Raw genomic sequence first — 115,343 nt, forward strand, 5'->3', positions numbered from 1 at the left:
AAAGAGGGCTGCTTCCAGGGAATGGTTCACTAACCTCCGTCATTACCGTATCCACACAAACCAAGCCGATTTTTATAGGTAAGCCGGAATCAATAATTATGGAACAGGCTTTAAAGGTGTTAGGGACATCTAAAGAAGAGACATTAATGGTTGGCGATTATTATGACACTGATATCTTAGCGGGCATGAATGCGGGTATGGATACATTATTAGTACATACAGGTGTAACGACGAAAGAACTGTTATCTGGATATGACCGTATGCCAACCTACGCGATTGATTCCTTAGATCAATGGGAGATATAAAAAAGGATGGGGCAACCCATCCTTTTCTTCATGACTTTCCTTCTCGTGCAGCCCGGTGTGCGAGTCTGCTCGATGCGGCGGCTGCAATTGCCCCAACAATATCATCTAAAAACGTGTGGCACTCGCCTGTTGATTTATCATTTAAATGCGCTAATATTCCAGGCTTTAACTTATCGATGTAACCGTAATTAGTAAAACCAATCGAACCGTAAACATTAACAATCGAAAAGGCTAGAATTTCATCGACACCATAGAGGCTTTCATCTGAACCAATAATCGCTTGAAGAGGCTCCTCTAGCATTCCTTTTTCGGCGAGTACATCCAGCTGTATTCCTGTTAAAATGGCGTTCTGAACCTCTCGTTTCGAAAGCACGCGTTCCACGTTGGCTAAACAGTCTTCCATTTTTAAATTTTCGTGATATTTTTCCTGCAAAAAGAAAACTAAATCAGCGATATCCTTAATTTCGACGCCTCTTTCTTTCAGCCATCTGCGTGCAGTTTCTTCGGTTAGATTTACATTTTTGTCGTCTGCCATTCCTTTGATCACCTTTTCTATGGATTTTCACTAAATATATACTGTATTATTCTAACTTATGCAAAGGAATCCTAAAAAAGAGCATGGTTAAAGCCTTATATTATCCTTCATTTTTCTATGTTATTCAGGAACAAGTTTTCTAATCTAAAACATATATATGAGTTAAGAAAAGGGAAAGATATGAGGTGGAACCCATGCTTCAAAAAATGCTTGAAAATCAATACGGTATTACGGTCGATGAATATGTAAAACTAGATACGTATGATGCGTTAAGAGGAAATGGCTGGCTCTATTTAATCTCCAAACCAACGGGTAAGGAAGAAGAAGATATTGCGGAACTTGAAAAAATCGCAGAGCATTTACGAAATTATGGTGATCAAAATGTCCCCGTCTTTTTGCCATCGAAAGAAGGCCATTTAATTACGGAATGGGAAAAAAATAAATATTGTGTCCTTGCTAATCGGCAAATTGAAGAACATAAAAAAATTAAATTGGGCAGGAAATTGGCAAAATTCCATGAGCGAGGCAGAAAAGTCCCCTTTCAAATAGAGAGGTCAAGCAGGATTGGGCAATGGAAGTCTTTATGGGAAAAGCGGCTGGAGCAAATGGAAAAGGTATGGAATGATCTTCTCTTTCAAACACCTGAACACGAATTTCAACGGATGTTTATTGATTCCTTCCCCTATTATCTTGGCTTAACGGAGAACGCGATACAATATTTAGTGGATACAGAGATTGATGATAATCCACTTGAGACGGATAGCGGCACCGTTTGTCATGAACGTTTTACGCAAAAAACCTGGGGACCGCTCAATAATTATATGATTAAAAACCCGTTTGACTGGGTATTTGACCATCGCAGCCGTGACATAGCTGAGTGGACTAGGGAAAGATATCTGCGCAACTCCCAAACCTATGATGTGGAATTAAAGCACTTTTTTGAAGAGTATCAAAGTATTGCACCATTGTCCCCTTTTTCTTGGCGATTATTATATTCCAGGTTAATTTTCCCGCTCCATTACTTTGAATGTATTGAAAGTTACTATATTACCACATCGGAACAGGACCAAAAGGTAATGGAGGAGAAATTAACAAGAATTTTACGTCAGTCCGGTGATTATGAACGGTTTTTGGCTGGTTTTTATCAACTTACAGATGCCCCAATTAAGCGTTTAAACCTGCCGCTATTGGAATGGCTTTACTAAATATGTTAGCACAAAAAAGCGATTACCCTGAGGGGCAATCGCTTTTTTAAAATGGGTGTTTCCGCTTTATTAAAATACTTGCTCTACTTCAATAATCCCTGGTACTTCTTCTAAAAGGGCTCTTTCAATACCAGCCTTAAGTGTGATCGTTGAACTTGGGCAGCTGCCGCATGCACCTAACAGGCGAAGCTTGACAATGCCTTCTTCAACATCTACTAATTCACAATCTCCGCCGTCGCGAAGAAGAAATGGACGTAATTTATCTAATACTTCTTGAACTTGTTCAAAAATTTCTTGTTCTGCCAAATTAATCGACTCCCTTCCTATAATTTATATTATAATGTCATCATCGTGAAAAATCCATTATCAGAAATTAGGAAAACACACATTTATAGACAATTTCTTGGTTATTATCCTAAATATAAGTTAAGCTGAAATAAAAAGACAGGAATGATTACATGAATAAATCTGAAGTAGAAATTGTTGTTTATGGTGCCGAACAGTTGTGCCCAAGTTGTGTTAATTTACCATCTTCCAAAGAAACGTTTGAATGGCTGGAAGCGGCCATTGCCAGAAAATTTCCTGATCAGCCCTTTAAAATCACATATGTCGATATTTATCAACCGACAGGGGAGAGCGAAAAACACGACTTTGCCAAAAAAGTAATCGAAGAGGATATGTTTTATCCAGTGGTTGTCATCAAAGAAAAAATCGTTGGAGAAGGGAACCCGCGTTTAAAAACCATTTTTTCTGAACTTGAAAACCATGGTTATAAGGCTATTTAATTTGAAAAGCATTCCACGAAAATGGAATGCTCAGGCTGTCGAAAATTATAAATTTTAAACAGGTCTGTTGATTGGCGCTCCAGGCACTTCGCTTTCCGCGGGCGTGCCGGGGAGCCTCCTCGTCGCTTCGCTCCTGCGGGGTCTCCCCTGACCCGTACTCCCGCAGGAGTCTTCGTGCCTTCCGCACCAATCAACAGAGTGTTTTCAATAAAGACCTTCAACTCAACCAATAAATAATAAAAATAAGTAGTGAAATTAATGCTTTAGCCCAAAAGAGTCTGGCCAAAGTGATTGATAAATATATTGATTTTCGTTTCTTCTTGAGAAGGTCCATTCTTATTACAGCGATTGGAGAATGTGAGCGAACAGGCTCTTTTACTGCAACCTGCCAAAATATAAAAAAGATTGTGACAAAATTAGCAGGGTTATAAAAAGTGTGTTGCAATACTTTAGGTTGATTTGCCTCCCTGTTGATTGGAGCGGAGAGCACTCGACTCCAGCGGGAAAGAGAGGTCACTGGAGAACCCGCAGGCGCAAAAGCGCCGAGGAGGCTCCAGGACCTCCCCGCGGAAAGCGAGTGCCCGGAGCGGAAATCAACAGGCCCATTTACAGGGACAAACAACAAAATTAGTATTTAGATTCTTACAAAATAAAAAATTGCCGAGAAAAATACCCTTTCTCGACAATCTGAGCATTCCACGAAAATGGAATGCTTTTTGTTTGAAACCGGCTCCAGCTCCCGAACAAAGGATGGAGCTTTATCTTATTAACCATTATGAAATTTGTACATCCAAAGAATACCTGATTTAAGCAGGCGGGCCACTCGACCGGTAATGGCACGGTCAGCCATCATTCCAAACCCGTGTTTTTTCCCAAGGGAACCTAAAATTCCCTTTAATTTTATTTTCGGGAAGGAAGTTGGAGGCTCTTCACCTTTCCAACGTCTTTTTAATACTTCAACAATTTGTTCCGCCTGTCCTTCTGCTAATTGAGCACTTGGTGCATGGGGAAGACTGGCGCAATCACCGACAATAAAGACATGTTCATCATTGGGTAAATGATGAAGCGGGGTGAGGACTAGCCGTCCCATTCCGTCTTTTTCGCCGTCCATATTGCGCACAATTTTATTGGCTTGAATTCCAGCCGTCCAAACAATGACATCACAATGAATCGGCTCGTCGTGATTGTATAATACATTTTCTTCGACTTTGGTAATATTAGAACTGTTAATAATTTCGACATTGTTTCGTACAAACCAATTTTCTACATATTTGCTTAATCGCTCAGGGAATGCGGAGAGGATATGTTTTCCCCGATCAAATAATTTGATGTGAAGATCATCCCGGCTTTCACTTAATTCACTTGCTAACTCTACGCCGCTAAGACCAGCGCCGACAATACAAACAACAGAGCCCGGTCCCAGATTATTTAAAACTGAATAGGTAAGTCGGGACTTTTCAATCGACTGTATGCTGTAAGTAAACTGATCTGCTCCGGGAACATCATGATACTTGTCCTCGCAGCCAAGACCGATGATTAAATCATCATAGACAACTGGTTCGGCGTCTTTTAGTGTGATCTTTTTTTCAGATGTATGAATTCCGTTTACCTCGCCATAAACTACTTTTAAGCGTGGGTGCTCCGGAAAAGCGACCCGGACTTCTTTATCTGAGATGGTTCCTGCAGCTAAAGCATAGTACTCCGTTTTTAAGCAATGGTAGGGTACTCGGTCAACAAGTGTGATTGTCACATCTTCTGGTAAATGGGTAGGAAGAAGTTCGCTTAAAATCTTCATCCCGCCGTATCCGCCACCTAGAATTACAAGGTTTTTCATTATTATTTCCCCTTTGAATATTAGGTTTTCATTTTAGAGTTGGCTGAAGTGTCATAAAAAAATACTAGTATAGTAATTCCGTTCCTTTAACAAATACGAGTATAGCGGAAATATGTCGAAATAACAACAAAATTCATGATTTTCTTGACATTGACATAGTAAACATGGTAATTGACGGAGGAGATTAATTAGAGTAGGATATTTAGTTGTGGAGAGGTGAAAGCAATGATTCAACCCATCATCGAATTTTGTATTAGTAATCTGGCGAATGGTGCCCAAAAGGCACTAGAGAAATTAGAAAAAGATCCTAATTTGGATATTATTGAATATGGATGTCTTGGATATTGTGGAAAATGTGCTTCCACTTTATACGCTCTGGTTAATGGAGAAGTAGTAACAGGAAAAACACCTGATGAGCTGGTCGATAACATTTATCAATATTTAGAAGAAAATCCGATGTTTTAAGAAAAGATATAATAAGGGAGTATTGCCGCTTCCTTATTTTTTTTATTCCATATATTAGTTAATAGATTCAATTAGTTGTTTAGTTAATAATCTGTGTATATAATTTAATAAAAGCTTCATTTTGGGAGGGAATTTTATGAATAATAATGTGGTTATTTTAACAGAAGCGGCGTCCCTGCATATTAAAGAAATGATGAAGCATAACGAGGAAGAAGGCGCACTATTACGTGTCAGCGTTAAAGGCGGCGGGTGTAGCGGCTTATCGTATGGAATGGGTTTTGACCGTACAGTAAATGAAGATGATTTAAAGATTGAACAATTTGGAATTCAAATTTTAGTCGATAAAGAGAGTGCAGCCATTTTACAAGGAACCAAAATTGATTATAAAGAATCAATGATGGGCGGTGGCTTTACGATTGAAAATCCAAATGCGATTGCATCGTGCGGTTGTGGCTCTTCGTTTAGAACAGCTGCTGCCACAGGTACACCGGAAGAATGCTAAAATCAAAAAAGCGTCCGCAAAGGACGCTTTTTTCTATTTATTGAACATTGAAGAACTGTGTAATGGCTGAATTTTTGCCTTTGGATCAATAAATGCTTTTGCATTATTAACAGCAGTTGGTGCCTCACCGAAGCCACATGCAATTAACTTTACTTTACCTTCATAAGTGCAGATATCTCCAGCAGCATAGATCCCTGGAATATTCGTTTCCATTTTCGAATTTACGACAATCGAATTCTTTTCGATTTCTAAGCCCCATTCCTTAATTGGTCCGAGGGATGAGACAAATCCATAGTTACAAATAACAGCGTCTACATCTACTGTTACTTTTTCTTCTCCATTTACGGTTTCAAGAACGACCTGTTTAATTCCGCTTTCATCACCAATCAGTTCAGCAGGAACATAAGGTGTTTTCACATCTACTTTAGAGTTATATAAGTTTTCTACACTATGCTCGTGAGCACGGAACTTATCTCTTCGGTGGACAATGGAAACTTGCTCAGCGATAGGCTCTAGCATTAATGCCCAATCAACTGCTGAGTCGCCGCCTCCAAAAACGACCACTTTTTGACCTGCAAACTGATTTAGATCCTCAATAAAGTAGTAAAGATTTTTACGCTCATATTGAGCAGCACTTTCTAGTTCCAGACGACGCGGTTGGAATGCACCATTTCCAGCTGTTATAATAATTGTTTTAGAATAATGGACTTCTTTGTTCGTTGTTAATTTGAATATTCCATCTTCTTGTTTTTCTAACTTTTCAACGGATTGCTCCAGGGCAATTGTTGGTTCAAATTTTTTCATTTGTTCTTTTAAATTATTTATTAATTCTTGAGCACGGATTTTTGGGAAACCCGCAACATCATAAATATACTTTTCCGGATAAAGCGCTGATAATTGACCGCCTAGTTGTGGCAGGCTCTCAATAATTTTCACTGATGCTTGTCTCATTCCTCCGTAGAAGGCAGTAAATAGACCAGTAGGACCTCCACCAATGATTGTAATGTCATAAACTTTTTGATTTTCTTGCACACCGTATCCCCCCAACCTGTAGTAAGAAACTTTACTCACTATATTATCATAAATTAAAAAATTCTCACATCTTTATAGGGTAATATTCACAACTGAAGCAATTTTTAACACATTGTTTTAGGACATTAGAGATTCTATTAAAATCCAAAAACTTAAGATAAAAATTTATGAAAATTGCTTGATAATCGTGTAAAAGTAGCATAAGATGTATTGAGGATAGATTGTTAAATTTTTGTGACATAAAATGCACATTTTTTTGTCAAATAGTAAAAAATTACATTCTTAGCAAATACCTCGCTTGACCTATATACTTTCCAGGAAACTCATTTTTTTTAGACTTTATTCGTGAATTATATCACATACATTTTTTTATTATACAAAATAAAAATGGTCAAAGCAGTGGAAACTAAGAAAAAAGGGATTATCTAAAAAATTTTAAGGGTGGAAGTGATCACTTTGAGAAAGCCTAAAATTGTTATTCTTGGTGCTGGTTACGGTGGACTAATGACAACAGTTCGCTTACAGAAGTTAATCGGCGTAAATGAAGCTGATATTGTATTAGTAAATAAAAATGATTACCATTATGAAACCACTTGGCTGCATGAGGCTTCTGCAGGCACGTTGCATCACGACCGTGTACGTTATGATATCCGTGATGTCATTGACAGCAGTAAAGTGGATTTTATTCAAGATACTGTAGTTGAGATTAACAAAGAAGAAAAGAAAGTTATATTAGAAAAAGGGGAAGTCAACTATGACTACCTTGTTATTGCCCTTGGCGGTGAACCAGAAACATTTGGTATCAAAGGATTAAAAGAATTCGCATTTGGAATCACAAATGTAAATTCCTCTCGTCAATTACGTGAACATATTGAATATCAATTTGCCACATACAATATGGAAGAAGTGAAAAACGATAATCGTTTGACAATTGTTGTTGGTGGAGCTGGCTTTACAGGAATTGAGTTCCTTGGTGAATTAACTAATAGAATTCCGGAATTATGTCATGAATATGATGTTGATTCTCATAAAGTAAAAATTATTTGTGTTGAAGCTGCACCAACTGTACTTCCAGGATTTGAACCTGAACTAGTAAATTATGCAGTTTCACAATTAGAACGAAAAGGTGTCGAATTCTTAATCGGAACAGCGATTAAAGAATGTACGGAAGATGGCATCATTGTAGCAAAAGGCGAAGAAGAGCCACGTGAAATTAAGGCAGGTACTGTAGTATGGGCTGCAGGAATTCGCGGGAATTCTATCATTGAGAAATCAGGCTTTGAAGCAATGAGAGGCAGAGTAAAAGTTCAACCGGATCTTCGCGTTCCTGGTTTCGATGAAATCTTCATGATTGGTGACAGCTCGCTTATGATTAATGAAGAGATCAACCGCCCATATCCACCAACTGCACAGATTGCTATGCAGCAAGGTGAAATTTGTGCCCGTAATATCGCAGCCTTAATTCGTAATAAATCAGAACTTGAAATATTCAAATTCGACAACAAAGGAACTGTTTGCTCCCTTGGTGAAGATGATGCAATTGGTGTTGTATTTGGTAAAAAAATTACCGGTGCAAAAGCATCCTTCATGAAAAAAGTAGTCGATAATCGCTCTCTTTACATGATTGGTGGCGCCGGACTTGTATTTAAAAAAGGAAAATTTAAAGTATTTTAAATAATAAGAGCGAAGTTCACTAGCCGCAGGGCGCTGTAGCTAGATAGTTATCAAAGTTAACAGAAAAATATTTAGTACCAGGGGCAGAGAAAAATCTGCCCTTTTTTTGTTATGATAAGCGTAATGAAGTTATTTAGGGGTGTGTGTATGAGCAATCGTGAAAAACGGGGCAAGGTTTGGTTAGCTGTGGCGGGGGTTGTAAAGTCAAAAGATGGGCAGTGGTTAGTCGTTAAGAAACGTTATGGCGGTTTAAAGGGGAAATGGTCGCTTCCAGCAGGCTTTGTGGAGATGGGAGAAACAGCTGATGAAGCAGTAATTAGGGAAGTCCTTGAAGAGACTGGTATTCAATGTAATGTGAAGGGACTCATTGGACTAAGAACCGGGGTAATCAAAGGGGAAATCAGCGATAATTTGCTCCATTTTCTTCTTGAACCAGTGAATGAAGTTGAGGTAAGCCACCAGGATCACGAACTTTTTGAAGCGAAATTTATGGCGCCTGAAGAGCTGCTACTTAATCAGGATGCATCAATTATACTCCAATATCTGATCAGAAATGATATTACCTTCTCAAAGCAGGCGATCAATAATCTAAACCCAGGTGATCAGTTTGGATATACGGCTTATAAATTATTTTTGTAATTTTTAGAAAATTTAAGATACCGTTAGTAATTGTAAGAAAACCTGCCATGTATTCGCTTTCTTGTTGAAATTTGCCCAAATTCAGCCCTTTTCTTTTTCGTGAATCCTTGATATATTATCAGAAAATTAAGTTAATTCATTAAGGAGATGAACGACAATGACGATTAAGAGCGTAGAATCAAAAACTTGTGACTATTGTTCTGGGCAAGGTTATTTTCAACTGGTACTAGGGGGATCGGAAACCTGTAGCTGCTGTGGAGGAACAGGCAAGAAAAAAGAGTAAGGAAGTTTTTTTCATAAAGACTGATAAACAGGTAGAGCGCTTCTTCGAATTATTTTCGGGGGGCTTTTTTCTTTTAATGAGGCTCTTTTCGTAAACTTTGTTGCTTTTGGAAATTTATAAGGGGTTATCTACAAAGTTTCTAGGCAATTTTCGCATATGTTTTTACGAAAAGATGCCACGAAGCATATAGTTATAAGGGTTGATGAACTTATACGAAAAACAACAATTTATGCGAAAATAGCCTTTTATTGAGAAGAAAAAAATTCGTTTATATTGACTCCTTTTTCGACATTCAGTACACTAAATGTTGATGTATAAGGGGGAATCTCGGATGCAAATGAGTATTGTGGTCTTAATCATATCGATTTTACTATTCTTTGTGTTATTTTTTGGAATTGGGTTTATTCTCAATATGCTGCTTAGAATGTCATGGGTTATGGCTGTAGTTTATCCTATTGTGGCAATTTTTATCGTAGATAAAGTGCATTTTAGTGAGTATTTTACAAATAGTAAAGTGGCCTTTAGTGATTTGGGACAAAGGTTTACTTCTTTAGCCACTGCAGATATTCTCATTTTAATAAGTGGACTAGCTGGCGCGGTCGCTGCAGGTTTCACAATCAAACTTTTACGAAAAAATGGATACCAAATGTTTTAAGACTTTTACTAAAGGTAAAAGTCTGTTTTTTAGGGTTGGAAATATATATATAATTAGACTTTTACCAAGGTAAAAGTCTGTTTTTTTTTAGGGTTGAAAATATATGATTAGACTTTTACCAAGGTAAAAGTCTGTTTTTTTAGGGTTGGATATATATATGATTAGACTTTTACCAGGGTAAAAGTCTGTTTATTTAGGATTAGATATCATTCTTGTAAAATTTTCCTTTTCCTTTTTTGAATATTTTCCTTCAGTTTGGGAATGAATATTTTGGGAGGAGTGAAAATGTTGATGAATAAAATGAAACATTGGACTAGGCGTTTTGCCATGGTATGTCTCTTCTTCATGGCAGTCTTTGCGACCTTCCAATCAATCTCAGGAGTAAATGCACAATCGTTTTTAACCCAATTTGCGTCTGTTCTAACATCGACTGAACCTGTTTCTGGAACAGAAAGGTCCTTAGAAAACGAAATCGATTGGTCTAAATATCCTAAGCTAACGGTTACTGCTACTGGGTATACAGCAGGAGTAGAATCCACAGGAAAAAGTAAAGGCCACCCTGAATATGGGATTACATACTCTGGTGTAAAAGTGAAACGTGATTTATTTTCGACGATTGCAGCCGATTTAAACGTGTTTCCAATTGGAACGATTCTCTTTATCCCTGGATACGGATATGGTGTTGTGGCCGATAAAGGTGGGGCCATAAAAGGAAATGAACTAGACCTTTATTATGAAACAGTTGAGGATGTTTATAATAAGTGGGGAAAAAAGAAACTCGATATTTATGTGGTCCAAAAAGGCCATGGGAAACTGACAGAGCAAACATTAAAGGCATTAAATGAAGATAAATCGATGCAAGTTTTCCGGGGTCAGTATATTAGTTCTGAGAAGAGATAGAAGCAGGCTGCTGGCCTGTTTTTTTTATGAATTAAAAATAATTAGATCCAGAAATGCTATAATAAAATAGGAATAATATGGAGGTGAAGTAGTTTGTTTGATGTTAAAAAGGAATTAGAACTCTCTATAGGTCATGAGGGTTTAGTCATTGGTCTGTTTGATAAACCAGAAAAATTTACAGGAATATTGGCATTGCTTGATGAGGGATTCAATGGCCAACTGAGAGAGCTTGTCAAATCAGGTGACATTTCAGCAAAGTTAAAAAGTATTAGTAAAGTACATAGTTTAGGGAAAATTGGCCCAAAACGAATTTGGTTTGTTGGCCTTGGGAAAGAAAAGGAGTTTACTTTTGAGAAACTAAAATCAGCGTTTGGCCGGCTTTTCAAAGAAGTGCAATCGAGTAAGCTTGAAGAAACGGCTGTATATTTAGATTCCTTTACTACTGAGTATGTGGATGGGTTGGATGCTGCCCACGCGTTGAGTGAAGCATTTCCTCTTTCAACTTACCAATTTGAAGGGTACAAGCAAAAATCGAATGAACCGGAGAAAAAACTGAATAAGCTTACGGTTTATTGTAATACCTTTGATGAAGAACAAGTCCAGGCGTCGTTAACCGTTGGATATGCGTTTGGAAAGGGAACAAATTCAGCACGAACACTCGTAAACATCCCTGGCAATTTGTTAACCGCAACAGACTTGGCGAATTATGCACAGGAACTTGGAAGTAAATATGCTTTCGAGGTGGAAATCCTTGATAAAGCAGAAATAGAGAAGCTTGGAATGGGAGCGTTCCTTGCCGTGAACCAAGGGTCAACAGAACCGCCGAAAATGATTGTCTTAAAATATCAAGGGAAAGATGAATGGAAGGATGTCATCGGTTTAGTTGGAAAAGGCATTACCTTTGATACGGGTGGTTACTCTATTAAAACGAAATCAGGGATCGTTGGGATGAAGACTGACATGGGCGGAGCTGCAGCCGTTCTAGGAGCAATGGAAATTATCGGTGAGCTTCAGCCCGAGCAAAACGTGGTTGCGGTCATTCCTTCCACGGACAATATGATTAGCGGCCATGCCTTTAAGCCTGATGACGTCATTACATCGATGAGTGGTAAGACCATTGAGGTTTTAAATACGGATGCAGAAGGACGCCTTGTCTTAGCTGATGCAATAACTTATGCCAAGCAACATGGCGCTGACTACCTTGTTGATGTAGCAACATTAACAGGTGGAGTCATTACGGCACTTGGTCTCCATACGACTGGAGCAATGACCAATCATGAAGGATTATATTTTCAAGTCTCGGAAGCATCCTTAGAAGCAGGCGAGCAAATGTGGCAATTGCCATTGTTTGAAACAGAGATTGAACGGGTAAGAAACAGTAAAGTTGCAGATTTAAATAATTCACCCGGCAGTGAGGGGCATGCGCTTGTTGCTGGTGCATTTATCGGTGAATTTGCGGAAGGAACACCATGGGTTCACTTAGATATTGCCGGTACAGCAACCTCTTCAAAGGCCTATGATCTTGGTCCTGCGGGTGCAACAGGAGTTATGACTCGTACCCTTGCCTTATTTGTGGAACGGTTTGACCCAATTGTAAAATAGCCTGAGCCTCCGGAGTGTCTCCGGGGGTTTTTTAAGGCTAATTCCAGCCCACTCAATACTCCCCCTTTTAGCATATGAAATAGTGTATGCAAGTATAGAGCAAAAGGAGGTATGGTTATATGTATCCTTATCGAAGTCCCTACCCAGTACAAGATCAAAGATTTATTGGTTTTGGATTGCCGTTGGCAATCGGTGGGCTTAGCTTTTTAGGAGGTTTAATAGGAGGTGGACTAGGTGCTTCATTTGCAGCACGTCCATTTTACGGAGGATTCGGTTACCCTGGATATGGGTATCCTGCTTTTGGAGCTCCCGGTTTCGGAGCCCCCGGTTTTGGAGCTCCTGGCTTTGGAGCTCCCGGTTTTGGAGCTCCTGGCTTTGGAGCTCCCGGTTTCGGAGCCCCGTATTACTATTAATTATGGAGAAACAGCTCTAGTGGGGGCTGTTTTTTTTATAAAAGAATTAATTGCCAAAAAGGAAATTTATGAAAAAAGCAGAATAGTATAATAAAGTTGGGATACATATAAAAACCTGCATGGAGGGATAAAAATGATCAAAGACACATTACTTGAAGCTCTCGGAATTGAAATAACTCATTTGGAAGAAGGGAAGGTCATAGCAACAATGCCTGTGGATGAACGGACTCGCCAGCCTTTTGGATTACTGCATGGCGGGGCATCTGTGGCCTTAGCTGAAACAGTTGCAAGTATAGGGGCGTATGAGTTAGTTGATAAAGAAGTAGAGGCTGTCGCAGGGCAGGAGATCAATGCTAATCATGTTCGTCCTAAAACAGAGGGTGTGGTTACCGCCATTGCAACTGTACTTCATCAAGGTAAATCAACCCAGGTGTGGGATATAAAAATTACTGACGAGCAAGACCGCCTTATTTGTGTGTCAAGATGTACAATGGCAGTCATTAAGGTAAAAAGATAAACGTTTTACCCATGTTAAAATTGAATGGAGTTCCTGGCCATTCTTTTTTAAGTTCTATTGATTAAAAATTTAAAAAATTAACTTTACTTTCGTGTTATAATATAAAAAAAATAGAAAAATAGCACAATTTTTTGTACATGTTTCTCAATATAATGTATTAAGAGAAAACATAAAGGTGGTGAAATTGATGAGAGCAAGGCGGCAATATTTGTTTATCGATTTTGAGTTTACAATGCCTGAACGGAATGTTCGCATGAAGGATTTTTATGCGGAAATTATTGAAGTGGGAATTGTTGCAGTCGTTGATGATCAAGTGACAGAGCAGTTTTCATCCTTTGTTACTCCACTTAAATTCCCAAAACTAACTGAACGCTGTAAATCCTTTTTACATATTTCTCAGCAGCAGGTAGACAAGGGGTTATCTATTTTTGAGCTTGTTAAAAAATTGGAGGAGTTCAATAAGCATAATTATGAAACAACCATTGTTACTTGGGGAAATATGGATATGAAGGTGCTTCGTCATAATTGTTTAAAGGCAGGGGTTGCATTTCCGCTAAAAGCTGCTGAATTGGATCTTTCCATGGAATATAAAAGATTCTTTGGTGATCAAAATCAAACAGGTCTATGGAAGGCAGTTCAGGAGTATGGGAAAGAAGGGACAGGCAAACATCACCGCGCACTGGATGATGCATTGACTACCTTTAATATATTCAAACTCGTTGAAAAGGATAAACGTTATTTAGAAAAACCAGAACCGACGACGATCGGGGATCGGATTGATTTCTCAAAGTTATTAAGCGAATTCGCATAAAAGGCCAAATCATTCAAATTGATTTGGCCTTTTGTGTTAATACAAAAACTAAAGGTCGGAGCACTCCAGCTGATCCTTGCTGAGACTGGCGCTTACGCTTTAAGTTTATAATCCTTTTCAAGCGATTCCATTGCTCTTAAGCTCATCTCAGCCCACTCTGAAGATGTTTCTGCTAATTCTTGTTTCATTTTGGCCACTGCATCTTTTAATGATTCTAGATAATCTGGAACTTCACTTTCAAAAGGCTTGACCATTTTGTAAGGAATATTCGCTTGCTCACGATAGCTTAGCGCTTTTCGCTCATGAAAAATAAGTACATCAGCATCTTTAGGATTATGTAAGTCTCCCTGCATTGGATGTTTAAGCACTGCAAGGACTCTCACTAAATAATGCTGCGGGCGTATTTCTGTTATTTCACCGATATATTTCCCTGTTTTATATATAGCTGTTACAATCTCCCCAATTTGAAATTCTGACACCACAAACACTCCTCACAACAATTTTTTTCTTTCTACCATCTTTTATTTTATAATGAAAGATAGTAAATTAAAAACAATGTGCGAAATAAAATTATTTCGGTTAAAGTGAAAAAATTGGAGGAATGATATATGAGAAAGAATCTGCAATTATTTATAACATTATTTACAATTGTTCTAGTTTTGGCAGCCTGTGGGACAAGCACTAAGAAAGAGGAAACTACTCCTAAAACCGCTGCACCAAAAACGGAACAGAAGGAAGGGGAACAAAAAGTGTCAAATGCCGTCTATCCTCAGCTTTCTACAGAGGTGCTCGAAAATGAAAAACTCATTGAAATGGAAACATCAATGGGAAACATTAAAATCAAGTTGTTTCCTAAGTATGCCCCGAAAGCTGTTGAAAATTTTGTAAAACATGGTCAAGAAGGCTATTATGATGGACTAATTTTTCACAGAGTCATTAAAGACTTCATGATACAGGGCGGTGACCCTAATGGTAATGGAACCGGCGGGGAGAGCATTTACGGTCAGCCTTTTGAAGATGAGTTTTCTAAAAATCTTTATAATCTCCGCGGTGCTTTATCTATGGCTAATTCGGGCAGCAACACAAATGGAAGTCAGTTTTTTATTGTGGAAAGCTCATCACTTGATCCAGCCATGAAAGAACAAATGGAAAAAGCAGGCTATCCTAAAGAAATTATTGAAGCTTATGATAAAAACGGCGGTACTCCATGGCTTGATCATCGTCATACTGTTTTTGGACAAGTGATTGAGGGCATGGATATCGTTGATAAAATTGCAAACACTCCCGTTGGTGCCCAAGATAAACCTGAAAAAGATGTCATCATCAAGAAGATTAAGGTGATCGAGGATTAACCATGGTTCGCTCGAGTGAGAAAGTGGTATGAAATGTTTTTTGTTGCTATAATTAATCTTTAGAGCAGTTCCTTTAGAGAAAGGGAGAAGAAAAATGTTTCAACCGGTACTTTCTTTGTTTTTATATTTCCCAGAAGATAAATCAGAATATATTCCCGCTGGGATAACCTTTTTGATTTTCTTAATTGGAGCCCTTCTAACGATGCGCATATTCATCGCAGTCTCCAATCGTGAGGCTAAGAAGGCAAAAGAATTAGAAGAACAATTAAAAAATCAAGAGCACTCTCCAAGGAACAGTTAATCCGATACTGTTCCTTTTTCTTTTATTGGATAAGGCTCTTTTCGTAAACTTTGTTGCTTTTGGAGCCTTATAAGGCTCATTTACTAAGTTCTGGGCAATTTTCACAAATGTTCTTACGAAAAGATGCCACCAAGCATATAGCTATACGGGTTGATGTACTAATACGAAAAACAAACTATGTGAAAATAGCCTGGGATAAAAAAGGGGGTGATTGTTCATACTAAAGGCAAATTGTCTAGTGTGGGGGTATACATATGAAGAAAAGCTGGATAATCATTCCACTGCTCGTTCTTACAGGTTGTACTGAGAAGAATATTAGAAAGATTGATGTGGAGATGTATAATGCGGTTGGGGATTCTCTCGGTAAAGTAAAGGTAGCAGAGCAGGCGAGTGGAGTAAAATTATCAGTCGATTTAAAGGGCCTTCCTGCTGGGGAGCATGCGATTCATATTCATGACAAAGGAAAGTGTGAAGCCCCAGATTTTAAGTCAGCAGGAAATCATTTTAATCCTGATAATAAGGAACATGGACTTCTTCACCCAAAAGGTGCCCATGCAGGGGATCTGCCTAATTTAATTGTTGGTGATGATGGGTCTGTTAAAGCAGATTTAATGGGACCCAATTTAACCTTAAAAGATGGAAAGAAATCTTTATTTACAAAAGAGGGGACCACGATCGTCATTGATGAAGGAAAAGATGATGGCATGACCCAGCCTTCAGGCGACTCAGGTAAACGGATTGCCTGTGGTGAAATTACAAAAAATAAGAAGGCGGATCAAAAGAATGCCCAGGATGAGAAATAATACATGTGAAAGGCTATCAACTAAACGTGATAGCTTTTTTAAATTAATTTTAAATATTATTGTGATAAATTCTGGAACTATCTTATTTGTGTTTTTTTTCTGATAAATAGGTAGGAATCTAAGCTTATCCTAAAAGTGGACATACACTAGAATGGAGAATGTTTAGGAGGCGAGAGTATTGGAAAAAAGGCAATTTTTTGGAGGGGTTCCGGGACAATCTGGTTATCCGCAAATGGGCTACCCGCAAATGGGGGGTTATCCGCAAATGGGGGGCTACCCGCAAATGGGGGGTTATCCGCAAATGGGAGGCTACCCGCAAATGGGAGGCCACCCGCAAATGGGAGGCTACCCGCAAATGGGAGGCTACCCGCAAATGGGAGGCCACCCGCAAATGGGCGGACACCCACAAATGGGAGGCCACCCGCAAATGGGAGGCTACCCGCAAATGGGCGGACACCCACAAATGGGAGGCTACCAAAAGCCTGGCTATCCGCAAATGATGGGCGGCCAGCAAACAGGGTTCCCGCAAGGCACGGGTGGGTTGCCGCAAATGATGGGTGGCCAGCAAACTGGTTTTCCACAAGGCATGAGCGGCTCCCAGCAAAGTGGACAAAAACCACCAACGAAACCAACATCGTTTGGCCAGAGGAAAGAAAAGAAATAACTACTAACATATAGTATTTGTTGAGGTCGAACTGTCCCTTGATTGGAGGGACAGTTTTCTTTTAACTTGATTTATTACCCCATTTTCCCGACAATAGTGTTAAAAATACATAGGAGTGTGTGTAGCAAAGATGGAGAACAAACTGTATTATCAGGACCCATACCTACAAGCCTTTACAGCAAGGGTGGTAAAGCAAGAACAAAATGACGCTGGCAACTGGTACGTTGTATTAAATCAAACCGCCTTTTATCCAACTGGAGGAGGGCAACCACACGACCTGGGAACAATTGCTGATTACGCGGTAATAAATGTAGAAGAAATCGATGGGGAAATTCGTCATTACCTTGAAGGTCCATTAGATGATATAAGGAAGGAAGTCACAGGGAAGATCGAATGGGAAAGGCGCTTGGATCATATGCAGCAGCATGCAGGACAGCATATTTTATCTGCGGCGTTTGACCATTTATTTGGGTACAAAACGATCGGGTTCCATTTAGGTTCAGAACTGCTCACGATAGATTTAGAGACGGATAATCTTAGCCAGCAACATGTCCAGCAAGCCGAGGAACTTGCTAATCAGATCATCCTTGAAAATAGACTGATTGAGACAAAATGGGTAACTGAAAACGAACTGACTCAATATAAGCTACGAAAAGAGACAAAAGTCAAAGAGGATATCCGCCTGGTGATTATTCCTAATTTTGATGATAATGGCTGCGGCGGGACACATCCAAAGGCTACTGGCGAGGTTCAAACGATAAAAGTATTAGATTGGGAACGTCAAAAGAAAAAGGTACGTGTTCAATTTGTTTGTGGAAACCGAGTGGTTACACTGCTCGGACAAAAACAAAAAGTGCTCCTAGAATTAACAAAAATCCTCAATGCACCTGAAAAAGAAATGGAGCAAGCTGTCCTTCGCCTCCTTGAGAGTAACAAAACATTAGAAAAAGCCCTTGAGCAAGCTCAAGAAAATCTTCTCCATTATGAGGCGAAAAACTTACTTGGAAAAAGGATTCGTACTAACCAGAATCTCGTCAGTGAAGTATTTCAAAATCGATCGATTCAAGAACTGCAGAAGCTAGCCCGCCTCATTACTGCTGAAGATGAGACTTCTATTGTTTACTTTGTGTCTCAAAATGATAATCGCTTGCAGATCGTTTGTGCGCGCGGACAAGCTGGAGCACAAAGTATGAAGAAAGTCATCGCAACTGCCCTTCCACTTATTAACGGTAAAGGTGGAGGAAATGACTCCTTTGCCCAGGGTGGGGGTGAAGCGCGAATGTCAGGGGAGCGAATGCTGCAGCATATTTTGGAAACAGCACAATAGTCACAACACACCACACTCATTAAGAAGTATACTGAATTGACACCTGGGCAATATAAAAGTGCTTATTTAACAAAAATGGAAGCCGGGACTAAGAAATAAATTATTAGGTTGAGAGGGTGAAGACAGTGGGTTTTTTAGATGGTTTAATGGGAAATGCCTCGGAAGTAAATGCTGCTGAGGTACAGAGAGAATTCGGGAAAGTTCTTTCACCTAATGAAAATATAGATAAAGCGTATAAGGTAATTCGTGATATGTTTATTTTCACGAATAAACGCTTAATCCTAGTGGATAAACAGGGATTAACGGGGAAAAAGGTGGAGTATCATTCTATTCCTTATAAAAGCATTACCCACTTCAGTATTGAAACAGCAGGTAACTTTGATTTAGATGCTGAATTGAAAATTTGGATTTCTGGAAATGCTTTGCCATTACAAAAGCAATTTAATAAAAACTTAAATATTTATGAACTTCAAAGTGTTCTCGCGGAGTATGTGCTTAAGTAGACTCGAAACGCGGGAGGAAATGAAAAATAAAAGCAAAAAATTTAGGAGTAAACGAAATGAGAAAAGAGCTACAAACGAATTTGCAATATGTAGATGTATTAAATGAGTGGGATCCCTTCCGATTAACTAATGGAGGGTATGAGACAGAAATAGCTGATACGATTCAAGCGATCCATGAACTGGATGATCGTGAGGAGTTGGCCAAACGAATTCAAAGCATTTATGAATTTTCCTTTGAAAAAATCATCTCGATGGAAGAATGTTTAAAAGTAGCAAAAGAATTATTAATCATTAAAGCAAATGATGCTTGTTCCATTTAATAACAAAAAAAAGGACATACCAATAACGGATGTCCACTTCAAAAAGGGGGGAATACTAAAAAGCCTTATGATATAAGGTTATCCAGTATTCCGTTTGTTTATACAGTGGTTAAAAGAAAAACGGATTATTTTACCAGATTGCTTTTATAAATATTACTGTTCTAATAATTCTGTAGCAGGAAGATCTAAAACAGTCGATAACTTTAGCAATGTTTGTGTGCTTGGAATTTGTTCCCCGGATTCGTATTTCTCAATTGTTTGGATTCCAACTCTTACTTTTTGTGCCAGCTCCTCCTGAGACATTTTGAGCGTTTCGCGGGCATTTTTAATGGTTTGGCCAATTGTATTCAAACTGGTTCACCTCTCCTTTAAAAAAAGATTTCCTTATTATAGTTTATCACTTTTGATAACACTTTCTTCCTACATCAATGAACATTATGTTAAAAAATTTTTGACTTTACCATTAAGTAGACTTGCATTGTAGTTTATTTTTCATTCCTTTTTGATTTAAGACATTCTTTGTGATATAATATTATAATGCGTATATAAGGGATAAAATAATTATTTATTTAGGAGTGTTTTCATGTCAGAAAAGATTGAAACTGGAAGTATTTTAACAGGTAAGGTAACAGGAATTCAACCATATGGAGCGTTTGTTGCGCTTGACGATAATACTCAAGGCCTTGTCCACATTTCTGAAATTACACATGGTTACGTTAAAGACATTAATGATCATCTTAAAGTTGGAGACGAAATCAAGGTTAAAGTATTATCAGTGGATGAAGGTGCAGGCAAAATTGGTCTTTCTATCCGTGCAACGGAAGAAGCTCCTGTTCAGCAGGCTGCTCCAAAAGCAAAGAAGCCTCGTAAACGCCAAGTGACAGCAATTATTCCAGAAGTAGAAGGCCAGCAAGGCTTTAACACATTAAAAGATAAGCTTCAAGAATGGATTGACCAGTCACAACGTTAAGTTTAATAAAGGCTATTTTCGCATAGATTGTTGTTTTTCGTATAAGTACATCAACCCGTAAAACTATATGCTTCGTGGCATCTTTTCGTAAGAACATTTGCGAAAATTGCCCAGGAACTTAGTAAATGACCTTAAAAAGCTCCAAAAGCAACAAAGTTTACGAAAAGAGCCTTAATAAAAAATAAATTCAAGAGAAGCCTAGACCCATGCATAGATTTGCAGGGGGCTAGGCTTTTTTTATTAGACTGTTTTTTTATAGTTTGTTGTTCTTGAAATAAGATGAAAAACATTATAGAAGTACTGAGCAGCCCGAATACACGAAGACTCCTGCGGGAGGACGGGGCTGGGGAGACCCCACAGGCGCTTGCGCCGAGGAGGCTCCCCGGGCCGCCCGCGGAAAGCGAAGTGTATTCGGGCTGCGGACTAAATAACTACAATCTATACGAAAACAGACTTTTATTAATACCACAAAATATACAAAAATAATGCCTATATAATTGATAAAGTTTTGATGAGGTGTTCATTCTTTTTCCATGCTCGGCTACAATATAACTATATGTACATATTTTTGCGCTGAAACGGAGGATTTTTTATGACAACGAATGTGAATACGAATGAAATCATTGCTAAAACAGAGAAATTTGGAGCCACCAACTATCATCCGCTGCCAATTGTTATTGCTCGGGCAGAAGGTGTTTGGGTAGAGGATCCTGAAGGCAATAAATATATGGACATGCTTAGTGCCTATTCAGCTGTTAACCAAGGGCATCGTCATCCAAAAATTATTCAAGCGTTAAAAGATCAGGCAGATAAAGTTACATTAACATCTCGAGCATTCCACAATGACCAACTTGGCCCATGGTATGAAAAAGTTTGTCATTTAACAAAAAAAAATATGGTGCTGCCAATGAATACTGGGGCGGAAGCAGTGGAGACAGCTGTGAAGGCGGCACGACGCTGGAGCTATGATGTAAAAGGTGTGGCAGAAAACCAAGCAGAAATTATTGCTTGCATTGGCAACTTTCACGGGAGGACAATGACTGCTGTTTCCCTCTCATCTGAAGACGAATATAAACGCGGGTTTGGACCGATGCTGCCAGGGATCAAGCTTATCCCATATGGTGATTTAGAGGCATTAAAAGCTGCGATCACGCCTAATACGGCTGCATTCTTAATTGAACCGATTCAGGGTGAGGCAGGAATTGTGATTCCGCCTGAAGGCTTTATGAAGGCTGCCTCTGATTTATGTAAAGAAAACAATATTCTCTTTATTGCGGATGAAATTCAAGCAGGTTTGGCCCGAACCGGTAAAATGTTCGCCTGCGAGTGGGAAGAAATCGAACCGGATATGTATATCCTCGGGAAAGCCCTTGGCGGTGGCGTGTTCCCAATTTCCTGTGTCGTTGCTAACAAAGATATTTTAGGTGTATTTAATCCGGGATCACACGGTTCTACCTTTGGGGGAAATCCGATGGCATGTGCGGTTTCCATTGCGGCGCTAGATGTGCTTGTTGATGAAAAACTTGCTGAAAAATCGTTAGAACATGGCGAGTATTTTATAAACAAATTAAAAGAAATTAAAAATCCAATCATAAAAGATATTCGTGGCCGCGGCTTATTTATCGGTGTGGAACTAACCCAGCCTGCCCGCAAATACTGTGAGCAATTAAAAGAGCAAGGTCTATTGTGTAAGGAAACACATGACACGGTCATTCGTTTTGCTCCACCACTCGTCATTAGTAAAGAAGAATTGGACTGGGCTATAGAGAGGATTAATAACATACTTAGATAATAGTTAAATAAACTAGGGGTGCAAAAATGGGGATATATGATGTAACAAATAGTGGCGGTGAAAAGGATACAGAGAAATTAAACCTGCTCACATCAACACAGATTGTTATTCATGATGCATTAAAAAAGATGGGCTATAACGAAGAAATGTACGAATTATTGAAAGAACCATTACGAATGTCATATGTCAGAATTCCTGTGCGTATGGACGACGGTTCTACCAAAATATTTAACGGGTTTAGGGCTCAGCATAATGATGCGGTTGGACCAACTATGGGCGGAGTCCGTTTTCACCCTCAGGTGACGGCGACTGAGGTGAAGGCATTATCGATGTGGATGAGTTTGAAGTGTGGCATTGCTGACATACCCTTTGGCGGGGGAAAAGGTGCGATTCTTTGTAATCCACGAACGATGTCGTTTGGTGAACTTGAACGATTAAGCCGAGGTTTCGTACGTGCGATCAGTCAAATTGTTGGACCAACAAAGGATATCCCAGCACCTGATATGTACACCAATTCTCAGATTATGGCGTGGATGATGGATGAATACAGTCGTCTTCGCCAATATGGTTCTTCAGGTTTTATTACTGGCAAACCACTTGTACTAGGAGGGTCTGAGGGCCGGGAAAAAGCAGGTGCAAAGGGAGTAACCATCTGTATTGAGGAAGCAGCCAAAAAACGTGGAATTAACCTCAAGGGAGCCCGGGTCATTGTTCAAGGTTTTGGGAACGCTGGCAGTTATGTAGCAAAGTTTATGCATGATGCAGGGGCGATTGTAGTTGGTGTTTCTGATGTGTATGGTGCACTTTATAACCCAGATGGATTAAATATTAATTATCTGCTGGACCGCCGGGACAGCTTTGGGACAGTTACGACTCTTTTTGAGGGGACAATCACCAACAGAGAATTGCTCGAACAGGAATGTGATGTGTTGGTACCTGCAGCGATTTCTAATCAAATTACCGAAAAAAATGCTCACAACATCAGAGCGAGAATTGTTGTGGAAGCTGCTAATGGGCCGACGTCGCTGGAGGCAACAAAAATTCTTACAGAGCGTGGAATACTGCTCGTTCCAGATGTTTTAGCAGGAGCAGGTGGTGTCACTGTTTCCTATTTTGAATGGGTTCAAAATAAACAAGGTTTTTATTGGAGTGAAGAGGAAGTTGACGTGAAATTACGTAATAAACTTGTCAAATCATTTCATGATATTTACCAGCTTGCTCAAGATCACAACGTAAATATGCGCTTAGCGGCGTATATGATTGGCGTTAGAAAAATAGCAGAGGCCTCCTTGTTTAGAGGATGGGTATAAAAACTTCCTTGCATCACTCGTGGTGCAAGGAAGTTTTTTTCTGAGAACGGACCTAAGCTTTTGCAAAATAAACCATAATAACTAATAATGATAAAGTGAAAGGATGGTGTTTTGATTTGGAAAATTTTACTTTTTGGAATCCAACCAAATTAATTTTTGGAAAAGGTGAGTTGGATAAATTAAAAACTGAAGTGCCTCGTTATGGTAAAAAGGTTTTGGTTGTCTATGGCGGCGGCAGTATTAAACGAAGCGGCTTGTATGAAAATGTTATAAGCTTATTAGCTGAAATCGGAGCGGAGGTTTTTGAACTCCCTGGAGTGGAACCGAACCCACGGATTACTACCGCACGAAAAGGGGTAGAAATTTGTAAACAAGAAGGAATTGAATTCTTACTAGCGATTGGCGGCGGAAGTGTCATTGATTGTACAAAACTAATTGCTGCCGGTGCGAAATATGAAGGGGATGCCTGGGATCTAGTTATTAAAAAGGCGTTTGCAGAAGATGCACTTCCATTTGGAACTGTGTTAACTCTTGCGGCAACGGGATCAGAAATGAATGCCGGCTCTGTCATTACAAATTGGGAAACCAATGAAAAGTATGGCTGGGGCAGTGCAGTTACCTATCCAAAATTCTCTATTTTAGACCCTGTTAACACGTTTACAGTACCAAAGAATCAAACCATCTACGGAATTGTCGATATGATGTCGCATACGTTAGAACATTATTTTCACCTTGAAGACAATACTGATTATCAAGACCGCATGTGTGAATCTCTTCTGATTACGGTGATGGAAACAGCACCAAAATTACTCTCAGACCTAGAAAATTACCAGCACCGGGCAACGATACTGTACTGCGGTACGATGGCTCTCAATGGCGTCTTAAATATGGGCTATCGCGGCGATTGGGCTACTCATAATCTTGAACATGCGGTATCGGCCGTTTATGATATTCCACATGGCGGCGGGTTAGCTATCCTGTTTCCACATTGGATGAGGCATAATTTAGCGGTGAAGCCGGAACGCTTTAAACAGCTTGCCGTCCGGGTGTTTGGCGTAAATGCTGAAGGCAAGAGTGCTGAAGAAGTAGGACTTGAAGGTATTCAGAAGTTACGTGAGTTCTGGAATAGTATTGAAGCACCATCACGGTTAGCTGATTATGATATTGATGATTCAAAACTTGAATTAATGGCAGATAGAGCAATGGAAAACGGAGAATTTGGTAACTTTAAAAAGTTAAATCGTGAGGATGTTTTAGCTATTTATCGTGCATCCTTATAAAATATCGCATGCAAAGAAATTTGTCGAAAATGGGTACGCTTTCACTAGTGGACCTGCCTTGATAATCAGCCCATCATTCGTTAAAGTGGTTTATGTAAATAAAATTATGGAGGATCATGCATGACACACGTTCGTTTTGATTACTCAAAAGCTTTAACCTTTTTTGGAGAACATGAACTTACATATTTACGTGATGCCGTAAAAGTTGCTCATCATTCACTACATGAGCAAACAGGTGCAGGCAGTGACTTTTTAGGGTGGATTGACCTCCCAACCAATTATGATAAGGAAGAGTTCTCACGTATTCAAAAATCTGCTGATAAAATCAAAGCTGATTCTGATATTCTTCTTGTGATTGGGATTGGCGGATCTTACCTTGGAGCACGAGCTGCAATTGAAATGCTTCAGCATAGTTTCTATAACGTACTTCCAAAAGAAAAACGAAACACACCTCAAGTTATTTTTGTTGGTAATAATATTAGCTCTACTTATATGAGAGATTTAATCGACCTTCTTGATGGAAAGGACTTCTCTATTAATGTCATTTCCAAATCAGGAACAACGACAGAACCAGCGATCGCTTTCCGTATTTTCCGTAAGCTTCTTGAAGAAAAATACGGTCAAGTTGAGGCGCGTAAACGAATCTATGCGACAACGGACAAAGCAAGAGGTGCTTTAAAGACTTTAGCAACAGAAGAAGGCTATGAGACTTTCGTGATTGCTGATGACATAGGCGGACGTTATTCTGTTCTTACAGCAGTTGGTTTGCTTCCGATCGCAGTAAGCGGGGCAAACATTACGAAAATCATGGAAGGTGCCCAACAAGCACAAGCAGACTTTGGCCATTCCGAGCTTGAAGATAATGCTGCTTACCAATATGCTGCTGTTCGAAATGTATTGTACAATAAAGGCAAAACAATTGAAATGCTGATTAATTATGAGCCCGGCTTGCAATATTTTTCAGAGTGGTGGAAACAGTTATTTGGAGAAAGTGAAGGAAAAGATCAAAAAGGTATTTATCCTTCCTCAGCAAACTTCTCTACTGACCTTCACTCACTTGGACAATATGTTCAAGAAGGGCGTCGTGATTTATTTGAAACCATCATTAAAGTTGAAAGCCCACGTCACGAGCTAAAAATTGAAGCTGTCGAAAATGACTTAGATGGTTTGAATTATCTAGCAGGACAAACGGTTGATTTTGTTAATAATAAGGCATTTCAAGGGACAATGCTTGCCCATACAGATGGCGGTGTGCCGAACTTAATTGTTACCATTCCAGCGATGGAGGAGTATACATTAGGTTACTTGGTTTATTTCTTTGAAAAGGCTTGTGCGATGAGCGGCTACTTGCTTGGAGTGAATCCTTTCGATCAGCCTGGTGTTGAGGCATATAAAGTAAATATGTTTGCACTCTTAGGTAAACCGGGATATGAAGAGAAAAAGGCAGAATTAGAAAAACGATTATAATCTTACAGAAAAGAGAATTGATGAGGTATGAATCAGTTCTCTTTTTTTTATTGAAATGATTTGATTTGGAGAAACTAATTCTATCGATGATTAGGGGGTAATGTTTATGATTGAGTTACCATCAAAGATAGAAGGGAAGCAGTTTGATTTATTTGAACTTGAAAAAAAATTAAAACCAATCGGTTATACGATTGGAGGAAATTGGGATTATGACCATGGTGCTTTTGATTATAAGCTGAATGATGAAGATGGCTATCAATTCATGCGGCTGCCATTTCAAGCAGTCGATGGTCAATTGGATGCTAACAATTGTACTGTTAAGTTAGGAAGACCATTCCTCTTGTCCCATCAATATGAAGCAGGGCTTGATGACGAAGGAAGTTCAGGTACCTTCTCAGGGACCTTAAATCAATTTCAGGAGCCTGTTGATAAGGATGCGAGCATTCCGGAGAAATATAGAGATTCTGGGAAAGCATTGGTACAGGAATTAGAAATGCTTCTTCTAACGGATTAATCTATTTAAAAATTAATAATTGATCATTCTCTTCGATTGGCAAGGAGTGGGATGGATTCAGTAATGTTTCCTCCCCTCTTTGAATTCCAATTAGAAGATAACCCTTTTTTAATAATAGATGGCAAACATCGCTGAAGGGCTTACCAATATCAGGTTGCTCCGCTAGATAAGACGACAATTTACTTTCCTGTAACTCATGGACAATGTTTGATAAAAGTCCATTCCCATTGGAGTGCAGACTATTTACCATAAATACACTCGTTAATTTATTTGATTGAATTACTTCATCTGCTCCGGCTCTATAGGCATTAATTACTTGTTCTGCAGTTAATATTTCAACGATGCATTTTACTTGGGAATAGATTCCTTTAATAGTCAGCAAGGTAAGTATACTATTCATATCTGCTTGTAGTTCATCGTTTCCTCTATCAGCTGTAATTAGCACTTTCTCCGCGTTATTAATATCACTTTTGACAATGGTTTCATCTACATGACCTTTCCCTTGGATAAAGTGGACAAACCTTGATTTAACTGGGTTTGCTTCAAGAGTTTCATCTATTAAAACAACCATTTGTGGATATTTTGAAGTTGTAAGTTTACTTATTAGTTCTTTCGATCGTTCATTCCAGCCGATAATGATGATATGTCCCGTGCCTTTATAAGCAATTCTCCCTTCAGAAAGAGCATCTTGTTTTGTGACAGCAGCAGCGGCCAATGTTCCAAAATAGGAAGAAACAAATCCCACACCTAATAGGATTAAGATTAATGCTGTTATCCTGCCTAAGAAGGAATGTGGGACATAATCACCATATCCTACCGTTGATGCAGTAATAATGGCCCACCAGATGCCATCAAAAATGGTAGGAAACGTGTTAGGTTCTAAAAAATGAATGGATATTCCAAATGAGAGAAACACAAGCAATGCCATTAATAAAATTCGAATAAGAAGCGGTAAACGCAAGAAGCTGATATAAACTCTGTTCGGCACGATCGTCACCTCTTTCTTGTGTTTTAGCCTCACCACTGAGATTAGGTGCTGAAACAGTTATTCCTATTATTAACGAAAATGAATCAATCTAATAGGCCTATTTGATAAATTTGACAATAGGTCAATGTTCACAAAAAATACCAACATTTTTTTCGAAGCTACTTGTTTTTAATGCCTAAAACTTATAAATTATGATTATTACCATAAATACGGTTTCAACATAGAAAGAGGGTTGGTTTCATGGGGATTAGTTTAAATACGCTATTATCAAAAATTGAAAAAACAAGGTCAGAAATGGTTGAATTAGCGCATCGTTACGGTTATTCTAATCCGAATGTAGTCCTATGTAGCCAGAAGCTCGATTCTCTATTAAATGTCTATGAAAATTTTGGAAAGCAATAATATAGGTCCATAAAATAAACCTTCCGTTTGGAAGGTTTTTTATTTTGTAAAAATGGGAGTTTCCGCTTTATAGTGCATCGTCTATACGGTAACTTATTTATCAATGAATGGGAATAATATTTAACCTTTAAGCAAAGTTTAAAACGGAATTATCCTTTTTAAGTCTTGACCCTTGAGGTGAAGAAGAGTGCTTATTGAATCCAAAAAAGAGCAAAGATACATCATCTTTGCATTGCTTGTCATAGTGGTCTACCTTTCTCCACTATTTATTCTCCAGGAAAATGCCCATATACGCGTTCATGATAATCTTGATTCAAACCTGGCCTGGTACAAGGTATTAGCGAGAAGTGGAGAAATGTTCGGCTCTGTAAATGCGACCATTCCCCAAATAATAAATGGACAGTTATCGAGAAATGCATTTGGAACCGAATACAGTATCATTGTCTGGCTCTATGCACTTTTCCCAACAATGATTGCCTATGGTATAAGCCAAGCTCTAACAAGAATCGTTGCATTTTTTGGGATGTATTGGCTCTTAAAAAAGCACTTTCTACCAGGTGAGAAGTGGCTGTTTTTACAAATTGGAACGGCTCTCGCCTTTGCCCTGACTCCATTTTGGCCGTCAGGGATGCTGAGTACGTTGGGGATGCCGCTTGCACTTTGGGCATTTCTTAACATTCGTAATGGCGAGGGTTCTTGGAAGGATTATTTGGTACTCACTCTATTACCTTTTTACGCCAGCATTGTTTTAGGCTTTTTCTTTTTCTTAACAGCGATGGGTTTCTTGTGGGTAACAGATTGTTTCAGAAGGAAGGGATGGAACCCTCGCTTTTTGTTAGCAATTGTTTATATGACAGTCATTTTTATGTTGGTTGAATATCGACTCATTTTTTCATTTCTATTAGTTGATGAACCAAATAGTCGGGATGAATACTTTTATGCTGCCCTGCCTTTTTGGAGATGCGTAAGGCTTGTTTTTAAGAATTACCTGCTTGGACACACCCATGTGATGACTGTTCATACACTGTTTATTTTACCCCCCATCTTTATTGCCATTTATCTGGTCTTATTGAAAAAGCTATGGAATCAGGAAAAGCTCTTTGTTTTTTTATTCATTTTAAATATTTTGTTATCAATCTGGTATGCTTTTTGGTTTTATAAAGGATGGTTGCCAATAGCCAAACGATTCCATTTTTTGGCTACCTTTAATTTCGCCCGCTATCACTTTTTACGGCCGATGGTTATTTATGCAGGCTTTGCCCTTGCATTAAAAATTCTCACGCTTCAAGGGAAGGGCTGGGCTAGGACAGCTAAGTGGTATCTCGTCTTGCAACTCCTCATATTGGGACTATTTAATGATGAAATCATTTATCAACAAAAGCCCACTGTCAAAGAATTTTATGCTGTGGAAATGTTTCGCGAGATAGAGGAGTATATCGCACTTCCAAAGGAAAAATATCGTGTTGCTAGTATTGGAATACATCCAGCCGTCGCTCAATATAACGGGTTTTACACACTGGATACCTATAATAATTTTTATCCATTAGCCTATAAACATCAGTTTAGGAAAATAATTGAAAAGGAATTGGCAAAAAATAAAAGGGTCCGTAAATATTTTGATAAATGGGGCGGCCGTTGTTACATTTTTACAGCACAGCTTGGAAAACATTATATGATCAAAAAAGATTCTAAACTTCATTTGAACCATTTAGAGTTGAATACCAATGTCTTTAAAAAAATGGGCGGCCGCTATATATTTTCGGCGCTGCCAATCGATAATGCCAAGAAAAATCAATTATTGTTAGTAAAAGTATTCGAATCGAGAACATCTGCATGGAAAATTTACTTGTATGAAACTTTGTAGACAGCGGGGGGTTTAAACAGATAATGGAAACAGTTCTTACAATTGTTGTACCTTGCTATAACGAAGAGGAGGTTTTACCTGTAACCATTGCTCAGCTTCATCAATTGTTGAAGGAGTTGATTAACGATAGGCTGGTTTCGAAACAAAGCAAAATCTTATTTGTCGATGACGGTAGTCGAGATCGAACCTGGGAATTGATTTATAAAGAGGGATTAAGAAATGAGTTTGTACGGGGCTTGAAGCTATCCAGAAATGTAGGTCACCAAAATGCACTACTTGCTGGTTTATTTACAGCAAAGGAGCTTTCTGATTGTGTTGTCTCCATCGATGCAGACTTACAGGATGATATCCAAGTAATCCGTGAGTTTGTCCTGAAGTTTCATGAAGGGTATGAGATTGTTTATGGTGTTCGTAAAGGGCGTGATACGGATACTTTCTTTAAACGAAGTACTGCCCAAGGATTTTATAAGATCATGGAAAAAATGGGTGTTGACTTCATCTATAATCATGCAGATTTTCGATTAATGAGTAAACGAGCAGTTCAAGAGTTAGAACGATTTGGCGAAGTAAATATATTTTTACGGGGGATTGTCCCTCTCATTGGCTTTCGATCGGAAGTAGTTTATTATGACAGGCTTGAGCGGCAAGCGGGTGAGACGAAATATCCTTTAAAAAAGATGCTCGCTTTTGCTTTCGACGGGATTACTTCCTTTTCTATTTCGCCAATTCGTTTTGTAATGGTCATGGGGTTAGCCTCATTTTTCTTGAGTCTAATCTTTGGAGTCTATTTTTTGACGCTAAAGTTTTTTGGGGATACCGAGACGGGCTGGACGTCGCTGATTACCTCGATTTGGCTTATTGGCGGTTTGCAATTAATTGCGATTGGATTGATTGGAGAGTATATAGGGAAAATTTATAAAGAATCAAAACAGCGTCCAAAGTATATTGTTGATATTGATTCCTTTAATCTGCCAATACCAAGGCACCATTTGCTTAATCAAACAGTAGAGGATGAGTTTTATAATCTGGACCTTAGACAGATATCTGAAACCAACAACTAACTCACTTGTCCGATTTCTCTTAGTAGGTGTTGTGAACACATTTATTGGTTTGGTTCTTATGTTCTTTTTGCTTAACGTTGCGGGCTTATCCTATTGGACATCCACGTTTACAGGAAATGCAATCGGGGCTTGTTTCAGCTTTTTATTAAATAGAACTTTTACGTTTAAAAGCAATGTTTCATTCCATAAAGGTCTACCGAGATTTTTCGTAATTATTCTTATTTGTTATTTCTCAGCTTATTTCTGTAGTGAGAAATTACTCGAGTGGACAAATCAATTTTATTTACTTAGCACGTATACAAAGGAAAATGCATCAATTTTATTAGGCAGTACTTTGTATTCAATGTCCAATTATCTTGGACAAAAGTACTTTGTTTTCAAAAGCATAAAAACAGCCTAAGAGCTTCCTGAAAATTAGGAAGCTCTATTTATTTTTTAGTGGTACAAACCTATTTCTCCGAATAAAAATTATAGACAGGCTTTTATTCATTTAGCAGGGAGAGATATGGATGAATGTATTTTTGAGTTATATACTGTTAGGATTATCGCTGGCTGCTCCGATTGGTCCAATTAATGCTGCACAAATTGACAGGGGCATAAGGAACGGTTTTATGAATTCGTGGCTTATAGGGGTAGGGGCTGTCATTGCAGATGGCGTTTATATGCTGGTTGTTTATATAGGAGTAGTCCAGTTTCTTGAAACTGCCTTTATGCAAACCTTTCTTTGGTTTTTTGGCTGTTTTGTCCTCATGTACACAGGTATAGAGACCTTTATGAATGCGGGAAAGATTCATTTAGAGCATTCCAGAGGAAAGGAACCACTGATAAAATCATTTTTTTCAGGATTTCTTATGTCGATCTCTAATCCATTAACGATTCTATTTTGGTTAGGAATTTATGGGTCTGTCCTTGCGAAAACAGCTGCAACGTCTAATCCGAGCCAATTAGTCCTGTACAGCAGTGCGATTTTTATGGGTCTGTTGACTTGGGATATTGCGATGGCTAGTATATCGAGCAGCTTCCGTAAATTCTTAACCCCCCGATTTCTTGTTGGGATTTCTTGCCTGTCTGGTCTTTCATTAATAGGATTTGGGATATATTTCGGAATGCAAGCGTTTAATCTGTTATATCGATAACAAAAAAACCAGCGAAAAAATCGCTGGATTTTTACTATGCCGTCGGCCATGGGCTAAGAACTTTTTTCTTAGTTTTTTTCCATTTTGCCTGCATGATTAAGGTAATCACTCCAATGACTCCAAGAAAGGCTAAGCTAATAAAAAAGCCAGGTCTGCTTGTTTTGTGAAAAAGGGTACCACTGACGGCAATTAAAATAAAGATGGCGCCAATTACATACATAATTTTTTCCTTCAGTTTTAACTCTAATATTTTTCGAGAGGATGCCAGAATAAAGAGCCAATTATAAAGAAGCATTAATGCGGCACCAGTTGTAACCCACTCATAGATTTTATTAGGCAGTACTAAGGCCGATACGACCGAGGCAGTAATACCTAACATGGTAACTAGCAGGGATGCTAGTGGGACCTTTAATTTCCCCTTCTTTGAAAAGCTCGCAGGTGCATCGCCTTCTTCTCCAAGGGTAACAAGCACGCTTGTTACACCATAAAGAGAAGCAGTCATGGTCGAAAATCCTGCAATAATTAATGTAGCATTAAAAAAATGAGGAACAAAAGTAAGGTGGTAAGCGTTTAAGGCAACAACAAAGGTACTTTCCTTTGTGTTAAATTGATTCCAAGGAACAATAAGGACAGCAAGTCCAATCGAGACTACATATATAATCATCAGTGTAAATAACATTACTTTTCCGGCTTTAGGCGCTTCCTTTGGATCCTTCAATTTCGTTGCCATTAAGCCTAAAATCTCAATCCCGCCAAAGGCATAGAAGGCAAAAATAACAGATGACCATAAGCCTTTTATGCCATGAGGAAATATATCCTTCCGGCTATTCGGATATTGAATGGGACGGTCCCCATCGATCACACCAAAAATGGCCAAAAAGGCAATCACGATAAACATTAAGATGGCTGAGATTTTTAAGATCGCTAGAATGTTTTCGAGCTTATTTAATACCTTTACTCCGATTAAAATCACGGCTAAACCAAGGACGGCGTAAATAGTTGCAAATATCCATAACGGTACTTTTGGCAGCCAGAAACGGGAAAAAATCGAGAGCGCCGTCATTTGGCTTCCCATGATTAACACCTCTGAGGACCAGTAGACCCAGCCGCTGCTAAAACCGGCCCATCTTCCATAGGCCTTCTTTGCATACGATCTAAACCCACCTTGTAAGGGTTCTTGGGATGTCATTTTTGACAAAGCATCATAGACGAAATACGTACCAAGGGCAGCGATCATAAACGCTGCTAAAATCGATGGACCTGTCATCTTAATCGCTAAACCTGAGCCAAGGAAGAACCCTGTTCCAATGGTACAGCCCACCCCAAATAAAGAAAGCTGCCACCATTTCATGTTATTTTTTTCATCCCCACCCGATTTGGATTTACTCATCGAAATTCTCCTTTAATTTACAAATCTCGACCGGCAGCTCCTGGCGATTTGTCGGTATTATCTTGATTATTATATTCGGCATCATTAAGTCCCGGTTTTTGGTTTTTGTTCCCTCCTAAATATTCGGCACGATGCTCCTTTTGCTCTTGTTTAAATTTGTCAAAATTTTCATTAACCACATAATCTCCTCATTTCTCCTAGTTTTGATATAACTTAAGATACTCGCCCAAACAATTCTTATTCAGTGAAATATCACTGCATTCGTTAGGTTTTTGATGGAATTAAATTTTCATTACATAATCAACCACGAAAATAATGAAAATAGAAAGGAACTATAAAAACAATAATCATAAATGTGAAATAGATGGAGTATTAATAATTGGCTTTTCAATGAAAGGGGTTTAGCACATGTTATCGACACAGCAGTTAGCTGAGTTACGTTTACAATTGTTACAGGAAAAGAGTGAGCTAAAAGAACATATAGAACAAAATGATCATTTTGGTTTAGAAAGAGGACATTCTCATGAGTCGATGGGAGAGTTATCCAGTTATGATAACCATCCAGCCGACGATGGAACAGAATTATATGAACGTGAGAAAGATATTGCCTTAAATGAACATTATCAATTTGCAATAAGAAATATAGATCACGCATTAGAAGCGATGGAAAATGGCACCTATGGGACCTGTGAAGTATGCGGCAAGGAAATTCCGCTAGAACGTTTGCAGGCATTGCCAAACACGACCTATTGTATCGATCACAGCCCTGATCAGGTTACTTCACATAAACGACCAGTCGAAGAAGGAGTCCTCATGCCTCCATTTGGTAAATTTGATATGGATGAAAAGGATGAGAATGTAGCTTTTGATGCAGAAGATTCCTGGCAGACCGTTGCTGCATGGGGAACATCCGAGACCCCGTCTGATTTAGCCTTTCCACAGAGTACTTATAATGATATTTACACTGAAGCCGATGAAAATTTAGGCTACGTCGAGGATTTTGAAAATTTTGTTGGCAATGACATGTATGGAAATAATATTAAGGTTTATCCGAATCCGCAGCATGAACATTATGAAGATGCCCTTGATGAGGAAGGAATCATGTCCAGCTTTGGTGATTTACCCGCCTTTGAGCACGACGCTTATGTTGATGATGATGATAAAAAATGAGGACACAAAAAGAGAAAACAGCTTTCGAGCGAGAGCTGTTTTCTCTGATTTTCGCTGATAGGAAAGTATAACTTTCCAATCAGGCATAAGTGCAACTTCGCCTCTGTCTTCGCCCTAAGGGGCTCGCCAGTTGACGAGTTTTCTAATTATTTATCGTAGCCTTTTTGTGGAATTGGGATATCTTCACCGTTTATATTATCAATGACAGCCCCAATCTCACCTTCCTTATACGTGTCACTGGCTTGCTCATGGGTAGTTGCTAGCCCAGCAGAAAGGTTATCCGTTTCTTGGTAATAACTTGGATGATAGAAGCTGCCTGCCACTTCTTTCTTTGGGTTTGCTTTCTGATTCTTCTTGTCCATCCTGTATTCCTCCCTTTTATTGTTTGATACAAGGGTATTTTTTTCTTTTTTTAACAGGATTACTCCTACTAAAAAATAAATCTCAGGAAGGAGGTATTGTAATGAACAAAAAAAATGAGTTTCCATCACGGGAAGAATTAGACGAGGCCTTTCATTTTCTCCATGACCAAATTAACAAAATTTCCGTAGTTGAAGAAGTTGAAATGGTTAAAGAAGAAAATGAGGGCCATGAAGGATAAGTTGTTACATGTTTTGCATTACTCCAACATAGCTTGAAGCGGTCAAGACTTTTTCTCTAGACCCATCTAGGTTGCGTTTGCTATGATTTCTAGAGGTATTTTTAAAGGTGGTTTACTTATGGAAATGAGAGAAACTCTGGCTAAAAAAGTGGCCTGGATTAGTGTAATCAGTAACGTTATTCTTACGTTAGGGAAAATATTCATTGGATTAGTTGGGAATAGTGACGCGGTTTTCGCCGATGGTATTCACTCAGCTGCCGATGTCTTTGCCTCAGTGATTGTCCTGTTAGTCATAAAAATTGCCAATAAGCCTGCTGATAATGAACATCCCTATGGGCATGGCAAAGCAGAAGTAATTGTATCTGGCATTATTGGGATATTGCTTTTTCTTGTCGCCATTTATGTGGTTTATGAAGGCATTAGCGGTTTCTTTCATGAAGTGGAATCGCCGAGTTTATTGGCGATGTGGGTGGCCCTATTTTCCTATGTAACTAAGATTATTTTGTATCGAAGTTCTTTAAAGGTTGCAAAACAAAATAAGAGTAAGGCTATCGAGGCCATTGCATTTGATCATAAAGCAGATATTGTTGCATCGATTGCGGCTGCAGTCGGGGTGCTCCTTTCCATAGCCGGTAGCCGCTTTGATATCCACTTTTTACTTTACGGTGATAAAGCTGCCAGTATTTTTGTAGCTTATTTAATTTTTAAAATCGCCAAGGAAATGTTAACAGAGGCATTTGATATTTTACTTGAACGTAACATTAATTCAGAGACACTTCAGGAATATGTCGCAGTTGTAAAAGAGTTTAATGAAGTAAAACGAATTGACCGAATCCGAGCAAGAGAACTTGGTCATTATGTATTGGTGGATTTACGAATCTCGATTGATCACTATAAAACCATCAAGCAAGGTCACGACCTGGCAAAAGCAATCAAACAAAAACTGATGGATAAAAACGATAACATTCAGGAAGTTCTAATTCATTTAAACCCCTTTTTTTCAGAAGATGAATAAATCCAAAAAAACTCCTTTGTACTTTAGGGGATTTGGGTTTATGATAGGATAGGAAATATAAAAAGTTAGAGGAGTTGATATTTTTGAGTTATTCCGTAGACCCGGACCCAAGTAGTAGGCGAGGGGAAGTCAATGTGATCTTTGAATGGATTGAACCCGATATCAAGAATATCAACTCTAGAAAAGGTTGTTGGCTTCCTCGAACAAAGTGAGTGAGGAGGTTAAGTCATGTTGGAAATTTTTAAAAGTACAGAGTCAAAAGTTTTAGAAAAGGTAGATGTCATTTCAAAAGGGTGCTGGGTGAATATGTATTCCCCAACACAAGATGAAATCAATAAGGTATCGATGGAAGCTCAAGTCGATGTGGATATTATTAAAGATGCTCTCGATGATGAAGAGCGTCCGAGGATTGAACGAGATGATGGCCGAGTTTACATCATTGTCGACTTTCCCTATATCGTTCATGATGAAAATGGGTTTGCTGGGTATGAGACGATTCCAATCGGTATTATTCTTACAGATGAATGTATCATTACCGTTTCCTTAAAAGATACTCCAATTTTAGAGGAATTCCGAAAAAACAGGGTAAAAGAATTTTTTACGTTTAAAAAGACGCGTTTTGCTCTGCAAATACTATTTGTTATTTCTTCGTACTATCTACGTTATTTAAAACAAATTAACAAGAAGACCAATGAAATTGAACATGTCGTTCATCAGTCATTGAAAAATAAAGAGCTGTTCGCCTTTCTTGCTTTAGAGAAAAGTTTGGTTTATTTTACCACTTCCCTAAAGTCAAATAAGGTTGTCCTCGATAAGATCCTGCGTTTTAACTATTTAAAAATGTATGAAGAGGACAAGGACTTATTAGAAGACGTTATTATTGAAAAAACACAGGCGATTGAAATGGCCGAAACCTATCGCTCGATTTTAACAGGAATGATGAATGCCTTCGCATCCATTATTTCAAATAACTTAAATATTGTAATGAAGTTCTTAACTTCAATTACCATTATCTTATCCTTTCCAACGATGGTTGCAAGCTTTTACGGTATGAATGTTGACATCCCCTTCCAGCATGCTACCCATTCGTATGCTATACCACTAATAATCTCTGCATTTTTAACGAGTTTAACAGCTTTTGTTTTTTGGAAAAAGAAATATTTCTAGAAACCAGTCCTTATTGGGCTGGTTTTTTAATAACTTTTTTCAAGTTTCTGAAAATTTTCCCAACTTTATTAACCGTATATGGTCATAATTATCCTTGTTCTTTGAATAGGCTTAATTGTCAGCGCAAGGGCTGTAACTAAAGTTGAGGGGAGTTTCTGGATGAGAAAAAGAAGAATTCTTGGATCAGCACTACTTAGTTTTGTAATGGGGATTTCAATGTTTGCAACGGCCGCATTTGGGCAGCAAACAAGTAATCAGGAAAGCTATCGGGTGTTAATTCATGGCCCAGCCAATGAAAAGGCAAAAGCAAAAGCAAGCTTTGGGGTCCGCTGGGACTTTGAAAGCAAGGGATTTACAACCACTGTTAATGCACAACAATATCAAGCACTATTAAATAACAAGAATTTAACCATTGAGAGGTTACCAGAATTACAGTTTATATCAAATACAGAATTAGCGGCACGGCCTAAAGTGACAGCAGTTTCAGGACCTAGTGATCAAACACCATGGGGCATTCAAGCCATTTATAATGATCCAGCTATTACGAAAACTTTAGGTGGAAATGGAATTAAGGTTGCGGTCCTTGATACGGGTGTAAATGTTAGTCATGTTGATTTAACTAGCAATGTTGAACAATGTAAGGATTTTTCCCAAAGTAAAACCCCTTTAGTTGAGGGGAGCTGTGTTGATGGCAATGGCCATGGAACACATGTCTCCGGAACAGTTCTTGCTAACGGTGGAAGTTCTGGTCAAGGAATTTACGGGGTGGCACCGGAAGCAAAACTTTGGTCTTATAAAGTATTAAACAATCGTGGCAGTGGTTATTCCGATGATATTGCTACAGCCATTCGTAAGGTGGCGGATGAAGCAACAAGGACTGGTTCCCATGTGATTATTTCGATGTCGCTTGGGTCAAGCGTAAAAGATTCCCTCATATCCAGTGCTGTTGATTATGCCTATGGTAAGGGTGTACTAATTGTCGCAGCTGCTGGAAATGACGGTCCTGCTAGCAATACGATTGGATATCCTGGTGGATTAGCGAATGTTGTTGCGGTTGCTGCTTTAGAAAATGTTCAGGAAAATACTACCTATCGTATCGCTGATTTTTCATCGCGAGGGAATCCAAATACCGATGGTGACTATGTGATTCAAGAGCGTGATGTAGAAGTCTCCGCACCTGGCAGAGCGATTGAATCGACATGGAAGGACGGAGGGTACAACACCATTAGTGGAACGTCGATGGCGACACCGCATGTCTCAGGGCTTGCAGCCAAGATTTGGGCAGCCAATCCTTCCTGGTCAAATTTACAGCTTCGGTCAGAACTTCAAAATCGTGCAAAGTTATATGATATTAAAGGCGGATCCGGATCAGCAACGGGAGATGATTACGCATCTGGCTTCGGTTTTCCGAGGGTTAAGTAATATACTTTCAAGGGTCATTAGGTCATTTTACCTAATGGCCCTTGAAATATGTAGTCTAAATTTTAAAAATAATAAGAAAAATACTGTTGGGAACACTCCGTTTGATGTAAAATAAGGAAAAAAAGGAAGGGTAGACTGGTGGCAATATGGAATATGGAGCCCTGATTAAATTCTACCGTACTCAAAGAGGGATAACGCAAGCAGAACTATCTAAGGGAATTTGCTCTGTCCCACATTTAAGTAAAATTGAGAACAACTCAAAAGAAGCAAATGAAGCGACGATTTCTCTTTTGCTGAAGCGTTTAAATATCGGCCTTGAAGAGATGGAAGAGAAAGAAGAAGAAATCAAAATATTACTAAAGAAACTAGACGAGAAGATTAACTTTTATCTAAGGGATGAAATAGAAGAAAATTATCAAAAACTCGTGGAAATGGAACACCTTATTCCCTTCTCCAAATTTATTTATATCTACGAGTTATATAAGTTTCGATATTTAATTTTTAAAGGCCAAGTTGATGAGGCCGATAGTCAACGAGCTCTTTTATACAAGCAAAAGAAAAATTTTTCCCAACATGAAGACTATTTATTTCGCTATTATAATGCGATATTCTTAATGTGGAAGGGTCAATATCAGACTGCAGATGATATCCTCGATGCCTTACATACAGAAAATAATAAAGAAACGATGAGTGGAGAATTTCTTTACCACCGATCACTCGTAAAAAGTTCACTTGAGCACTCAGGACATGCCATCCATTTTGGTAAGATGGCACTGCAAATATTCATGAATCAGCACAACTTCATCAGAATTCTTCACACCCTTATGCTACTAGGAATTAATTATACCCATTCCAATATTTACGAAGAAGCCCAAGAGTGTTTTCAACATTTAATCCGCAATGCAGAATTACTAAGAAAAGAAAAATTACTTCCCCAAATCTATCATAATATGGGCCATTTGCAATTTAAAATGAAGAATGCAAAGGAAGCGCTATACTATTATGAAAAAAGTTTGGCCATGCAGCCGAACAAAAACCATCACTATCTAGTAACTTTATATGCAATCGGGGAGCTTCATCATTCTCTTAAATCATTAGAGAAAGCGAAACTTTGTTTCCAAGAAGTTACCTTTTTATCAAAAGAACTGTCCGTAAAAAAGTATCGAATCTTAGCAGATTTTTATCTTCTTCTCCTCACATCTCCTGTAAAAGCGTTCAAATATTTGGAAGCGAAAGTCATTCCTTACTTTGAAGAGAAAAAAGAACATAGTGATGACTTAACCCACTTTTATAAAATGCTTGCAGACTATTACAATCAGAAGGGTATGGTTTGCGATGCAGTAAGATATTTAAATAAAATAATCTAATTATTGGGAGGCAATTTTCATGAAAAAGTTTGTTGTCCTATTGTTTTCTATCTCACTGATTGCACTGTTCACCACAACGAAGGAAGTGAAAGTGTCAACATCAACGACTGAAGTGGCCAGTTCAACTGAGGATATAATGAACCATCCCATTCAACCACCAATTGGATGATTGTAAATCCCTGAATCTATCAGGGATTTTTTTTTGAAGATTGGAATGTTAATTAATAATTACGCAGACAATACGAAGAAATTATGATTATGAAGAGGTGCCTGGTATGAAAACAAAAGACAAGAAGCAATCTCAGAGGGAAATTGGGAGTAAATCTCCCCAAGACCTATATGGACTTGAGCCAAAAATGAGCTTACAGTCGGTAAACTTTGCTCCTGGTGAAAATACACACCTAAATGAGCATTTTGAAGGTGAAGATAAGCAGTGTGATTAATATCGTTTTTTTCATTTTGAGATGAGAAGGAATGAAACCAGCTGGAAGTAGGGCATGCTAAAAGCATATGTTTTTTATTACTGTAAAGTTGTAAGGAGGAAATTATGAAATCATTTGTTGTTGGATTCCATCAGGAAGATAATGTTGATAGCATGCAAATTCAAAAACTCAGTCAAGAAGATTTTACGAAAGCAACAGAAGGCGGAACAAGGCATTTATTTGAACTCGATACAAACATTGGCCTATTTGTGTTTTTTGATGCAGAAGACATAGACGGAGACCTTTCTTATATGGTGTTGCATTATGAAGAAGATAATGAAGATCCTGTCGGGTGCTATTCCTTCCAGTTGAAGGACTTTTATGAATTTATGGCGTTATTCTTAAATGACATGGAGTTTAATGAGGAGCCTGATGATGAAGACCAAGAAGAATATGGTCCAATTCATCATTTAGCCCATCTTCTGTTCCATGTATTTGAAGCAGGCAAGGATCTAGAAGTTTAAAGTGTGTGTATTTTTGGGGAAAAATGCTCGCTTACTGCAAAATATATCGGTAAGGACACCTAATTTAGGTGTCCTTTATTGATTTTTGATCGCTACTCTTAAAGTTTAAGCAGTATTTTTTTGCTCTATCAGCGAATTTTTGTGGTCAATCAGCGAATTTGTCCATTCAATCAGCGGATTTTAATTTTAATCGACTTTGCATCTAGAAATTAATACCAGGGGATCATTTTTGGAAAATAAGAACGGTATCTGTTATTCCCAGAGAATTGGAAGTTACAGGATTGTAGTAATCTTTTTGCCGTATCATGTGATTTTATTTGGGTAAATTCCCGAAACTGCTTATTTGTTATCGTCGGACCAAACAGGAGAAAATAATCCTTCAGTGCGTTAATATATGCATCTTTTGAAAAAGTTCCGCAGGAAGGGCAGAACCAATTTTGGTTTTTACGAATTAGCGAATGATTAGAGCAGAAAGGACAGTGGACGCCCGTTAATAGGTCGGTGCTTTGAATTCCGTATTTTTTTAATATATAGCTTGTGGGAAGGGTATTCATTTTTACTAAGAGGCGGCAAAGCTTCCGGAGGTCTTTGGCAGTCAGCAGCGGATTCGAATATTGATTCTCTAAAAGGGTAATTTTGTTTAAGAAAACATCGGATTTACATACATGTGGTTTAACTCTGTTGGCGTGTCTTCCTGTAACTGTATAGGAGGTATACCCATTGCTGATAACCACCAAATATTTAACTGGGACGGGAGGAAAATGATGAGCAGCAAGAAGTTTCTGTAAATATTTCTGATGTCTTTCCGCCTGAGCTATGGGATAGGGTAGTCCTTTTTCATTTCCATTGTTGATTTGAATTAACTGTTCATTTTCCGTATCGAAAATTAACTTTCCAGCCATATTTTTTACATCAATTGCTAGGATAAATTCAGGTATTAGAAGGAGAGTATCTATTTGGCAGTTGTAGTCACCATCAGGAAGGTTTAAATCGTGGAGAATCATATATTTTTGATGCGGAAGCTCACGATAATAGTAATCGAGCGATTTCTCACCTTGATAACCGGCCTGTCTCCTTCCAAGCTCTACTAAAATCTGTTGGTACTTTTGGTGATTGTGGGGAAGACGCCGCAGTAAAGCTTCTAAAATAAGCATAATTAATGGTTTTGCCCTTTCTTTGATTATCAAAATAATCACTCCTCTCGTTTTAAGAATAAATTCTCATAAAAGGAATGAAAATCCTGCTGAATATAATCGATTCTTGTAAAATATTTTTTTAATATAATTCTATCAGCGAATTTAAGTGGTCAATCAGCGAATTTGTCCAATCTATCAGCGAATTTACCTGGTCAATCAGCGAATTTTGCCATTCTATCAGCGAATTTTAAATTTTGCCCTGATTCAAGAAGTTGACCAATGCATCAGATTTGATAAACCAAGTAAATAACGATACCATTATTTTGAATTAAGGACTGCTTTTAAGAAGGAGGGTTAAACAAATGCTACAAAGGCGTATTGAGCGTGTTTGGACCGTTCAGCATCACCAGCATAGTTCGATTCACACGGCAGGAATGGTATTAGATCCCCAAAAAATGAAGGAGTCTGATCCTTTCCTTTTTCTCGCAGAGGATTTTTTTAAAAAAGGTACGTTTGATTTTCACCCGCATCGCGGGATTGAAACCGTGACCTATGTGATTGAGGGCAAACTGGAGCACCAGGATAATAAAGCGGGCCGAGGCGAACTTGAGCCTGGTGATGTCCAGTGGATGACCGCAGGAAGAGGCGTGATTCATATCGAGGACCCAGCGGAAGGGGAGACCGTACATTCCTTGCAGTTATGGGTGAACCTGCCTCGTGAACATAAAATGGCAGAACCCCGTTATCAAAATCTCCGTGCCAAAGACATGCCAGTGCGTGAAGAGGATGGGGCACGAATTAGGATCTTTTCCGGGTCATCTGGCGGCATTCAATCCACTACCAAAAATTATGTACCTGTGACAATGGTTGAAATAAATTTGCAGCCAGGAGCATCCGTTACCCAAGACCTCCCCGGAGACTACTATGGCTTCATGTATGTTTTAGAAGGGAAAGGTCAGTTTGGAAAAACTAAGACTGAGGCTGAAAAAGGTCATGTTCTACTGCTAGAAAAGGGTGAAGAAGGACAACAGAGTGAAGTGACTATGACCGCGAAAGAGCCACTTCGCGTATTGTTATATGCAGGAAAACCACTGAATGAGCCCATAGTTGCCAGAGGGCCTTTCGTCATGAACACGGAGGAAGAAATTCGCCAAGCCTACCGTGACTACATGGCCGGTAAGTTTGCAGAATAATAAACATAAGCACTTGGGACAAGAACGCCCAAGTGCTTATGTTTTGTTAGAAAAAATTTATTGTTTATAACATGGATGCTGCTAAACGGGCGCCTCCACTTTTTATCCTTTTGCTGATTTTTTACTAACTACTACCCGGGCATTGCCCATGAAAAAGATCGTAACTGCTGCAATTCCAATCGGAATCAGTGTTAGTAAAAAGGTATGGGTAATCGAAGCGGACATAGCATGAATAATTTTATCCAAAATAAAATCTGGAATTTTCGAGCGTTCACTTGCTTGGAAGATTTGGCGCGGATCGCCCATTTTAAAATCTCCCGCCCCTTGCATGCCTTTAAACGCATCTTTCAGTTTATCTGTAAATAAGTTGTTCTGCAGGGAGCCATAAATCGTTACTCCCAGTGTCATTCCAAATGACCGTAAAAATGAGTTTGTAGAGTTCGCAGTCCCGCGATATTGCGGTTCCAGATTGTGCATTGATGCAGTTGGCAGCAAGGAGAATGAAAAACCAACTCCAAAGCCGACCAAAATCATATAGATTGTCAGCAGCCAGCGCGCCGTATCAACAGTCAAGGTCCCAAGGCAGTACATACCAATAACATATGAAATAATCGAAACAATCATTAAATTACGGTAGGACGTTTTCGTTAAGAAAATCCCGCCCACCGAACTCCCGGCAACAGAACCGAGCATCATCGGTGTCAAGATCAATCCGGCATTCTTAGCCGACCCGCCGTAGACAGCTTGAACGAAGATTGGGATAAATACCGTTAAGATAATAAACGTTCCGCCATATAAAAAGGACAGGATTTGCGAGGTAGCAAATAGTCGTCTTTTGAACAGCCAAAGCGGTAAAATCGGTTCAGCAGCCTTAAACTCAGCAATGAAAAAGGCAACAAAAAAGACGAAGAAACTTGCAAATAAACCGATGATAGGAGTAGAATCCCAAGCGTATTCTTTCCCGCCTAGTTCAAGCGCAAACATCAAGCTAACAACCGAAATGACCAGTGTAATTGCACCAAGCCAATCAACTTTTTGCTTGGAGTGCTGCAATGATTCATGATAATAACGAACAATTAAAAAGATCGAAACAATTCCAATTGGTACGTTCACATAGAAAACCCAATGCCAACTAATATAATCGGTTATGTACGCACCAAGTAACGGTCCCAATACACTGGATGCCCCAAAAACCGCTCCAAGCAAACCGGTCATTTTCCCGCGGTTCTCAGGTGGAAAAATATCAAAAACGATCGTAAAGGCAATTGGCATCAAAGCACCGCCGCCGATTCCCTGAATCGCACGATAAATACTGAGTTGAATGATATCTTGGGCCACACCACATAAGGCCGAGCCAATCAGAAAGACGATTAATCCAAATATAAAAAAGCGTTTCCGTCCGTACATATCAGATAACTTTCCGAAAATAGGCATTCCTGCCATTACCGCAACCATATAGGCAGAAGTAACCCAAATAAATTTATCAAAGCCGCCAAGGTCTGAAACAATAGTCGCCATCGCCGTTGCCACGATCGTATTGTCCATAGCTGCCATTAAAATCGCTAACAGTAAACCTGCAACCACCGGCTTAAGATTCGTGTCTTTTTTGATCATATAATTTCCCCTTACTCTAGTAAAATGATAAGTAATGAATACGCTCCTTCTATGTATTTTAAAATATTTAGTATGATAACCATGGTTATTGATAATCAAGCTACACCAATTTTAAAAGGCAGGGTTTAGACTGTCAATTTTTATGTAAAAGGCATCTTGTATTCACAAGGGAACAAAAGGGACTCAGCAGCTGAGTCCCTTAATTCATTTTCCTATCTTAGAGCTATCGTTGGAAAAACTCGACCTTTTCACCATCAGGGCCTTGCACAAAGAAATTACGATACCCGTTCGGGAGTGTCACGATCTCATCACTAATGAAAACTACGTTGACGCCCTTTAAACGATCGAATTCCTCTTCTATATCATCCACCAAGAAGGCGACGTGATTGACTTTCCCTTCTGCAGGAAAATCTCCATTACCACCATATACTAATTCTAATTCTGTCTCGTCTGAACTTTGGAATCCAAGGAAGGCTAAGGTTATGGTACCATTTGCAATCGTAAATCGATCTTTTAACTCCAGACCAACTATTTCTTGATAAAACCGAAGTGAGGCATCAAGGTCGTTTACCATGACCCCAACATGGTCCATTTTCTTAACAGCCATTTGTCTTCCCCCTTTTATGTAACCTTTTTAGGCTTTTAACACATCATGGTCAACATAGCGTGTACCGTTAATTTCACTGATAACATTTATGGCTACCTTGGCACCGTCGCCAGCAGTAATAATAGTGTGCATACTCACACCAGCGACTGTCCCAGCAGCCCAAATGCCGTCAATATTTGTTTTCCCAGCAGCATCAACGGCAAATACTGTCTTGATTCTTGGCTCTGTTCCTGGCTTTGTTGTTAAGCCAGATGCTTCAGCAAGATCAACAGACATGCCAGTAGCAAGGATAACATGTTTAGCTTCAAATTCCCCTTGTTCAGTTTCAACTTTCAAACCATTCTCCGTTTTGCTGATGTTGGATACCGTAGCTTGAACGATTTCAGCGCCAAATTTAGTTGCTTGTTTTTTTCCAGTTTCAACAAGATCTGGTCCAGTAATTTCTGCAACCCCATAATGATTTTCAATCCATGCTCTCTTCGTCACGCTTTTATCATTATCGATAACCAATGTTTTCTTTCCAGCTTTCGCAGTAAAAAGGGCAGCACTTGCACCAGTTGGTCCAGCACCCACAATTAATACATCAAACATATCGTTAACCTCCAATATATTGAAAATTTGATTTCAAAATAAGATTAGCGTAAATAGAAACATAAGTAAAATCAACTGCCTATTATTTTAGTGAAAATATTTGAATTTTTATAATAAACAAATTACTCTAGAGTAAGCAGCCAAAAAAAGAGGAGAACGATAGAAATGGATATTCAGCCATTAGGTGATGTAGCCATTCGAATTTGTTTTGGTGAAGGGATTAATGAAGGGATTCACCAACGAGTTCAACGCTTTACTTCTAAGCTACAATTCGCAAACATTCCCGGGATTATTGAATGGGTGCCTGCCTATAATTCCATCGCTATTTATTATCGCCCTGAAATGATTAGCTTCCAGATGTTAGTAGAAAAAGTGGAAAAAATATATCACACTTCAACAGGTATTGCTCCTCTTCAACCTAGTGTCTATGAGATTCCTGTTTATTATGGTGGTGAAACGGGTCAGGATCTCCCCTTTATTGCCCAATATCACCAGATAAGTGAGGATGAAGTTATCTCTCTTCATGCTGATAAAGAATACTTAATTTATATGGTTGGCTTTGTTCCAGGCTTTCCCTATCTTGGTGGACTTTCACCAAAGTTAGCGGTTCCAAGACTGGAACATCCTCGTCCTAGGGTGCCAGCTGGATCGGTTGGGATTGGGGGAGAACAAACAGGTATCTATCCGTCAGAGGTACCTTCTGGATGGCAGATAATTGGCCTTACACCCGTTAAGCTATTTGACATGGATGCCACGCAACCTTTTTTATTGTCGGCTGGAAACTATATTAAATTTTTCCCAATCGATGGGCAAGAGTATCAACGGATAAAGAAGTTAGTAGATGATAAGAAATACACGCTGTCTAAATATGTAAATAAAGAAGGTTGACATATGAACAACGTTGATTTAAATAGTGATCTTGGTGAAAGTTTTGGTGCTTATACGATTGGAAATGATAAAGAAGTATTAAAATACATTTCTTCTGCTAATATTGCTTGTGGTTATCATGCGGGTGACCATAATGTCATGTTTGAGACAGTCCAGCTTGCGAAAAAATATGGGGTGCAAATTGGGGCACATCCTGGATTTCATGACCTTGCTGGCTTCGGAAGACGGGAAATGATTCTCTCCCCACGTGAAGTTTACAATCTTGTGATTTATCAAATTGGTTCGTTAGCAGCGGTCTGTAAGGTTAATGGAACTGCTCTTTCACATGTGAAGCCTCACGGTGCCTTGTATAATATGGCAGCTAAGATTCCAGAGATGGCAAAGGCTATTGCCGAAGCAGTGTATGATCTCGATCCAGGATTAGTTTTATTTGGTCTAGCAGGAAGCGAATTGGTGAAGGCAGGGGAAGAAAAAGGACTAGTTATTGCACATGAAGTTTTTGCGGATCGAACCTATCAGCCTGATGGAGCCTTGACATCCCGGATGCATGAGAATGCGCTAATTCATGACACACAAGTTGCGATTAACAGAGTGATCCGAATGATAAAAGAAGGGAAAGTAGCGGCTGTTGATGGAACGGATGTACTGATTAAAGCTGATACAATTTGTATTCATGGAGATAGTCCCAAGGCATTGGAGTTCGTAATAGAATTAAAGCAGGCCCTCATTGAAGAAAATATTTCGATGAGAAAAAGTTGGGGGTAAGCAATGACCACGCCGATCTTTAGAGTCATCAAGCCTGGATTGCAAACAACTGTGCAAGATATAGGGAGATATGGATATCAGCAATTTGGAGTCAGTCCTGCAGGTGCAATGGATCCTTATGCTATGCAAGTAGCCAATTTATTAGTGGGAAATAGTCTTGGTGAAGCTGTGCTTGAAGCCTCGTTTATTGGCCCTATATTAGAGGCATTATGTGATTTGGAGATATCCATTTGCGGTGGTGATTTTTCACCAAAAGTGGATGGACAGACCGTACAGATGTGGAAAAGCTTTGTTTTAACAAAGGGGCAGGTGGTTTCAGTTGGTCAGTGCAAAAGAGGTGCTCGAACCTATATTGCTATTGCGGGCGGAATCGATGTCCCAACCGTTTTAGATAGTAAATCTACTTTTATAAATGGAAATATAGGCGGATTTAAGGGGCGTGCCTTAAAAAAAGAGGATACGTTATCAGGCTTTCCACTAATTCGTAAGCCTTTTAAATCCATCCATCCTGATTTGATTCCAGTTTATAAAAAGCAGCTTGATATTCGGGTAATGCTCGGACCGCACGACCATCTGTTTACAGAACAGAGTCTTAGACAATTTTTATCAGAGGGGTATTGCATCTCTCCTCAATCCAATCGAATGGGTTATCAGTTAAACGGGCAGAAGCTCGAGCATTGCAAAGGTCCTGACGTCATTTCCGATCCCATTCCACTTGGAGGCATCCAAGTACCTGCAAGCGGTCAGCCAATCATCTTAATGGCAGACCATCAAACAACCGGAGGTTATTCGAGAATTGGCACCGTGATTTCGGTGGATATCCCCAAATTAGCTCAAGCGGTGCCTGACACCATGATCAAGTTTTCACAGATAGCACTTAATGAAGCACAAAGGCTATATCTTGAGAGACAAGCATTAATCAAACGATTAGCGTTGGCTGCAAAATAAAAAAGAACCATCATTTCCTGCTTCGGAGTGATGGTTCTTGTGTTTGAATTGATATAAATGGTCCTTTTTCGTTTTTGTTGTCCTTGTTCTCATATCGGTAAAAACAAACGGGCTTCGCTTTTCAGCTGGATTCATTCGACCTTCACGGTTCAGCTTTTCACGTAATTTTTTGGCTTCAGATTTTGCCACAACAATCACTCCTCTAAACATAAGTAGAGTTCCATTATATAACAATAAATATAGAATCGCACATAATCGCCTTCAAAAATGGGCGCAAAATTTATCCATTTTTGAAGGGAATATAACAATTATTAAGAGTTAACGTTATTTAACTCCGTTTTGTTATGTTCTTTCCTCGATGCTTGTTTCCGGGTATGAAGGAAATAATAAAGCACAATCCCAATAAGAACATAAAAGGAACATAAGAAGTAGAGAGAGCTATAATTCATTTTTGCTGCCGCTAAGCCCACCACAAACGAGCCCAATGCAATCCCAATATCATAGATTGATAGGAAAGTAGCTGTAGCTAATCCTCTTTTTCGAGGGGCAGCTTCTTGAATAGCGATCGTTTGGAAGGTTGGGAAAAGTGTTCCCCACCCTAAACCAATCATTCCTGCTGACAGGAGAAAGCTGACCGCACTGCCGCTTTGGCTTAAGAGAAACATCCCAATCGCAAACAATACGATGGACGGAAAGACAATCACATTGGGACCATACAGGTCTAACCATTTTCCAGTAAAAGGTCTTGAAATTAATAAAACAATCGCATAGACCACAAAGAAAAGGGAGGAAACATCTCCAAGGTGTATTTCCGTTGCAAATACTGATACGAATGAAAGAAGCGCTGCATAAACGATAGCAAGAAAACAGCCGACAATTGCGATTGGAATGGCTGATGCTTCGAAAAAATTTCGAAATGAAAAGGCAGAATGTACAACAGGATGGCTGGCATGCTCTGCTTCTTTCACCTTTACGCTTAAACCTGTGAGCAGGGCTCCGATGGCAACGATAACACTGATGATAAACAATGTTTCCGGGCCCCACTGCTGGATGGCAGTTAAGCCGATAAAGGGTCCTAGTACCATCGCCATATTCGTCGACATTATAAAATAACCCATACCTTCACCACGGCGCGAAATCGGAATAAGGTCCGCCACGATTGCCCCTGCAGCGGTTGTCGCCATCCCAAAACCTACTCCATGTAACAAACGAATGGCCAAAAAACCAATGATTGTTTTTGGGAAAAAATATAACAGGGAAGCGCCTGAGAATATTATCAGTGCAGTAAGCAGCACCTTTTTATGACCTGCTTTTTCAAGCCATTGACCAGCAAGCGGGCGGGAGATAATCGCCGAAATTAAAAACACAGTTGTCATCAAACCCGCCTCGGAAGCATTGCTGTGATACTCCTGGATTGCATAAATTGGAAGTGTGACAAGTAAAACATAAAAGGTTAAAAACAGAAAGAAGTTACTTAAAGAAATGCTGATAAAACTTTTCGTCCATAATTTAGGTTTGTTCATATGATCCGCTCCTTTTATAAAAGTTGTGCTAACCATCCTTTTTGGAAATGAAAAAGCTCTTCCTGTGTTTGTTCGGGAAGATGCTTCAATAATGACTGATTTGTTTCAAGGACCGTTCTTTCCCACTCAGGGAACATGGTTAATGCCAAATCTGTTAATTGAATAAGTTTTTCGCGTTTGTCTTTTCCTGGGACCTGACGTACGTATCCTTGTTTTACAAGGCGTTGAATGGTGCGTGTCATTGGAGGAGCTTCAACAAATAAATAATCACAAAGTTCTTTTTGTGTTAAGGAGCCTTTCGTTTTTAAAACAAAAATGACGGACCATTGTGCTCCGTATAATCCTAGAGGTTTTAATGCCTCATTGAGTGTATTGGTCAGATGACGAGAGAGTTGATGAAGCGTATGGAATAATTCATGGCTATTCATTTATGTAGCACACCTCAAACTTATTTAAAATTAGTTACCTAGGTAACTATAGTGCGTTTTTTGGAAAATGTCAAGGAGGGATCTCTGAGTCAAAGGGTGGGAAGCCAGTTCGCGGAATTAATTACAGTGTTGGCGGAATTCCAGTGCAGTTAGGCGGAATCCCAGTGAAGTTAGGCGGAATCCCAGTGAAGTTAGGCGGAATCCCAGTGAAGTTAGGCGGAATCCCAGTGAAGTTAGGCGGAATCCCAGTGAAGTTTAGCGGAATCCCAGTGAAGTTAGGCGGAATTCCAGTGAAGTTAGGCGGAATCCCAGTGAAGTTAGGCGGAATTCCAGTGAAGTTAGGCGGAATTCCTGCACAGTTAGGCGGAATCCCATCCAAATTTGGCGGAATCCTTCCAACATTCGGCGGAATAACCAAAAATGGACCTCAATACAAAAAAATTCCGCGGATGGAAACAATCATCCGCGGAATCTCCTAAAAATCTTTATCTAGACACATTAAAATACCTAGCTTCCGGATGAGCAAACACGATGGCTGAAACAGAAGCTTCTGGTTCCATCATACAGCCCTCTGTTAACTGAATGCCAATCTCTTCCGGTTGAATCAACTTAAACAGTTTCTTTTGATCCTCTAATTCAGGACAAGCAGGGTAGCCAAACGAAAAACGCTGACCTTGATATTTGGCTGTAAATCGATCCTGCATGCTGAAATCAAGCGGATCTGGGAAGCCCCAACGGTCACGCATTTGCCGGTGTATTAACTCAGCAAAACCTTCCGCCGTCTCCAAAGCCAGTGCTTGGAGGGCATGGCATTCTAAAAAGCGTCCATCCTGCTTAAATTGCTCCGCTTTTTCACGAATTCCTCTACCAGCTGTAACTGTAAAGAAGCCGACATAATCTTTCTCACCACTGTCTACTGACTTAAGAAAATCAGCTAAACAAAGATGTGGTGCCGATTCCTGCCGTGGGAAGTCAAATGTTTCAATAACCTCGTCTGGATTTTCCGGATTAAATATAATCACTTTATTCCCATCCGCATTTGCTGGGAAAAATTGATAAAGAGCCGCAGGCGAAATCCAACCGTTCACACGCGAATCTGTCAGCAATTGGTCAACTACTTCCTTCACTTTAACCGCTTTTTCATCCTTTTCGGCTAATAACTTCGCGATTTTCCCTTTAACACCAAGATGGTGGCCAATCAACATTTGCATATTGATATATGGCTCGATATGAGAAAGGGAGTATGATTTAAGGATATGCCTCTTGGTATCCATTGGCGTAAAGACGGGGGCCTGGGTCGATACCGCCGGCTTCGGTTTTACAGCAACGGAAACAGTCGAGCGGCGCTCAAACTCTCTAGGAACAGCTAAAGAGGCTAATTTTTCATTTTTCTCTAGCATTAATTTCTGAACTTCCTCTTCCGAATTCAATTGATTCGCAATTGAAAGACCGGTCATTGCGTCTTTAGCATAAAGGACAAGTCCATCATATTCTTTGGCAATTTTCGTATCGGTGAACTTCCGAGAAAGGGCCGCCCCTCCAACGAGGATCGGTACGGCAATACCTGATTCCTTCATGTCCTGAGCCGTTAAAACCATTTGCTGTGCAGATTTCACCAGTAAGCCTGATAAACCGACCATATCTGGTTTTTCACGCTGAATCGCCTGAACTAGATCAGTTGGATTGACCTTAATCCCAAGGTCGATCACTTCATAGCCATTATTGCTGAGAATGATATCGACGAGGTTCTTTCCAATATCATGAACATCGCCTTTTACAGTGGCTAAAATGATTTTTCCCTTTGAAGCAGAAACATCGCCTTTTTCCATGTGTGGTTCTAAATGCGATACGGCAGCTTTCATTACTTCAGCACTCTGAAGAACCTCGGCAACGATGAGTTGGTTGTCGTTAAAGAGACGGCCAACTTCCTTCATGCCTTCCATTAATGGTCCATTAATAATATCCAATGGGGCTGAATAGGTTTCAAGGGCTAAATCTAAATCTGGAAGTAATCCTTCTTTTGTTCCCTCAACTACATAATAGGCCAGCCGCTCATCTAGACTCATATTTGGAACAGTAACTTTCGATTCTTTTTTCTTGCCGCGATAGAATTCAGTAAAGGTTGCTAACGTCTCATCTGTCGTATCAAATAAGAGGGACTCGGCTAACTGAACTTCTTCCTTAGAAATGGAAGCAAACCGCTCCAGTTTTTCCGTATTAACAATCGCATAATCAAGGCCGGCCTGGGTACAGTGATAGAGAAAGACAGAATTTAAAACCTCTCTACCAACTGGCGGCAGTCCGAAAGATACATTACTAATCCCAAGAATCGTTTGTACTTCTGGAAACTGCTCTTTGATTAATCTGATTCCTTCGACTGTCGCCTTAGCGGAACCGATATATTGTGCATCACCCGTACCAACTGGAAAAACAAGCGGATCAAAGATAAGATCTTGTGGTTTAAGATGATATTTCTTGACTAACAAATCATAAGAGCGTTTGGCGATCTTTAGTTTTTGTTCTGCTGTTACCCCCATGCCTTTCTCATCAATCGTACCAACGACGACAGCAGCACCGTAACGATGAATTAATGGGACAACCGCTTCAAGGCGTTCCTCGCCATCTTCTAGATTAATCGAATTGATAATGGCTTTTCCCTGTGAATATTTAAGGGCCCGCTCGATGACTTTCTCATCTGTGGAATCGATCACTAGGGGAGCCTTTACTTTCTTGACCACTTCTTTAATGAAGTTTTCCATGTCAACCATCTCTTCACGATCTGGATCGGCAAGACAAAGGTCAATTACATGCGCACCGCCTTTGACCTGGGCACGGGCGATCTCTGAAGCTTCCTCAAATTTCCCCTCGGTGATTAATCGTTTGAATTTGCGGGAACCAATAACATTTGTCCGTTCGCCGACCATAATCGGTCTTAACGTTGGATCGTCATAGATAAATGGTTCAATACCGGAAACCATATGGGCAGTGGATGATTTGACTTCCCTTGGTTGAAATTGTTTCATCGCTTCAGCTATGGCCTTAATGTGTTCTGGCGTCGTACCACAGCAGCCGCCAACAATATTAAGCCAGCCATGTGCGGCAAAATCAGACAGCTTTTTCGCAAGTGTTTCTGGTGTTTCATGATAGTGGCCTTCTTCATCAGGCAAACCGGCATTGGGATAACAGCTGACGGCTGTCGAAGCTAAATCGGCAAGGGAACGAACATGGTCCTGCATGAATTCAGGGCCTGTTGCACAGTTTAGGCCAACAGCAACGGGATTCATATGCTCGACAGAAATATAAAAAGATTCAATGGATTGTCCTGCAAGTGTTGTGCCCATTGGCTCAATTGTCCCCGAAATAAACAGCGGAAGTGTTTTGCCAGTTTTTTCGAACGCTTTTTCAATTCCCACATATCCCGCTTTTACATTCAGCATGTCTTGACTCGTTTCAAGCAGGAGCAAATCGACACCGCCGTCAATCAAGCCGATTGCTTGTTCTTCGTACGCGGCAGAAAGTTCATCAAAGGTTGTTCCACCGGTCACGCTAAGCGTTTTCGTCGTCGGTCCCATCGAGCCTGCCACATAACGCGGCCACTCATCGGTGGTAAATTTGTATGCCTCTTTCACAGCTAGAAAAGCAGCTATTTTATTTATTTCATAGGCTTTGTACCCTAGCTCATATTCATCAAGCACAAGGTTGGTGGCTCCAAACGTATTGGTTTCGATGATATCTGCCCCAGCTTCTAAGTATTCCCGGTGAATATTTGCAATGACCGATGGCGCGGTTAAATTCAAGTGCTCATTACAACCTTCATACTTCTCACCGCCGAAATCTTCATCTGTCAGATTTGCTTGCTGGATCATGGTTCCCATCGCCCCGTCCATGACGAGGATTCGTTTTTTGAGTTGTTCAGTAAATGGTGTTTTCGGCATAGTTGCTCCCCCTCAATTCACTACCACGCTGACGAGCATATAAAGCCAATTCAGCGGTTAATTCATAGCGTAAAAATGGTGTAATCAGATAAATACCATTAAATAAATCCAGTGCGGTATCTATTAATGATTTGGTGATTTCAATTCCTTCTCGCACTGCTTGAAGGGGATTGTCGTTCAAGCTTGCCATTCGGTTTCGGATTGAATCAGCAATTTTGATCCCCGGCACTTCGTTATGAAGGAACTCGGCATTTTTACTGCTTGTCAGCGGCATAAGGCCAATATAAATAGGTGCATCGAGATGTTTAGTATTTTCATAGACTTCGATTAATTTTTCCTCCGAAAAAACAGGCTGGGAGATAGAGTAATCTGCTCCGTATTGTATCTTTTTCTCTAATCGCTTTACCGCTTTTTCAACGGAACGAACATTTGGGTTAAAGGCTGCGGCAATGCTAAAAGCAGTTTTTTGTCCCAAATCCTTTCCGGAAAAAGATAAACCTTCATTTAATTGTTTAATCATTTGGATTAACTCAAAAGAAGATACATCGTAAACAGAAGAAGCTCCAGGGAAATCTCCTACTCTTGCAGGGTCACCAGTGATTGCTAATACATCACTCATCCCAAGCGTATGAAGGCCCATTAGATGGGACTGTAAGCCGATAATATTGCGGTCACGGCAGGCAATATGAATCAGCGGGCGCATTCCTAATTTCTCTTTCACCAAATATCCCAAAGATTCATTAGAGATACGGACTGTTGCAAGAGAATTATCCGCTAAAGTAATCGAATCAATTCCTGCTTCCTTCAGTGCTTTGGCTCCCTCGAAGAACTTAGTTGTATCTAGTTTTCTAGGAGGGTCTAATTCTACGATCACCGATGGTCTTTCTTTTACGATTTCTTGCAGGGGAGTGAACTCCCTTTCTGGAGAAAGTCGATCAACGATGATGCTCTTTGGTCTTAATTTTACTATTTTTTCAGAAATCGGGATACTATTCTTTAATTCAGCAGCAAAGGCTTTAATGTGTTCTGGTGTTGTACCGCAGCAGCCCCCGATTAACCGGACCCCTTGGCTGCGGAAAGCTCTTGCAGAATTTCGAAAATATTCGGCATCCCCCTCGTAATGAAATTTACCATCTGTATAGGCAGGGAGACTGGCGTTTGGGTAAGCAGATAAAAAAGCATGTTTAGGTAATTCGATTTGTTCCAAGGCCAATAACATATGATGAGGCCCCAGACGACAATTAAGTCCAACAACATCAGCCCCAAGAGCTTCAAGTCGTTTTAAGACGTCATTGACAGGTGTACGATCCTGTAAAAATCCAGGCTCCTGATGGGAGACCTGTGCGATAATTGGCAGTTTTGTTTCCTTTCTAGCAATAGTTAGAATGGTCTCAAGCTCTTCTAAATCATAGAAAGTTTCGAGTAATAGCCCATCTACTCCTTCCAGAAGGAGACAATACAATTGTTCACGAAAACTGCGTTTTAATTCTTCGATAGAAAGGGAATCGGGTTTAATTCCTCGATTGCCGCCAATCGTTCCAAGCACGTACGTATTGGTTTCAGCAGCAGCTTGTTTAGCTAATTGGACGGCAGCACTGTTAATTTCCTTTACATAATCCTCTAAACCATACCTCTGCAGCTTTAGGTAGTTCGCCGCATAGGTATTGGTTTGAATAACATCAGCCCCGGCATTAATATAGGCTTGATGGATGGATTGGATGTGGTTTGGCTGGGAAAGATTCAATTCCTCCAAACAGCTATCCTTACCGTAGGAATACAAGAGAGTACCCATGGCCCCATCAGCGATTAAGATTTGATTTTTTAATTTTTCTAAAAAGCTCATGATGATTCTCCTTGTTGTAATACCAAATGATTCTTACGAACATATTCTAGTGCCTGCGAAAAATCCTTAATCAGATCGTCGGGATTTTCAAGCCCAACTGATAAGCGAACAAGGCTATTGGTAATCCCGCGCTTTTCTCTCTCTTCTTGAGGCATAGCTGCATGGGACATTTTTGCCGGATAGGAAAGAATCGATTCTACCGCTCCAAGGCTGACCGCAAAAACAGGTATTTCCACGTTTGCTAGAAAAGTTCGAAGCGCATCTTCGTTCGCCAATTCAAAGGATAAAACAGCTCCAGGACCTGCTGCTTGATTCTTCTGAATATGGAATTGCGGGTGACTTTCAAGCCCCGGATAATGGACCTTTTCAACAAGCGGATGTGCCTCTAAAAAATCTGCTAGTTTAATAGCCGAATTTTGAGATTGTTCCAATCGAACATGTAGTGTCTTGATTCCTCTTAAGACGAGCCAAGCATCTTGAACACCCAAAATGGCCCCAAAGCCATTTTGCAAAAATCCTAATCTTTTCGCCAGGTCTTCGTCATTAACGACTGCAAGTCCAGCAACCACATCACTGTGACCTGATAAAAATTTCGTCGCACTATGCAAGACAACATCTGCTCCTAACTCCAACGGCTTTTGGTGAGAAGGGGTGAGGAACGTGTTATCAACAAATGTTAACGCACCCGTCTCCTTAGCAAGATTGCTTATCGCCTGAATGTCCGTTACTTTCATCAAAGGATTCGATGGAGTTTCTACATAAAACGCTTTTGTATTCGATTGAATAGCTTGTTTTACTTCATCTAAATTCGTCATATCAACAAAAGTATGCTCAATTCCAAGCCTAGTAAGAACCTGAGTGACCATCCGAAATGTGCCGCCATAGACATCTTCAGTTATAACAATATGGTCTCCAGAGGAAAGCAGAAGGAAGGCCGTCGAGATGGCAGCCATACCGGATGAGAAGGCAAATCCCTTAATACCGCCCTCAAGCTCAGCAATGACATCTTCAAGTGCTTCCCTGGTAGGATTTAAACTACGGCCATAATCATACTTGCCAAACTGATCGAAGTCCGATTGGTGGAAGGTTGATGCATGCTGGATCGGTACACTAACAGCTCCTGTTGTGGGATCTATTTTATGCTTATTATGAAGGAGTCTGGTTTCAAAGGTATATTCAGCGTGTGACATTATGCAATCACTCCTTCCTGAACTTTAGCGAACGCGTTTTGTAAATCTTCAATAATATCTTGTGAATCTTCAATTCCAACAGAGAAGCGTAATAAACGATTGCAAACGCCGGCTTGAATGCGAATCTCTTCTGGGATATCCATATGTGTTTGAGTTGCTGGGTAAGTAATGAAGCTTTCCGTTCCACCTAAGCTTTCCGCAAAACTGATTAAATTTAAATTCTGTAAAAATGGATTTACCCAAGCTTCTTCTTTTATTCTAAAAGAAACCATCCCGCCACGTCCCGGGTATAGGACATCTGTTACGGCATCATGCTGAGCAAGGAATTCGACAATCGCCTTTGCATTTTTTTCATGGCGTTCCATCCGTAGTGACAATGTTTTCATTCCGCGCATTAATAGCCACGAATCGAATGGACTTAGTACAGCGCCTGCCCCATTGTGATAAAGAGCGAGGGATTCACATAATTTTTCGCCTTTAGCAACAATGAGTCCAGCCAGAACGTCATTATGGCCTCCTAAATATTTCGTAGCACTGTGGATGACGATATCCGCTCCAAGTACAATTGGCTGCTGCAAAAGTGGAGTATAGAAGGTATTATCAACAATCAGCAATATTCCGTGACGCTTCGCAATTTCTGAAACCGCGGCAATATCTGATTGCTGCATGAGGGGATTGGTGGGAGTCTCAAGAAAGATTGCTTTGGTTTGAGGAGTAATCTTACTTTCAATCTCATCCGGACAACACGTGTTGACATATTGACACTTTAGGCCCCATTTTTTATAGCCTTGCTCTAATAAGCGATACGTACCTCCATAAAGATCCTCACTTACTAACCATTCATCACCAGATTGAAATAATGAAAGGATTGTAAAAATGGCTGCCATCCCTGAACTGCACGCAAATCCTCTGTCGCCACACTCCAAATCAGCGATGGTTTGTTCAAGGATCTGACGTGTGGGATTTCCTGTTCGGGTATAGTCAAATCCCGTTGATTGTCCAATTCCTCCATGTCGATAAGCTGTTGAAAAGTAAATAGGCGGATTAACGGTTCCTGTTGTTGTCTCGCTGCGGTTTCCAATTTGGGCAAGTTTCGTATCAATTTTGTACATGTCGACCACTCCTTGTTTAGTAAATTAATAAATAAAAAAAGCCTTTTTCTATAAGAAGAAGGCTTTTGTAAGTACGACCAAAAAGTCATTCTTCTTATCTTGCAAATTAACTGATAATTTGCAGGACTTAGCACCTTTTCAATGGACATGCCACTGATGGTTGCTGAGGTGTCGCAGGGCCATTCCCTCAACCTCTCTTGATAAGAAAATTAATATTTAGATTATTTATAAAATTTACTACAAATTGGGGGGAGTGTCAATTTATTTTATAAATAAATCAGTTTATGTCTATTTTTGTTCTTAATAAATAACTTACAAAAGTATTAGGCTGAAGTTTTTAATAGCAAAAGTGGATAATTGAAACTTTTTGAAATAGATTTGAGTAATTTTACTAGGATTGGCAAATATACTTCAATTATCACTATAAAACGCCAAATACGATGTTGTTAGGAGAAAATTATGAGTAGAAGAAGTAAAATAATATATTTTTCAGCCATTTTTTTTATTGGAGCCCTTCTTTTTTTGTTTAAGGCAGTAGAAAACATAACCATGAATAATAAAGACTACTCATATGTGAATGTGGATGAATTTGGTGCTAATGGTGAAGATTCGAAAGACGATTTCCAATCCATACAGGAAGCAATAAATCATAGCTATGATTCGAAAATTGGAAAGGTAAAGTTTAGTGGAAATAAGTCTTATATCCTAAAGAAAGGAATAGTTATAAAAGAGGGGGTTGAATTAGAATTTGGTCAAAATACAAGGCTAAGAATAGAAGGGAGTTTCCGAGCAATTGAAGTGAAAAAAAATGCATCGATCTCAAATGGAATTATTGAAATTATGGATCCTGACTTTGAATCAGATGTAATTTATTTAGACGGCATTCAAAAAATTTGGTCATGGGATAGAACCCGAATTAAAAATGTTACAATCTTAAACACTAGCGGTTCACATAAGGGTACAGGTCTTCATCTTTATGCTGGCGGCCCAGGTCATTTCATTAGTTTTGTAAATTTTACTGATTTGAGAATTGCAGGATTTCATACCGGTGTCAAATTGGAAGCTGATAAGCCAAAGGAAAGTCATAAATATAGCTTTATTAATGGCAATCGATTTATAAATTTAACATTGGATGATTGTATAAGCTGTATTGATATTAATAGCTCGATGAGTGTTCCAAATGAAAGTTCTGGTAATGATTTCAGTGGTCTTCAAATTCAAGTATCTAAATATACTAAGAAGGTAATAACAGTAAGCGGCTCTGATAATAAATTTGATGGTTTAATATGGGACGTTCATATATTAAAGGGCAATAAACCAATAATAGAATTTTCAAAAGAGTCTACAAGAAATAGATTATATTCGAATATAGGGTCAAACTTTATTAAAGATCAAGGCGTACATAATTATTATTCTTCACCGGAAGAAGACGCAATGAATTCTAAATAAAATACAATGACTACTATTTTCTGAGTGTTTGATATAAAGAAATTACTTAACAAAAGAACTAAGTTCAAATAGCATAAACTGAAAAATTAAGACTTTGGAGGTCATCATGGACGAAAGAATAGATCTAAAAAAGTTTCTTCGTATTATTAGAAAGAGAATAGTAACCATTATTCTTACGGTATTATGTGTATCTCTTTTGACTGTTGGTTTATCCCTTTTTTTATTAAAGCCAACTTATGAAGCTACTGAAAATATTCTAATTGGCAAGCTTACAAAGGATGAGGGTAATTATAGTGATACCCAAGAACTTAGTATGCTGCTTGCATCGACTATTGATTTCATAAAAAGTCCAATCGTACTAAATTCTGTTCAAAAAGAGCTTAATATCAATGATGACGAATTAGAGGAAAAGATTGTTGTACAAAACAACAGAAATTCACAAATTGTCAATGTGGTGGTAAGAGATCATGATTTGGAAAATACCAAGAAGCTTGCCCATACTATTGCTAAAACAACTGTTAATAAAATGTATGAGATGTTTAATGTTAGAGATATAAAGCTATTAAGTAATACAGATGGGGATCCTTCGATTAAGATTGTTGGGAGTTTGTCTCTAAACGTCGCAATTGGTGTAGTGGTAGGAATTTTTCTAGGAGTAGGCCTTGCAATGTTTCGAGAGTATTGGGACGATTCGATTAAAGATGTTAAAGAGATTGAAGCGATTGTGGGTTTACCAGTTTTAGGCGAGATTAATATAAAAACTAAAAAAAGAAAATCTATGAATAGAAGCAAAAGGAATAAGCGTCAGGAAGCCATCTTAAATGAAATTAAGGAGGGACAGATCAGTGTATAGGAAAAGGGATGAAACCAAAAAATTAATGCAAAGGCTTCAGCTTAATGAAGAATTAATCAGTACAGAACAAATCCGAATGATTCGTACGAATATAGATCAATTATCTGTTAGTGAATCGGTATTATTAATGATAACGTCCCCCCGTAATGAGGAGGAAAAATCGATCATCTCTTCTAAATTAGCAATTGCTTTTGTTGAGCAAAGGAAAAAGGTACTACTAGTAGATGCCAATATACGGAAACCTTCTTTAAACAATTTGTTTCAGATAAAAAATGAGAATGGATTAACAAATGTGATTTTAGATGAAGAAAACCTCGCCCTTCATATTAAAGAGACCTTTGTTCCAGGGCTATTCGTTTTGCCTACTGGTCAGATTCCTTTAAATCCAACGGAAATATGGATAACAAGTAAAATTAAAGAGTTCGTAGCAAGATGTCAGGCGGAATTTGATGTGGTAATTCTTGAGGCACCTCCTTTTTTAACAGCATCAGATTCTCATATTCTAGCAAATCAATGTGATGGTGTTATTTTAGTGGTGAAAGAAAATAAAACGAAGAAAGAAGATGTACTTCAAACAAAAGATTACTTAGATAGAAAAAACAATAGAATCGTAGGGGTCATTTATCAAACAGGATAATAGTAGGCAGTTAATCTTGGTGATCAGGCTTCATAATAAGGTGGCTATTTCGATGAGGGAATCAAAGAAAAATTCAATCGCTAAGAATATCTTACATCTATTTTATAGTACAGCATTATCTAGTGTCTTAAATGCTACGGCATTAATCGTTTTAGCCTATTATTTAAAGTCGTACGATTATGGAATGTTTAGTGTAGTGTTAGCATTTGCAATGATTATGGGATATTTTACAGATGCTGGACTAAGTACCATTGTCTTAAGGGAGGGTTCTAAGAAGAAGGTGGATATATCCATCCTAATCTCCTCTTATGTGAAAATGAGAATGGTTTTACTTTTTGCTACATTTATCTTTGGATTTATCGTTATTCATATTTCAAACTCTGGAAATAAAGAGTTAATACAAACCGCTTATTACTTAGTTATTCCGATGGTTTTAGGAATTGCGCTACAAAGTATCGGTACAACATTTTTTCAAATGATTGAGAAAATGCAATATTATGGAATGATTCGGATTCTTTCTTCTGTATGTTTAGTTCTCACCCTATCTGTTGGGATTTACTTTAGCCTAAGTCCATTGATTATTACCACTTTATATGGACTATCTTATTTTGCCGGAGGTGTGTTTGGGGTCTATCTAGTAAGTCGAAACGTTAAAATTCGATTGAAAAGTAAATTTCATAAAGGACTTTTACAAAATTTAGGATCATTCACTTTAGGTGGATTGCTTTTTGTGATGCTTCCTCATTTAGGTCCCCTTGTGTTGGAAAAGACTGTAACCCTAGAAGAAGTTGGATTATTTGCAGTAGCTTATCGAATTCCTCAAGCATTACAGCAAATCCCATTTATTATTGCTGGAGCTTATTACCCTGTACTATTTAGGTCTTTTAATAATAATCTATTAGACGATCATTTAAGATACAACATATCTCTTATCAAAATCATGGCATTGGTAGGAATGGCGATGACAATTCCTTTTTTCTATATGTCCAATGTTGTAATACATTTGCTGTTTGGTGATAAGTGGATTTCTGCATCTTTTCCACTGAAAATTTTATCTTTAATGCTAACTTTACAGGCAATTAATATTGCATTAGCAGACGGTTTAACAACAAGAGGATTACAATCACTTCGAACTACTATTCAATCCATTGCAGTAATTTCGGGTGGCATTCTATATTTGTATTTAAGTAAGTCGTTTGGTGTAACTGGAGCAGCTTTTACAGGTGTTATGATTGAAGGAATTGCCCTAGTAGGATTTTGGATTTGCATTCCAAATCGTTGGGTTATTGCAAAAAAAGCAATATGTCCATATTTATCCTTTTTTATCATTGGTTTAGGTAGTATTGAATTTTTTCTTAATTCCCATCCACTTTTAGCTGTTGTATTTAACTTCCTTCTACTAGTATTAGTACTTTTTATAGATAAAGAATTTAAGAATATAATTTATGATTATCTAAAAATAAGGATAATTAGATATAAATGGAAGGCCAAGAAATCCCAGGGGGTTTAAGATGGGCAATAATATTGTTCCAAAATCTAATAAATACAACTTCACGATCTTCTTTCTCTTTTTACTGGTAACTCTTGCAAATTACTACATTTATGTTGGGTTTGCAATAAAACCTTATTTGATCTTTTCTATTTTGTATTTATTCATTCATATCGGCTCCTTCTCCTTCTATAGGCTTCATATGTTTGAAGTAGCGATGTTGTTATTTTATTTGATGTATAGCTTTACTGGAGCCTTTTCATTATATCCAGCCTCAAGTATTAGAATTTTCATAGGAATAGTCCTATATATATCTTGTTATTTTATTATTAAGTCCATTATTGCAAGTTCAAAAGATTTGGTGGTTGAAAGGGCCATTTCAGATGTAGGAATCCTCTTTAATTTAGCTAGTCTGGTCCTCTATTTTATAGGATTAAAAAGTGTGGGATTTGTTTTTGAGGGCGACAGAATATATGAATTCGGTGTTATGTTAGATCGAGATTACCCCAGATTAATCGGGTTGATACAGGATCCTAATTTTTTTGTTTTTTATAATACTTTGTTTTTTTGCTATTACTTATGCAATTCTAATACTTTAAAAAACAAACTAGGATTAACACTTTGCTTGATTACGAATTTATTGACTTTTTCAAGAGGCGGACTTTTAATAATGGCCTTTATCTTTTTTATATATATTTTGAAAGATAATCCATTAAAACGTATAAAATTGCTGGTCGGTATCACAGCTGCTTTATCTGTCAGTCTGTACATTGCAATTGTTCATTTGAAATTCGATATATATGGGATCTTAGCATCTAGAATAGAAGACCTGTCCTCGGATGGTGGAAGTGGGAGATTAGAATTATGGGGAAGAGCCTGGGATTTTTTTGCTTCACATAAAATTGTTGGGATTGGAGCATTTAACTTTCCTGCTTACAATTCATTTCAATTTGGAGATACACTACAAGTTCATAATACATTTTTAGAGATATTATCAGAATCTGGTTTATTAGGTATTTCTTGCTTTTTCCTATTTATCATTTTAGTGTTTGTACAATTAATACAAAGTAGGACACTTAAAAATAAACCATATCTATTCTTTACCTTTATCGGGGTAATACTTCAAATGGGTTTCCTTTCGGTGATTATTAACGATATGTTCTTTTTGTATTTAGCGATATTATCTACCTATTTGCATAATGAAAAGCAGGAATTACGAAATAAAGCGAAGATGATAAATATTCTTTCGGTCTTAACTTCACTTAAACAAAGAATATAGTTGAACTAAGTTTCAAAGGAAGTGATGGAAAGCATGAACATTTTAGTCATAACAGATAAGCTAATTTTTGGTGGAGCAGAAATGTATTTTTGTAAATTAGAGAATCAATTACATGACCCTAACATAAATTTTCACTATGCTGCCGGCTCTGGAGAGCTGTATGAGAAAATCAAACATAAAAACAGCTTTAGCGAGATAAGTAGAACTAAGCATCTACAGAATATAAAAAAGCTGAAAAAAATATTGATAACTAAAGAAATAGACCTAATTCACGCGAATAGTTTGAGGATGGTCTTGTATTTTATATTTATTAAAAAATTAACTAAAAAAAATTTCAAAATTGTTTACACTAAACATAATGTAACGGTTCTAGAGGAGAAAAATCGATTTTTGTTCTCACATTTATTAAATAAATATGTTGACAGGATTATCACAGTTAGTGATTTTGAAAAATTTAATCTTGTAAATGCCGGAATAAAGCCTAACAAAATTACAACAGTTTACAATGGTGTTGATTTACAACAGTTTGTTTTCCATAGAAAAGAAAAAGGGGGAACTTTTAATGTTGGTATATTAGCAAGATTATCAGAAGAAAAAAATCATGAGTTATTTATTAATATTGCACACCAGCTTAGAGACGTTCCGAATCTCATGTTTTATATTGCAGGTGATGGTCCAGAATACCAAAAACTAAAAAACATCATCCGTTCTCTAAATCTATCTCATAGGATAAAGATGGTGGGGATCGTTCATAAACCTGAGGAATTTATTAAAAGTATGAATCTCTTACTTTTAACGTCCTATCGCGAAGTATTTCCAATGGTTATTTTAGAAGCTATGGCAGTTGGTACTCCGATTATATCTATTGATCGGGGAGGGATTAAGGAAGCTATTATTGAAAATAAGACTGGTTTTCTAATATATAATCATTCAGTAGATGACTTCTGTAAGAAAATTTTATTTATAGAATCTGAAGAACAGGTCTGGAACCAATGTATTGAAAATGCCCGTAAAAAAGTAGAAGAGGAATTTTCACTAGATCAAATGGTTAGCAATACTTTACAGGAGTACTGGAAATGTAACTAATCTCCCTAAGTATTATTTCGTAGTGCTTCTTAATTTACGTGTTCTCAATTGGGCACAAATTCGACCTTAATAAAAAATATTATCTATAATTTTCTATAAACCTTCTATAAAGGAGTATTGAAATGAATGAAAACTATAGAGGTCGTTATGTAAATATGTTCCTTGCACTTTTAGACATCACATTAGTGTATGTAGGATATGCTGCTACGATTTGGTTCTATCATGTATTTTCTATCCCAATTAAAGGACCCATATTAGATGAAGTGTGGCTGATAGTACTTTCAGCTCCTGCCTTTCTCTGTTTTTATCTTATTGATTTATATAAAGATTGGCGTCGTAAAAGTATACACAATCTAATTTATTCAGTTGTTTTATCTATGATTGTATTTTCTAGTTTCATTTCAATTGTTTCAATATGGACGCCTCTCCTATCCTTTAGGAAAAGCTTTATTATTGAATCATTTCTAATTCAAACTATTCTATTGATAGGTGTACGAGTAGGTATATGGTATGTCGGTAAGAAATTATCCGGAAATAAGAGAGTAATCATTATCTGTGAAGACGAAAAAATGGGACTGACTTTAGCTGACAAATTCCTAAACCATGAGAAAGGCTGGTTCGAAATATCCGGATTTTTAACATTATCAAATTTGGTATATCTACAAGAATATGTAAATAAATATGATATTTTTCTACTAAGTCCCACTATTAGCGGACAGAAAAAAGATGACATTGTAAGCATCTGTATCAAATATGGAAAAGAGGTATTTGTGGTTCCGCAATTATCGGAATTGTTTGTACAATCTTCTGAGGCTCAGCAGATTGATGATATGCTAGTACTTTCCATAAAACCTCCTAAATTTAGCCGGTGGCATCAAATAATAAAACGCATGTTTGATGTAATAGTCTCTTTAATTCTAATAATTATTTCCAGCCCATTTTGCCTGATTTTATTTTTATTAATCCCACTCACTTCCAAGGGACCAGCTCTTTATAAACAGGAGCGTATAGGTTTACATGGAAAGACATATTGGATTTATAAATTTAGAAGTATGATCCAAGATGCAGAAAAAAGAACAGGTCCAGTATTGGCAATAAATGGTGATACAAGAATTACATTAATTGGCAAGATCATTAGGGCTACTCGTCTCGACGAACTCCCGCAGTTATTTAATGTAATAAAAGGTGAGATGAGTTTAGTTGGACCAAGACCAGAAAGAGAATATTTCATAAATCAATTTAAAGAAAAACTCCCTGACTATACTTTTAGATTAACAGTTAAACCAGGAATTACAGGATTAGCACAAGTACTTGCTAACTATTCCACTACTGTTGAAGATAAACTACGCTTTGACTTATTGTATGTTCGCAGCTATTCATTCTCGTTGGATTTGAAAATCTTATTTCAAACGCTTAGAGTTGTTATTCAACGTGATCAAGCTCAAGGGGTAAAGGAAAAAAGTAAAACTCGCGAGCAGAAGTTAATAAACAAGTTGGAACAAAACAAAGTAATTAACCATTGAAATTCCCGTTTTAGTAAGGGGTTATTTGTGGCATTGAACATTTAATAGAAGGGGGAGTCAAGAATGGATTATTTAGCTGAAGTGGCTGTTTCTATAATTACTCCAACTTATAACGCCTCGAAATTTATTACTGAAACTATACAATCAGTTAAAACACAAACTTTTCAAAACTGGGAAATGATTATCGTGGATGATTGTTCTTTTGATGACACGGTAGGAATAGTTAAACGAGAAATGGAACTCGATCCGAGAATCAAATTAATTGAACTGCAAAAAAATGGCGGACCTGCCTATGCTCGAAATATAGGCATTACTACAGCAAAGGGAACCTATCTTGCTTTTCTAGATAGTGATGATCTTTGGGTTCCTCAAAAATTAGAGCGGCAGCTATTGTTTATGGAAAAAAATAATCTTGCTTTTACTTATACTGATTATAGGATTATGACTGAAGATGGTGAAAGAACGGACGTTGTATTTCGAGTACCAGCTAGGATTGAATATAAAAGCCTATTAAAAAATACAATGATCGGTACACTAACTGTCATGCTGGATAAAAGGAAAGTAGGGAGGGTACAGATGCCATTACATCGGGATTGCTCCGAGGATTATGGACTATGGCTTTCAATCCTATCGAGAGGAATCCATGCACATGGATTGAATGAGGTGTTATCAATATATAGAAAGTGTGAACATTCCCTCTCTAGTAACAAACTAGTATCTGCTCGGAAAACGTGGAACACATATAGGAAGGTTGAAAAAATCAATATCCCCTCAGCATTATGGTACTTTGCTAATTATTCACTCCATGCTTTAAAGAAACATTCAAAGGCATAAAAACTGTAGATAGGTGTTATTAGGGAAGATTTTTAAGAAAAGAGTGAAAAGCATGGAAAGTGATAGAAGAAAGCTTTCATACGTTCAGATTTCAAGAGCAATAGCCATTTTATTTGTTCTCTTAGGTCATGTGAATATTTTGTTTTATACCGATTTTAAGTACAACTGGTTTCATATGGGAGAATGGGAAAGGACAGGTGGTGTTGATTTCTTTTTTATTGTAACCGGGTTTATGATTTATTACCTATATCATAGGCAAGCTGGTGTTCCAGGAAAGACAAGCGAATTTCTCTTGAAGCGTGTGATTAGAATTTACCCGTTATATTGGATGTTTACCCTGCTAGCAATAGCTGCTTCATTAATTTTTCCGTCAATAGACGGGGCATACTCTTGGGAGCTTATTATTAAGTCAATGCTTATCCTGCCGACAAATCCTATTCTTGCTTCAACTTGGTCACTAAGTCATGTGATGTTTTTCTATATCTTGTTTACTGCCTTTATATTCAAACCAAAAATCTTTAAACCAATCATTTTATTCTGGATAGTGGTAACCATTTTAATAGAGCTAAGAATCATTCCCTATTCAGAACATTCGTTTTTTATCAGCTTTAGCAGTTTAGAAATCATATTTGGATGTCTAGTGGCACATTTGACCCTCAACTATACATTTAAATATTCAACCTGGATGATATTGATAGGGATGTTAGGATATTTGGCTGTTTGGATAAATAATATATACAGTTTGATTGACATACAAGGCCCTGTATTTTTTTGTCTATTTTCCATGATCATGATGCTTGGTATTTCTGAAAAAGACAAAAAAGAGCGAAAAGTCCCAAAAGTGCTTTCTTTCTTAGGGGATGCTTCATATTCAATCTACATTGCCCATGGACCATTTCTGCAAATGTTTATCTTAATTTTTATGAAGTTAGGAATAATCAATTTAATAGGCTACTTTTTTACAATGGTAACCGTGATTATATTAGCGGTCATTTCATCCTGTCTAGTCTATATATTTATTGAAAAGCCAATGTCTAAATATTTAAGAAGAGCGGTGTTAACGAAAAGAAGGCGTTTAATAGAAATACCTGTTGTAATCGCTAAATAGGGGAATTCATTACAGTAATGTTTTTATCCTTGGTTAAGTAACTCTTTGTATTTTGTTCGTTTTTGGGAACGGGAAACACTTTTATATTGAATTAATCTCGGGGGGAATAATGAAAAGATTATTTGATATTCTTGCAGGTGTACTCCTTCTGTGCCTTTTCAGCCCTATCATGCTTGGGGTTGCAATTGTTGTCAGAGTGAAATTAGGTTCGCCGATATTATTTAAACAAAAACGAGTAGGGTATCATGAGCAGATTTTTATTCTATATAAGTTTAGAACAATGACCAATGAAAAGGATGAAGCCGGGAACGATTTACCGGATTCAATTCGATTAACAAAAGTTGGACTTATGATAAGACGCTTAAGTCTGGATGAGTTACCACAATTACTAAATGTGGTGAAAGGTGACATGAGTTTGGTTGGACCTCGTCCACTATTAGTTCGATATTTACCTCACTATTCTCTAGAAGAAAGAAAAAGACATACTGTAAGACCAGGAATTACGGGGTATGCACAAGTGGAGGGCAGGAACCAGTTAGACTGGAACAGCAGATTGACATTAGATGTAAAGTACGTGGAAAACCTGTCTTTCCTCTTAGACTTAAGGATTATTTTCAAGACAATAAGTAAAACCCTTAAACGAGAGGGGATTGCTGATGTACCTGATCAACAAATGTTAGATCTGGATGTGGAACGACGGATGAAAGCTTAGTATACATGAGGCGGAATATAACCAATGAAAATATGTATTGAACCTCTAAAAAAAGAAGATGCTCATCTAATCCCCAAACTGATTGAGTCCGGAATGAATAAGGACATTTTTTCACTCACAATCTTTAGTTCAAAGGGCTACGAAGCATATATAAAAAACCTGCTTACGATTCCTGAAAAAAATCGAAGAGTGAAATTTTATGGGGCATTTATTGATGACCATTTAGCTGGTTATACAGAATGGCGTATTTTTGAGGAAACTCTTTTTTTAAATAATATTTATGTTTTCCCTGAATATCAAGGATTTGGCATTGGGAGGTCACTTTTAGTACAACATGGATTTAAGTTATTGGATGAATACGGAAAGTCTAAGATGTCCCTAGATGTTTTTGATCATAACGGTGAAGCTATGAGTTGGTATGAAAAAATCGGCTTTGTTAGAAATGAATCTACTTACTGGTATGTTGGGGAGCAGCCTACTTTAGCACGTTCTAACTTTACTTACGAATGTTATATAGAGAATTATCCTAATGCTGAAGCGGAGCAAAAGGAATATGATTTTTCTATGTTTACATGTTCAACTAGAAATGGAGTTTATCAAATAGGTAAAATTAATAATCAATTCTATCGATTAACGAACCCTAAGTCCTTTAATGATCATGATTTACTTCACTGTCTTTATCAGCTAGACCCAAAACGGAAACTGCTTCTATTGACACGCGAAGTATTTTCAAAACACTTTACGTTCACATTGGCGTGTATAAGCAACAGGATGAATGTAGAAATTAACTAGATTTAAATGAAAAATTTTCAGGTAACATGTTTCATCTATATTTCGATTGATTAAGATGAAATTTCGTCGAATTGAACTCTTTTTAAGGAAAATTATTGGGGGGACTTTAGTGGTTTATAGAACATTTGATTTAAGTGAAAAAGAGAACTGGCACGAATTTTTAGAAAAAACAGAAAGTAAGGATGTGTATTTTACACCTGAATATTTTGAAATTTATGAGAGAAATGGGGAGGGGAAGGCACAACTCTTTATATATGAAAATGGTGAGGATTTTGTCTATTACCCGTTTTTATTGAGAGGGCTTAATGACTTAACATATGCAGAGGACGTAAGAAGAAAATATGGGGATTTGTATGATATTACAACTCCATATGGGTATGGAGGCCCAATTACAAATTCGAAGGTGGAATCCCATAAAAAACAACTATATAGCGAATTTGAGGATTCATTAAGTTCTTATTGTTTTCAAAACAATATTATTTCGGAGTTTGTTCGATTTCATCCATTTATTCGGAATCACCTGGATTATAAAGATATTGAATCTACATTAAACCGACATACTATTTTCGTTGATTTATCTTTGGATTTAGAAGAAATATGGGAAAATTATGATAACAAAAACAGAAATAGACTACGGAAGGCAAAAGCCAATGAATATTTTACGATAGTCCATCGATCTCCAAACGAATTAGAAAACTTTATGAATCTATATTATAAAACAATGGATAAGAAAAACGCATATGAATATTACTATTTTCAGAAAGACTTTTTTGATAATAGTGTTGAACTTTTGCGGGATCACTTGGAATTAATCGAAGTCATGATGGACGATAAAGTCACACTGTCTTGCTTTTTTATGCTCTATGGTGACTTCATCCATTATCATTTATTAGGTTCGGATGAAGAATATTTAAAGTACTCTCCTAATAATTCTTTAATTCATTATGTTGTTGAATGGGCAAAGTCTCAAGGAAAGAAAGTCTTACATTTAGGCGGAGGATATGCTGGAGATACCGATACATTATATCGTTTTAAAAAGCGTTTTAATAAATATGGGGATTTGCCCTTTTACATTGGAAAAAGAATTCGTAATGGGGAAATTTATCATGAGCTAATTAAAGACCTGCCAGTTAATGAAAATTATTTTCCTTTGTACAGACATCCGGATCTAGCCTTGAAAAATCTTCTTACTAAACAATAACCTTTACTTATTTAGTCTAGTAGAAATACGCCATTAAGAAATGGATGTGAGTTCATGGAAAGTAATAATAAGCGAATTTATCTTTCTTCACCACATATGACCGGCAATGAGCAGAAATATATTGATATGTCCTTTAAAACGAATTGGATTGCTCCATTAGGCCCTAATGTTGACCTTTTTGAAGAGAATATATCGCAATATGTTGGAGTGAATGGCGCTTTAGCCGTCAGTTCGGGTACAGCAGCAATCCATCTGGCATTAAGATTACTTGATGTGAAAGCAGGGGATAAAGTTTTTTGCTCCACACTTACCTTTGTAGCAAGTGCAAATCCGATTCTTTACCAGCATGCGGAACCTATATTTATAGATTCAGAGTTTGATACATGGAATATGTCACCTAAAGCTTTGAAAAAAGCATTCAAAGATGCGAAAAAAGAAGGTAATCTCCCCAAAGCTGTAATAGTCGTCCATCTCTATGGGCAGATTGCCAAAATGGATGAAATAGTAGAAATTTGTAATTTTTATCAGGTGCCGATTATTGAAGATGCGGCTGAATCACTTGGTTCTATCTACAAAGGGAGAAAAAGTGGAACGATAGGGAAATTTGGTGTGTATTCCTTCAATGGAAACAAAATTATTACCACCTCGGGTGGGGGAATGTTGGTTTCAAATGCCCAGGAGGCACTAGTAAAGGGAAAGTTTCTCGCAACGCAAGCACGAGACAATAGTCCATATTATCAGCATAGTGAGTTGGGCCACAATTATAGGATGAGTAATATTTTGGCGGGAATCGGAATTGCACAACTAACTGCTATTGAAGAAAGAGTGGAACAAAAACAAGCTATTTTTCAAAGATATGTTCGCGAATTAAGTCATATTAAAGAGTTTGTTTTTATGCCGGAATATCAAGGGACACGTCATAATCGCTGGTTGACCACTTTATTTATAGATTCAGAACAACCATTGTTTTCTCCACTTGAGTTGATTCAGGCGCTAGAAAAAGAAAATATTGAAGCGAGACCAATTTGGAAACCAATGCATTTACAACCGTTATTAAATGAATTTAAATACTATCCTCATTCAAACCATTTGAGCGTCTCTGATTATTTATTTGAAAGAGGAATTTGTTTACCTTCAGGTACAAACATGTCGGAAGAAGAGCAAACAAGGGTTATACAAACCATTCAATCTTTTATCACTCATAAAAGGAAACAAAAATATATTTCCACCTAGCTCCCGAGTAGTAGGAATGAATCTATTGAAAAATAGCTGTTTTTCCTAATAATTGGAGAACATCTAATGTATGAATGTTCTTTATTTAGAACAATGGATCTTGTGCATTTATAGGGGCCTTCCTTTTTGCACCAATGTTCCTATTTCATCTGAAAAAGTTAGAAGCTTTACAAAATTTTTTTAAAAGAATCAGAAAGGAATGTCTAATCATGAGTTTTCAGAAACGATTGATTTCTTTATTAATAGTTGATTCTTTAATAGTGTTCACATCCGTATATATATGTAGTTTTCTTTTGTTTTCAGGATGTGTTGTCCCCGCATTACCTTTGACTCTTGTGTCAACAACCTTGCTATTAAGCCATCATATTTTCGCTTATAAATATAAGCTGTATAAAAGAGCTTGGGAGTATGCGAGTGTCGATGAAATGGTATTCATTTTAAAGGCCGTCACCTTTTCTGTAATTACAGCAGCGATTATTCAATTTATTATTGGGCAACAAATATTTTTTCGAATTTTAACAACTACATGGATGATGCACTTGTTTTTAATTGGCGGTTCTCGTTTTTCTTGGCGTATTTATAAAGATAAACATTTGGAAGGAAACAATATAGCTAAGAAGCGAACGCTTATTATCGGAGCTGGGTCTGCTGGCATGTTAGTAGCAAGACAATTAAAGCATAGTAACGGTGAACTTAGTCCCGTCGCATTTATTGATGACGATATACAAAAGCAACATCTTGAAATTTTGGGTCTGCCAGTTCATGGCGGCTTAAATAAGCTTCAAGACACGGTCAAAAATCTAATGATTGAAAATATCGTTATTGCTATTCCTTCCCTTAATAAAAAGGAGTTGCACGATATTTATATGGAATGCACAAAAACAAAGATTAATACACAGATGATACCGATGTTTGAAGACTTAGTAACAGGTAAGGTCTCAGTTAATGAAATATGCAATGTAGAACCAGGTGACCTTTTGGGCAGGGATCCTGTTGAATTAGATACGGACTCGATTGCGAAATACATTACAAATAGCGTAGTACTTGTTACCGGTGCAGGTGGTTCGATTGGCTCTGAAATTTGCCGACAAATTTCTCATTTTAAACCATCAAAACTTATACTACTTGGCCATGGGGAGAATAGTATCTATTCGATTGAAATGGAATTAAGGTCCAATTTTCGAAATACCATTCAAATTTTGACTGAAATAGCTGATATCACAGACCGGGATAAAATGTTCACCATTATGAATGAATATAAACCAAGGGTGGTATTTCATGCAGCAGCACACAAGCATGTGCCATTAATGGAGCGAAATCCTGAAGAAGCCATAAAAAATAATGTGATAGGTACAAAAAATGTTGCTGAAGCAGCAGGAGAAAATGATGTTGAGACTTTTGTCATGATCTCGACTGATAAGGCCGTAAATCCAACAAGTGTGATGGGAGCTACGAAGAGAATAGCAGAGATGATTGTCCAGGAGCTTGATCGAAAAAGTAATACAAGATTTGTAGCAGTCCGATTTGGTAATGTGTTAGGAAGCAGGGGGAGTGTCATTCCGTTGTTCAAGGACCAAATCGCGAGAGGCGGCCCTGTAACGGTAACACACCCTGAAATGACAAGATATTTTATGACAATCCCTGAAGCCTCTAAACTCGTATTACAAGCAGGATCTCTTGCACAAGGTGGGGAAATCTTTGTCCTCGATATGGGAGAACCAGTAAAAATTGTTGACTTGGCCAAAAATTTAATTCGCTTATCCGGCTGTTCTGTAGATGAGATAGAAATAACTTTCTCTGGAATAAGACCAGGTGAGAAGTTATTTGAAGAAATTTTAAACAAAAATGAAGTGCAGGATTATCAGATACATCCCAAAATTTTTGTTGGTAAATCAGTGAATTTAGATGTTACAAACATTACCAATTTACTTGAGAATTATAGCAATCTAGATAGAGGATCACTTAAAGAAGTACTTTTATTTATCACCAATCATTCTAAGAAAACTATGCAAGTAGTAGTTTAGTAAGAACGCTAACCTGATGTCGAATGGAGAGTGGAAGGATGTTAACAAATAATAGAGAGATTCTTTTAGTTGCTCCCTTTACAATACTTCCAGGGGAAAAAGGTTTTAACAGATTCACTTATATTGCAGACAAGTTGAGTAAAAAAGGCCACAAGGTTACGTTGCTTACGAGTAGTTTTAAGCACAGTGATAAAAGCTTTCGAGATAAAACGAAGATTGAAACAATCTGTAGTAGCATAAAGTATAAAATCGTCATGATAGATGAACTAGGGTACAAAAAGAATATTGGTATTGACCGTATTCAAAGTCACAGGTACTTTTCAAAGCAGCTAACGCATTATTTAAAAAATATTCAAAAAAAGCCAGATGTGATTTATTGTGCCTATCCTATGATGGATGCCGCTTTTATTGTTGGGAGATATGCCAAGAAGTTTCAGATTCCATTCGTGATGGATATACAAGACGTATGGCCAGAGGCAATTAAAAATGCTATCCCGCTTCCAGAGGTATTGGTTGATGTCATATTATATCCACTTACCGCCTATGCCAATAAAATTTATAGTTTAGCAGACTATGTTGTGGGTGTTTCAAAAAGTTATGTGGAGCGAGTAAACAAAGTCAATAAGAATGCGAGAAGTTACTTACCCATATTTATAGGAACAGACCTGGGTATTTTTGATAGCTATAAAGAGAAGCTTGTAAAGAAAGATCCTAATGAATTTTGGATTACCTATATCGGTACCATCAGCTATAGTTATGACCTAGAAACAGTGATTCGTGCAGTTTCAATTCTAAAAAATAAAGGAATATCCAATATTGTATTTAAAGTATTCGGATCCGGGCCATTACAACCAAAATTTGAAAAACTGGCTAATCAATTGGGCGCTCCTGTGGATTTTATGGGGCATTTTAAGTATGACGAATTGATTCCATACTTAGTAAATTCGGATTTAGCAGCAAATGCAATCAGTAAGGGTGCTCAACAAAGTATTACGAACAAAATCGGAGATTTCTTATCAGCGGGTTTACCAGTAATAAATAGTAGCCTTAATAAGGAATTTATGGAAATGGTGAAGAACGAAAATATTGGATATAACTACAACTCTGGGGAACCGGAAAAATTAGCGACACTAATTGAAAAGCTTTACAATAATAAAGGTTTACTTGTGGCATTTGGAGAAAATGCGAGGAAATTAGCCGAAGAAAAATTTGATAGAAGACAGTCCTATAGAGAAATCTATAGCATTATTGAACAAGCAACTGTATAGGAACGGACCGACATGTTACGTATTTATTTATATTTGAAACAATTGTTTAACTAATTCATTTACTGAAATCTGTGGTTGATAAATAGATCTTTACAGGAGATAAACATGTTACGTTCAACGATTATGCCTTTACGAAAAAGAGGCAAAGGAGCACTTCCCACTTTTAATAAAAAAATTATTCGTAATAAACTTCTATTTTCGGTGGTTCTATTCTTTTTTCTTTTCCTATTCTTTGCGGGACGATTTTTGGTGATTGATGAAGTGCCGAAAGAAGTAGACGCGATTGTTGTATTGAGTGGAGGAGAAGGGCGACTGGAAAAAGCAATTGATCTTTACGAGTTGGGGTATGCAAATAAACTCATCGTATCAAATGGATTGGCCGACGGTTTATGGGAAAAGGCTGTCACACTTCTGCCAAGCAAATCTCTAATATTGGAGAAAAGGGCAGATAGCACATACGAAAGTGCAGTCTATGTTAAGAAAATAATGAAAAAATATAACTTTCATTCTGCAATCTTAGTCTCTTCTGATTTCCATATGAGGAGGGTAAAATATAATTTCGATCGAGTCTATAAGGGTAGCCATGATGAGCTAATTTATGTATCTAGTGATAGTTCTTATAATCCAAGGGCATGGTGGATGAATAAGCACAATGTTGGTATCACAATTAGTGAATATGTAAAAATAATTGGTAATACCTTTGGTGTCTATGGAAATGACGCAAAAAGAAAATTATACCAATATGTAGAAGTGTTCTTTTATGAATAATTAAGGCTCTTTTCGTAAACTTTGTTGCTTCTGGAGCTTAATTAGGGTCATTTACTAAGTTTCTAGGTAATTTTCGCAAATGTTCTTACGAAAAGATGCCACGATTTATAAAGTTATACGGGTGATGAACTTATACGAATAACAACAATCTATGCGAAAAAAGCCATAATTAAAAAAGTAATTTACTATTAGCTATTTTTCCTTGAAAGGGAGAGAGAATTTTGCAGAAAAAATTGATAAATGAAATTTTCTTAATGAGAAGTATATCTTGTTTAAGTATTTTACTTCTTCATTCACTTGCAAGAGCTTATGCTGATGAAAATAATACAGTCAATCTATTAAGAGTTTTATTAACTTTTGGTACGCCCACCTTTATTTTTATTTCGGAATTTATCTTATCACGTTCATACCCAAATGAACTACCCACAAACTTTTGGGCTAAAAGACTTAAGAATGTAATGGTTCCCTATATATTATTTGGAACATTTTTTGCCGTATTAAAAGCCTTTGAACAATCCTTAAGTACAGGAACTAGTTTGCTGAGTTCGTTTGGACAATTTTTCTGGCGTCATCTTTTATTAGGGGATTTCCATGGCTATTTTATCTTGGTTATCTTTCAATTTTACTTGCTACATTATCTTTTCCATAAACATTTGCAAAAGTGGAAACCGTCAGTGGTTATGGGAAGCACACTTTTGATAAACATTGCCTATTTAGGCTTTTTCAACTTTGTAAAGCCCTATCCAACTGAAATTGGGGTTTACATATGGGAAAAATACTATTGGATTCCCTTTTTAGGCTGGGTGTTTTATTTTTCGCTTGCTTATTATTGTGGCAAACACTTTTCCGTTTTTATCAACCTTTTGAACAGATATTCAAAGTGGGTAATTGTCAGTCCATTCGTATTAGGATTCATTTGCCTGTTTTTATATGGGTCAAAAATTTTACCGATTATTTCATCCAAAAGAGTAGATATGGTCTTCTTTACAACTAGTATGATTTTTTTGATTTACTTTATTGCCACAAAAATTCCCAAAGTACCTAAAATCTTTGGTTGGATTAGCCAATATTCGTTCGGCATCTATTTAATACATCCTGTCTTTTTAGCTGTGATGTACCTAGTTTACAAGCGTATGTCCTTGGAAATTCATCCATCCCTACTAACAGTATTATATTTCTTTGCTAGTTTGTTATTGTCAATTGCATCCACATTTGTCTTGAATAAAATACCATACGGATACTATTTTGCTGGGAGAATTTCTATAGGAATGAATGATAAAAAAGTGAGGAACCGACCAGCTCCTGATAGAAAACCCTTACACGGATAAATCTAATGGTAATAGAGGTGAGGTCAAATGTACCCAAAATAAACAGCCCTAAATTATGTTCATTCAAAATTTAGGGCTGTTTTATGTTCTCTCCAATCTCATGCTAGTTAAATAAATTTTATTACTATAGGTTATTTAATTATGCAATAAATTATTATACTTATATAATAATTTGAAACCTAATAAAAATAACAAAGGAGGAAAAAAGAGGGAAAATGGCAGAAAATCCAAATGTCTATGTTGAGGATTTTACAGGTAATACACCACAGGCGAAGATTCAGGCTGCAATTGATTTTGCCTCCCAAAATGCTAGGAAAACAGTTATTGCTGCAGATAAAGATTATTATATTACAGGAACGGTTATCATTAAACAAGGCGTTAAATTACAAGGAAGTTATGGGACAAGATTTGTAATTGGTGCTAACGTTCGAGGATTTGAACTACAAAAGGATGCTTCATTGTGGGATGCCAGTATTATGGCAGATTATAATGGGTACACCAAAGAAGTGATTTATTTAGATGGGAAGTATAAATATTATAATACGTGGAATAATACATCACTTAAAAATCTTGTCTTGTTGAATTGGACAGGCACTGTATCAGGCACAGGTATCAAGATGTATTCTGGTGGAACTGGGCATGAGATTTCATTTTTAAACTTTACAGATATAAAAATTGTATCATTTGAGAAAGGTATTTATTTAAAAGCTGTTAAACCTGCTAGTGGATTTGCTTATGTAAATGCAAATCGCTTTGATAAAATTTCATTGGAAGACTGTATTGAAAATATTGTTATAGAAGGCAGTGAAACCATTCCGAACGAATGTAGTGGTAATTCTTTTACCAATTTACAGATTCAACCTTCAAACAATACCAAACATATCATGACTATCCAAGGACAATTTAATAAAATTGATGGAATGTGCTGGGATTTACACCTAATACAACATTCTGACCCCGTGTTTATATTTAAATTAGAGAGTAACTATAATGAATTGGCTATGAGATCCATTCCTGCAAATCGCATTTTGAATAGTGGAAAAACAAAAAATAGGTTCGATACTTTTTAATTAAAAAATTTTCAACCTGGCAAAAAGTTATTTAAACAAAAACACCTTCACATTCTTTTTACTATCAACCGTACCAAGCAGAACTTCACCAACTTCTACCTGATGAAGAGTCTTAAGTGTGTTAACAATCCACTCTTCCTCTACGTTTATTTGCTGCATTACAGAAAAATCTATCTTTCCTTCCTTAATAATCGTTTTAGGAAGATCAAAAGGCTCTATTTTCATTTGATAGCTTGCCGGTGTCAATGCCTGGTATTTTGGATCTAAAAAAATCGAGATTTTTCCATCAGACTCCCACAATGCCAAAGCTACTTTTTTTACATCCTCTACTTTTTCTTTTCGTAACTCTGCTAATAAATGATCAATAGAAATTCTTGCTTTCTTTAAGCCTTTATAATTGATTTTGCCATCTTTTATAAGTGGAAATGGATCTGGATCTAGGAACTTTTCAATGCGGCTCGATTTTAAGCTAATTAATAAGCTTCCAGTATACAAAACCACCAATACAACGGTTGTAATCATCGAACCTTTCATTCCAAGACGTTCATCCGATAATGGATGAGCAATAATATTTCCTAGAACTAAGGTAATAACAAAATCTAATAATCTTAATTGGGAAATGGTACGTTGGCCCATAACTTTGGCAACAATGAGTAAAAAGAAAAATGCAATAACTGCTCTTAATATCCACTCAATTGAACTAAGTGTTTCTTGGCTATGAAAAAAATCCAATGAAGACACATCCTTTTCATTTCAAGCATCTCAATTAGTATTGGCTGTGACTATGAATTTTATCGCGTTATTACGTCAAAAAACAGGACAAGTTAATCACTCATCCTGTTTTTTTATTTTACATATGTAGGAACTTGATACAAACGGGATGCGGAACTTCGATATCCGACTGTAGTAAAGTAAGTTTTCCTGTATTCAGATCACGTGAAAACAACACAATATTGCTGGACTCTTGGTTGGAAGCAATAATGTATTTCTCGGTTGGGTCGAACATAAAATCTCTCGGCCAGTCACCTTCCGTAGATGTACGCTCTACAAAGCTAAGCTCGCCCGTTTCTTGATCTACACGGAACACAGCAATACTATTGTGGCCGCGGTTACCAGCGTATACAAACTGTCCATCAGAAGATATATGAATCGCACTTCCTTGGTTATTCTCGTTAAAATCGTCTGGAAGCGTAGAAATATATTGTTTCTCTGTGAAATGTCCATTTTCCGGGTGATAAGTTAAAACAATCACTTCGGAACTAAACTCGGTCATGATGTAAGCAAGGTTTTTGTGTGGATGGTAAGCAAGATGTCTTGGTCCACTGCCGCCTTTTAGTGGTAAGCGGCTAACCTCCTCAAGAGAGCCACCTTCGCCTATTTGATAGGTAATCAGACAATCTGTTCCTAACTCCACTACTGCAACGTACTTTTCATCTGGTGTTACACCTGCAAAATGGGTATGCGGTTTTTCTTGTCTAGGATCTGGTCCAGACCCCTCATGCTTCATAATTGAAACGGGGGGATTAATCGCACCCGTAGTTGGATTAAGTAAGTAGGATTCAACCGAGCCCTTGTGATAATTTGAACTGAATAAAAACTTTCGGTTTGAATCTAAACTAACATGACAAGGGGATGCTCCTGGTAAAAGTTGTTTGTTAATCGGTGTTAATTCTCCTGAATTTTTATTAATTGAAAACGATGCGACACCGCCCTCGTCTCCCTCTTTCAATACCGCGTAAAGATACTGATTGTCCTTACTAACGGTAACGTATGTAGGATTTTCTAAGTTTGCCACGGCATTAATATCCGTTATTTTTGCGGAATCAGTGTCAAAAGAAAACGAGTAAACACCTTTGCTGTCTCCTTTGGTATAGGTTCCAATATAGCCAAGATATTTTGTCATGAATGAATTAGCTCCTTGTCTTAAAATTAGTTCCTTTCTATTTTAACAAAAGATGGGAAGATTATTTATTAAAAAGACTTTTGTTAAGATAGACAAATTAGAAGGGAAATAACGGGATGTAACCTGAGAGTAGAACAAAGTCTGGTTGTGTAATTTATACGAGGGTTTCTACAAAAAAGCAGGAGGTTGCGGGAAACTTGGATCGCCAAGTTGGGAGGCTCACTTCCTTTGCTATTGACAAAAGGATGTCCATTTCCCATGTGATCAAAGAAGTTGCCAGTGGAATAAATGAAAACCGGAAAGGAATAAAAAGTTTACTTTCCATTATCGATAAGGAACCGATTCATTATTTGGCTTATACGGGAGTTATTAGTAACCCTTCAGTAAATGAGTCGATGATTTTGGACGAGCTCATGCGTAAATTTCAATCGGCTAAACGTTTTTTGCGGGAACGCCTCATTGATGGATTGAACCGAAAGAAAGCAGTAGCGAAAGCAAAGCCACTATTTCTGAATAACTCCCGCTATATGAGGGATGCTGTTCTTGAAGCGGAAGCTTCCATTTCCTCGCAGAAGGAATTGTTGCCTTTGTATGTGGAGCAATATAAAACAGCGATACAAAAAATAGAGAAGCAAATAAAAAAAATCCAAAAATCCACCAAGTCCAATAAAAGAGACCTAATATTGTATAGGCAGTCCCGAATGAAAAAGTTAACAAAGAAAATGGACTATTATCACTATCACATCCAAAACGGCAGTGTTCCTAAGGTCGTTGATGGGACAAGGAAAAGGCTGATCCTTTTAAGTAAACATAAAATCACTAAACAAGAGTGGATCGATTCACGTACCAACGCCCTCTTTTCACGGGGTGAATCCTCAAAAGGCGGAAATGAAAATATCAAATTGCATTATCTACTAAACCGTTCAGTAGAAATGAAAGTTTTAAATCCGTTATCCTCAAATAAGAATGAACGATTATGCTTTGAAGTTCAATTCTCTGAAAAACACATCTTGACAATTATTTCCTACCTTTCAAGTGAACAAGCCTATAGTGTTCGAATCCTTCGAAAAAACGGGAAATACTACGTCCATTTAACTTTCAAGCAAAGATTAAAATCCTCTTATGATTTTTCAAATGGCTGTGCAGGCATCGATATCAATCCGGACAATTTAGCCGCTACCATCGTTCATCCAAACGGGAATTTCCGTATAAGTAAAGTATTTTGGATGAATGATGTCAACAGTGTTCGTGTCGGCAAACGTAATTGGATGATTGGGAATACCGTTACTTCTGTCATCGAGTGGGTGAAGTCGAATGGAATCGAAATAATAGCCATTGAAGATTTATATTTCAACAATGATTTAAGCAAAATACAATATTCAATCGCATGAGCAGTAACTTTGTCTATCGAAAGATTATAACCACTTTGATTACAAAATGCGTTAAAGAGGAAGTTTCTCTTGCACAAGTCTCGGCATACTATTCTTCATTAATCGGACGGGTCAAATATCAAAAAACGTACGGACTTTCGATTCATCAAAGTGCTGCCCTCGTATTAGCACGTCGAGCCATGGGTTTCAAAGAAAAAATTCCAAATCAAATGATGTCAGTCCTTTTTGCTAGGGAAGCAAAAAAGGGGCATCAGGTAAGTGATTTATTTAAACATTGGAAGAAAGTGCAAGGCTGGATTTCTGACCTAAAAAATAGTGCCTATCATCATGAGCTATATAGAAATTGGTATATCGATGACTTTATTCACTATGTGGCCATGCAAGAATAGTGAAAGTGAATGATTTTAAGCCCTTATTTTAGTGCGGACATTCTTTTGAATGTGAAAATTTCAATGGAAGGATTGCCGTAAGAGGATAAAGGTAGCTCAGGTAACTCCTGCCCTATGGTGTGCTCGAAAAGAGACCGAAAGACATAGGTGTTCGCAAGAAGGCTAAACCCTAGGCCAGCGAAGGGTTGGACAATTGTCTTAACTTGAGAATCTAAGGCGAATGTTATGATTTGTTATGATTTAAAAGAGCTGGTTACCTATTTGATTTCCACTATCCAAATGAAGTGAAGTCAACATCCTGTTGATCTAAAAGCATCTGTCCTTAGTGATGCCTTTTTTAATCGATCTTTCTTAGACCCTTCTGTAAAAGGTGAATTCCCACAGGGGCTTGTCCAAATTTTAAAAGAAGAAGGGATTATGCCAGTTATTGAAGAGGGGGATATGGAGATTATCAAGAATAATACCGTTGATATTCTGGGTGTTAAAAAGGTTTCAGAGAATAACGGTTTCTAAATATAGATTTTATAATTAGAAATATTAAATGTGAACATAAATCCTGACTATTATCTTTATTCTCATTTACTCTACAAGATGGTCGAATTTGGTCTGCAGCCGGATGACTATGAAAAGCGCTCTTGACCTTTTAGTTGTGGAAGGATTGCTTTATCGGAAGAGAGGGCATGGTACGTTTATTGTCCAATCGGCGATTAATAAAAGTAAGGTAAATGTTGCTACCAATAAATCTTTAGGATTATCAAACTTATTAAAGGATAAGAAGGTCACTAGTAAAGTGATAAAGTTTGAGGTACAATTTCCAACAGAAGAAGTTGCCATCCATCTTGCCATTGATGAGAAAACCCCGGTATATTATCTCATTCGTCTAAGATTGGTTGATGGAGAACCCTATGTCATGGAGAAAACATACATGCCTACTACACTTATTCTAGGTATTAAAGATGAGGTTCTTCAGGGCTCAGTTTATAAGTATATTGAAGAAGATTTAGGCTTAACGATGGCAGGGTCTCATCGAATTATTAGGGCGTGTAAATCTGAAAAATTAGATCAAGAACACTTAGAATGTCTTCCTGATGATCCCATTCTTGAGGTTGAGCATGTTGGTTTCTTGAATAATGGTGTTCCATTCGAGTACTCTTTTTCACGCCATCGATATGATAAATTTGAGGTAACTACTGTTAATCCTTTAAGATAATTGGAGGGAAAATAATGTTAGGTGCAATTGAAGCAGGAGGTACAAAGTTTGTTTGTGCAGTCGGAGATGAGTCCGGCAAGATTATTGAGCGAATCCAAATTCCTACTACGGTACCTGAAGAAACGATGCCAAGTGTTATCCAATTCTTTAAGAAATATCCGATTGAAGCTATTGGGATTGGTTCATTTGGGCCCATTGATGTAAATATTGAGAGTCCTACTTATGGCTGCATTACCTCTACACCAAAATTAGCATGGAAGGACTTCCCTTTTGTTCAAACGATCAAGGAGACCTTTTCAGTTCCAGTTGGTTTTAATACCGATGTGAATGCCGCAGCTTTTGGAGAAGCAACATTTGGTGCTGCTAAAGGATTAGACAGCTGTTTATATATCACCATTGGGACAGGAATTGGAGCAGGAGCAATTGTGCAGGGGAAATTGCTTCAAGGACTATCCCATCCAGAAATGGGTCATATTTTAGTTCGCCGCCATCCAAATGATAGCTATAATGGAAAATGTCCATACCATAATGATTGTTTCGAAGGACTCGCAGCGGGACCTGGGATTGAAGAACGCTGGGGTGAAAAGGGAAATCACTTGGTTGATCGTGAAGAAGTGTGGGAGCTGGAAGGCTATTATATTGCCCAAGCGCTTATGCAATATATTTTGATTCTGTCACCGAAAAAAATTATTCTCGGCGGCGGTGTTATGAATCAAAAACAAGTATTTTCACATATCTATAAATATTTGCCAGAGTTATTAAACGAGTATGTATCATTGCCGGAGCTTTCGGATTATATTGTTAGTCCAGGCTTAGGGGACCATGCTGGGATTACTGGATCACTCTTGTTGGCTTATCAAGCATTACAGAATGTAAACAGTAACTAAAATAGGGGGATGAATGATGGAACCATTATTTTTAAAGCCTGTCTTTAAAGAAAGAATTTGGGGAGGAGCTACCTTAAAAAATCAGTTTGGCTACTCCGTTCCTTCTGATAAAACAGGGGAATGCTGGGCTATTTCAGCACATCCAAATGGACCTTCAATTGTTGAAAATGGACCTTTTGCAGGTGTTTCGTTGGACAAGCTTTGGAAGGAACAACCTGAACTTTTCGGAAACCCAAAAGAGGAAGTTTTTCCACTATTAACGAAAATTTTAGATGCAAATATAGATTTATCAGTCCAAGTTCATCCTGATGATTCTTTTGCAAAGGAATATGAAAATGGAGAACTTGGGAAAACCGAATGCTGGTATATCATTGATTGTAAAGAAGATGCAGATATGATATTCGGTCATAATGCGAAAACAAAAGAGGAATTAATTCAGCAGATTAATGATGGAAAATGGAATGAATTACTTCGAAGAGTAAAAATTCAACCTGGTGATTTTTTCTATGTACCAAGTGGAACTATCCATGCCCTATGTGAAGGTACCCTTGTATTAGAAACACAGCAAAGTTCTGATACAACCTACCGGGTTTATGATTATGACCGCAAGGATGACCAAGGGAATTTGCGTGATCTTCATTTAGATAAAGCCATAGAAGTGACGACTGTTCCGCATCAAGTTACTGGAAGTAAGCCTTCTGTTGAGTTAAAGGGGAATGTAGAGATTACTACATTTGTAGAATCTGACTTTTTTACTGTTTATAAGTGGGATGTAAGTGGTAATTCTTCATTTTCATATAACGATCAATACTTATTATTTAGCGTCATCAAAGGTGAAGGTTCATTGTTCCATAATGGAGAGAAGTATTCATTAAATAAAGGGACACATTTCATTATTCCTTTTGGACTGGGGGAATTTTCCATTGATGGAGAATGTCAGCTTATTGTTTCTCATCCATAACAGGAGGAGGCGCAGGGCAAGTGCCAAAGAAACAGATCTAAGCATGAAGATAATATGTTAAATTAAATAAATAATGAAATGGGGAGAAGCATAAATGGGGTATGAAGCAGCAGAAAATCGCTACCAATCTATGGAATATAATCGCAGCGGACGATCTGGGGTATTATTACCAGCCATTTCCTTAGGGCTTTGGCATAACTTTGGCGGTGTCGACACCTATGAAAATGGACGGGCCATGCTGAGAAGGGCATTTGATTTAGGGATTACTCATTTTGATTTAGCCAACAATTATGGCCCACCAGCGGGGGCAGCTGAAGAAATGTTCGGTAGAATCTTAAAGACTGACTTCGCTCCATATCGTGATGAAATGATTATCTCTACAAAAGCAGGTTACTACATGTGGCCAGGACCATATGGGGATTGGGGCTCCAGAAAATACTTGATATCAAGTCTAGATCAAAGTCTAAAACGAATGGGACTTGATTATGTGGATATTTTCTATTCACACCGGCCAGATCCTAATACACCGCTAGAGGAAACGATGGGAGCATTAGACTCAATCGTTCGTCAGGGTAAAGCATTATATGTTGGAATTTCTAACTACAGTGCGGAACAAACAGCAGAAGCAATCAAAATCTTGAATGAGTTAGGGACACCGTTGTTAATCCATCAACCAAAATATTCGATGTTTAACCGCTGGATTGAGGACGGATTGCAGGATGTATTACAGGAAAATGGGGTAGGTTCGATTGCTTTTAGTCCGTTAGCACAAGGCTTATTAACCAATAAGTACCTAACTGGTATTCCAGCTGATTCTCGTGCAGCAAAGCCAACAGGGTTCTTGAGTGAAGAGCATGTTACAGCTGATGTTATTGAGCGCGTTCAAAAGTTAAATGAAATTGCAGTTGAACGTGGTCAAAGCCTTTCACAAATGGCGTTAGCATGGGTTTTACGCGGTGGAAGGGTTACTTCTGTCCTCATAGGTGCAAGCAAAGTAAGCCAGATTGAGGAAAATGTGGCTGCATTGAATAACCTTGAATTTTCAGAGGAAGAATTAGCGAGGATTGAGGATATTCTTAATAGTTAAGGAAAAAGGATGAGTGGTTGCTCATCCTTTTTTATAATGTTTTTAACAAAATAAGTTAATTCGCAATACTTAGTTTATTGAATACACAAACAAAGGATGACCTGCTATAATGAATCCAATAGTAAAGTATGTAAGAGGCACCTTACGAATACTAGAAGCAGATAAGCTAAAACAGTAGAAATGGTCCTAGGAATATGAATCATCAGGAGGAAATGTTAAATGAAAAAAAATATGTTTATGATTGGAAATGCGCACCTAGATCCCGTTTGGCTTTGGCGTTGGCAGGAAGGATTTCAAGCAGTAAAGGCGACATTTCGTTCAGCACTCGATCGTTTGAAAGAATATGAGAATTTTATTTTTACGTCCAGTTCTGCTGCTTATTATGACTGGATTGAAAAAAATGAACCTACTATGTTTGAAGAAATCAAGGAAAGAATTCTAGAAGGCAGATGGGTAATCTGTGGCGGATGGTGGATTCAACCAGATTGCAATATTCCGAGTGGTGAATCATTTGTCCGGCAAGGATTGAATGGTCAAAATTATTTTAAAGAAAAGTTCGGTGTGACAGCAAAGGTTGGCTACAATGTTGACAGCTTTGGGCATAATGGAATGCTTCCGCAAATATTAAAGAAATCCGGGATGGATTCCTATGTATTTATGAGACCAGGTCCAGAAGAAAAGGGGCTTCCGGGCCGATTGTTTTTGTGGGAATCTAAGGATGGTTCTCGTGTGAAAGCCTTTCGTATTCCGTTTGAGTATTGTACCTTTGACCACCTTGAAAACCATATTATGCATTGCAAAACAGAACTGAAACATTCCTTTAATAACTTAATGTGCTTTTACGGTGTTGGTAATCACGGTGGTGGACCGACCAAGGAAAATATTGAAATTATTGAAAAGTTAAATGGGTCAGTAGAAGATACAAATCTTATCTTCAGTACACCGAATGAATTTTTCGAACATGTGGACAGTCTTAAGGATATGTTGCCTGTTGTCCATGATGACCTGCTTCACCATGCAGTTGGTTGTTATTCTGTTCATTCGGAAGTGAAGAAGCTAAATAGATATTCAGAAAATCTCACATTAATGGCTGAAAAGTTTTCTTCCATTGCGAACTGGACAACCGGACAAGTATACCCAGAAGACATGAATCAAGCCTGGAAGGGAATTTTATTTAATCAGTTTCATGATATTTTAGCTGGAACGAGCATTGAATCAGCGTATAAGGATGCAAGAGATTTATATGGAGAGTCAATCAGTATCGCTTCAAGAAATATGAATTACGCCTTACAATCCTTAAGTTGGAATATTGATATTGAAGAAGAAAAATCCATGAAGCCAATCGTTATATTTAATCCACATTCATGGCCGGTAAAAGTAAATGTTGAAATTGAGGATGGGTTGTTTGTAAATTATTTACTCCCAGAAGAGTTCATCATCGAAGATGTAAAGGGGAATGAAATACCTTACCAAATCGTAGACCCTATAGCAAAAGTTCCAAATCGAAAAAGAGTTGTATTTTTAGCAGAGTTGCCGCCATTAGGATATAGCACGTATAAACTTCGTGCAGTCAAGTCTGCAAAAGAATTTGAAACGATAAAAGTTACTGATTATGAAATTGAAAACGATTACTTCAGACTTGTGATTGATAAAGATTCAGGTGGTATTAGCAGCTTATTTGATAAAGTGAAGCAAATTGAAGTGTTCAAAGCCGACGCAGCTATTCCTGTTGTCATGAATGATTCATTCGATACTTGGGGACATGGGACGTTACGCTTTGATGAGATTGCAGGCGTATTTAAGCCAGTTCGAATTAAGAAGCTAGAAGAAGGACCTGTAAGAGGCGTTATTCGGGTAACTTCTAAGTTTCAAGCATCTACAATTGTTCAAGATTTTATTATGTATAAGCAATCTAATAAGATTGAAGTCAATGTGAAAGTAAACTGGCAAGAAAGCTATCAAACATTAAAATTAAAGTTTCCTGTGAGCTTTAATCAAAGGAATACCACCTATGAGATTCCATTTGGGCATACTTCTCGTGAGTCGGATGGGAACGAAAAACCAATGCAAAACTGGATTGATGTTACGGGGACAATTAGTAAACAAAGGGAAGATATTTACGGCTTAAGTATTCTAAATGATGGAAAATATGGGGTCGATGTAAAAGGTAATACGATCAACTTAACGGTTTTAAGAAGCCCAATCTATGCGCACCATACTCCATTTATCCCTGACGAGGATGAGGATTATCCGATTATCGATCAAGGAATTCAGACTTTTACGTATCAATTGTTACCGCATGAAAACAGTTGGGAAGAAGCTGAAACTGTCAAGCATGCCCTAGAATTAAATCAAAAACCGCAAGTGATTGTTGAAACATACCATAAGGGTTCATTGCCACAAGAAGATTCTTTTATTTTCATAAATCAGCCAAACATTATTCTTTCTGCCCTAAAGAAAGCGGAGAATCATGATGACCTCGTTATTCGTCTATTTGAAATGAATAACACAGAAACGGTTGCAAAAGTCGACTTAAAAAATTGGGGCCGAACCATGGAACTGCACTTTGGACCATTGGAAATCAAAACCTTATGCATTCCGAAGAATCCCGAAGAGCCAATTTATGAAACCAATTTAATTGAAAATCTCGATCAAGCCATGGTTACAGTATGAAACATTACTTGGGAATTGACTTAGGAACCTCATCACTTAAAGTTGTGGTGGTAAACCAATGGGGTGTGATCTTAAATAGTGCAACAATGTCTTATGATGTTCACACACCTCAGGATGGGTGGATTGAACAAAATACGGCCAAATGGCTAAATGCACTGAGAAAGGCATTAGCGGATTTGGGTAGAATGAATTCACAAATTCTGAAAGAAATAAGTGCAATCTCTGTAACAGGGCAAATGCATGGAATTGTTCCTGTTGATAAAGATGGGAATGCACTGCATCATGCGATTATTTGGTCTGACAGAAGAAATGAAGAGGAGTTAGCAACACTAAAAAGTGAACTTACTAACGACGAATGGGTTGCTGTAACTGGAAACCGTCCGAATATTAGTTTCACACTCGGGAAAATTATGTGGTTTCAGAAACAATTTCCTGACTTATATGAAAAGACATATAAGTTTTTACTCCCGAAGGATTTTCTTCGTATGAAGCTGACAGATACGTTTGAAACTGATTATTCTGATGCATCGGCAACACTTCTTATGGATTTACCAACATTGCAATGGTCCCAAAAAATCATTAGAACTTTTCAAATTGATGAAACCAAGCTTCCAAAAATTAAATCATCAACAGCACTTATAGGTTCTATCACTAGAAAAGGGGCAGGAGTATTTGGGCTTACTGAAGGGACACCTGTGATTTGTGGGTGTGGCGATGCCCAAGCACAGGCTTTAGGAAATGGGATTATAAACTCAAAAGATTGGTTATGCACCATCGGCACGAGTGGTCAGCTTTTTGTGAGTACTAACGAACCAGGTATTGTAAGTAACGGAACGCTCCATTCCTTTGCTCACGCTGCTCCAGGGAAATGGGTATTAATGGGCGCGACCTTGTCTGCTGGAATGTCATTTAAATGGTTAGCAGAATCCATCTTTACTAAGGATATTGAAATAAAAGACTTGTTAGATCTAGCAAGTACGGCTAATCCGGGAGCTAAAAAATTACTTTTTCTGCCGTATCTCTTTGGCGAGCGCTCACCATACATGGATGAAAAAGCTAAGGGTACATTTATTGGCTTTACGAATGAGCATACAAAGGCCGAAATGGCCAGGGCTGTGGTTGAAGGCGTTCTCTATTCTTTATATCAATCATTTAAAATAGTTGAAAATACAATTGGATATAAATGTGAGCACATCCTGTTAACAGGGGGGGCGGCACAACATGACTTGTGGGTGACGACGGCAGCCAATATATTTAATGTTCCAGTAGTTAGAAATAGAAATAGGGGTGGCGGCGCTTATGGTGCGGCTATGTTGGCAGCGGTAGGAAATGGTGATTTTAACAATCTGGAGGAGGTTTCAGAAGGTTGGGGCTTGCATCAATACGAGAAGGTTTATCACCCCAATCAAACCTTGCATGAAGATTACGAAAAATTATTTCACGTATTTGCAACAGCTTATGATTCTTTAAAAGAGATATTTCACCAGTTACATGATTGTGAGGTATGTAAGTAATATTTGAAAAAAGCATTTAGTAATGAGAACATGGATTTAGCCATCCATAATAAATTGACTGGGGGAAACGGTTTAATGGACGCTAAAATAGTTGAAATGGGCAGAGAAAAGGCCGAAAAAATTTTATTGCAAAACGGAGGAGAGCTTGGTCTTCTCGGATCGAGTACAGCCTACCAACAAGTCTGGGCAAGAGATAGTATGATCTGTGGACTTGGTCTTTTAGCTTGTAGCAGTGAAGATGGGCCAACGATTCATCGCAGATCATTGGAAACATTAGGACAGTTTCAAAGTGAACTGGGGAAGATTCCCCATAATGTTGGTTTTCCCAACGTATTGGATCCCGCGTTAATCGCACATGGTGGAAAACTTGAAGATGATGGTGAAATGGGACAAGCTGTGGAAGATTCCATCCATGCTGGTTGTGTTGATGGGAACAATTGGTATATCATTGGTCATTATGCGTATTATCAGCAAACAAATGATAAAGATTTTTTACGAAAATGGTGGGGGAATATAGAAAAAGCACTGCTTTGGCTGCGATATCAAGATTCAAATGAGTGTGGCTTATTGGAGGTTCATGAGGCAATGGACTGGGCAGACTTGTTTGCAAACCGCTATAATGTTCTTTTCGATAATGTTTTATATGCAGCGGCATGGAAGTGTATGGGGCATATGGCAGATGAGTTAAACATTCCTTCTAGCAATTACTTTGAAAATGCTGCGGATGTTAAGAAAAAAATTAATATTCTACTGTGGATTACTCCGGATAATCAGGAAAAGATGGACTGGGTTAAAAAAGAGCGCAAAGAATGGATTTATCCTATCAAGCGTGTTGAAACGGAATTGGTGGAACGACCATTTTATTTACCGTATATGGGGTTCCGTGATTATGCAGACCGATTTGATACACTCGCTAATTTACTGGCAATAGTCTTTGGAATTGCTGATAGAGAACAAGCAAATAAAATCTTGGATTATATCCATGGCTGCGGCATCAATGAGCCTTATCCGGTTCAAGCCTTGTATCCTGCCATTCGCGAAGGTGAAAAGGATTGGCGTGACTATTATCGCGTGCGAAATCTTAATTTGCCGCACCATTATCATAATGGAGGCGCATGGCCATTTATCGGGGGATTCTATGTTACCGCATTAATTCAAGCCAAAAGGTTTGATGAAGCCAACTATCAATTAGAGAAATTGGCAAATATGAATAAAGCAGGTAAGAAAAATGAGTGGGAATTTAACGAATGGTTCCATGGCCAATCAGGAAGACCTATGGGGTATGCAGGCCAATCATGGTCAGCAGCCATGTATCTGTTCGCGGAGAATGCTGTTAAAAATCAAAAGGTAAATATTTTTAATAGTGATCACCAATGGGTAACCTATTAAACTTTCCTACATTTTAAAAGGATGATTATGAATGAATACTAAGGGAATAAAAGGGTTTATATATCGGATAACAGAACTCGTTGCGCAATTTGCCTACCTCCAATTGTTATGGATTGTCTTCACAATTACGGGGTTGGGGATATTTGGTATCTTTCCCTCAACGGCAGCCATGTTTTCCGTGGTTAGAAAATGGGTAATGGGAGAAGAGGATGCACCCGTTTTTAAAACATTTTGGCAAACATATAAAACCGAATTTATAAGGGTAAATGGGCTCGGTTTAATTTTTGTTGCGATAGGATGGTTATTATATGTAGACTTCCATTTCTTTACCATAGGTGATTCGATTGGCAGCTCTATATTGAAAATGGTGACAATCTTGATAACCTATTTCTTTATTACTACTGCTATTTATTTTTTTCCGATTTTTGTTCATTTTCAATATCGTTTTTTTGACTATATAAAATATAGCTTTTTATATAGTGTTTCTTCACCATTAAGGACAGCAGGTATTTTTATCATTACTTGCGCCATATATTTCTTGCTATTAAAGGTACCTTCCCTTTTTCTGATCTTTAGCGGGAGTATTATTAGTTATATTTGGATGTGGTATGTGTACGTGACGATTACTAAAACCTAGGTAACGAAAAAGGGGTGAGTAAGTAGAATTGCCTTCGTTGTTCCTTGCATCTATCACAAAAAAAAGAATTGTTTGACAATGATAGGAATAGGCATTAAAATCTAGCTAGGAAGCAAATTTCTCATCAAAAATGGGAACGTTCCTATTTTGAGGGTTCTAGTTCAATAGTTTATAGTTTTTATAAACACTATTTAAAAATTTTTTGCACAGGATGTAAACGGTTTCGATTTTCCTAGTATTAGTAATAATCAGTTAACTTCGCTTGTAAAATTAAGTAAGATATGTTGTTTTTCATTGTGCAATGGTGATTATTGGGAGAGAGGCGGTTCCGCCTCTACTTTTCAATAAATGGTAACTGCAGTTAAGATATGGGCTTAGAGTATTAAGGGATTTTTTACTACACGTTTTGGTTTTTATGGGAACGTTCCTACATAAAAGAGATATCTCTTAGAAGAGAGGAGGAGAATATAGTGAATCCAACGATTATAGATGTTGCTAAACTAGCAAATACATCAAAAAGTACCGTTTCTCGTTATTTAAATGGACTACCAGTAAAGAAAGAAACGGAAGAAGCATTAAAAAAGGCCATAAAGGAATTAAATTACCACCGCAATGAAAATGCCAGAAGATTGGTTGTCAGTAAGACCCAGACCATTGGAATTGTGGTTGACAGTATTTCCAATATGTTTTACTCGTCCATTTTTAAAGGGATTGAAGAAATTGCTAAGGAAAAGGGCTTTAATTGTGTGTTCTACAGTATGACTTCCAAAAGATATAAGGAGTCTTATTTTCAAAACTTAGTTTTTGAAGGTCATGTGGATGGAATCATATTAATTAGTTTCGTCAAAAGAGATAAAAAAGATCTTTTGGAAATAGCAAATGCGGGAATTCCTGTTGTCGTTTTTGGTGATTCTGCTGGAGTTTCGGATTTAGTTTCAGTGGATGTTGATAATTATTTAGGGATATCAGAGCTTGTTCGTTATCTCAACCGAATTGGTCACCAAAAAATTGCGTATATTTCCGGGCCTTCAGATGCAGCTGCAACAGAGTGCCGTTTAGCCGGATACCTCGAAACGATGGAGCAATTGGGATTAACTGTTAATCCGGAGTGGGTGGTTCCAACCAATTGGTCAAATGAGGATGGATATAAGGCCATGAATCATTTATTAACGATTGGAGATTTCACTGCTGTTTTAGCTTCTAATGATGAAACAGCTATTGGAGCATTAAGAGCAGTCCAGGAACGAGGCTATAACGTTCCGACTGACATATCGATTACGGGTTTTGACGATATCACGTTAGCAAGCTGGACCTACCCGCCTTTAACAACCGTAAAACAGCCATTTTTTGAAATGGGTAAAAAAGCAGCATCTGAATTATTTAAGAGGATGGAAAACGCTGAGGAATATACATCAGAACGCCATCTGTTAAAGCCAGAACTGATTATCCGTGATTCTTGTAGAAAAATAACTGAACCGGTAATGAAATAAAAGTTACCCATAAGGAAATCCATCAATTTAGCACAAACTAGATTGATAGATTTTGTACATAGGGTATGAACATACTCACTTATTAATCTTATCGGTTCAATGCTGGAACAAAAAAGTTTAAAAGGCTGTGAAAAAATGAAGAAATCTTCTATAAACAAATCCAAATATGGTTTTTATTTTGTAGTTCCGTTTTTCGTTTCATTTTTTGTTTTTGGCTTAGCTCCAATCATTTACTCCCTTTATTTAAGTTTTACGAAGTGGGATGGTTTCTCTGATCCTGTGTTCGTCGGTTTGGCAAATTATTCACGATTAATCCATGATACTTTTTTTTATAAGGCAATTGGCAATACACTAATTATCTGGGTTTTATCGATTATTCCACAATTGATTCTTGCTTTGGCATTAGCAATGATCCTAAATGAAAAATTTATTAAAGGAAAGCATTTCTTTCGAGCGGTTTACTATTTTCCAAATATCATAACACCTGTAACACTTGGAGTATTGTTTAGTTTAATGTTCGATTGGCAAACAGGAAGTGTTAATAAACTTTTAATGAACATTGGGCTAATTGATGACCCGGTAAACTGGTTTAATAGTCCCTTGCTATCGAGAATTATTGTAGCAGCAGTAATTATGTGGCAATACTTTGGTTTCAACATGTTAGTTTTTATTGCCGGACTTCAATCGATACCAGAGGAGTTATATGAAGCCGCTGAAGTAGATGGAGCATCGAAATTTACAATCGCTACTAAGATCACCTTACCATTATTAAAACCGGTCTTGTTATTTACCTTTATAACTTCAATTATCGGTGGCTTGCAATTATTTGACGCACCATTAATGCTAGGGAATGGTCCTGATAACTCAACGCTGACAATGGTTATGTATTTATATCAAACAGCATTCAAAAACTTTGATTATAGTTATGGGGCAGCAATTGCTTATGCAATTTTCATTATAATCTTAATTTTCTCGTTAATTTCTATTAAGTTTTCAAAAATGAATAAAGTTGAACAATAAAATAAGAAAAGCGCGCTTCCTTTGCGCGGCGTATGGACTGGAGCCCTTTGGCGAGGAAATGAAAGGAGATCCTTTATGAAAGCTACTAATGGTATTGTGGATAATAATATTTCCGTTCAAAAAGTTAAAACGAAAAAAGAGATAAGTATTAGTAAATCCTTAGGTAAATTCGCTGTATATTTCTTCTTGCTTCTAGTCGCAATCACGTGTCTGTTACCCTTCTATAGTATGATGGTCACTTCGACGCATGCGAATTCAGATATTGCACGGAAACTGCTCCTTCTTCCAGGTTCTGAGTTTATCGAAAACTATCATCGTTTGATGGATACAGTTCCAATTTGGAGGGGCTTTGCTAATACGCTATTCATAACGATTACTTCAACAGCATTAAATTTATACTTCTCGGCACTAGCTGGTTATGGCTTTTCAAAATTTGATTATAAAGGGAAAAACATTCTTTTCCTTGCTGTACTAGGAACAATGATGATTCCAGGGCAATTAGGAATTATCGGCTTTTTTAAGCTTATGGACTCATTCCATATGTTAAATACGTATTGGCCGCTTATCCTTCCATCCATTTCAAACGCATTTGGAATCTTCTTTATGAAACAAATGTGTGATTCTAGTATTCCGACAGAAATTCTCGAATCAGGTAGGATTGATGGGTGTGGTGAAATAAAAATATTCCATCGTTTAGTGCTGCCATTGCTCATGCCGGCTGTAGCAACACTAGGAATCTTTTCTTTTATTGGAAAGTGGAATGATTTCTTAACACCAATGATTATTCTTTTTGATAATGAGCTGCAAACATTACCTGTAATGATTGCCAGTGTTAAGTCCCAGTTCTCAACTGACTTTGGAGCCATGTATGTGGGGATTGTCATTTCTGTTATACCAATCTTAATCTTTTTCTCGATCGTGTCTAAGAAAATTATAAGCGGTGTTACTGCGGGGGCATTAAAAGGATAATTATTTTACCCTTGTTGGAGGTGTTGTCAAGAAAAAACCTCATTTCAAATACATCCTTCAGTGAAGGAGTAACTCCCCCACTGAAGAAAGACTTCACTTATCACTCTTAGGTGTAAAAGAATTGACGGTCTTAGTCACCCAAAGAGAACGATAAGAAAAACAATAGACCTTCATTATATCAAAAAAAGGAGCTTTAAATCTATATGAAAAAGTGGCTTTCTATCTTATTTGCTTCTGTCCTTGTTCTATCATTATTTGCAGGCTGTTCGAAAAATGATGAGACTGCATCAAGTAGTTCTAAAAAAGGTAATGACAATAAAGTTGAAGGTAAATTAACAATTTGGACATTCTTCGGTCAAGTCGAAGACATGGCAAAAGAGTTTGAAAAGAAATACCCGGATGCTGATGTTGAAGTGAAAGTCTTCCCTGGGGATCAATACCAAACGAAACTTTTAAACGTACTTCAATCAGGCAGAGATGTCCCAGATATCTTTGACTTAGAAAGAGGGTATATTGACAAGTTTATCAATTCTAAGTTTGCAACAAACCTTTCAGATATGGGTGCAGAAGGCCTTGTGAAAGATTATGTTCCATATGTACAGGCGTTAGGCAGAGATTCTAAGGGTGATGTAAAAGCTATTTCTGATCACTCATCACCAGGTGCTTTCTGGTACATCAAAGAAAATGCAAAGAAATACTTAGGAACAGATGATCCGGAAAAAATCAGTCAAATGGTCGATTCGTATGACAAAATTATTGAGTTAGGTAAGAAAGTTAATAAAGACAGCAACGGAAAAGTTCACTTAATTTCCCATTTTGGCGATGTCTATAACATCGAAGCTTATAATACGAAACCATGGGTTAAAGATGGAAAATTAACAATTGATCCCGCTTGGAAGAAAAATTATGAAATACAACAGGAAATTTTTAATAATGATGTGGACGCGAAATTAGAATTTTTCTCGGCTGGATGGGGAAATGCCATAAATGACGGTAGTGTTGTTTTAACAGCAATGCCTGCTTGGGCAAGCTTCATGGTAGATAACAAAAATGATAAGGCAAAAGATAAGTTTGGTGTGGCAAGAACTCCAAAAGGATTTTACATGGGTGGCACATACCGTTCCATTTATGAAAAGTCGCCTAATAAAGACTTAGCTTATAAATTTATCGAGTTTATTGCGAGCAAAGAATGGCAGCAGCATAATCTAGAACTTACAGGAAATATGCCTGGACTTTTAACAGTATATGAAGACAACTTAGAAACTTATAAATCTCCAATGTTTGGTGATCAAAATGTTTTAAAGCCATATTACGATACGGTAAAAGATATTCCAGACTATAAGTCAGATAAATATGGCGAAGAAATGTTAAGCAAATGGAGAAAAGTAGCTGGTCAGGGAATAAAAAATAATGAAGATATTAATAGTGTCATTAAGAAATTCAAGAAAGAAGTTAAGAACACATTCCCAGAACTTAAGGTAGATTAATAGTTTGTTGTTTAGAAGAGGATGACTTAAAAATGAAACGGCAGCCCCTGCCGCTCCCCGTGTTGAAAAAGCGAAATGGAGCGGTTCCGGGAGGGGGCGTATTCTTTTGAGTCATCCTTTATCTTTGGAGGGATCAGCACCTGTGAGTAGTATACATGAGGAAATAAATAAAATTCGAATCATCGATGGACATGAACACATTGATCCGATGGAAATACGAAAAAAGAATAAAGTAGATTTCTTTGGTCTACTTCATTATTTAGAATCAGACTTAATCACTGCAGGAATGCAACGTGGAATACTAAGCGGAAATTCAAAATTAAATGTGGAAGAAAAAGCGGAGCAATTTCTCCTTTATTATCAAAAAACGAAAAATACAACCTATGCACGGTTATTAAACACAGCGGTACATGATTTATTTGGAATGGATGACTGGTCTGTTAATGGAATATTAGCTTTAAATGAAAAGGTTTTAGCAGCAACAAATGATGTTACATGGTATCAGAAGGTTTTAAACGAAAAGTCGGGAATTGATTTAGCGATTACCTTACCTTTTACAACGAACGTGGATTTTTCCCTTTTTCGTCCCGTCATGTTTTTGGACTATGCTTTTAATTTGAGAACTGTTAAGGACGTGCAGGTCATTGAAAGACATTCTGGTGAGAATGTCCATTCATTCCAGGATTATCTTAATGCTGTTGATGCCTTGTTAAAGAAATTTGTTGAAGAAGGAATGGTGGCTGTTAAGTTAGGCCATGCCTATTGGAGGACGCTAAAAACGACAAAAATAACCTTTTATGAAGCTGAAAAGTGCTTTAATACACTACTTTCTTCTATTATATATGAACCAATGTCGCAAAAAGAATCGGTCGTTTTACAAGATTACTTAATTCATCACATTATCCAATGCTCGATTAAATATGAATTACCAATTCAGATTCATACAGGACACCATGAAACTAGTGTTTCGGGTAACGGCAATATTATTACAAACTCGAAGGTAACGGATCTGGTTCCACTTTTGGCTGCATATCCTGAGGCTAATTTTGTACTTTTACATTGCGGTATCCCATACCACCAAGAATATTTGAGTATTGTAAAAAATTACCCGAATGTTTATGCAGATTTTACTTGGGTGTATGCGATATCTCCAACGATTGCCAAGCAAATTCTGCATCAAATGATTGAAATGGTTCCCCAAAATAAGATTTTCGGATTTGGTGGAGATTACAATTTTATTGAAGGGACTTATGCCCATCAAAAGCTTGCACGTAAAATCGTTGGTGATGTCTTAGTAGAAAAAGTGCAAGATCAAATGTTAACAGAAAAAGAAGCAGTAGAGTTTGCCGGGCGAATTTTCAGAGATAACTTGATTGAACTTTACAGACTAAAGGTGTGATTGCATTGGGTACATTTATTAACCTAAGTAATGTCGAGAAGAAACAACCCGGAATTCAGGTCTATTCTTCGGAACGAAAAAGTGAAAATGCTTTTCTTAGACTTGACTCACTTCTTACTATTTATAATGAGGAAACGAATGTAGAAAAGATTCAATTTGATCAAATTGTAGAATTAGATGGCGGTTACCACATTTCGGGCAATGGAGATTACTTCTCTGTGGAATCGGAATGGAAGCATGTTAATGCAGGATGTAGTTTTATCCAAGTGAATCTGACTGTTTCCTATAATAAAGAAATACCCGGAAATTACGGATTTCAATTTAACGCAGAATTAGCAGGGAGCGGAAAGCCGACATGGATGATTCCCGGAGCTTTTTATAAAGAAAATCGCTTTGAGCACAATACTCGGAAATACCCTAGATATGATTACCGGGATGGCAATCATGATGAGATGGTCTCGGATCATTGGTCGTTCCGTTCAGATCGTGCGGCCCTCCCAGCTATTTTCGCATGGAATGATGAAATGTGTGGAGCACTTTGCGTAGAAGAAATGAGTCAAATCGGGCTAACTAGCCTAGGTTTCCGAGGAAATGAATCAACCACTTCGATTTGGGTTAACTTTCCATATAAGGAGGAACCGGTCACATTTGTTGGTGAACCGATTCCTGAGCCAAAAGATATATCATTATACACATTTAAACCTGGCGAAGCTGTTCAATTACAATTAAAAATCTATACGTCCTCACCAGATTTACATTCATATGATCCATTTGTCCGTGAAATGTATAGGCAGCATCAACAAGAGTATTCCTTAAATCCTTGGATGGGTCTTGAGGAGGCGGCGGAATTAACAGCGCATGGATTATATCGTTGGCACTATATGGCTGAGCATAGCATTCTAGCAGAAACGGCAGCTTTTGACCGTGAGTTTAACAATAATGTAAAAGGAATGGGTGACCGCCCCCATATGCATGTTGGCTGGGTCAGCGGCGCACCATATTCTTACGCATTGCTAACTTATGGAAGAAAAAAAGGTCTCAAACAATATGTTGATGCCGCCATTGATGTCATGAATAATATCGCATCGGCGCTTGCCCCGAGTGGAACATTTTGGGCTTCATGGGTCCTTGGAAAGGGCTGGGGAACGGGTTGGAATCCAAAGAATACCTGGCTGCAAGCAAGAACAATCTCTGAAGCATCTTTGTTTTTGGTTCGTGCCCTATCCTTTGAAAAGGAAGCAGGGATTAGTCATCCAGATTGGGAAAAAGCAGTCCGTTCAAATTTAGACTTTGCCGTTAAGCATCAACGTTCCGATGGTAATTTCGGATCCTATTACCACTTTGAAACAGGTCAGGTAGAAGAATGGGATGGAGCAGGCGGCATTTTATGGATTGCATCTCTCCTTGAAGGAAGTAACTTTTTTGGAAATGAAGAATATCGGTCTGCGGCAGAAAAGGCTGGCCATTATTACGAGCATTTCGTGTTAGATGAATACATTTACGGAGCTCCAGAGGATGTTCATTTAACACCCACCTCTGAGGATGCTTATAATGCTGTAGTTGCTTATGTAATACTCTATGAAAATGACAAAAACGAAAAATGGTTAAAGCTCGCCAAGCATGCAGCAGATTGGTTAATGACTTTCCGGTGGACCTATAATCTTGCTTTTCCGGAAAAAACATTCCTTCATCAATACGATTTCCGTTCTCGTGGTGCAGACCAGGCTTCACCTTCTAACCAGCATTTACATAATTATGGCTTATTTTGTGTTCCTGAGATGCTTCGTCTATGGAAGTACACAGATGATTCCTACTACCTAGACCGGACCCGAGATCATATCGCTTGTTTCTTACAGTTTATTGCCAGAAAAGATGGGGATTTTAATGCTTATAAAGGAATGGTTACCGAGCGTTTTTATAATACGAATTGCTTCCAGCCAAAAGGAATGATGCTGACATTATCTCATTCCTGGTGTGTAGGACTCGTGCTATATGCCGCCCAGGAAGCCTTACCTTTTAACAACTCATTACAGCTGCCTAATTGAAAACTCAATTAACCATCTTGGCAATCCATGATGGTTAATTTAATTTAGCAGATTAATAGGAAGCACCAATTAACTTTATTATGGAGGAAACTAGGTATGAAAAAGAAGCTTGCAATTATTCACACGACTCCTGTTACGATTGAGCCATTAAAGGAGTTAGCCGCAAAAATGATCGGAGATTGCGAAATTATTAATTTGGTTGATGACTCCATCCTGCCTCAGTTAAGCAAAAATGGCGGGAATATTCAGGAAATCGCCCATCGCTGGGAAAGTTATGCAAAGGTTGCTGAACAGCTTGGTGCAGATTGTATTTTAAACGCATGCTCTTCTATTGGAGAACTTGTTTCTTCCATACAACCAAAAGTATCAACTCCTATCGTCCGGATAGATGAGGCGATGGCAGAGTTCGCTATTGACTCAGCCGCAAAGATTGGGGTCGCAGCTACATTGGAAACCACACTAGAGCCAACCTTAGCGCTGCTTAAACAAAAAGCACTGGAGAAAAACAAACAGGTTGAGTTTGAACCGATTCTTGTGGCATCTGCCTATCAAAAATTAATTGCTAATGATAAAGATGGACATGATTTGGACCTGTCCATTGCATTAAGAGCTTTAGCAAAGAAAGTGGACCTCGTTGTTCTAGCCCAAGCATCGATGGCTAGGGTTGTTTCTACCTTCGATAAGGAAGAACAAAGTCATTTTGTAACGAGCCCGGAATTGGGAATGGATGCAGTTAAACGGACACTCCAAAAATATTAATATAATACAAATTTATGTATAGAAGGAATGATTACGAATGAATCGATTAAGGCCAAAAAATGTACTCCCGTTAACTGAAGCACTTGCAATGGCGGAAAAACTTCAATATGCAACGGGATCATTTTCACCACGTTATACGGCGATGATTGCACCGGTTTTAAATGCAGGTCAAAAGTCATCTTCACCACTGATTGTTCAAATTTCACAAAAAGAATTAGAACGATACGGGATTACACCGTTTGAATTTGCAGATGAGTTTTATGCACAGGTCGAAAAGTTAGCGATTACTGTACCGGTTGTCTTACACCTCGATCATACGAAGGAGCTGCAAGTAATTAAGGATGCCATTGCAGCTGGGTTCACTTCGGTGATGATAGATGCTTCAGAAAAACCATTTGCTGAAAATGTAAGAATCACGAAAGAGGTTGTGGAATATGCACATGACAAAGGAGTTTCTGTTGAAGCGGAACTTGGAATGATAGGAACAACTGATTTTATTGAAACAGATAGTGATGAAGAATTATACACAGATCCGGTTGAAGCAGATGAATTTGTAAAGCAGACTGGGGTAGACGCATTAGCTGTATCATGTGGAACCGCACATGGTGTATATATGGTTCGTGAACCAAAAATTGATTTTGAACGTTTAATCGCCATTCGTGAATTAACTCCTGTTCATCTCGTTCTTCACGGTGGATCAGGAGTACCAAGTGAAATGGTACAAACGGCCTTTCAGTTGCCAAATGGCGGTGTAAGTAAAGTCAATATTGCTACAGACCTTGAAATATCTTTCTTAAAAGCGATTGATCGTGAAGAAAGATTGACCAATGTAGAATGTAATCAATTACCTGATGAGTTGTTAAGAGTGGGGCAGGATGCCGTTGAAGAAACAGTAACAGATAAGATCATACAATACTTGTTAAGTCATAACAAAGCAAGTCAATTCAACCAATAAGACAACGAGAATAAGGGCAGGGGTTGAGGGAATGAAAGATAAAACATTTCATATGATTGGTAATGCTCATTTAGATCCGGTTTGGCTTTGGCAGTGGCAAGAAGGATTTCAAGAAACAAAAGCTACTTTTCGGTCCGCATTGGATCGAATGAAAGAATACGAGGATTTTATTTTTACGTCTAGTTCGGCCTCAATGTACGAGTGGGTAGAAGAAAATGAACCTGAAATGTTTGCGGAAATTAAAGAGCGGATTCAAGAAGGACGCTGGAGGATTGTTGGTGGATGGTGGATTCAGCCTGATTGCAATATTCCCAATGGAGAATCCTTTGTCCGTCAAGGTCTTTATGGCCAGCGATATTTTCAAGAAAAATTTGGTGTAACCGCTAAAGTTGGCTACAATGTCGATAGTTTTGGTCATCATGGCATGTTGCCCCAGATATTGAAAAAAAGCGGAATGGATTCCTACGTATTTATGCGGCCTGCACCAAATGAGAAAGGGCTCCCAAGTAATCTTTTTTGGTGGGAATCTGATGATGGCTCACGAGTGTTGGCCTTCCGAATCATGCATGAATATAATTCATGGGGAAAAGAATTAGATCGGATTGTAAAGCGATGCAAAGGCGAGTTTAAAGGAAACATCGAAGATCAGATGATTTTTTATGGCGTTGGAAACCATGGCGGCGGACCAACGAAGGAAAATATTGAGAGTATCTATCGCTTAAATGAGGATGCAAGTCTTCCTCATCTTGTGTTCTCCACTCCTGAAGAATATTTTGAAAAAGTACAGAATACAAAGAATTTACCTGTAGTCCATGATGACTTGCAGCACCATGCCAGCGGTTGCTATGCGGCCCATTCGGGTGTAAAGCAATACAATCGAAAAGCAGAAAATATGTTAATTACTGCTGAGAAATATTCCGCGCTCGCTTTTTGGTTGACCGGACAACCCTACCCAGCCGAATTCAACCGTGCTTGGAAGAATGTTTTATTTAATCAGTTTCATGATATTTTAGCTGGAACGAGCATCGAGTCTGCCTACGAGGATGCTAGAAATTTATATGGTGAAGCATTGGCAATTGCTGACCGGGCATTGAATAATGCGGTCCAGTCCATTTCATGGAAAATTGATATTGAACAAGATGAAAAAATGAGACCTATTGTTGTCTTTAACCCACATGCCTGGGATAGCAAAGTGAATGTAGAAATTGAAATAGGCAGCATAAAACCTACATCTGTTTTAGTGGATGACCAAGGTAATGCGATCCCGTTTCAAACCTTACAGTCACAAGCAACAGCAGGGGGGCGCTACCGTTTAAACTTTTTAGCGGATTTACCAGCACTGGGATATCGCGTATATAAAATTTATACAGAATTAAGTGGTCTTGAATCCGATGTTGAACCAATAAAAGCAAGTTCCCATGCAATGGAAAATGACCGCTTTAGATTAGAGATTGATGCAGAAACCGGTTGGATTTCGTCCCTATTTGATAAAAAAGTAAACCATGAAGTATTTGCCGGTCCGGCAGCAAAGCCGGTAGTGATCAATGATAAAACAGATACATGGAGTCATGACACCCTTCACTTTAATGAAATAATGGGCGATTTCAGAGCAGCGAAAGTATATCTTGCAGAACATGGACCCGTAAAATCAGTAATTCGGGTGAAAAGTGAATACGGACGCTCCATCTTAATCCAAGACTTCACCATGTATCGGGAAAGAGATCAAATTGATGTAAAAGTAACGGTGGATTGGCGCGAAAAGTTCAAGATGCTTAAGCTTGTTTTTCCGATTAACTCCATCTTTAGAAAGCAAACCTATGAAATTCCCTATGGAACGATTGAGCGTGAGCATAATGGTGAGGAAGAGCCAGGTCAAAGTTGGGTAGATGTGACAGGTGTTACACCAAATCATGAAGGAGTTTATGGCTTAAGTCTTATCAATGACGCTAAATCTAGTTACAGTGTTCATAATAAAGAGCTTGCTTTAACGGTATTACGAAGCCCAATATACGCCCATCATGACCCGCTCATACCTGAAGAGGATGGGGAATATACATTTATTGACCAAGGCATTCAACGTTTTGAATACACATTACTTCCTCATCAGGGAAGTTGGGAAGAAGCCAAAACACCGAAAAGGGCAGCAGAGTTAAATTGTAAACCAATCACCATTATTGAGACCTTCCATAAAGGTTCGTTACCACAAAATGATTCTTTTGTGCAAGTAAGTGCTGATAATGTGCTCATTAGTGCTCTCAAAAAAGCCGAAGAAAATGAAGATTTAATCATTCGTTTATTTGAAACAAACAAAGTACCAACTGAAGTAGAAATCAGTTTGCCAAAATTTCAGCGGACTTTCAAAGCAGTCTTTAAGCCATCTGAAATTAAAACCTTCCGTATTCCCAAAAATGTTGATGAGCCTGTTAGGGAAACAAATTTGATTGAATGGGATGAGTAAAATGGTTATTATCGATCAAAAACAAGAGCTAAGAAAGCAATTACGAGAAACAGGAAAATATATGATGCAATATGACTTAGCATGGGGAAATTCAGGAAATATCAGTGCAAAAACAGCAGAGAATTCTTTTCTGATCACAGCGAGTGGGACATATTTAGGAAATTTGGATTTAGCGGATTTTGCCGAATGCTCTATAGAAACAGGCAAGACTATAGATACTGGTAAGAAACCTTCTAAAGAGGTTCCGATGCATCTCGCTATCTATGAAACTCGTCCTGAGATTGGTGCTGTATTACATGCGTCACCTTTATATAGTACACTTATTGCTTCTTCTAATATGGATATTCCTTCTGCTTGTTTTGTTGAAAGCATGTATTATTTAGAAAAGATTGAACGAGTTCCTTATGCACATCCTGGCTCAATGGAACTGGGTGAACTGGTTAGGGAAAAAGCGAAAAAGGCAAACATCCTTTTATTAGAAAATCATGGGGTCCTTGTTTATGATACGTCCTTAAAAGAAGCGAAAATGGCACTGCAAACATTAGAAATGGCATGTCGAATGCTACTAATCTCTCAAAAAGCAGGTGTTGTTTTACAAGAGCTTTCTGAGAAACAAGTCCATGACTTTCTTCATGAATCAGGATACAAGCCAAGGAGGATGTGGGAAAATTGATCGGAATTGTTGCGGATGATATTACGGGGTCAAATGATATTGGAATTATGTTCGCGAAAGCGGAGTGGCAGACAGATGTTTTTCCATATCCACTAGACAACAAAATGGGAACGTTCCTACCGAATGTTTTAATCGTAGATACGAATTCACGTCTTGATCGCTATGAAGAAGCCTATGAGAAAGTTTTTTCAAGTACAAAAAGTCTGCAATCACTTGGATGTGAACAGTTTTTCAACAAAACCTGTTCGGTCTTTAGAGGGAATATCGGTGCGGAATTTGATGCCATGCTCGACGCACTTGAAAGTGACTTTGCGATAGTGGTTCTTGGTTTCCCTAAAAATGGACGAACTACGATCCATGGCCAACACTTTGTTCATGGAAAGAAATTAGCAGATTCTGAGTTTCGGAATGATCCTGTTCATCCAATGCTCCACTCAGATTTGGTTGATATTTTACAAGCACAAACAAAGAGAAAAGTTGCGCTTGTTGATCATAAGATTGTGGAACAAGGCAGTGAAAGGCTAGAGCAGGAAATTAATCAGATGCGATCGCAGTGTCAGTACTTAATTGTTGATGTCAAGGATCAGTCTTCCTTACAAATAATCGCTAAGGCGATAAAGGATGAAAAAATTATTTGTGGGGCATCAGGGATTGCTGAGGAATTAGCTCTTGTAATGGATAATGATCAAAATGGGGCTCGTTCTATTTCGATCCCAAAGTTAGAAGCAGGAATATTATGTGCGGCAGGTAGTTTAATGCCGCAGACCTTTAATCAAGTAGAAGAAATGAAACAGCGCGGGCTGCCTGTATTTGAAATGAAATCAGCCATTTTATTTTCGGACCAAAAGGATGCCCATTTAGCGGATCTTATTAACCATCTCGTTAAGTTATTAAATGATGGCCAGGATGTTCTTGTTCACTCTTCAAATACTCAAGAAGTCGTTAAGGATACAAAGCAGCTTGGTGCTAGTTTGGGCTACACAAATACTTCGATTTCAAGAATTGTTTCAGAATCTTTAGCATTTGTAGTGGATGAAACCTTAAAAAGAACCAAAGTTAACCGTTTGTTATTAGCGGGCGGTGAAACATCTGCTTCTGTTTGCAGCAAACTCGGCATTAAAGGACTCGCTGTATGGAAAGAAATCGAACCGGGACTTCCATCATGTATTAGTTTAGATACTCCAATACGGATGCTGGTACTGAAGTCAGGAAGCTTTGGAAGTAAGGATTTCTTTGCGAAAGCCATTGACCACCTGAAGGAAAATTAAATGAACGATTTTAATAGGGGATGATGCAATGAATGCTAATTTAGAAAAACTATTTGGAAAATATCCAGAATTAGTAGAATGCCAAGCAAGTATTGAGGACGCATTTGAAGCAATTAAACGGGCATATGAGTCTGGTAGAAAGCTGTTATTAGCAGGCAACGGCGGCAGTGCTGCTGACTGTGAGCATGTAGTGGGCGAATTAATGAAAGGATTCATGTCAAAGCGTCCATTGTCACAAGAAATGAAAGCTAAATTAGCCTCAGTCTCTGGTGGCAATGACTATCTAGGTGAACATTTACAAGGTGCGCTCCCTGCCATTTCACTTGTGAGTCATTCAGCGCTTATGACAGCTTTCGCAAATGATGTTGCCCCTGATATGGTTTTTGCTCAACAAGTGTTTGGATACGGAAAAGCTGGCGATGTATTTATTGGCTTTAGCACATCGGGTAACTCCCAAAATATAAATCATGCCATAAAAGTTGCCAAGGCCCAAGGGCTAGTAACGATTGGCTTCACTGGAAAAAGCGGAGGAGAAATGAAAACGTTATGTGATGTAACGATTTCAGTTCCCTTTGATTCAACACCTGATATACAAGAAAGGCATCTTCCGATCTACCATACCCTTTGTATTTTATTAGAGGAGGCGTTCTTCGAATGATTCCCGTTTTGGCAGGTTTAGATATTGGCGGTACAAAGTGTGCCGTTGTATTAGGAGTTGAAGATGAAAAAGGGATTACTTTAGTAGCCAAACAAAGCTTTCCAACTCCGAACACGCCCGATAGTGCGCTATTAATCATGATGAATGAGTTAGAAAATTTATTGTTAGAACGCCAAGGACTTGAACTCAAAGCAATTGGAATCAGCTGCGGCGGCCCACTTGATAGTAAAAAGGGTCTGATTTTGTCTCCTCCTAATCTGCCAAACTGGGATCGTATCGATGTGATATCCCCATTAAAAGAACGTTTTCAAGTCCCGGTTTCCGTCCAAAACGATGCCAATGCCTGTGCTTTGGCTGAATGGAAATGGGGAGCAGGAAATGGCACGAGTAATATGATTTTTCTAACATTTGGTACAGGAATGGGTGCAGGCTTCATATTAGATGGACGATTGTACACAGGAACAAATGATATGGCCGGGGAAGTCGGGCATGTTCGTTTAGAGAATGATGGTCCAATCGGATATGGAAAAGCAGGCTCGTTTGAAGGCTTCTGTAGTGGAGGCGGGATTGCCCGCCTGGCACAAATGAAGGCAGATGAGTGGTTAAAACAAGGAAAAACGACATCCATTTGTACAAATCGGGATGAAATTGCGACAATCACAGCTAAATCGGTTGGTGAAGCTGCCCAAACTGGTGATGAATTGGCGAAAGACATATACCGAATAGTTGGTCAAAAATTAGGTCGGGGCCTAGCGTTGTTAGTGGATATGCTTAATCCAGAAAGAATCGTCATCGGCAGTATTTATTTGCGCCAAGAAGCTTTGCTGAAGCCCATTGTGATGGAGGAACTGCGAAAAGAAGCACTTTCTTATTCCCGCAATGTTTGTACGATTGTTTCTCCCGGCTTAGGAGAAAGTGTTGGTGATTTGGCGGCGCTTTCCGTTGCTAAGTATGGCCTTGAATTCGAAGGATAAGGGCTTCAACAAAAATAGAACTAAAGGAGCTATATGATGTTTCAATTCCAGCAAAATCTAAACGAGTTGCATTGTTTATTGAATAATAAAATGGTTCTTTCCGGAATCCAAGTGTCTATCAATCTCGATAGTCAATCTCTTCAAGTTTTAGATTTAAAAACCCTTGACGAGATGACTGGAGAAGACCATCTAGGTTTTTATAAAGAATTTTGTTCCGAATTTAGTGATCATGCCGAGACCGTAAAAACGAAACTACGATTCAGGTGTTACGCTGCATTTATCACTGCATTTGTGGATGCAGATATAAATAATGAAGAATTGTTTAAAAAACAATCCTATTTTGCGCCGCACCATGCGATTAACATTACTATAAATAACATGCTGGAAGAGTATGAGATTATGGCCAACTATCAGCACAAAGACTGGTGGACGCGACCGTTTTTTACGAACAACATTCAGGCCGTACCTGACCGGACACAATCGTTATTACTAAGAAGTAATAAAGAATATTATCATCTGCTTCCTGTTTGTGATGAAGTAGCACGGACAGACATAGTAGGTACAAAAAAGGGCCTGCAAATTTCCATCTCGCCATTTCACGGCGGATATAATCATTTATCAACTTTCGCTTTCATTTTAGGTACTGGGAATAACCCATTCTCTTTAGTGAATGAAAATGTTAAGAAGGCTACAACTGTTTGTGGGCAAAGCATTATGGCTAGAGAAGAAAAAAAATATCCTGAGATCTTGGATTACTTAGGTTGGTGCAGCTGGGATGCTTTTTACCACGCCGTTAATGAGGAGGGAATCCTTACAAAGGCAGAAGAGCTAAAACAGAAAAACCTTCCTGTTAAATGGATGATGATTGATGATGGCTGGTCCGAGGTGGATAATAAAAAGCTTTACTCCTTTAATGCTGACCAGGAGAAATTTCCCCATGGCTTGGCCAATACCGTTTCATCACTTAAGAGCAACTATGGCGTGAATTGGGTAGGAGTTTGGCATACCCTTGCAGGTTATTGGGAAGGGATTTCGCCTAATGGTCCTTTAGCTAAGTCATTAGAAAAACATTTATATAAAGCAAAAAACGGCAGCCTCATTCCATCACCAAATGCGGAAGAGGGATTTGGTTTTTGGCATGCATGGCATTCGAAATTAAAGAAAGATGGAATTGATTTTGTAAAAGTCGACAGCCAAAGTGCCGTCGCAAACTTTACGGTCAATAACCAGTCTGTCGGTGAAGCAGCCAGCGGGGCCCATACAGCGCTCGAAGCTTCTTGTTCCTTACATTTTGACAATACGGTAATCAACTGTATGGGAATGGCAGAAGAAAATATATGGCATCGTCCATACTCGGCTGTTTCACGTAATAGTGATGACTTTGTTCCACAAGAAAAGAGTGGCTTTAAAGAACATGCCTTGCAAAATGCTTATAACTCCTTTTATCATGGTGCGTTCTATTGGGGAGATTGGGATATGTATTGGACGAAAAACCACGATGACCTCCAAAACATGATTCTACGAGTAGTTAGCGGTGGACCAATTTATTTTAGTGATGCGGTAGATCAAACAAATCCTGAGATGATTTGGCCGTTAATTTACAATGATGGACAAATCATTCGTTGTGATCAACCTGGAGTACCAACTGAGGATTGCCTCTTTATGGATCCAACTCAAGTGAAAAAGCCGTTAAAGATTTGGAATTCATGCAAGGGTGCCGGAGTTGTGGCTGCGTTCAATATTAATGAAGAAACCGGATCAGTCAATGGATCAATTGGACCTAGTGATGTTCCAAATCTAGAGGGTGAGACGTTTGTCATTTTTGACGTATTAACAAAGAATCACTCGGTAGTGAACAAAGAAGAACGGATTAGTATCGAGATCGCAGAAAACGGGGCTTCCCTCTATTTAATAATTCCAGTTCAAAAGGAATTTACGCCAATTGGTCTTTTAAATAAGCTCATTTGCAATGATGGAATCGTAAACGTTTGGAACCTGGAAAAGGAAATGAAGGTAACTTTAAGAGAGGGTGGAGTTTTTGCATTCTTGTCTGAAGGAAAACCTGTAAAAGCCTTGGTTAACGGTGAATTGGTATTAATTCACCAAGATCCTGTAAACGAAAAACTTTTCACGATTGACTGCCAGGACGTGGAAGGTGAAGTGCTTCTTGAGATAAACAAAGTGTACTAAAGAAGGGGGCCATCATTGTGAAAAAGCATCGATTGCCTGCTCAAGAAATCCCTATTTTAGCGGAGGTTGATGTCGTCGTTATCGGGGGGAGCTTCGCCGGTTTAGCAAGTGCCTTGCAATTTGCCAATCAGGGTAAACGGGTAATTGTGGTTGAAGCTCGAACCTATTTAGGCAGTGAAATAACAGCTACACTTAGTCCTTGGATTACATCTTCACAAGCATCAACTTCGATATTAATGGATGCTTGTGTAAAGGCCAGCGGAAGAACCTTTAGCAGAGGGAATACGGAAACAACTGTTTTTCATGTCGACCGGTTGAAATTACAGCTAGAAGAGGAATTGCTAACAGCAGGTGTCCAATTATTATATGCTTCACTGCCGATAGGCATCTCGAGCATAGAAAACAATGCCAATGGCTTAATTATTGCCAATAAATCGGGAAGACAATTAATTCGCTGCCAAGGAATAGTCGATGCCACAGAAACCGCTATTACTACCTTTTTTAGTGAAGCATTAAAACCTGCAGGGAAATTGAAAAGAGCTTGCTATAAACGAGTGTTAGAGTTTACCAATGTTCAAGGGATAGACCAATTAGAATTACCGGTCCCTTCAGAACTCGGGATAAAAGAAAACAAAGTTCATCTTTACAGCGGCTATCATGGAAATGGCCATGTCTATGTTGAATATCAAATGGTATTTAATGCGGATAACCGACTTGAAGCCAACCACCAGCGTGAATCTGCTGCCCAAAAGGCTGGGATTGATCTTGCTGAATATATGATTCATCACATTCCCGCCTTCTCTAAAGCAGTGTTATGTGCCAGTTCCTATGAACTAAAAGGGCCATACCATTTAGAGGATAACGAAGAGAGTCAAAAAACGCACCAACTTATTCAACTTGATAGACTAGCAGTAAATTATCCCAATACATGGAGTTTCTATCAGGATCTTTTTGTGCATGGTAATACGGACTGGCTTGACCCTGTCAAAGCTGCTGCCCTAGGCGAACAGTTTTCAGAATTAGTAAATGATCTTACTTTTAATCAACCATGTTCAAGGCAAACGATTGCTCAGCAGTAAAACGAGGATATCTTTTTTGAAATGAAAATCCCTATTGATTTATTAGATCGTAACGTTAACTATCAGTTTGTGCCAGAACAGGAAATATTCCTGTCTAAAACAGCTGGGGTACTCGTTGCTGGAGGTGGCTCTAGTGGTGCTTCAGCGGCGATTGTTTCTGCCCAAGAAGGAATCAACACAATCCTTGTTGACATGAACCCAGGTCTTGGTGGAACAGGCACTTTTGGCGGAGTCGACAGCTATTGGTTTGGAAAGCGCCATGGATATGCTGAGCGAATTACGAAACTCGTCCATGACGTCCAGAAAAGAATAGGGTACAAAGGACATAAGTGGAATATTGAAGCAAAAAAGTTTGCCCTTTTAGAAACGGCAGACCGACTAGGGATTGATTTGTTATTTAACACGCTGACGTTTGGGGCAATCACCAAAGGGACCAAGGTGTGCGGCGGTCTTGTGGCAACTAAATGGGGCCCTGGCACCATTCTAAGCGACTGTGTGATTGATGCTACTGGTGATGGTGATCTTGCGGCATTTGCAGGAGCGGAATTTGTATATGGTTCTGTGCGTGACAACGTGGTGATGTGGTATTCGCTTGCTCAATATAAAGAGCCAGGTAAATTACAAAATAACTTCACAAGTATGGTGAATGTGTCGGATATTCAAGACTATACTCGGGCAATCCTTGCGGGGAGAAGAAGGTGGAGCGCCGACGTGGATGGCTGCCATGACCACGGCATTTATGTAGCTCCTCGGGAAAGCCGCCATATTATTGGTGATGTAGTCATGACGATGAGTGATCAATTGTTACATCGAAGCTGGGAAGACTGTATAAACATTCATTTTAGTAACCATGATATGAAGGGAATAAGTGAGGCTAACTGGTTAAATGCCGGCTTGATTCCACCAAACCTTGAAATTGAAATCCCCTATCGAATGCTACTGCCAAAAGGTCTTGAAGGAATCTTAGTTGTTGGAAAGGCGGTTTCGGCAACGCATGATGCCCTTCCAGCGATTCGAATGCAATCAGATTTGGAAAACTTAGGAGGAATCGCAGCCCTTGCCGCTGTGATGGCTGTGAATGAAAATCAGGATCCTAGATATATAGATTACAAGCTTTTACAGGAAAGAATCGTGAAAAAAGGCCTATTGCCTGAAAGTATTTTAACGAGAAAAATGGAGTCTATTCAATATACAGATGAAGAATTAAAGAGATTGGTTGACTCGATTGAGGTGGATGAGCCTCTTTACGAATACTCAAACATGAGAATGAATGAAATCTATCAAAAGCGAATCCCATTTGTTGAAATTTGTACGGCGGGAGAGAGAATTATCCCTTTTCTCGAACAAGCTTATGTGGAAGCAGATGGAATCCGTAAAGTACGCCTAGCACAAGCATTGGCCATGTGTGGGTCGAAATCAGGTGTACCAACATTAATTTTTGAAATAATGGCTATGCTTCAAGGGGAGCAGCTGCCTAAACGGACGGCGGATATTTTGTATGTAACCATGCCGCCTGATCATGGTGCAATGTCTGATGCATGTTACTTACTCTACTCATTAGGGCTGACAAGGGATAAACAGAGTATTAAGGTTTGGCAGCGAGTGGCTGATTTATTACAGCCAACAGAAGAAGATTTTAAAGATACGATGTGGGGGATATTTTATTATATTCATTCCCTTTGCATAGGAGCTGAAAGATTAGGTGATGTGGATGCAGTTCCAGTGCTAAAGCAATTACTCCAGGTCCCATACCTAAACAATCAGCATTGTTATGACGGCCATCAAGCAGACTTTTTCCTTGAAAGACGCGCACTCCTTGAATTAGCCATTGGCAGGGCCTTGGCACGGTGCGGAAGTTCAAAAGGGTATGAAATTCTAATCACTTATCTAGATGATGTCCGTTCCTTACTGAGCAAACAGGCTTATACAGAATTAAAGCGATTAAGTGCCCTTCCACTTCATAAGGATAAACAGGCTTGGAGCGACTGGCTTGAGAGTGAACAGGCGAATTTAAAACCACAACCATATATTGTACATACAGAAATTGGTGGCGACAATCAAACAATTCTAAGAAAAATTACTTTATAGACTGCTAGGTAAGGCTGTAAGAGTCCCTCCATTCTGGAAGTGTGTCTTCGCCTTTCCTAAGCGACTTAGTAACT

112 protein-coding genes, 3 pseudogenes and 1 riboswitch (1 of these 116 running past the window's edge) are annotated in these 115,343 nt (G+C 38.2%); of the genes and pseudogenes, 92 read left to right on the forward strand and 23 right to left on the reverse strand.

Features of this window, described 5'->3' with window-relative positions; genetic code table 11:
* Nucleotides 1-305, forward strand: the end of a protein-coding gene (locus tag ACJ004_RS10490) for a TIGR01457 family HAD-type hydrolase (protein WP_410892868.1). Its footprint begins 460 nt before the window's first position; 305 of the gene's 765 nt are visible here — the last part of the coding sequence; its start codon lies beyond the left edge, outside the window; its stop codon occupies nucleotides 303-305.
* Between the two features lie 28 nt (nucleotides 306-333).
* Here the strand turns inward: ACJ004_RS10490 and ACJ004_RS10495 are convergent, their stop codons facing one another.
* Nucleotides 334-840 carry a phosphatidylglycerophosphatase A family protein gene (locus ACJ004_RS10495; RefSeq protein ID WP_410892869.1) on the reverse strand — a complete coding sequence of 169 codons (507 nt, stop codon included), beginning with the start codon at nucleotides 838-840 and terminating at the stop codon, nucleotides 334-336.
* Between the two features lie 206 nt (nucleotides 841-1,046).
* Between ACJ004_RS10495 and yutH the strand changes: the two genes are divergently transcribed.
* Complete coding sequence (gene yutH, locus ACJ004_RS10500) at nucleotides 1,047-2,045, forward strand: spore coat putative kinase YutH (protein WP_410892870.1); 999 nt, start codon at nucleotides 1,047-1,049, stop codon at nucleotides 2,043-2,045.
* Between the two features lie 69 nt (nucleotides 2,046-2,114).
* Here the strand turns inward: yutH and ACJ004_RS10505 are convergent, their stop codons facing one another.
* A complete protein-coding gene (locus ACJ004_RS10505; RefSeq protein WP_335386971.1) occupies nucleotides 2,115-2,375 on the reverse strand; it encodes a NifU family protein in 261 nt (86 codons plus the stop codon).
* Between the two features lie 128 nt (nucleotides 2,376-2,503).
* Between ACJ004_RS10505 and ACJ004_RS10510 the strand changes: the two genes are divergently transcribed.
* The gene (locus ACJ004_RS10510) at nucleotides 2,504-2,830 is read left to right on the forward strand and encodes a YuzD family protein (RefSeq protein WP_410892871.1); all 327 of its coding nucleotides are present in this window, start codon (nucleotides 2,504-2,506) and stop codon (nucleotides 2,828-2,830) included.
* A 287-nt stretch (nucleotides 2,831-3,117) separates the two neighbouring features.
* Nucleotides 3,118-3,261, forward strand: coding sequence for a hypothetical protein (locus tag ACJ004_RS10515; protein WP_410892872.1), 144 nt, complete (start codon nucleotides 3,118-3,120; stop codon nucleotides 3,259-3,261).
* 335 nt (nucleotides 3,262-3,596) lie between these two features.
* Here the strand turns inward: ACJ004_RS10515 and ACJ004_RS10520 are convergent, their stop codons facing one another.
* Nucleotides 3,597-4,664: an NAD(P)/FAD-dependent oxidoreductase gene (locus tag ACJ004_RS10520; protein WP_410892873.1), complete on the reverse strand. Its 1,068-nt coding sequence runs from the start codon at nucleotides 4,662-4,664 to the stop codon at nucleotides 3,597-3,599.
* 225 nt (nucleotides 4,665-4,889) lie between these two features.
* On the opposite strand from ACJ004_RS10520, the gene ACJ004_RS10525 reads away from it, so the two are divergent.
* Both ACJ004_RS10525 and erpA read left to right on the forward strand, forming a co-directional pair.
* Entirely contained in the window at nucleotides 4,890-5,129 is a 240-nt protein-coding gene (locus ACJ004_RS10525; RefSeq protein ID WP_223591891.1) for a YuzB family protein, read from the forward strand.
* Nucleotides 5,130-5,265: 136 nt separating this feature from the next.
* Nucleotides 5,266-5,631 carry an iron-sulfur cluster insertion protein ErpA gene (gene erpA / locus ACJ004_RS10530; protein WP_410892874.1) on the forward strand — a complete coding sequence of 122 codons (366 nt, stop codon included), beginning with the start codon at nucleotides 5,266-5,268 and terminating at the stop codon, nucleotides 5,629-5,631.
* A gap of 33 nt (nucleotides 5,632-5,664) precedes the next feature.
* On the opposite strand, the gene ACJ004_RS10535 is transcribed toward erpA, so the two are convergent.
* Nucleotides 5,665-6,663, reverse strand: coding sequence for an NAD(P)/FAD-dependent oxidoreductase (locus ACJ004_RS10535; RefSeq protein WP_410892875.1), 999 nt, complete (start codon nucleotides 6,661-6,663; stop codon nucleotides 5,665-5,667).
* Between the two features lie 456 nt (nucleotides 6,664-7,119).
* Between ACJ004_RS10535 and ACJ004_RS10540 the strand changes: the two genes are divergently transcribed.
* The 9 genes from ACJ004_RS10540 to kapD all read left to right on the forward strand — a co-directional run bounded on the left by ACJ004_RS10540 (nucleotide 7,120) and on the right by kapD (nucleotide 14,157).
* A complete protein-coding gene (locus ACJ004_RS10540) occupies nucleotides 7,120-8,337 on the forward strand; it encodes an NAD(P)/FAD-dependent oxidoreductase (protein ID WP_410892876.1) in 1,218 nt (405 codons plus the stop codon).
* 147 nt (nucleotides 8,338-8,484) lie between these two features.
* The gene (locus ACJ004_RS10545) at nucleotides 8,485-8,976 is read left to right on the forward strand and encodes an NUDIX domain-containing protein (RefSeq protein ID WP_410892877.1); all 492 of its coding nucleotides are present in this window, start codon (nucleotides 8,485-8,487) and stop codon (nucleotides 8,974-8,976) included.
* Nucleotides 8,977-9,133: 157 nt separating this feature from the next.
* Nucleotides 9,134-9,259 (forward strand): YuiA family protein, encoded by a 126-nt coding sequence (locus tag ACJ004_RS10550; protein ID WP_410892878.1) that lies wholly within the window; start codon nucleotides 9,134-9,136, stop codon nucleotides 9,257-9,259.
* Between the two features lie 331 nt (nucleotides 9,260-9,590).
* On the forward strand, nucleotides 9,591-9,914 hold the full coding sequence (locus tag ACJ004_RS10555; RefSeq protein WP_410892879.1) for a YuiB family protein: 324 nt from the start codon (nucleotides 9,591-9,593) through the stop codon (nucleotides 9,912-9,914).
* A gap of 291 nt (nucleotides 9,915-10,205) precedes the next feature.
* A complete protein-coding gene (locus ACJ004_RS10560) occupies nucleotides 10,206-10,814 on the forward strand; it encodes a 3D domain-containing protein (RefSeq protein ID WP_410893077.1) in 609 nt (202 codons plus the stop codon).
* A gap of 93 nt (nucleotides 10,815-10,907) precedes the next feature.
* Nucleotides 10,908-12,416, forward strand: a complete 1,509-nt coding sequence (locus tag ACJ004_RS10565) for a leucyl aminopeptidase (RefSeq protein ID WP_410892880.1) — start codon at nucleotides 10,908-10,910, stop codon at nucleotides 12,414-12,416.
* A 119-nt stretch (nucleotides 12,417-12,535) separates the two neighbouring features.
* Nucleotides 12,536-12,829, forward strand: coding sequence for a hypothetical protein (locus tag ACJ004_RS10570; RefSeq protein ID WP_410892881.1), 294 nt, complete (start codon nucleotides 12,536-12,538; stop codon nucleotides 12,827-12,829).
* Nucleotides 12,830-12,962: 133 nt separating this feature from the next.
* Nucleotides 12,963-13,346, forward strand: coding sequence for a hotdog fold thioesterase (locus ACJ004_RS10575; RefSeq protein ID WP_410892882.1), 384 nt, complete (start codon nucleotides 12,963-12,965; stop codon nucleotides 13,344-13,346).
* A gap of 187 nt (nucleotides 13,347-13,533) precedes the next feature.
* Nucleotides 13,534-14,157, forward strand: coding sequence for a 3'-5' exonuclease KapD (gene kapD, locus ACJ004_RS10580; protein WP_410892884.1), 624 nt, complete (start codon nucleotides 13,534-13,536; stop codon nucleotides 14,155-14,157).
* Between the two features lie 92 nt (nucleotides 14,158-14,249).
* On the opposite strand, the gene kapB is transcribed toward kapD, so the two are convergent.
* On the reverse strand, nucleotides 14,250-14,636 hold the full coding sequence (gene kapB / locus ACJ004_RS10585) for a kinase-associated lipoprotein KapB (protein WP_410892885.1): 387 nt from the start codon (nucleotides 14,634-14,636) through the stop codon (nucleotides 14,250-14,252).
* 129 nt (nucleotides 14,637-14,765) lie between these two features.
* On the opposite strand from kapB, the gene ACJ004_RS10590 reads away from it, so the two are divergent.
* From ACJ004_RS10590 to ACJ004_RS10620, 7 genes are all read left to right on the forward strand, one after another.
* Entirely contained in the window at nucleotides 14,766-15,509 is a 744-nt protein-coding gene (locus tag ACJ004_RS10590) for a peptidylprolyl isomerase (protein WP_410892886.1), read from the forward strand.
* 94 nt (nucleotides 15,510-15,603) lie between these two features.
* Nucleotides 15,604-15,810: a hypothetical protein gene (locus ACJ004_RS10595; protein WP_410892887.1), complete on the forward strand. Its 207-nt coding sequence runs from the start codon at nucleotides 15,604-15,606 to the stop codon at nucleotides 15,808-15,810.
* Nucleotides 15,811-16,064: 254 nt separating this feature from the next.
* On the forward strand, nucleotides 16,065-16,613 hold the full coding sequence (locus ACJ004_RS10600; RefSeq protein ID WP_410892888.1) for a superoxide dismutase family protein: 549 nt from the start codon (nucleotides 16,065-16,067) through the stop codon (nucleotides 16,611-16,613).
* Between the two features lie 178 nt (nucleotides 16,614-16,791).
* Nucleotides 16,792-17,277 carry a hypothetical protein gene (locus ACJ004_RS10605; RefSeq protein ID WP_410892889.1) on the forward strand — a complete coding sequence of 162 codons (486 nt, stop codon included), beginning with the start codon at nucleotides 16,792-16,794 and terminating at the stop codon, nucleotides 17,275-17,277.
* A gap of 130 nt (nucleotides 17,278-17,407) precedes the next feature.
* Nucleotides 17,408-18,604 carry an alanyl-tRNA editing protein gene (locus tag ACJ004_RS10610; RefSeq protein WP_410892890.1) on the forward strand — a complete coding sequence of 399 codons (1,197 nt, stop codon included), beginning with the start codon at nucleotides 17,408-17,410 and terminating at the stop codon, nucleotides 18,602-18,604.
* Nucleotides 18,605-18,729: 125 nt separating this feature from the next.
* Entirely contained in the window at nucleotides 18,730-19,107 is a 378-nt protein-coding gene (locus ACJ004_RS10615; RefSeq protein WP_410892891.1) for a PH domain-containing protein, read from the forward strand.
* Nucleotides 19,108-19,163: 56 nt separating this feature from the next.
* On the forward strand, nucleotides 19,164-19,427 hold the full coding sequence (locus ACJ004_RS10620) for a DUF1871 family protein (RefSeq protein WP_410892892.1): 264 nt from the start codon (nucleotides 19,164-19,166) through the stop codon (nucleotides 19,425-19,427).
* Between the two features lie 156 nt (nucleotides 19,428-19,583).
* On the opposite strand, the pseudogene ACJ004_RS10625 reads toward ACJ004_RS10620, so the two are convergent.
* Nucleotides 19,584-19,778, reverse strand: a pseudogene (locus ACJ004_RS10625) (helix-turn-helix domain-containing protein); the annotation flags it as partial.
* Between the two features lie 232 nt (nucleotides 19,779-20,010).
* Here ACJ004_RS10625 and yugI point away from each other — a divergent pair.
* From yugI to ACJ004_RS10655, 6 genes are all read left to right on the forward strand, one after another.
* Complete coding sequence (gene yugI / locus ACJ004_RS10630) at nucleotides 20,011-20,397, forward strand: S1 domain-containing post-transcriptional regulator GSP13 (RefSeq protein WP_410892893.1); 387 nt, start codon at nucleotides 20,011-20,013, stop codon at nucleotides 20,395-20,397.
* Nucleotides 20,398-20,989: 592 nt separating this feature from the next.
* Nucleotides 20,990-22,189 (forward strand): ornithine--oxo-acid transaminase, encoded by a 1,200-nt coding sequence (locus tag ACJ004_RS10635; protein ID WP_410892894.1) that lies wholly within the window; start codon nucleotides 20,990-20,992, stop codon nucleotides 22,187-22,189.
* Between the two features lie 26 nt (nucleotides 22,190-22,215).
* Nucleotides 22,216-23,499, forward strand: a complete 1,284-nt coding sequence (locus ACJ004_RS10640; protein ID WP_410892895.1) for a Glu/Leu/Phe/Val family dehydrogenase — start codon at nucleotides 22,216-22,218, stop codon at nucleotides 23,497-23,499.
* A 116-nt stretch (nucleotides 23,500-23,615) separates the two neighbouring features.
* The gene (locus tag ACJ004_RS10645) at nucleotides 23,616-24,779 is read left to right on the forward strand and encodes an iron-containing alcohol dehydrogenase (RefSeq protein WP_410892896.1); all 1,164 of its coding nucleotides are present in this window, start codon (nucleotides 23,616-23,618) and stop codon (nucleotides 24,777-24,779) included.
* Nucleotides 24,780-24,899: 120 nt separating this feature from the next.
* Nucleotides 24,900-26,246: a glucose-6-phosphate isomerase gene (locus tag ACJ004_RS10650; RefSeq protein WP_410892898.1), complete on the forward strand. Its 1,347-nt coding sequence runs from the start codon at nucleotides 24,900-24,902 to the stop codon at nucleotides 26,244-26,246.
* 106 nt (nucleotides 26,247-26,352) lie between these two features.
* Nucleotides 26,353-26,760, forward strand: a complete 408-nt coding sequence (locus ACJ004_RS10655; RefSeq protein ID WP_410892900.1) for a YugN-like family protein — start codon at nucleotides 26,353-26,355, stop codon at nucleotides 26,758-26,760.
* A gap of 1 nt (nucleotide 26,761) precedes the next feature.
* On the opposite strand, the gene ACJ004_RS10660 is transcribed toward ACJ004_RS10655, so the two are convergent.
* On the reverse strand, nucleotides 26,762-27,748 hold the full coding sequence (locus ACJ004_RS10660) for a potassium channel family protein (protein ID WP_410892901.1): 987 nt from the start codon (nucleotides 27,746-27,748) through the stop codon (nucleotides 26,762-26,764).
* Nucleotides 27,749-27,988: 240 nt separating this feature from the next.
* On the opposite strand from ACJ004_RS10660, the gene ACJ004_RS10665 reads away from it, so the two are divergent.
* The 5 genes from ACJ004_RS10665 to ACJ004_RS10685 all read left to right on the forward strand — a co-directional run bounded on the left by ACJ004_RS10665 (nucleotide 27,989) and on the right by ACJ004_RS10685 (nucleotide 32,211).
* A complete protein-coding gene (locus ACJ004_RS10665) occupies nucleotides 27,989-28,150 on the forward strand; it encodes a Spo0E family sporulation regulatory protein-aspartic acid phosphatase (RefSeq protein WP_410892902.1) in 162 nt (53 codons plus the stop codon).
* Nucleotides 28,151-28,337: 187 nt separating this feature from the next.
* Entirely contained in the window at nucleotides 28,338-30,014 is a 1,677-nt protein-coding gene (locus ACJ004_RS10670) for a DUF6044 family protein (RefSeq protein WP_410892903.1), read from the forward strand.
* A 20-nt stretch (nucleotides 30,015-30,034) separates the two neighbouring features.
* On the forward strand, nucleotides 30,035-31,075 hold the full coding sequence (locus ACJ004_RS10675; RefSeq protein WP_410893078.1) for a glycosyltransferase family 2 protein: 1,041 nt from the start codon (nucleotides 30,035-30,037) through the stop codon (nucleotides 31,073-31,075).
* Nucleotides 31,026-31,475: a GtrA family protein gene (locus ACJ004_RS10680; protein ID WP_410892904.1), complete on the forward strand. Its 450-nt coding sequence runs from the start codon at nucleotides 31,026-31,028 to the stop codon at nucleotides 31,473-31,475. The genes ACJ004_RS10675 and ACJ004_RS10680 overlap by 50 nt, the downstream gene beginning before the upstream one ends.
* Nucleotides 31,476-31,584: 109 nt before the next feature.
* Entirely contained in the window at nucleotides 31,585-32,211 is a 627-nt protein-coding gene (locus tag ACJ004_RS10685) for a LysE family transporter (protein ID WP_410892905.1), read from the forward strand.
* 34 nt (nucleotides 32,212-32,245) lie between these two features.
* On the opposite strand, the gene ACJ004_RS10690 is transcribed toward ACJ004_RS10685, so the two are convergent.
* Complete coding sequence (locus tag ACJ004_RS10690) at nucleotides 32,246-33,601, reverse strand: amino acid permease (protein WP_410892906.1); 1,356 nt, start codon at nucleotides 33,599-33,601, stop codon at nucleotides 32,246-32,248.
* A gap of 17 nt (nucleotides 33,602-33,618) precedes the next feature.
* Nucleotides 33,619-33,780: a hypothetical protein gene (locus ACJ004_RS10695; RefSeq protein ID WP_410892907.1), complete on the reverse strand. Its 162-nt coding sequence runs from the start codon at nucleotides 33,778-33,780 to the stop codon at nucleotides 33,619-33,621.
* Between the two features lie 229 nt (nucleotides 33,781-34,009).
* Between ACJ004_RS10695 and ACJ004_RS10700 the strand changes: the two genes are divergently transcribed.
* Nucleotides 34,010-34,771, forward strand: coding sequence for a yteA family sporulation protein (locus ACJ004_RS10700; RefSeq protein WP_410892908.1), 762 nt, complete (start codon nucleotides 34,010-34,012; stop codon nucleotides 34,769-34,771).
* A 146-nt stretch (nucleotides 34,772-34,917) separates the two neighbouring features.
* On the opposite strand, the gene ACJ004_RS10705 is transcribed toward ACJ004_RS10700, so the two are convergent.
* Nucleotides 34,918-35,133, reverse strand: a complete 216-nt coding sequence (locus tag ACJ004_RS10705) for a YozQ family protein (protein WP_410892909.1) — start codon at nucleotides 35,131-35,133, stop codon at nucleotides 34,918-34,920.
* A 101-nt stretch (nucleotides 35,134-35,234) separates the two neighbouring features.
* On the opposite strand from ACJ004_RS10705, the gene ACJ004_RS10710 reads away from it, so the two are divergent.
* The 8 genes from ACJ004_RS10710 to ACJ004_RS10745 all read left to right on the forward strand — a co-directional run bounded on the left by ACJ004_RS10710 (nucleotide 35,235) and on the right by ACJ004_RS10745 (nucleotide 41,289).
* Nucleotides 35,235-35,372, forward strand: coding sequence for a hypothetical protein (locus ACJ004_RS10710; protein WP_410892910.1), 138 nt, complete (start codon nucleotides 35,235-35,237; stop codon nucleotides 35,370-35,372).
* Nucleotides 35,373-35,490: 118 nt separating this feature from the next.
* Nucleotides 35,491-36,387, forward strand: coding sequence for a cation diffusion facilitator family transporter (locus tag ACJ004_RS10715; protein WP_410892911.1), 897 nt, complete (start codon nucleotides 35,491-35,493; stop codon nucleotides 36,385-36,387).
* 228 nt (nucleotides 36,388-36,615) lie between these two features.
* Nucleotides 36,616-37,554: a magnesium transporter CorA family protein gene (locus tag ACJ004_RS10720; protein ID WP_410892913.1), complete on the forward strand. Its 939-nt coding sequence runs from the start codon at nucleotides 36,616-36,618 to the stop codon at nucleotides 37,552-37,554.
* Between the two features lie 159 nt (nucleotides 37,555-37,713).
* Nucleotides 37,714-38,976 (forward strand): S8 family peptidase, encoded by a 1,263-nt coding sequence (locus ACJ004_RS10725; protein ID WP_410892914.1) that lies wholly within the window; start codon nucleotides 37,714-37,716, stop codon nucleotides 38,974-38,976.
* A gap of 146 nt (nucleotides 38,977-39,122) precedes the next feature.
* Entirely contained in the window at nucleotides 39,123-40,343 is a 1,221-nt protein-coding gene (locus ACJ004_RS10730) for a tetratricopeptide repeat protein (RefSeq protein ID WP_410892916.1), read from the forward strand.
* Between the two features lie 19 nt (nucleotides 40,344-40,362).
* Nucleotides 40,363-40,512: a hypothetical protein gene (locus tag ACJ004_RS10735; RefSeq protein WP_410892917.1), complete on the forward strand. Its 150-nt coding sequence runs from the start codon at nucleotides 40,363-40,365 to the stop codon at nucleotides 40,510-40,512.
* Nucleotides 40,513-40,618: 106 nt separating this feature from the next.
* Nucleotides 40,619-40,786: a hypothetical protein gene (locus tag ACJ004_RS10740; RefSeq protein WP_410892918.1), complete on the forward strand. Its 168-nt coding sequence runs from the start codon at nucleotides 40,619-40,621 to the stop codon at nucleotides 40,784-40,786.
* A gap of 104 nt (nucleotides 40,787-40,890) precedes the next feature.
* Entirely contained in the window at nucleotides 40,891-41,289 is a 399-nt protein-coding gene (locus ACJ004_RS10745) for a cytosolic protein (RefSeq protein ID WP_410892919.1), read from the forward strand.
* A 209-nt stretch (nucleotides 41,290-41,498) separates the two neighbouring features.
* Here the strand turns inward: ACJ004_RS10745 and ACJ004_RS10750 are convergent, their stop codons facing one another.
* Complete coding sequence (locus ACJ004_RS10750; RefSeq protein ID WP_410892920.1) at nucleotides 41,499-42,476, reverse strand: NERD domain-containing protein; 978 nt, start codon at nucleotides 42,474-42,476, stop codon at nucleotides 41,499-41,501.
* A gap of 311 nt (nucleotides 42,477-42,787) precedes the next feature.
* On the opposite strand from ACJ004_RS10750, the gene ACJ004_RS10755 reads away from it, so the two are divergent.
* Nucleotides 42,788-43,618, forward strand: a complete 831-nt coding sequence (locus ACJ004_RS10755) for a pirin family protein (RefSeq protein WP_410892921.1) — start codon at nucleotides 42,788-42,790, stop codon at nucleotides 43,616-43,618.
* A 102-nt stretch (nucleotides 43,619-43,720) separates the two neighbouring features.
* Here the strand turns inward: ACJ004_RS10755 and ACJ004_RS10760 are convergent, their stop codons facing one another.
* The 3 genes from ACJ004_RS10760 to ACJ004_RS10770 form a co-directional block, all read right to left on the reverse strand.
* On the reverse strand, nucleotides 43,721-45,232 hold the full coding sequence (locus ACJ004_RS10760; RefSeq protein WP_410892923.1) for an MDR family MFS transporter: 1,512 nt from the start codon (nucleotides 45,230-45,232) through the stop codon (nucleotides 43,721-43,723).
* Nucleotides 45,233-45,455: 223 nt separating this feature from the next.
* Nucleotides 45,456-45,839: a VOC family protein gene (locus tag ACJ004_RS10765; protein WP_410892924.1), complete on the reverse strand. Its 384-nt coding sequence runs from the start codon at nucleotides 45,837-45,839 to the stop codon at nucleotides 45,456-45,458.
* A 27-nt stretch (nucleotides 45,840-45,866) separates the two neighbouring features.
* Entirely contained in the window at nucleotides 45,867-46,430 is a 564-nt protein-coding gene (locus tag ACJ004_RS10770) for an NAD(P)/FAD-dependent oxidoreductase (RefSeq protein ID WP_410892925.1), read from the reverse strand.
* A gap of 165 nt (nucleotides 46,431-46,595) precedes the next feature.
* Here ACJ004_RS10770 and pxpB point away from each other — a divergent pair, with 165 nt between their 5' ends.
* The 3 genes from pxpB to ACJ004_RS10785 are packed head-to-tail and all read left to right on the forward strand — an operon-like array spanning nucleotide 46,596 to nucleotide 49,031.
* Nucleotides 46,596-47,318, forward strand: coding sequence for a 5-oxoprolinase subunit PxpB (gene pxpB, locus ACJ004_RS10775; protein ID WP_410892926.1), 723 nt, complete (start codon nucleotides 46,596-46,598; stop codon nucleotides 47,316-47,318).
* A 3-nt stretch (nucleotides 47,319-47,321) separates the two neighbouring features.
* Nucleotides 47,322-48,083, forward strand: coding sequence for a LamB/YcsF family protein (locus ACJ004_RS10780; RefSeq protein ID WP_410892928.1), 762 nt, complete (start codon nucleotides 47,322-47,324; stop codon nucleotides 48,081-48,083).
* Nucleotides 48,084-48,086: 3 nt separating this feature from the next.
* A complete protein-coding gene (locus tag ACJ004_RS10785) occupies nucleotides 48,087-49,031 on the forward strand; it encodes a 5-oxoprolinase subunit C family protein (protein ID WP_410892929.1) in 945 nt (314 codons plus the stop codon).
* Here ACJ004_RS10785 and ACJ004_RS10790 read toward each other — a convergent pair.
* The 3 genes from ACJ004_RS10790 to ACJ004_RS10800 form a co-directional block, all read right to left on the reverse strand.
* Complete coding sequence (locus ACJ004_RS10790) at nucleotides 49,011-49,220, reverse strand: hypothetical protein (protein WP_410892930.1); 210 nt, start codon at nucleotides 49,218-49,220, stop codon at nucleotides 49,011-49,013. The genes ACJ004_RS10785 and ACJ004_RS10790 overlap by 21 nt on opposite strands.
* Before the next feature lie 122 nt (nucleotides 49,221-49,342).
* Nucleotides 49,343-50,554, reverse strand: a complete 1,212-nt coding sequence (locus ACJ004_RS10795) for an MFS transporter (protein ID WP_410892931.1) — start codon at nucleotides 50,552-50,554, stop codon at nucleotides 49,343-49,345.
* Nucleotides 50,555-50,568: 14 nt separating this feature from the next.
* Nucleotides 50,569-50,982, reverse strand: coding sequence for a MarR family winged helix-turn-helix transcriptional regulator (locus ACJ004_RS10800; protein ID WP_410892932.1), 414 nt, complete (start codon nucleotides 50,980-50,982; stop codon nucleotides 50,569-50,571).
* Between the two features lie 143 nt (nucleotides 50,983-51,125).
* Here ACJ004_RS10800 and ACJ004_RS10805 point away from each other — a divergent pair, with 143 nt between their 5' ends.
* Nucleotides 51,126-51,461, forward strand: a complete 336-nt coding sequence (locus ACJ004_RS10805) for a ribosomal eL19 family protein (protein ID WP_410892933.1) — start codon at nucleotides 51,126-51,128, stop codon at nucleotides 51,459-51,461.
* 6 nt (nucleotides 51,462-51,467) lie between these two features.
* Here ACJ004_RS10805 and metH read toward each other — a convergent pair whose 3' ends face one another.
* Genes metH through ACJ004_RS10825 form a run of 4 tightly spaced genes read right to left on the reverse strand, consistent with a single transcriptional unit; the run spans nucleotide 51,468 to nucleotide 59,062 of the window.
* Nucleotides 51,468-54,917 carry a methionine synthase gene (gene metH / locus ACJ004_RS10810; RefSeq protein WP_410892934.1) on the reverse strand — a complete coding sequence of 1,150 codons (3,450 nt, stop codon included), beginning with the start codon at nucleotides 54,915-54,917 and terminating at the stop codon, nucleotides 51,468-51,470.
* Nucleotides 54,895-56,760 carry a bifunctional homocysteine S-methyltransferase/methylenetetrahydrofolate reductase gene (locus ACJ004_RS10815; RefSeq protein ID WP_410892935.1) on the reverse strand — a complete coding sequence of 622 codons (1,866 nt, stop codon included), beginning with the start codon at nucleotides 56,758-56,760 and terminating at the stop codon, nucleotides 54,895-54,897. Before ACJ004_RS10815 ends, metH begins: the two co-directional genes overlap by 23 nt.
* Nucleotides 56,757-57,950, reverse strand: a complete 1,194-nt coding sequence (gene metC, locus ACJ004_RS10820) for a cystathionine beta-lyase (RefSeq protein WP_410892936.1) — start codon at nucleotides 57,948-57,950, stop codon at nucleotides 56,757-56,759. The genes ACJ004_RS10815 and metC overlap by 4 nt, the downstream gene beginning before the upstream one ends.
* The gene (locus ACJ004_RS10825) at nucleotides 57,950-59,062 is read right to left on the reverse strand and encodes a methionine biosynthesis PLP-dependent protein (protein WP_410892937.1); all 1,113 of its coding nucleotides are present in this window, start codon (nucleotides 59,060-59,062) and stop codon (nucleotides 57,950-57,952) included. Before ACJ004_RS10825 ends, metC begins: the two co-directional genes overlap by 1 nt.
* A 91-nt stretch (nucleotides 59,063-59,153) precedes the next feature.
* Nucleotides 59,154-59,269: riboswitch (SAM riboswitch) on the reverse strand.
* A gap of 252 nt (nucleotides 59,270-59,521) precedes the next feature.
* On the opposite strand from ACJ004_RS10825, the gene ACJ004_RS10830 reads away from it, so the two are divergent.
* The 18 genes from ACJ004_RS10830 to ACJ004_RS10915 all read left to right on the forward strand — a co-directional run bounded on the left by ACJ004_RS10830 (nucleotide 59,522) and on the right by ACJ004_RS10915 (nucleotide 79,716).
* Nucleotides 59,522-60,511 carry a pectate lyase family protein gene (locus tag ACJ004_RS10830; protein WP_410892938.1) on the forward strand — a complete coding sequence of 330 codons (990 nt, stop codon included), beginning with the start codon at nucleotides 59,522-59,524 and terminating at the stop codon, nucleotides 60,509-60,511.
* Nucleotides 60,512-60,617: 106 nt separating this feature from the next.
* Nucleotides 60,618-61,364, forward strand: coding sequence for a YveK family protein (locus tag ACJ004_RS10835; RefSeq protein ID WP_410892940.1), 747 nt, complete (start codon nucleotides 60,618-60,620; stop codon nucleotides 61,362-61,364).
* Nucleotides 61,357-62,001 (forward strand): CpsD/CapB family tyrosine-protein kinase, encoded by a 645-nt coding sequence (locus ACJ004_RS10840; protein ID WP_410892941.1) that lies wholly within the window; start codon nucleotides 61,357-61,359, stop codon nucleotides 61,999-62,001. Before ACJ004_RS10835 ends, ACJ004_RS10840 begins: the two co-directional genes overlap by 8 nt.
* 52 nt (nucleotides 62,002-62,053) lie before the next feature.
* On the forward strand, nucleotides 62,054-63,511 hold the full coding sequence (locus tag ACJ004_RS10845) for an oligosaccharide flippase family protein (RefSeq protein WP_410892943.1): 1,458 nt from the start codon (nucleotides 62,054-62,056) through the stop codon (nucleotides 63,509-63,511).
* Between the two features lie 181 nt (nucleotides 63,512-63,692).
* On the forward strand, nucleotides 63,693-64,769 hold the full coding sequence (locus ACJ004_RS10850; RefSeq protein WP_410892944.1) for an O-antigen ligase family protein: 1,077 nt from the start codon (nucleotides 63,693-63,695) through the stop codon (nucleotides 64,767-64,769).
* Nucleotides 64,770-64,802: 33 nt separating this feature from the next.
* Nucleotides 64,803-65,855: a glycosyltransferase gene (locus tag ACJ004_RS10855; protein ID WP_410892945.1), complete on the forward strand. Its 1,053-nt coding sequence runs from the start codon at nucleotides 64,803-64,805 to the stop codon at nucleotides 65,853-65,855.
* 122 nt (nucleotides 65,856-65,977) lie between these two features.
* A complete protein-coding gene (locus ACJ004_RS10860) occupies nucleotides 65,978-67,378 on the forward strand; it encodes a sugar transferase (protein WP_410892946.1) in 1,401 nt (466 codons plus the stop codon).
* Nucleotides 67,379-67,441: 63 nt separating this feature from the next.
* Complete coding sequence (locus tag ACJ004_RS10865; RefSeq protein WP_410892948.1) at nucleotides 67,442-68,212, forward strand: glycosyltransferase family 2 protein; 771 nt, start codon at nucleotides 67,442-67,444, stop codon at nucleotides 68,210-68,212.
* Between the two features lie 52 nt (nucleotides 68,213-68,264).
* Nucleotides 68,265-69,320 carry an acyltransferase family protein gene (locus tag ACJ004_RS10870; RefSeq protein ID WP_410892950.1) on the forward strand — a complete coding sequence of 352 codons (1,056 nt, stop codon included), beginning with the start codon at nucleotides 68,265-68,267 and terminating at the stop codon, nucleotides 69,318-69,320.
* Nucleotides 69,321-69,429: 109 nt separating this feature from the next.
* A complete protein-coding gene (locus ACJ004_RS10875; RefSeq protein ID WP_410892952.1) occupies nucleotides 69,430-70,032 on the forward strand; it encodes a sugar transferase in 603 nt (200 codons plus the stop codon).
* 24 nt (nucleotides 70,033-70,056) lie between these two features.
* A complete protein-coding gene (locus ACJ004_RS10880) occupies nucleotides 70,057-70,824 on the forward strand; it encodes a GNAT family N-acetyltransferase (protein ID WP_410892954.1) in 768 nt (255 codons plus the stop codon).
* Between the two features lie 109 nt (nucleotides 70,825-70,933).
* Nucleotides 70,934-72,025 (forward strand): GNAT family N-acetyltransferase, encoded by a 1,092-nt coding sequence (locus ACJ004_RS10885; protein WP_410892956.1) that lies wholly within the window; start codon nucleotides 70,934-70,936, stop codon nucleotides 72,023-72,025.
* Nucleotides 72,026-72,079: 54 nt separating this feature from the next.
* On the forward strand, nucleotides 72,080-73,258 hold the full coding sequence (locus ACJ004_RS10890) for an aminotransferase class I/II-fold pyridoxal phosphate-dependent enzyme (RefSeq protein WP_410892958.1): 1,179 nt from the start codon (nucleotides 72,080-72,082) through the stop codon (nucleotides 73,256-73,258).
* A 209-nt stretch (nucleotides 73,259-73,467) separates the two neighbouring features.
* Nucleotides 73,468-75,282, forward strand: coding sequence for a polysaccharide biosynthesis protein (locus ACJ004_RS10895; RefSeq protein ID WP_410892960.1), 1,815 nt, complete (start codon nucleotides 73,468-73,470; stop codon nucleotides 75,280-75,282).
* A 38-nt stretch (nucleotides 75,283-75,320) separates the two neighbouring features.
* Nucleotides 75,321-76,550: a glycosyltransferase family 4 protein gene (locus ACJ004_RS10900; protein WP_410892962.1), complete on the forward strand. Its 1,230-nt coding sequence runs from the start codon at nucleotides 75,321-75,323 to the stop codon at nucleotides 76,548-76,550.
* Nucleotides 76,551-76,655: 105 nt separating this feature from the next.
* Complete coding sequence (locus ACJ004_RS10905; protein WP_410892964.1) at nucleotides 76,656-77,318, forward strand: YdcF family protein; 663 nt, start codon at nucleotides 76,656-76,658, stop codon at nucleotides 77,316-77,318.
* A 221-nt stretch (nucleotides 77,319-77,539) separates the two neighbouring features.
* Nucleotides 77,540-78,646, forward strand: a complete 1,107-nt coding sequence (locus tag ACJ004_RS10910; RefSeq protein ID WP_410892965.1) for an acyltransferase family protein — start codon at nucleotides 77,540-77,542, stop codon at nucleotides 78,644-78,646.
* A 215-nt stretch (nucleotides 78,647-78,861) separates the two neighbouring features.
* Nucleotides 78,862-79,716 carry a hypothetical protein gene (locus ACJ004_RS10915; RefSeq protein ID WP_410892967.1) on the forward strand — a complete coding sequence of 285 codons (855 nt, stop codon included), beginning with the start codon at nucleotides 78,862-78,864 and terminating at the stop codon, nucleotides 79,714-79,716.
* 27 nt (nucleotides 79,717-79,743) lie between these two features.
* Here the strand turns inward: ACJ004_RS10915 and ACJ004_RS10920 are convergent, their stop codons facing one another.
* Nucleotides 79,744-80,448, reverse strand: coding sequence for a DUF421 domain-containing protein (locus ACJ004_RS10920; protein WP_410892968.1), 705 nt, complete (start codon nucleotides 80,446-80,448; stop codon nucleotides 79,744-79,746).
* A 118-nt stretch (nucleotides 80,449-80,566) separates the two neighbouring features.
* Entirely contained in the window at nucleotides 80,567-81,619 is a 1,053-nt protein-coding gene (locus ACJ004_RS10925; RefSeq protein ID WP_410892969.1) for a lactonase family protein, read from the reverse strand.
* Nucleotides 81,620-81,771: 152 nt separating this feature from the next.
* Here ACJ004_RS10925 and ACJ004_RS10930 point away from each other — a divergent pair, with 152 nt between their 5' ends.
* From ACJ004_RS10930 to ACJ004_RS11060, 27 genes and pseudogenes are all read left to right on the forward strand, one after another.
* The gene (locus ACJ004_RS10930) at nucleotides 81,772-83,010 is read left to right on the forward strand and encodes a recombinase family protein (RefSeq protein WP_410893079.1); all 1,239 of its coding nucleotides are present in this window, start codon (nucleotides 81,772-81,774) and stop codon (nucleotides 83,008-83,010) included.
* A 35-nt stretch (nucleotides 83,011-83,045) separates the two neighbouring features.
* Entirely contained in the window at nucleotides 83,046-83,399 is a 354-nt protein-coding gene (locus ACJ004_RS10935; RefSeq protein ID WP_410892971.1) for a hypothetical protein, read from the forward strand.
* A gap of 288 nt (nucleotides 83,400-83,687) precedes the next feature.
* Nucleotides 83,688-83,882: pseudogene (locus tag ACJ004_RS10940) on the forward strand (family 1 glycosylhydrolase); the annotation flags it as partial.
* Between the two features lie 124 nt (nucleotides 83,883-84,006).
* A pseudogene (locus ACJ004_RS10945) lies at nucleotides 84,007-84,609 on the forward strand (GntR family transcriptional regulator); the annotation flags it as partial.
* A gap of 14 nt (nucleotides 84,610-84,623) precedes the next feature.
* The gene (locus tag ACJ004_RS10950; protein ID WP_410892972.1) at nucleotides 84,624-85,496 is read left to right on the forward strand and encodes an ROK family protein; all 873 of its coding nucleotides are present in this window, start codon (nucleotides 84,624-84,626) and stop codon (nucleotides 85,494-85,496) included.
* Nucleotides 85,497-85,509: 13 nt separating this feature from the next.
* Nucleotides 85,510-86,457 carry a mannose-6-phosphate isomerase, class I gene (manA, locus tag ACJ004_RS10955; RefSeq protein WP_410892973.1) on the forward strand — a complete coding sequence of 316 codons (948 nt, stop codon included), beginning with the start codon at nucleotides 85,510-85,512 and terminating at the stop codon, nucleotides 86,455-86,457.
* Nucleotides 86,458-86,551: 94 nt separating this feature from the next.
* Nucleotides 86,552-87,544, forward strand: coding sequence for an L-glyceraldehyde 3-phosphate reductase (gene mgrA / locus ACJ004_RS10960; protein WP_410892974.1), 993 nt, complete (start codon nucleotides 86,552-86,554; stop codon nucleotides 87,542-87,544).
* Between the two features lie 219 nt (nucleotides 87,545-87,763).
* Nucleotides 87,764-90,217 (forward strand): alpha-mannosidase, encoded by a 2,454-nt coding sequence (locus tag ACJ004_RS10965; RefSeq protein WP_410892976.1) that lies wholly within the window; start codon nucleotides 87,764-87,766, stop codon nucleotides 90,215-90,217.
* Entirely contained in the window at nucleotides 90,214-91,731 is a 1,518-nt protein-coding gene (gene xylB / locus ACJ004_RS10970; protein ID WP_410892978.1) for a xylulokinase, read from the forward strand. The genes ACJ004_RS10965 and xylB overlap by 4 nt, the downstream gene beginning before the upstream one ends.
* 30 nt (nucleotides 91,732-91,761) lie before the next feature.
* Complete coding sequence (locus ACJ004_RS10975) at nucleotides 91,762-93,120, forward strand: amylo-alpha-1,6-glucosidase (protein WP_410892979.1); 1,359 nt, start codon at nucleotides 91,762-91,764, stop codon at nucleotides 93,118-93,120.
* A 31-nt stretch (nucleotides 93,121-93,151) separates the two neighbouring features.
* Nucleotides 93,152-93,757: a YesL family protein gene (locus ACJ004_RS10980; protein WP_410892980.1), complete on the forward strand. Its 606-nt coding sequence runs from the start codon at nucleotides 93,152-93,154 to the stop codon at nucleotides 93,755-93,757.
* Between the two features lie 470 nt (nucleotides 93,758-94,227).
* The gene (locus tag ACJ004_RS10985; protein ID WP_410892981.1) at nucleotides 94,228-95,247 is read left to right on the forward strand and encodes a LacI family DNA-binding transcriptional regulator; all 1,020 of its coding nucleotides are present in this window, start codon (nucleotides 94,228-94,230) and stop codon (nucleotides 95,245-95,247) included.
* Nucleotides 95,248-95,382: 135 nt separating this feature from the next.
* Complete coding sequence (locus ACJ004_RS10990; RefSeq protein WP_410892982.1) at nucleotides 95,383-96,267, forward strand: carbohydrate ABC transporter permease; 885 nt, start codon at nucleotides 95,383-95,385, stop codon at nucleotides 96,265-96,267.
* A gap of 75 nt (nucleotides 96,268-96,342) precedes the next feature.
* On the forward strand, nucleotides 96,343-97,236 hold the full coding sequence (locus tag ACJ004_RS10995) for a carbohydrate ABC transporter permease (protein WP_410892983.1): 894 nt from the start codon (nucleotides 96,343-96,345) through the stop codon (nucleotides 97,234-97,236).
* Nucleotides 97,237-97,439: 203 nt separating this feature from the next.
* Nucleotides 97,440-98,723: an extracellular solute-binding protein gene (locus tag ACJ004_RS11000; RefSeq protein ID WP_410892984.1), complete on the forward strand. Its 1,284-nt coding sequence runs from the start codon at nucleotides 97,440-97,442 to the stop codon at nucleotides 98,721-98,723.
* A gap of 106 nt (nucleotides 98,724-98,829) precedes the next feature.
* Complete coding sequence (locus ACJ004_RS11005; RefSeq protein ID WP_410892985.1) at nucleotides 98,830-100,122, forward strand: amidohydrolase family protein; 1,293 nt, start codon at nucleotides 98,830-98,832, stop codon at nucleotides 100,120-100,122.
* A 5-nt stretch (nucleotides 100,123-100,127) separates the two neighbouring features.
* Nucleotides 100,128-102,167, forward strand: a complete 2,040-nt coding sequence (locus tag ACJ004_RS11010) for a YyaL domain-containing protein (protein ID WP_410892986.1) — start codon at nucleotides 100,128-100,130, stop codon at nucleotides 102,165-102,167.
* Between the two features lie 96 nt (nucleotides 102,168-102,263).
* Nucleotides 102,264-102,926 (forward strand): aspartate/glutamate racemase family protein, encoded by a 663-nt coding sequence (locus tag ACJ004_RS11015; RefSeq protein WP_410892987.1) that lies wholly within the window; start codon nucleotides 102,264-102,266, stop codon nucleotides 102,924-102,926.
* 37 nt (nucleotides 102,927-102,963) lie between these two features.
* Complete coding sequence (locus ACJ004_RS11020) at nucleotides 102,964-103,881, forward strand: class II fructose-bisphosphate aldolase (RefSeq protein ID WP_410892988.1); 918 nt, start codon at nucleotides 102,964-102,966, stop codon at nucleotides 103,879-103,881.
* 31 nt (nucleotides 103,882-103,912) lie between these two features.
* On the forward strand, nucleotides 103,913-106,339 hold the full coding sequence (locus ACJ004_RS11025) for an alpha-mannosidase (protein ID WP_410892990.1): 2,427 nt from the start codon (nucleotides 103,913-103,915) through the stop codon (nucleotides 106,337-106,339).
* Nucleotides 106,332-107,012 (forward strand): class II aldolase/adducin family protein, encoded by a 681-nt coding sequence (locus ACJ004_RS11030; protein WP_410892991.1) that lies wholly within the window; start codon nucleotides 106,332-106,334, stop codon nucleotides 107,010-107,012. The genes ACJ004_RS11025 and ACJ004_RS11030 overlap by 8 nt, the downstream gene beginning before the upstream one ends.
* Nucleotides 107,009-108,280: a four-carbon acid sugar kinase family protein gene (locus ACJ004_RS11035; RefSeq protein ID WP_410892992.1), complete on the forward strand. Its 1,272-nt coding sequence runs from the start codon at nucleotides 107,009-107,011 to the stop codon at nucleotides 108,278-108,280. The genes ACJ004_RS11030 and ACJ004_RS11035 overlap by 4 nt, the downstream gene beginning before the upstream one ends.
* A gap of 28 nt (nucleotides 108,281-108,308) precedes the next feature.
* Nucleotides 108,309-108,938 carry a D-sedoheptulose-7-phosphate isomerase gene (locus tag ACJ004_RS11040; RefSeq protein WP_410892993.1) on the forward strand — a complete coding sequence of 210 codons (630 nt, stop codon included), beginning with the start codon at nucleotides 108,309-108,311 and terminating at the stop codon, nucleotides 108,936-108,938.
* A complete protein-coding gene (locus ACJ004_RS11045) occupies nucleotides 108,935-109,912 on the forward strand; it encodes an ROK family protein (protein ID WP_410892994.1) in 978 nt (325 codons plus the stop codon). The genes ACJ004_RS11040 and ACJ004_RS11045 overlap by 4 nt, the downstream gene beginning before the upstream one ends.
* A gap of 36 nt (nucleotides 109,913-109,948) precedes the next feature.
* A complete protein-coding gene (locus ACJ004_RS11050; RefSeq protein ID WP_410892995.1) occupies nucleotides 109,949-112,102 on the forward strand; it encodes a Sip1-related alpha-galactosidase in 2,154 nt (717 codons plus the stop codon).
* A 17-nt stretch (nucleotides 112,103-112,119) separates the two neighbouring features.
* Nucleotides 112,120-113,181: an FAD-dependent oxidoreductase gene (locus ACJ004_RS11055; RefSeq protein WP_410892996.1), complete on the forward strand. Its 1,062-nt coding sequence runs from the start codon at nucleotides 112,120-112,122 to the stop codon at nucleotides 113,179-113,181.
* A gap of 21 nt (nucleotides 113,182-113,202) precedes the next feature.
* Entirely contained in the window at nucleotides 113,203-115,269 is a 2,067-nt protein-coding gene (locus ACJ004_RS11060; RefSeq protein WP_410892997.1) for an FAD-dependent oxidoreductase, read from the forward strand.
* Nucleotides 115,270-115,343: the final 74 nt, after the last annotated feature.

It is taken from the genome of Neobacillus sp. 204, assembly GCF_046562815.1.
In the GTDB taxonomy this organism is placed as follows: Bacteria; Bacillota; Bacilli; order Bacillales; family Cytobacillaceae; genus Neobacillus.

Excerpts from the sequence above, each read along its gene's own strand:
- ACJ004_RS10770 (WP_410892925.1), bottom strand. The coding sequence starts at position 46,430 with ATGTTTGATGTATTAATTGTGGGTGCTGGACCAACTGGTGCAAGTGCT.
- ACJ004_RS11050 (WP_410892995.1), top strand. The coding sequence starts at position 109,949 with ATGTTTCAATTCCAGCAAAATCTAAACGAGTTGCATTGTTTATTGAAT.
- pxpB (WP_410892926.1), top strand. The coding sequence starts at position 46,596 with ATGGATATTCAGCCATTAGGTGATGTAGCCATTCGAATTTGTTTTGGT.
- ACJ004_RS10720 (WP_410892913.1), top strand. The coding sequence starts at position 36,616 with ATGTTGGAAATTTTTAAAAGTACAGAGTCAAAAGTTTTAGAAAAGGTA.
- ACJ004_RS10780 (WP_410892928.1), top strand. The coding sequence starts at position 47,322 with ATGAACAACGTTGATTTAAATAGTGATCTTGGTGAAAGTTTTGGTGCT.
- metH (WP_410892934.1), bottom strand. The coding sequence starts at position 54,917 with ATGCCGAAAACACCATTTACTGAACAACTCAAAAAACGAATCCTCGTC.
- ACJ004_RS10635 (WP_410892894.1), top strand. The coding sequence starts at position 20,990 with ATGACAACGAATGTGAATACGAATGAAATCATTGCTAAAACAGAGAAA.
- ACJ004_RS10950 (WP_410892972.1), top strand. The coding sequence starts at position 84,624 with ATGTTAGGTGCAATTGAAGCAGGAGGTACAAAGTTTGTTTGTGCAGTC.
- ACJ004_RS10590 (WP_410892886.1), top strand. The coding sequence starts at position 14,766 with ATGAGAAAGAATCTGCAATTATTTATAACATTATTTACAATTGTTCTA.
- ACJ004_RS10855 (WP_410892945.1), top strand. The coding sequence starts at position 64,803 with ATGAACATTTTAGTCATAACAGATAAGCTAATTTTTGGTGGAGCAGAA.
- ACJ004_RS10575 (WP_410892882.1), top strand. The coding sequence starts at position 12,963 with ATGATCAAAGACACATTACTTGAAGCTCTCGGAATTGAAATAACTCAT.
- ACJ004_RS10755 (WP_410892921.1), top strand. The coding sequence starts at position 42,788 with ATGCTACAAAGGCGTATTGAGCGTGTTTGGACCGTTCAGCATCACCAG.
- ACJ004_RS10895 (WP_410892960.1), top strand. The coding sequence starts at position 73,468 with ATGAGTTTTCAGAAACGATTGATTTCTTTATTAATAGTTGATTCTTTA.
- ACJ004_RS10815 (WP_410892935.1), bottom strand. The coding sequence starts at position 56,760 with ATGAGCTTTTTAGAAAAATTAAAAAATCAAATCTTAATCGCTGATGGG.
- ACJ004_RS11015 (WP_410892987.1), top strand. The coding sequence starts at position 102,264 with ATGAAAAAGAAGCTTGCAATTATTCACACGACTCCTGTTACGATTGAG.
- ACJ004_RS10730 (WP_410892916.1), top strand. The coding sequence starts at position 39,123 with ATGGAATATGGAGCCCTGATTAAATTCTACCGTACTCAAAGAGGGATA.
- ACJ004_RS11045 (WP_410892994.1), top strand. The coding sequence starts at position 108,935 with ATGATTCCCGTTTTGGCAGGTTTAGATATTGGCGGTACAAAGTGTGCC.
- ACJ004_RS10705 (WP_410892909.1), bottom strand. The coding sequence starts at position 35,133 with ATGGACAAGAAGAATCAGAAAGCAAACCCAAAGAAAGAAGTGGCAGGC.
- ACJ004_RS10745 (WP_410892919.1), top strand. The coding sequence starts at position 40,891 with ATGAAATCATTTGTTGTTGGATTCCATCAGGAAGATAATGTTGATAGC.
- yutH (WP_410892870.1), top strand. The coding sequence starts at position 1,047 with ATGCTTGAAAATCAATACGGTATTACGGTCGATGAATATGTAAAACTA.
- ACJ004_RS10570 (WP_410892881.1), top strand. The coding sequence starts at position 12,536 with ATGTATCCTTATCGAAGTCCCTACCCAGTACAAGATCAAAGATTTATT.
- ACJ004_RS10650 (WP_410892898.1), top strand. The coding sequence starts at position 24,900 with ATGACACACGTTCGTTTTGATTACTCAAAAGCTTTAACCTTTTTTGGA.
- ACJ004_RS11060 (WP_410892997.1), top strand. The coding sequence starts at position 113,203 with ATGAAAATCCCTATTGATTTATTAGATCGTAACGTTAACTATCAGTTT.
- ACJ004_RS10595 (WP_410892887.1), top strand. The coding sequence starts at position 15,604 with ATGTTTCAACCGGTACTTTCTTTGTTTTTATATTTCCCAGAAGATAAA.
- ACJ004_RS11025 (WP_410892990.1), top strand. The coding sequence starts at position 103,913 with ATGAAAGATAAAACATTTCATATGATTGGTAATGCTCATTTAGATCCG.
- ACJ004_RS10965 (WP_410892976.1), top strand. The coding sequence starts at position 87,764 with ATGAAAAAAAATATGTTTATGATTGGAAATGCGCACCTAGATCCCGTT.
- ACJ004_RS11040 (WP_410892993.1), top strand. The coding sequence starts at position 108,309 with ATGAATGCTAATTTAGAAAAACTATTTGGAAAATATCCAGAATTAGTA.
- erpA (WP_410892874.1), top strand. The coding sequence starts at position 5,266 with ATGAATAATAATGTGGTTATTTTAACAGAAGCGGCGTCCCTGCATATT.
- ACJ004_RS10835 (WP_410892940.1), top strand. The coding sequence starts at position 60,618 with ATGGACGAAAGAATAGATCTAAAAAAGTTTCTTCGTATTATTAGAAAG.
- ACJ004_RS10725 (WP_410892914.1), top strand. The coding sequence starts at position 37,714 with ATGAGAAAAAGAAGAATTCTTGGATCAGCACTACTTAGTTTTGTAATG.
- ACJ004_RS10620 (WP_410892892.1), top strand. The coding sequence starts at position 19,164 with ATGAGAAAAGAGCTACAAACGAATTTGCAATATGTAGATGTATTAAAT.
- ACJ004_RS10765 (WP_410892924.1), bottom strand. The coding sequence starts at position 45,839 with ATGGCTGTTAAGAAAATGGACCATGTTGGGGTCATGGTAAACGACCTT.
- ACJ004_RS10710 (WP_410892910.1), top strand. The coding sequence starts at position 35,235 with ATGAACAAAAAAAATGAGTTTCCATCACGGGAAGAATTAGACGAGGCC.
- kapD (WP_410892884.1), top strand. The coding sequence starts at position 13,534 with ATGAGAGCAAGGCGGCAATATTTGTTTATCGATTTTGAGTTTACAATG.
- manA (WP_410892973.1), top strand. The coding sequence starts at position 85,510 with ATGATGGAACCATTATTTTTAAAGCCTGTCTTTAAAGAAAGAATTTGG.
- ACJ004_RS10890 (WP_410892958.1), top strand. The coding sequence starts at position 72,080 with ATGGAAAGTAATAATAAGCGAATTTATCTTTCTTCACCACATATGACC.
- ACJ004_RS10665 (WP_410892902.1), top strand. The coding sequence starts at position 27,989 with ATGGGGATTAGTTTAAATACGCTATTATCAAAAATTGAAAAAACAAGG.
- yugI (WP_410892893.1), top strand. The coding sequence starts at position 20,011 with ATGTCAGAAAAGATTGAAACTGGAAGTATTTTAACAGGTAAGGTAACA.
- metC (WP_410892936.1), bottom strand. The coding sequence starts at position 57,950 with ATGTCACACGCTGAATATACCTTTGAAACCAGACTCCTTCATAATAAG.
- ACJ004_RS10785 (WP_410892929.1), top strand. The coding sequence starts at position 48,087 with ATGACCACGCCGATCTTTAGAGTCATCAAGCCTGGATTGCAAACAACT.
- ACJ004_RS10995 (WP_410892983.1), top strand. The coding sequence starts at position 96,343 with ATGAAAGCTACTAATGGTATTGTGGATAATAATATTTCCGTTCAAAAA.
- ACJ004_RS10740 (WP_410892918.1), top strand. The coding sequence starts at position 40,619 with ATGAAAACAAAAGACAAGAAGCAATCTCAGAGGGAAATTGGGAGTAAA.
- ACJ004_RS10980 (WP_410892980.1), top strand. The coding sequence starts at position 93,152 with ATGAATACTAAGGGAATAAAAGGGTTTATATATCGGATAACAGAACTC.
- ACJ004_RS10655 (WP_410892900.1), top strand. The coding sequence starts at position 26,353 with ATGATTGAGTTACCATCAAAGATAGAAGGGAAGCAGTTTGATTTATTT.
- ACJ004_RS10680 (WP_410892904.1), top strand. The coding sequence starts at position 31,026 with ATGAGTTTTATAATCTGGACCTTAGACAGATATCTGAAACCAACAACT.
- ACJ004_RS11000 (WP_410892984.1), top strand. The coding sequence starts at position 97,440 with ATGAAAAAGTGGCTTTCTATCTTATTTGCTTCTGTCCTTGTTCTATCA.
- ACJ004_RS10760 (WP_410892923.1), bottom strand. The coding sequence starts at position 45,232 with ATGATCAAAAAAGACACGAATCTTAAGCCGGTGGTTGCAGGTTTACTG.
- ACJ004_RS10700 (WP_410892908.1), top strand. The coding sequence starts at position 34,010 with ATGTTATCGACACAGCAGTTAGCTGAGTTACGTTTACAATTGTTACAG.
- ACJ004_RS10715 (WP_410892911.1), top strand. The coding sequence starts at position 35,491 with ATGGAAATGAGAGAAACTCTGGCTAAAAAAGTGGCCTGGATTAGTGTA.
- ACJ004_RS10975 (WP_410892979.1), top strand. The coding sequence starts at position 91,762 with ATGGATTTAGCCATCCATAATAAATTGACTGGGGGAAACGGTTTAATG.
- ACJ004_RS10865 (WP_410892948.1), top strand. The coding sequence starts at position 67,442 with ATGGATTATTTAGCTGAAGTGGCTGTTTCTATAATTACTCCAACTTAT.
- ACJ004_RS10925 (WP_410892969.1), bottom strand. The coding sequence starts at position 81,619 with ATGACAAAATATCTTGGCTATATTGGAACCTATACCAAAGGAGACAGC.
- ACJ004_RS10510 (WP_410892871.1), top strand. The coding sequence starts at position 2,504 with ATGAATAAATCTGAAGTAGAAATTGTTGTTTATGGTGCCGAACAGTTG.
- ACJ004_RS10520 (WP_410892873.1), bottom strand. The coding sequence starts at position 4,664 with ATGAAAAACCTTGTAATTCTAGGTGGCGGATACGGCGGGATGAAGATT.
- ACJ004_RS11030 (WP_410892991.1), top strand. The coding sequence starts at position 106,332 with ATGAGTAAAATGGTTATTATCGATCAAAAACAAGAGCTAAGAAAGCAA.
- ACJ004_RS10610 (WP_410892890.1), top strand. The coding sequence starts at position 17,408 with ATGGAGAACAAACTGTATTATCAGGACCCATACCTACAAGCCTTTACA.
- ACJ004_RS10560 (WP_410893077.1), top strand. The coding sequence starts at position 10,206 with ATGAATAAAATGAAACATTGGACTAGGCGTTTTGCCATGGTATGTCTC.
- ACJ004_RS10905 (WP_410892964.1), top strand. The coding sequence starts at position 76,656 with ATGTTACGTTCAACGATTATGCCTTTACGAAAAAGAGGCAAAGGAGCA.
- ACJ004_RS10870 (WP_410892950.1), top strand. The coding sequence starts at position 68,265 with ATGGAAAGTGATAGAAGAAAGCTTTCATACGTTCAGATTTCAAGAGCA.
- ACJ004_RS10640 (WP_410892895.1), top strand. The coding sequence starts at position 22,216 with ATGGGGATATATGATGTAACAAATAGTGGCGGTGAAAAGGATACAGAG.
- ACJ004_RS10795 (WP_410892931.1), bottom strand. The coding sequence starts at position 50,554 with ATGAACAAACCTAAATTATGGACGAAAAGTTTTATCAGCATTTCTTTA.
- ACJ004_RS10825 (WP_410892937.1), bottom strand. The coding sequence starts at position 59,062 with ATGTACAAAATTGATACGAAACTTGCCCAAATTGGAAACCGCAGCGAG.
- ACJ004_RS10900 (WP_410892962.1), top strand. The coding sequence starts at position 75,321 with ATGTTAACAAATAATAGAGAGATTCTTTTAGTTGCTCCCTTTACAATA.
- ACJ004_RS11020 (WP_410892988.1), top strand. The coding sequence starts at position 102,964 with ATGAATCGATTAAGGCCAAAAAATGTACTCCCGTTAACTGAAGCACTT.
- ACJ004_RS10880 (WP_410892954.1), top strand. The coding sequence starts at position 70,057 with ATGAAAATATGTATTGAACCTCTAAAAAAAGAAGATGCTCATCTAATC.
- ACJ004_RS10845 (WP_410892943.1), top strand. The coding sequence starts at position 62,054 with ATGAGGGAATCAAAGAAAAATTCAATCGCTAAGAATATCTTACATCTA.
- ACJ004_RS10830 (WP_410892938.1), top strand. The coding sequence starts at position 59,522 with ATGAGTAGAAGAAGTAAAATAATATATTTTTCAGCCATTTTTTTTATT.
- ACJ004_RS10860 (WP_410892946.1), top strand. The coding sequence starts at position 65,978 with ATGAATGAAAACTATAGAGGTCGTTATGTAAATATGTTCCTTGCACTT.
- ACJ004_RS10850 (WP_410892944.1), top strand. The coding sequence starts at position 63,693 with ATGTTTGAAGTAGCGATGTTGTTATTTTATTTGATGTATAGCTTTACT.
- ACJ004_RS10550 (WP_410892878.1), top strand. The coding sequence starts at position 9,134 with ATGACGATTAAGAGCGTAGAATCAAAAACTTGTGACTATTGTTCTGGG.
- ACJ004_RS10555 (WP_410892879.1), top strand. The coding sequence starts at position 9,591 with ATGCAAATGAGTATTGTGGTCTTAATCATATCGATTTTACTATTCTTT.
- ACJ004_RS10685 (WP_410892905.1), top strand. The coding sequence starts at position 31,585 with ATGAATGTATTTTTGAGTTATATACTGTTAGGATTATCGCTGGCTGCT.
- mgrA (WP_410892974.1), top strand. The coding sequence starts at position 86,552 with ATGGGGTATGAAGCAGCAGAAAATCGCTACCAATCTATGGAATATAAT.
- ACJ004_RS10990 (WP_410892982.1), top strand. The coding sequence starts at position 95,383 with ATGAAGAAATCTTCTATAAACAAATCCAAATATGGTTTTTATTTTGTA.
- ACJ004_RS10875 (WP_410892952.1), top strand. The coding sequence starts at position 69,430 with ATGAAAAGATTATTTGATATTCTTGCAGGTGTACTCCTTCTGTGCCTT.
- xylB (WP_410892978.1), top strand. The coding sequence starts at position 90,214 with ATGAAACATTACTTGGGAATTGACTTAGGAACCTCATCACTTAAAGTT.
- ACJ004_RS10690 (WP_410892906.1), bottom strand. The coding sequence starts at position 33,601 with ATGAGTAAATCCAAATCGGGTGGGGATGAAAAAAATAACATGAAATGG.
- ACJ004_RS10600 (WP_410892888.1), top strand. The coding sequence starts at position 16,065 with ATGAAGAAAAGCTGGATAATCATTCCACTGCTCGTTCTTACAGGTTGT.
- ACJ004_RS10915 (WP_410892967.1), top strand. The coding sequence starts at position 78,862 with ATGGCAGAAAATCCAAATGTCTATGTTGAGGATTTTACAGGTAATACA.
- ACJ004_RS10495 (WP_410892869.1), bottom strand. The coding sequence starts at position 840 with ATGGCAGACGACAAAAATGTAAATCTAACCGAAGAAACTGCACGCAGA.
- ACJ004_RS10800 (WP_410892932.1), bottom strand. The coding sequence starts at position 50,982 with ATGAATAGCCATGAATTATTCCATACGCTTCATCAACTCTCTCGTCAT.
- ACJ004_RS10735 (WP_410892917.1), top strand. The coding sequence starts at position 40,363 with ATGAAAAAGTTTGTTGTCCTATTGTTTTCTATCTCACTGATTGCACTG.
- ACJ004_RS10545 (WP_410892877.1), top strand. The coding sequence starts at position 8,485 with ATGAGCAATCGTGAAAAACGGGGCAAGGTTTGGTTAGCTGTGGCGGGG.
- ACJ004_RS10525 (WP_223591891.1), top strand. The coding sequence starts at position 4,890 with ATGATTCAACCCATCATCGAATTTTGTATTAGTAATCTGGCGAATGGT.